Consider the following 111,520-nt stretch of genomic DNA (forward strand, 5'->3'; position numbering starts at 1 on the left):
TCGGGGGCCGGCGCCGGGGCCTGGGCCAGGGCGGTCTGCGCGGCGACGGGCGCGGGTGCCGCGGCAACCTGCGTCACACGGGGGCGCGGCGTGGGGCGGGCCGATGCGACGACCACGGCGGGGTTCGCCTCGGCCTGGGCCTGGGCCAGCGCCTCGGCGATGGCTGCGGACTGTGCCGGAAGACCGTTCTCGTCGGTGACGACCTCGGTCACCGCACCCTCGCTGGCGGGGGCGTCGATGATCGCGGCTTGATTGACGGCGTGATCGGCCAGGGCGCGTTCGGCGGCGGCGGCCGCCTCGGCCTCAGCCAGGGCGCGGGCCTCGCTGTCGGACAGCGGCACGATGGGCTCGCCCGCGAAAGTCAACGGCGTCTCCGACGGGTTCGAGGGTTCGCGGGCGGTGGCGCCCAACTCTCCCATGGCGACGTCATCGGCGGACAGGTCCACCGGTGCCGGCGCGATCGCGACCTGCTCGGTCGGCGACAGGACCTGCCCACCGGCGACCGAATTCACGGCCAGTCCTGTATGGTTGGTCAGCTGACCGCCCGGATCCTCGGCGGTGGTGCGGGCTTCGCCCTGGACGGCGCGGATGACGGGCACGCCCGACACGTCGCGCGACACCAGCTGCCAGCCCCAGGCCATCAACCCGACCATCAGCGCCACCGATGCGACCGCGCCCATGTAATGGGTCACCCGCGCCAGCCGCGCCGGCAGGCCGTCGGCCTGCCCGGGGTGCTGTGCCTGACCGGCAGCCGCTGCCGGCTGTCCGTTCTGATCGTAAGAGAATTCGCGCTTCACCTTGTGACGCGAGAAAACGTAGCCGCCTTCGCGGAAGTCCATCACTGCCATGTTCGCCTGCCCGCCGGTTGTCCCGGATTAACTTTTGCCTGCTCTCAGCCTTCCCCGGCGGCGACGCATTCGGTCAGCGCATTTCTTCCGCCGGAGTGACGCCAAGAATAGCGAGACCAGATGAAATAACAACGCCAACCGCCCGGACCAGCGCAATTTTTCCTTGGCTTGTGACCGCGTCGCCATCCTGGATGAATCGCAGCGACATGTCGTCATTGCCGCGATTCCACAGCGAATGCAGGTCGGATGCCAGTTCATACAGGAAGAACGCCACGCGATGGGGCTCGTGCGCGCGGGCCGCGTTCTCGACCAGGCGCGGCCATTCGGCGACCTTGCGGGCCAGTTCCAGCTCGGCCGGGTGGGACAGGACGGACAGATCGGCATCCGCCAGGGTCGAATCGTCGACCGCGATCCCGGCCTCGGTCGCGCGGCGCAGCACTGAATGGACGCGGGCGCTGGCATACTGGACGTACCAGACCGGGTTGTCCTTGGACTGTTCCAGCACGCGGGCAAAGTCGAAATCCAGCGCCGCGTCGTTCTTGCGTGTCAGCATGATGAAGCGCGTGACGTCGGCCCCCGCCTCCTCGACCACGTCGCGCAGGGTCACGAAGGTGCCGGCGCGCTTGGACATCTTGAACGGCTCGCCGTTCTTGTACAGCTTGACCAGCTGGATCAGCTTGACGTCCAAAGGCACGCGGCCGTTCGACAGCGCCTTGACCGCCGCGTTCATCCGCTTGACGTAGCCGCCGTGATCGGCGCCGAAGACGTCGATCAGCTGATCGAAGCCGCGGTCGATCTTGTCCCAGTGATAGGCGATGTCGGGCGCGAAATAGGTCCAGGCCCCGTCCGACTTCTGGATCGGCCGGTCCACATCGTCGCCATGCGCGCTGGACCGGAACAGCAGCTGCTCGCGCGCCTCCCAGTCCTCGGGCAGCTTGCCTTTCGGCGGCTCCAGCACGCCGCGATAGATCAGGCCCTGCGTGTCCAGGCGCGCGATCGCATCCTCGATCCGGCCGGTGCCGTACAGCGCCTTCTCGCTGGAATAGACGTCCATCTCGACGCCCAGGATCGCCAGGTCGCCGCGGATCTGCTCCATCATCGCCTGCGTCGCGAATTCGCGGATCTCCTCCAGCCATTCGGCCTCGGGGCGGTCCAGCAGGCTGTCGCCGTACTTGGCCTTCAGCGCCTCTCCGACGGGGATCAGATAGTCGCCGGGATACAGCCCCTCGCGGATCTCGGGCTCCAGCCCGTTCGCCTCGCGATAGCGCTCGTATGCCGAGCGGGCCAGCACGTCGACCTGCGCGCCGCCGTCATTGATATAGTATTCGCGCGTGACGTCATGGCCGGAGAACGCCAGCAGCCGCGCCAGCGCATCGCCGAAGACCGCGCCGCGGACATGGCCCACATGCATCGGACCGGTGGGGTTGGCGCTGACGAACTCGACGTTGACCTTGGCATTCGCCCCAAGGTCGGACCGCCCGAATTCGGTGCCGGCCTGCAGGGCCGACCGGATCACGCCCTGCCAGACCACCGGCGACAGGCGCAGGTTCAGGAAACCGGGGCCCGCGACCTCGGCCGCGCTGATGCGGGGGTCGGTCAGGCGCGCGGCCAGGCGGTCGGCGATCTCGCGGGGCTTCATGCCGGCGGGCTTGGCCAGCACCATCGCGGCATTGGTGGCCATGTCGCCATGCGCCGGGTCGCGGGGCGGTTCGACCGTGACATTGGCGGTATCCAGGCCTGCGGGCAGCTCTCCTGCGGCGGCCATCTGGTCCAGCGCCTCGACGACGACGCCGCGCAAATCGGTGAAAAGGTTCATCATGGGCTTCCTGATTGACCCCCGGGGGTTACCCTTTCGAACGGGGAGAGGTCAACCGAAAGCCCCGCGCCACCGCCCCGCCGGCGGGACGGACCACGCAAAAGATTGACGCGGCAGCGCCTTTGGTCTACGCGATGCGGGCCTGCATCCGGCAGGCATCAAGGCGGGGCGTCCGTGTTTGCGTCCCAACTTAGCCGCCACTGCGCCAGACGGGCGCGCGGCTTGGAACGCATCGCGCCAGAACGGGCGCGGCTTAATGGAAAGCCCCGAATGACAAAGTTCTCTGATCTGAAGCTGGACCCCAAAGTGCTGCAGGCCGTGCTGGAAGCCGGCTACGAGACGCCGACGCCCATCCAGCAGGGGGCTATCCCGCCCGCCTTGGAAGGCCGCGACGTGCTGGGGATCGCGCAGACCGGAACCGGCAAGACCGCCAGCTTCACCCTGCCGATGATCACGCTTCTGGGCCGTGGCCGCGCCCGCGCGCGCATGCCGCGCAGCCTGGTGCTGTGCCCCACGCGCGAACTGGCCGCCCAGGTGGCCGAGAATTTCGACACCTATGCCAAGCACACCCGCCTGACCAAGGCGCTGCTGATCGGCGGCGTCAGCTTCGGCGAACAGGACAAGCTGATCGACCGCGGCGTGGACGTGCTGATCGCCACCCCGGGCCGCCTGCTGGACCATGTCGAGCGTGGCAAGCTGCTGCTGACCGGCGTTCAGATCATGGTCGTGGACGAGGCCGACCGCATGCTGGACATGGGCTTCATCCCCGATATCGAGCGCATCTTCCAGCTGACGCCCTTCACCCGCCAGACGCTGTTCTTCAGCGCCACCATGGCCCCCGAGATCGAGCGGATCACCAACACCTTCCTGCATTCGCCCGAACGGGTCGAGGTCGCGCGCCAGGCCTCGGCCAGCGAGACGATCACGCAGCGCCTGATCCAGCTGACCCCCACCCGCCGCGACATGGCCGCCAAGCAGAAGCGTGACCTGCTGCGCGCCCTGATCGACGCCGAGGGCGAGGGGCTGACCAACGCCATCGTCTTCTGCAACCGCAAGACCGACGTCGACATCGTCGCCAAGTCACTGGCGAAATACGGATACGACGCGGCTCCGATCCACGGCGACCTGGACCAGAGCCAGCGGACCCGCACGCTGGAATCGTTCCGCGACGGCAAGCTGCGCCTGCTGATCGCGTCCGACGTCGCGGCGCGCGGCCTGGATATCCCGGCGGTCAGCCACGTCTTCAACTATGACCTGCCCAGCCATGCCGAGGACTATGTCCACCGCATCGGGCGCACCGGCCGCGCGGGCCGTCTTGGCACCTCGATCAGCATCGCCGTGCCGTCCGACGACAAGTATCTGGCCGCGATCGAGCAGTTGCTGAAATCCTCGCTGCCGCGGGTCGAGGCGCCGGCAGGATTTGCCGGTGGCGACGCACCTGCGCGCGACGACCGCAAGGCCGAAGGCAACGCCACGGAGGATCGCAAGGGCGGATCGCGCGAACGCGGCCGTCGCCGCCGTCGCGACGAACCCCGCCCCGAGGCGGAAGCCGCAGCGCCCCCCGCACCCGTCGCGACCGCAGCCGAACCGGAGGCCCGCATGGAGCCCAAAGCGCAGCCTGAACCCCGCCCCGAACCCGAAGCGCGCGCCGAGCAGCCGCGCCGCGAGGAGACCCGCAAGGACGAACGCCGCGAGGATCGTCGTGACGACCGCCGCGGCGACCGCCGGGATGACCGTCGCGACGGACGCCGTGGTCGCGATCAGGACAACCGCGGGTCGCAGGTGATGGGCATGGGCGATCACATCCCCCAGTTCATGCTGGTCGAACTGCGCAGCGTCGGCCTGTCGGACGACGCCCCGACCGAAACCGTGGCAGAGGCCCCCGCCGCCGATCCCGCCCCCAAGCCCGCACGCCGGTCGCGCGGCCGCGGTCGCGGCAAGGCGCAGGCCGAGACGGCGACCGAAGCCCCTGTCGAAGCCCAACCCAAGGCCCTGCAGCCCGACACCGTGCCGGCCGACGCCGCCCAAGTCGCGCAGCCCGTGGCCGAAACGCCCGTTCAGGCAGAGGCACCGGCGGTCGAACCCGGCGCGGAACCCAAGCCCAAGCGCACCCGCGGCCGCAAGAAGGCCGAGACGGCCGAAACCGAAGCCCCCGCCGTCGAGCCGGTCGAGGAGACAGCGCCCAAGCCCAAGCGGACGCGCAGCCGCAAGCCCGCCACCGATGCGGCAGAGGCCCCCGCCGAAGCCGCGGCCGATGCGCCCAAGCCCACCCGTCGCCGCAAGGCCGCGACCGCCGATGCACCCGCCGCCGATGCCGCGACGGACGCGCCGGAAAAGCCCAAGCGTACCCGCCGCAAGAAGGCCGACGCCGACGCGCAGCCCAAGGACGCTGACGCGCAGGCCTGATGCGCCGAACGCCTCGCCCGCTATCCCGACTGCGCGGGGGCCGTCCGCCCCTGCGCAGTCTTCTGCTCGATCTGGCCCTGGGCCTGATCGCCGCCCTGGGCCTTGCGCCCCTGGGCATCTGGGCCGCGACGCCGCTGGCGATGGCCGCGCTGATCTGGCGCCTGTCGCCCCTGCCCGCCGCCGCCGTGTTCTGGCACGTGCTGGCCGCGGGCTTTGGCTGGTTCGCCCTGTCGCTGTCCTGGATCACCGAACCCTTCCTGGTCGACATTGCCCGCCACGGCTGGATGGCCCCCTTTGCGCTGATCCTGATGGCGCTTGGGGGTGCCCTGTTCTGGGCGGTGCCGGCCGGCGTGGCCGCCCGTCTGTCCCGTGGTCCCGCTGCGCAGGCCACGGCGATCGCTGCGGCACTGGTCCTGTCGGACTGGCTGCGCGGCTGGATCTTCACCGGCTTTCCGTGGGCCCAGATCGGCCACGCATGGATCGACACGCCCGTCGCCCAGATGGCCGCGTGGACCGGGGCTTTGGGCCTTGGCACGCTGACGATGGCGCTGGCCGCACTGCCGGTCCTGTTACGCGCGCGCGCGGTGATGGCGACAGCCCTGGCCGCGGCCCTGCTGGCAGGTCCGTGGATCGCGGGGACGATGCGGCTGGCCGCACCGGTGCCTGCCGACCGGCCCGTCATCCTGCGGATCGTGCAGCCCGATGCGGCGCAGCACCTGAAGTGGGACCCCGAATGGTCCACGGTCTTCTTCCAGCGCCTGCTGGACCTGTCCGCCGAACCCGGCCCCCGCGATCTGGTCATCTGGCCCGAGACAGCCGTGAACTTCCTGCTGGAGGATGCCGACGCGGTCCTGCCGATGATGTCCCAGGCCGCGGGCGCGCCTCTGGTCATGGGCATCCAGCGCCGCGAGGGCAGCCGCTTCTTCAACAGCCTTGCGACCATCGTGCCGGGCGGACAGGTCACCCAGGTCTATGACAAGTTCCACCTGGTGCCGTTCGGCGAATACGTTCCCTGGGGCGACGCACTGGCCCATCTGGGCATCGGCGCCTTTGCCGCGCGGCAGGGCAACGGCTATTCCACCGGTCCCGGACCGCAGATCATGTCGGCGCCGGACGTTCCCGACTTTCAGCCGCTGATCTGCTATGAGGCGATCTTTCCCCAGCACCTGCGCCATCTGGACCAGCGCCCCGGCTGGCTGCTGCAGGCCACCAACGACGCATGGTTCGGCACCCTGTCGGGCCCGTACCAGCATCTGGACCAAGCCCGCCTGCGCGCGATCGAGACGGGGCTGCCGCTGGTACGCGCCGCGAATACAGGGGTCAGCGCGGTGGTGGACGCCCGCGGGCGCATCCTGGACAGCCTGCCCCTGAACCAGCCCGGAAAGATCGACGCCGCGCTGCCCGGCGCGCTGCCCGCGACGCCGTGGCTGGCGGTCGGGAACGTGCCGGTCGTGACGCTGCTGCTGCTGGTTCTGGGCCTGGCCCTGTGGCCGCGCCGCCGGGGGCGCGCGGCCTGACGTTGTCCGCCTGGCGACCCTAGTCGCGGATGAACCGGCTTTCCTTGATCTGATCCCAGGCCCAGACCACTTCGGACAGGCGATCCTCGTCGGAACGGTCGCCGCCGTTCATGTCGGGGTGCAGGTCCTTGACCAGCGATTTGTACTGCTTGCGGATCTCGGCGCGGGTCCAGTGATCCTTGGCCTCCAGGATGTCCAGGGCGCGGCGTTCGGTGGGCGGCAGCTTGCGCGCGCTGGACTGCGCGCGCGATTCCGGCGCGGTGCCGTTCGCGCCCAGGATCTCCAGCGGGTCGCTGACGCCGTGGCGGGCCCACTTGTCCTCGGCCGCGGCGCGACCGAAGGGCTTGGTGGGGCGTTCCCAGACCGTCGCATTGTCGATGAACTGCTGGAACTCCTCCTCGGACTGGCCCTGGAAGTAGTTCCAGTTCGCGTTGTAATCGCGGACGTGCTCTTTGCAGAACCAGAAGTAGTCGTCGAGGTTGCGCGGGTTCTTGGGTGCGCGATACTGGCCCGGCTCGTCGCATCCCTCGCGCTCGCAGGTGCGGGTCGAGGTCTCGAACGCCCCCGACATGCCGCGCCGCCCTTTGGTCTTGCGCTTCTTGTCCTTGGCGGCGGAAATGTCGAAACCGAACGGGTCGTTCTTGCTCATCCTGGGGCACCTTTGCGACTCAAGGCGGGCAGTTTAGGCTATCTGACGGGACATGAAACCCCTTGACGGAAAGGATATGCGGATGATCGCGGACCAGATGACCGAACGGCTGGCAGCCCTGCAGCCCACTACCCTGCAGGTGCTGGACGAAAGCGAGGATCATCGCGGCCATGCAGGCTTTCGCGACGGGGGCGAAAGCCATTTCCGCATCCGCATGGCCAGCCCTGCCTTTGCCGGGCTGACGCGGATCCAGCAGCACCGCCTGGTCCATGCGACCCTGGGCGACATCGTGCCGCGGATCCACGCGCTGGCGCTGGAACTGTCGGAAAGCCCGGACCGTTAGCGCCGTCAGGCTTGCTGCCCCCTGTCCCGCCCCCTAGAAAGCCCCCAACCTGCAGCACGAAGGGATGAGGGACATGACCGCGCCGAAGGATTTCAACGACAGGATGCTGTCCCTGGGGCTGGCCCGCGTCAGCGAGGCGGCAGCCCATGCCTCGGCCCGGCTGATCGGCCGCGGCGACGAGAAGGCCGCCGATCAGGCCGCGGTGAACGCGATGCGCGACCAGCTGAACATGCTGGACATCAAGGGCGTCGTCGTCATCGGCGAGGGCGAGCGCGACGAGGCGCCGATGCTGTTCATCGGCGAGGAGGTCGGCACCGGCGAGGGCCCCGAGGTGGACATCGCGCTGGACCCGCTGGAGGGCACCACCCTGACCGCCAAGGACATGCCGAACGCGCTGACCGTCATCGCGATGGCGCCGCGCGGCACGCTGCTGCACGCGCCCGACGTCTATATGGACAAGCTGGCCGTGGGGCCGGGCTATCCCAAGGATGTCGTCAGCCTGGACATGAGCCCGGCCGAACGCGTGCGCGCCCTGGCCCGCGCCCGCGGCTGCGAGGACGGCGACATCACCGTCTGTATCCTGGAGCGTCCGCGCCATGAGGAGATGATCGCCGAGGTTCGCCAGACCGGCGCCGCGATCCGCCTGATCACCGACGGCGACGTGGCCGGCGTGATCCACTGCGCCGAGGCCGAGCTGACCGGCATCGACATGTACATGGGTTCGGGCGGCGCGCCCGAGGGCGTCCTGGCCGCGGCCGCGCTGAAATGCATGGGCGGGCAGATGTGGGGCCGGCTGATGTTCCGCAACGACGACGAACGCGGACGCGCGAAGAAGGCCGGGATCACCGACCTGGACCGCATCTATGCCCGCGACGACCTGGTCACCGACGACGTGATCTTTGCCGCGACCGGCGTCACCGACGGCTCGATCGTCGCCGGCGTCAAGCGCGAGCCGGGATACCTGACGACCGAGACCATCCTGATGCGGTCCAAGACCGGATCGGTGCGGCGCATGACCTATCGCAACCCGGTGAAGTGAGGTAAGGGGGGGCCCCGCGCCCCCCTGTCCCGTCCCGGGACGACCCCGGGGCCTTTGGACAAAGAAGACACATGACGGCATTTCTGGGCATCGACAGCTCGTTGACCGGGCGGCGGTGGATCGGACCGCCCGCCGATCTGGAACGGCTGGCCGAAGGACTGGCCCAGCAGGCGGCCCTGCCCCTGCCGGTGGCCCGCGTGCTGGCCGAACGCGGCGTGCCGCCTTCCGAGGCGGCCGGGTTCCTGGCACCCAAGCTGCGCGACCTGCTGCCGGACCCGCTGACCCTGCGCGACATGGACGTCGCCGCCGAACGGCTGGTCGATGCCGCCGTCAACGGCCAGCGCATCGCGATCTTTGCCGATTACGATGTCGACGGCGGATCGTCGGCCGCCCTGCTGATCGACTGGCTGCACCAGCACGGGCGCCAGGCGACGCTCTATATCCCCGACCGGATCGACGAGGGCTATGGCCCCAACGTCCCCGCCATGACCGCGCTGGCGGCGGCGCACGACCTGATCGTCTGCGTCGACTGCGGGACGCTGTCGCATGACGCGCTGGTCGCCGCCGCGGGCTGCGACGTGATCGTTCTGGACCACCACCTGGGCGGAGAGACCCTGCCCCCCGCGCTGGCCGTCGTGAACCCCAACCGCATGGACGAGAACGGCGCCCTGGGCCATCTGTGCGCCGCGGGCGTGGTGTTCCTGACGCTGGTTCAGGCCGGTCGCGTGCTGCGCCAGCGGGGCCTGCCGCAACCGGACCTGATGGCGATGCTGGATCTGGTTGCGCTGGCCACGGTCGCCGATGTCGCGCCGCTGATCGGCGTCAACCGCGCCTTTGTCCGCCAGGGGCTGGCCGTGATGGCGCGCAGGCAGCGGGCGGGTCTGGTCGCGCTGTCCGACATCGCCCGGCTGGACGGCGCGCCAAGCGCGTTCCACCTGGGCTTCCTGCTGGGTCCGCGCATCAATGCGGGTGGGCGCGTGGGTCGCGCCGATCTGGGCGCGCTGTGCCTGTCCTGCCGCGACGCGTCGCAGGCCGATCAGCTGGCCCGTCAGCTGGACGCGCTGAACAGCGACCGCCGCACGATCGAGGCCGCCGTCCGCCTGGAGGCCCTGTCCCAGGTCGAGGCGCGGGGCGATGCGCGCCTGTCCTGGGCCGCGGGCGCGGGCTGGCATCCGGGCGTGGTGGGCATCGTCGCCGCCCGCGTCAAGGAGGCGACCGATCTGCCATCCGTGGTGATCGGGGTCGATCACGGCATCGGCAAGGGCAGCGCCCGGTCGGTTCCCGGCGTCGATCTGGGCCGCGCGATCCAGCGTCTGGCGCATGAGGGTCTGCTGCAAAAGGGCGGCGGGCATACCATGGCCGCAGGCCTGACCGTCGAGGAGGCAAAGATCCCCGCCGCGATGGACCGGCTGGCCGAGCTGATCGCCCGCGATCTGGCGGGCCGCACCGGGTCGGGCGAACTGCGCATTTCGGGCCTTTTGGAGCCGTCGGGTGCCACCGCGCCCATGTACCGCATGCTGGAGGATGCCGGTCCCTTCGGGCAGGCCGCCCCCGCGCCGCGCTTTGCGTTTTCCGACCAGCTGATCGACAGCGCCGCCACCATGGGTGACCGCCACCTGCGCCTGCAGTTCCGCAGCCCCGGCAGCCCCCCGATGGAGGCCGTGGCCTGGGGCGCGATGGACGGCCCGCTTGGTCCCGGCCTGATCGGCGCCAAGGGGCGGCGGTTCCACCTGGCCGGCAAGCTGGAGCTGTCGACCTGGGGCGGGCGGGAACGCCTGCGCCTGCGCCTGGACGATGCGGCACCCGCGACCGGCAACCTTTGACCCCGCCGGGGGTTCTGGTCACGACCGGACGCGGCCGCTAACCTGCCGCGACAGCGCGAAGGAGACCCCATGAAACTGACTTGGCTTGGCCATTCCGGCTTTCGTCTGCAGATCGAACAGGCCGTGATCCTGATCGACCCCTGGTTCAGCGGAAACCCCGTCTTTCCCGACGACCGGCGCGCCGAGGCCATCGACGGCGCCACGCATATCCTGATCACCCACGGCCATGGCGATCATACCGGCGACACGCTGGCCCTGGCCAAGGAGCTGAAGATCCCCGTCGTGGGCATCTTCGACCTGATCGGCCATTGGGAAAAGACCGACAAGATCGAGGGCATCGGCTTCAACAAGGGCGGCACGGTCGATCTGGGCGGCGCGCAGGTGACGATGGTGAACGCGACGCATTCCAGCTCGATCAGCGGGCCGGACGGTCCGGTCTACGCGGGCCACGAATCGGGTTACATGATCGCGGGCGACGGGCATGTGATCTATGTCTCGGGCGACACCGACATCATGGCCGACATGGAATGGATGGGCGACCTGCACAAGCCAGACATCGGCATCCTGTGCGCGGGCGGGCATTTCACCATGGACATGTCGCGCGCGGCCTATGCGGCCAAGCGCTATTTCGACTTCAAGACCGTGATCCCCTGCCATTACAAGACCTTCCCCCTGCTGGAACAGTCGGCGCAGGTGCTGATCGACGCCCTGTCCGGCGTCGACGTGATCGAACCCAAGGTGATGGAGGCCATCGCGCTGTGAGCTTTCAGACCTTCGACGACCCGGCGGGCGGGGGCGATCATGCCGCCCGCCTGAGTACCCTTCGCCATCTGATGGCCCGCGAACAGCTGGACGCGGTCATCGTGCCGCGGGCGGACGTGCATCAGGGCGAATACGTCGCCGATGCCGACGCCCGGCTGGCTTGGCTGACCGGGTTCACCGGCAGCGCGGGATTCGCGATCGTGACGGCTGACCAAGCGGGCGTCTTCATCGACGGCCGCTATCGCGTGCAGTTGCGCAGCCAGATCGACCTTGGTCATTTCACCCCGGTGCACTGGCCCGAGACGCGTCCCTCCGCCTGGCTGGCCAAGGCCTTGCCCCAAGGCGGGCGCGTGGGTTTCGACCCCTGGCTGCACACCCGCAAGGAGATCGCCGGGATGGAGGGCGCGCTGACCGACACCGGCATCGCCCTGATCGCGCTGGACCACAATCCGGTCGACGCGATCTGGCCCGACCGCCCCGCCCCGCCCGTGGGCCCTGTCCGCATCCACCCCGACGCCATCGCCGGAGAGAGCGCGGCGCAGAAACGCGCCCGCCTGGCCACCGATCTCAAGGCGCAGGGGCAGGCAGCGGCGCTGCTGACGCTGCCCGACTCGATATCCTGGCTGCTGAACATCCGCGGCAGCGACCTGCCCAAGAACCCGGTGGTGCAATCCTTTGCGGTGCTGTCGGACAGCGGCGATCTGGCGCTGTTCGCGGACCCGGCCAAGTTCGACGCCGACCTGCGGGCGCATCTGGGCAATCATGTCCACATTTTGCCGCATGACGCGCTGGCTGCGGCGCTGACCGACCTCGAAGGCCCCGTGCGCCTCGATCCCGGCTCCGCGCCCGAGGCCGCGTTCCGCATCCTGGAGGCCGCGGGCACCACCGTCGTCGCAGGCCCCGACCCCGCCGTCCTGCCCAAGGCCCGCAAGAACGCGGCAGAGCTTTCGGGCATGCGCAGCGCCCATCACCGCGACGGGGTGGCCATGGTGCGCCTGTTGGCATGGCTAGACCGTCAGGACCCCGCCGCCCTGTCCGAGATCGACGTGGTGCGCCAACTGGAGGGGCTGCGCCGTGATCAGGGCATCCTCGACATCAGCTTCGACACGATCATGGGCGCCGGTCCGAACGGCGCCATCGTCCATTACCGCGTGACCGAGGCGACCAACCGTCGGTTGGCCGCGGGCGACCTGCTGCTGATCGATTCCGGCGGCCAATACGCCGACGGCACCACCGACATCACCCGCACCGTGCCCCTGGGCGATCCGCGCCCGGACGCGGTCGGGCCCTTCACCGCGGTGCTGCGCGGCATGATCGCCCTGTCGCGGGCGCGCTTTCCGACCGGCGTGACCGGGGGGCATCTGGACGCCCTGGCGCGTCAGTTCCTGTGGTCGCAGGGTCTGGATTACGATCACGGCACCGGCCACGGCGTCGGCGCGGCACTTTGCGTGCATGAAGGCCCGGCGCGGATCAGCCGCGTCAGCGACGTGCCGCTGGAACCCGGCATGATCCTGTCGAACGAGCCCGGCTACTATCGCGAAGGCAGCTTCGGCATCCGGATCGAGAATCTGATCGTCGTGACCCAGGCCGATGCCGAACCGGGCCGCCAGATGCTGGGCTTCGACACGCTGACGCTGTGCCCCATCGACCGCCGCCTGATCGACCGCGCCGCGCTGTCGGCCGACGATGTCGCCTGGCTGGACGCCTATCATGCCCAGGTTCGGACCAGCCTGTCGCCCGATCTTCAGGGGCAGGATCTGGACTGGCTGACGGCGGCGACCGAACCGCTCGGCCAGGTGTGACATCCGGGGGGTGCGGGGGGCAGGCAGCCCCCCGCGCCGCCGCGGGACGCAAACCTCACAACAGCGACAGGATGCGCGCCGCCTCGTCCCTGCACGGTGCCAGCGCGCCGCGATCCTCGCCCGGATGGAACCGCGCACGGACCGCGGTCGGCATGGGCGCCGGCGTATCGATCAAGATCCGCGGGCCGGTCTGCACCGTCTCGGCCTGCCAGCTGCGCGCCAACGCGATCTGCGCGGCCTTGGACGCGCCATAGGCGCCAAAGAACTTCTGCCCGCCCCGCGCATCGTCAAAGAACAGCGCCGTTCCCCGGCGCTGGCGCAGCAGCGGCTCCAGCATGGCAATCAGGCCGCGGGTAACCTCGACATTGACCAGCATCGACTTGGACCAGTCGCGCCCTTCGATATGAGGTGCCGGCGACATCGGCGCCGCATGAACCGCGCAATGCGCCCACAGGTCCAGCCCGCCCCACCGGCCGGCGATGGCCTGGGTCATCTGCTTCATCGCCTCGGGTTCGGTCACGTCCATTGGCGCCAGTGTCGCCTGGCCACCGGCCGCACGGATGCGGTCGTCCAGCTCCTCCAGAGCGCCCACGGTCCGCGCGACCGCCAGCACGTGATAGCCCTGCGCCGCCAGCCCCTCTGCCAGCGCCGCCCCAAGCCCCCGAGAGGCCCCCGTCACCAGCGCCAGCCGGGTGGCGCCTGTCTGTTCGATCTCGCTCATGTCCGGTCCCTTGCCACCGCGCGTCCCCCCGCGCAACCACGAAAAAGGGGCCCCCGAAGGGACCCCCATGCCTGACCTGCCAGGACGCTCAGCGCGCCTTCAGGTCCACATAGTCGCGGCGGTCGCTGCCGACATACAGCTGGCGCGGACGGCCGATCTTGTTCTGCGGATCGCCGATCATCTCTTTCCACTGCGCGATCCAGCCCACCGTGCGCGACAGCGCGAAGATCGGCGTGAACATCGACGTGGGGAAGCCCATCGCCTCCAGGATGATGCCCGAATAGAAATCGACGTTGGGGTACAGCTTCTTCTCGATGAAGTACTCGTCCTCCAGCGCGATCTTCTCCAGCTCCTTGGCGACCTGCAGCGTCGGGTTGTCGCCCACGCCCAGCAGATCCAGGACCTCGTCGGCCGATTCCTTCATGACCGTCGCGCGCGGGTCGAAGTTCTTGTAGACCCGGTGGCCGAACCCCATCAGCTTGAACGGGTCGGACTTGTCCTTGGCCTTGGCGATGTATTCCGGGATCCGGTCGACGGTGCCGATCTCGCGCAGCATCTCCAGGCAGGCCTGGTTGGCGCCGCCATGGGCGGGCCCCCACAGGCAGGCGATGCCCGCCGCGATGCAGGCAAACGGGTTCGCCCCCGACGATCCCGCCAGGCGCACGGTCGAGGTGGACGCGTTCTGCTCGTGATCGGCATGCAGGGTGAAGATGCGGTCCATGGCGCGGGCCAGGGCCGGGTTCACCTCGTATTTCTCGGCCGGGACCGAGAAGCACATGTTCAGGAAGTTCGACGCGTAATCCAGGTCGTTCTGCGGATAGACGAAGGGCTGGCCGATCGAGTATTTATAGGCCATCGCCGCGATCGTGGGCAGCTTGGCGATCAGGCGGATCGCCGCGACCTCGCGCTGCCACTCATCGTTCACGTCGGTCGAATCGTGATAGAAGGCGGACATGGCGCCCACGACGCCGACCATGGTCGCCATCGGATGCGCGTCGCGACGGAAGCCGCGGAAGAAGTTGTGCATCTGCTCGTGCACCATCGTGTGGCGCGTGACGCGGGCGCGGAAGTCGTCCATCTGCGCCTCGGTCGGCAGTTCGCCGTACAGCAGCAGATAGCAGACCTCCAGATAGCAGGACTTGGCGGCCAGCTGCTCGATCGGATAGCCGCGATACCACAGCTCGCCCTTGTCGCCGTCGATGAAGGTGATCGTCGAATCGCAGCTGGCGGTCGAGGTGAAGCCGGGGTCATAGGTGAAGACGTCCGCCTGGCCATACAGCTTGCGGATGTCCAGAACGTCCGGGCCCTTGGTGGGCGACAGGATGGGCAGGTCATAGTCCTGCCCGTTCAGGTGCAGTTTAGCGGTCTTGTCGGCCATGCAAAGGCGTCCTTCCGGCTAAGGCCGGGCGGTCCGTCGCGTAAACCCGTCAGACAGCCCTGGCATGTGAGGGCAGGCTTCAGCCTGCCAAATCGGTCTGGTCCTGCAGCCGGGCCAGCGTTTCGTCGCGGCCAAGCGCAGTCATCATGTCGAACACACTGGGGGTGGCGCTCGTTCCGGCCAGGGCGGCGCGCAGCGGTGCCGCGATCTTGCCCAGTCCGACACCGTTTTCCGTGGCAACCTGCTGGGCCGCCTCCTCCAGATCGTCTCGGGTCCAGCTAGCATTCTGCACCGCAGCAGTCAATGATTTCAGCATACCACGGGATACCGTATCCAGGTTGCGCGCCGCCTTCTCCTCGACCGTGATGGGGCGTTCGATCATCGCGAACCGCGCCTGGTCCAGCAGTCCGGGCAGCGTTTTCGCCTTTTCCTTCAATGCGCCCATCGCCGCCAGGATGCGGCTGCGCTGCGTGTCGGTCAGCGCAGGCGCGCCGGTTTCCGACAGGTAATCCTGCAGCGCGGCCAGCACCTGATCGTCGCGCATCCGCCCGATATGGTGACCGCTGACATGTTCCAGCTTCTTGAAGTCCAGGCGCGCGGGCGCGCGTCCGATCCCCTCCAGCCCGAACCACTCGCGGGCCTGGGCATCGTCGAACAGCTCGTCGTCGCCATGGCTCCAGCCAAGCCGCGCCAGATAGTTGCGCATCGCCGCCGGCGGATAGCCAAGCACCGCGAATTCGTGCAGCCCCACCGCGCCGTGACGCTTGGACAGCTTCTTGCCGTCCTCTCCGTGGATCAGCGGGATATGGGCATAGGTCGGGCGCGGCCAGCCCATCGCGTCGATGATCTGGATCTGGCGCGCGGTGTTGGTCAGGTGGTCGTCGCCCCGGATCACGTGGGTCACGCCCATGTCGTGATCGTCCACCACCACGGCCAGCATGTAGGTGGGCGTCCCGTCGCTGCGCAGCAGCACCATGTCGTCCAGCTGGTCGTTGGCGACGCGCACCGCGCCCTGCACCTGATCGTCGATCACCGTCTCTCCGTCGCGCGGCGCCTTGAGGCGGATCGCATAGGGCGCGTCGGGCAGGTCGGTCGCATCGCGCCACGGGCTGAGGAAGGGCTGGCGCGGGTCCGCCTCGCGCCAGGCCGCGATCTCGTCGGTGGTGGAAAAGCACTTGTAGGCCGTGCCCTGGTCCAGCATCTGGCGGGCGACCTCGGCGTGGCGATCCTTGCGTTCGAACTGGCTGACGGGTTCGCCGTCCCAGTCCAGGCCCAGCCAGGTCAGGCCCTTCAGGATTGCCGCGGTGGCCTCGGGGGTCGAGCGGGCGCGGTCCGTATCCTCGATCCGCAACAGGAACTTGCCGCCCCGCCCCCGCGCGAACAGCCAGTTGAACAGCGCCGTCCGGGCGCCGCCCACATGCAGGTATCCGGTGGGAGAGGGGGCGAAACGGGTAACGATCTGGGTCATGGCGGCCTTCGGGCAGGGTCTGGCGCGGCACGGCGTTAACGCTTTGGTAAGCATCCCCGTGCCATCTTGCGGCCAAGTGATAGTCACCGGGTCGCGAAAGGACAAGGATGTTGCCCCAATCGGGTGCGGTCGCGCCTCCCCTGCCTCAGACCGCAACCCGCCCTGTGGCCGCCCCGCGCCCCGCCGCGGCGCTGCGCGCGGGACTGTTTCCCTGGGTGCCGGTCTGCCTGTCGGCCGGGATCGGGCTGTGGTTCCTGCATCCGACGCTGTTCGGCGCGGCCCATTGGACGGTGATGGCCTGCCTGCTGGCGCTGTTACTGACCATCGCACGCCACGCGCCCCTTTGGGCCGACCGAGGCCGGATCGGCTGGCCGCAGGCCGATGCCGTCCATCTGGCCGCACTGGCGCTGTCCTTCGTGATCGCCGGCACCGGCCTGGTCGCGTTCCGCGCCGCGCATGTCGCGGCCCCGGTCTTGGAATGGCGCTATTACGGCCCGGTCGAGGGGCGGGTGATCCAGATCGACCGGTCGGGGCGCGACCGGATGCGCCTGACGCTGGACGGGGTCGTGCTGCATGACCTGTCGCCCGACCGCACGCCCGCGCGGGTGCGCCTGTCGCTGATGGGCGACGACGCATTGCCGCCCCTGGGCCAGCGGGTGATGCTGACCGGGCATCTGGGCCCGCCCCCGGCGCCGTCGTCTCCGGGCAGCTTCGATTTCCGGATGTTCGCATGGTTCGACGGCCTGGGCGCCGTCGGCTATTCGCGCACGCCGATCATGGCCGTGGCGCCGCCGCAGGGGGGCGTATGGTGGGCACACCGGGCGCGCATGTCGATCAGCGCCGCGATCCAGGACCGCATCGGCGGACAGGCCGGCGCGGTGGCCTCGGCCCTGATGACCGGCGACCGCTCCGGCATCGCCGAGGAGACGAACGAGGTGATGCGTGCCTCGAACCTCTACCACATCATCTCGATCTCGGGGCTGCACATGGGGATGCTGGCGGCCTTCGTCTATGGCGCGGTGCGCATGGTCCTGGTGGGGGTGCAGGGCGTGGGGATCGGCCTGGCGCGACCGATGCACAAATGGGCGGCCGGCATCGCGCTGGCGGCGGCGGCGGCCTATCTGTGGCTGTCCGGCGGCGGGGTCGCGACCGAACGGTCGTTCATCATGGTCGCCGTCATGCTGGGCGCGATCATCGCCGACAGGCGGGCGATTTCCCTGCGCACGGTCGCCCTGGCCGCGACCATCGTGCTGATCTATTCGCCCGAGGCCGTCGTCAGCGCCGGCTTCCAGATGAGCTTTGCCGCCACCGTGGCCTTGATCCTGGTCTATGGCCCCTGGGCGCGGGTGTCCCCGCGCCTGCCATGGTGGCTGCGCCCGGTGGCGATGCTGATCGTGTCGTCGCTGATCGCCGCCGTGGCGACATCGCCCATCGCCGCGGCGCATTTCAACCGCATGGCGCAATACGGTCTGCTGGCGAACCTGCTGGCGGTGCCGGTCATGGGCACGCTGGTGATGCCCGCGGGCGTCATCGGCGCCCTCCTGGCCCTGGTCGGGCTGGAGGCGCCGGCCCTGTGGGTCATGGGCATCGGCACGGAATGGATGCTGTGGGTTGCGCGATTCGTGGCTGATCTGGGCGGGGCGGTGACCGGTGTGGCCAAGCCGCCCGCCGCCGTGGTGCCGCTGATGGGCTTTGGCGCGGTGCTGGGCATCCTCTGCTGGCGCCCCGCGGCGCGGCGTGGGGTGCTGACGCAGGCAGGCTTCGTGCTGGCGATGACGCTGCTGATCGCCGCCGCCGCGCTGTGGATGAATGCCCGCCGCCCGCTGCTGCTGATCGCGCCGGAGGGCGAGGCCGTGGGCCTGATGACCCCCGAGGGCCGCGCCATCTCGAAACCCTCGGGCGGCGCCTTCGTCGTCTCGACCTGGCTGCAGGAGGACGGCGACATGGCCGACCAGGAAACCGCCGCCGCCCGCCCGGCCTGGACCGGCGACCGCCGCGACCGGCAGGCGACCCTTTCCGGCGGCTGGCAGGTCTGGCACCTGACCGGAAAGGGGTCGGGGGCCCGCGCCGCCGCCGCCTGTCGTCCCGACCGCATCGTGGTCGCGACCGAACCCGTCGACGTCGACGGCAAGCCGCGCTGCCTGCTGCTGGACCCGAAACGACTCCGCAGCAGCGGCGCCGTCGCGATCCGCATGACCGCGGATGGACCGCAGGTCACCACGGGTCAACCGATACGGCTATCGCGATAGCACGGGCCCGCGGCCCGGGGCGCGATCGCGGCGCATGGTCGGCCAGACTGGTTCTTACGACCCGCAGGCGCCCCCCGCGCCATGCGCAACCGCCCGACAGGGTCGTCGTCAGGCCCGCGTCAGTCGCGCGACCAGATGCCGCGTCACTGGGGCCACCACCAGCACCGCCGGAAAGGCCACCGCCCAACTGGACAGCCAGTTCCCCATCCACAGCCCCGCGACCCCGTCGGACAGACCCACCGCCCGGACCGTGGCGATCCCCGACACCAGCGACGACATCAGCCCCGACAGGAAGAAGCCGAACAGGATCGGGGCATACCGTGCGGGTATCATCCGGCGATCTTTCCGAAACCCATCCCCGCCCCTCGCTCAGGCCAGCTCGGCAAAGACCTTGCCCAAGGCCTTGTCCAGCTTCTCGAACATCTCGTCCATCTGCGCGGGCGTCAGGATGAAGGGCGGGCACAGCACGATCGACTGCCCCAGGGGGCGACAGATCAGACCCATGTCGGTGCAGGTGTTGGCAATCCGCTCGCTGACCGACAGATGCCCCTCAAAGGGCGTCTTGGTCGCCTTGTCGCGCACCGCCTCCAGCGCCCACATGAAGCCCACGCCGCGATATTCGCCGATGTTCGGGTTCTGCGCCAGCTGCCGCAGCCCGTCCTCGAAGCGCGGGGCCAGGTCGATGACGTTCTGCGCCAGCCCCTCGTTCATCACCACGTCGATGGCCTTCAACGCGATCGCGCAGCCGACCGGATGGCCCGACGCGGTGAAGCCGTGCGGGAACTCCTCGATCTTGTCGATGGCGGCCTGCAGGCGGTCGGTCAGTTCCGGCCCCAGGATCACCGCGCCCATCGGGAACAGCCCCGCCGTCAGGTTCTTGGAGCTGATGATCGCGTCGGGGACGAAATCATAGGTCACAGACCCCCAGGTGTTGCCCGTCCGTCCGAACCCGGTGATCACCTCGTCCGCGATCATCGGGATGCCGTGCTTTTTCAGCACCGGCAGGATTGCCTGGAAATACCCCTCGGACGGCGGAATAACCCCACCCGCACCCTGCACGGGTTCCGCGAAAAAGCCCGCGATGGTGTCCGCGCCCTCGCGCTGGATCGTCTCGTCCAGCTCGCGCGCCAAGCGCTGCGTGAACGCCGCCTCGGTCTCCCCTTCCTCTCCGAAACGCCAGTAATGCGGGCAGGTCAGATGGATGAAGCCCGGCAGAGGCAGGCCGAACACCTCGTTATAGGGCTTGCCGGTCATGCTGGCCGACACGGCGGTCACACCGTGATAGGCGTTCCAGCGCGTCAGGATCTTGCGCTTTTGCGGATTGCCCTCGCTGGCATGCATGAACCACAGCATCTTGACCATGGTGTCGTTCGCCTCGGAGCCGGAGTTCGTGTAGAACACCTTGCCACGCGAAAACGGCGACACCTCGACCAGCTTTTCCGACAGCATCACGGTCTGGTCGGACATCCGCCCGAAGAACGCGTGATAGCCCGGAAAGCGGTCGTACTGATCCTTGGCGGCCTGGGCCAGGCCCTTGTGGTCAAAGCCTGCGACCATGTTCCACAGGCCCGAATTGGCATCCAGATAGCGATTGCCGTTCACGTCGACGACATAGGGGCCCTCGCCATGGGTCAGGACGACGGCGCCGCGCTTGTGGACGCTTGGCAGGTCGGTGAAGCCGTACAGCGAGTATTCGTCGGCGCGTGCTTCCCAGCTTTGCGGGGTGGTCATGGTCGGTCTCCTTGCCGGATCTTGGGGGCAGGCTAGCCGGGCGCCGGGCGGCGTTCAATGGGGGACGCTTGTGCAGATCGTGCAACCGGGGCACAGTTCGCCCGAACCGCCGGAGGAGCCCCCATGAGACACCTGATGCTGGCCGCTGCCGCCACCCTGGCCTGCGCCGCCCCCGCCCTGTCCGAAAACCGCATCGACCTGATCCGCCCCGACGCGCCGGAACTGGCCGCGCGCGGCCCGCATCCGGTCGGCGTGCGCGCCGCCAGCTTCACCGACCCGGACCGCATCGACGTGATCGCGACCACCGCCACGGGCACGCCCCCCACCGCGGAACGCACCCTGCAGGCAGAGATCTGGTATCCCGCCGCCGACGGCACCGAACCCGGCACCACCTATGACACGATGCTGCGCGACGGGGTCACGCCCACCACCCTGTCCGGCAGCGCCGCCCGCGACGCAGCGCCGGCCGAGGGGTCGTTCCCTCTGGTCATCCTGTCGCACGGCTATCCCGGCAACCGCTATCTGATGAGCCACCTGGCCGAGAACCTGGCCTCCAAGGGCTATGTCGTGGTCGCCGCAGACCATCCCGACAGCACGTACGACGACATGGGGGCGTTTGCCTCGACCCTGGTGAACCGGGCGGTGGACCAGCGGTTCCTGCTGGACAGCATGGCCGGGCTTGAGGACGAGATCGGCGCGATCACCGATGCCGACACGGCGGCCGTCGTGGGCTATTCCATGGGCGGATACGGCGCGATGATCTTTGGCGGCGCGGGCCTGTCGCAGACCGCCATCGACCGGACCGAGCCCGAACGCTTCATCCCGCCGCAGAAGCTGCTGTCCCGGCTGGCCGCGGGCAGCGAGGATCACGCCGCCCTGGTCGATCCGCGCGTCAAGGCCATCGTGGCCATCGCCCCCTGGGGCCGCCAGCACGAGTTCTGGGACGCGGACGGGCTGGCCGGCATGACCAAGCCGCTGCTGCTGGTCGCGGGCAGCGATGACGACGTGTCGATCTATGACGCGATCCGGCAGATCTTCGATCAGACGACCGCGGCGACACGGCACCTTCTGACCTTCGATCATGCCAACCACAACGCCGCCGCCCCGATCCCCGCCCCGGTCGAGGCCTGGGCCTTCTCGGAATCCCTGGGCCGCGCGCCCTTCGACCATTATGCCGATCCGGTCTGGGACAGCGTGCGGATGAACAACGTCCTGCAGCATTTCACCACGGCCTTCCTGGACCAGCACCTGAAGGGCGAGGATCGCGGCGCCTTCCTGGACCTGGTGCCCGATGCCGAGGACGGGGTCTGGTCGGTCGATGACGCGGGCACGCCCGATGCGACCCACAGCTATTGGCCGGGCTTTCCCGATCGCAGCGCCAAGGGGCTGATGTTCGAAACCAAGAACGCCGGTCAGTAGGCCGTCAGGGGCGGCGCAGGCCGATCTGGTCCAGCGCCGCCTCCAGCGCCGTCATCGGGCGGCGATCGCCCACCAGCGCGTCGAAGCGCGCGCGCAGGGCGGCCTTTTCGGCGCCCTTGCAGTCGTTCCACGGCCGCCCCTGCAGCGCCATGTGCAGCACGTAATATCCGATGAAATGCGGACGCTCTCCGGCGTCCATCAAGGCGCGATAGGCCGCGTCCGCCCCCATCGCCCGCAGCGCCGCCGCGTCCGGCACGCCGGCCGCGATCAGCGCCTGCGCGGTGGCGGGGCCGATGTTGCGGATGGTGGTCAGGTCGCTCTCCATCCCGTGCCTTTCCAAAAGCCTGCATTTCCTGTATCGCTGCGCGACCTTCAGGAACAGGCATGACATGACCGCCCATAACCCGGCCGCGAAGAAACTGTTCATCAAGACCTACGGGTGCCAGATGAACGTCTATGACAGCCAGCGCATGGCCGAGGCGATGGGCGCCGAGGGCTATGTCCTGACCGAGGATCAGTCGGACGCGGACATGGTCCTGCTGAACACCTGCCACATCCGCGAGAAGGCGGCCGAAAAGCTGTACAGCGACCTGGGCCGGCTGAAGCCGCTGAAGGCCGCGCGCCCCGACCTGAAGGTCGGTGTCGCGGGCTGCGTGGCCCAGGCCGAGGGGGCCGAGATCATCCGCCGGATGCCGCTGGTCGATCTGGTCGTCGGGCCGCAGACCTATCACCGCCTGCCCGCCATGGTGCGCGGCGAGGCGCCCGCCATCGACACCGATTTCCCCGAGGAAGACAAGTTCGACCACCTGCCCGCCCCCCGCGCGACCCGTCGCGCGCCGGCGGCCTTCCTGACCGTGCAGGAGGGCTGCGACAAGTTCTGCGCCTTTTGCGTGGTGCCCTATACCCGCGGCGCCGAGGTCAGCCGCCCCGCCGAACGCATCTTGTCCGAGGCCCGCGACTTGGTCGGACGCGGCGTGCGCGAGATCACCCTGCTGGGCCAGAACGTCAACGGCTGGCATGGGGGCCCGGGCGGTTTCGGCGCCCTGATCCGCGCCCTGGGCGAGATCGACGGACTGCTGCGGATCCGCTATACCACCAGCCATCCCAACGACATGGCCGATGACCTGATCGAGGCGCATCGCGATGTGCCCCAGCTGATGCCCTATCTGCACCTGCCCGTGCAGTCGGGCAGCGACCGCATCCTCAAGGCGATGAACCGCAAGCACACCGCGGACCAGTACCTGCGCCTGATCGACCGCATCCGCACGGCGCGTCCCGACATCCTGCTGACCAGCGACTTCATCGTCGGCTTTCCCGGAGAGACGGACCAGGATCACGCCGACACCCTGCGCCTGATCGAACAGGTGGGCTTCGGCATGGCGTACAGCTTCAAGTACTCGCCGCGTCCGGGCACCCCCGCCTATGACCGCCCCGAGGTCGACGCCACCGTGGCCGACGCCCGCTTGCAGGAGCTGCAGGCCCTGCTGACCCGTCAGCAGCATGCGGTCCAGGACGGCATGATCGGTCGCACCGTCAACGTGCTGTTCGAGAAGGCGGGCCGCGAGGCGGGCCAGATGATCGGCAAGTCCGACTATCTGCACTCCGTCTTCGTCGACACCGACCGCGCCCAGGTCGGTGACCTGCGCCCCGTGCGCATCATCGGCAGCCAGCGCAACTCGCTGCACGGTGAACTGGTCGCATAGCCCGGCGACGGGGCGGCCCGTTCGGGTCTGTGACCGGGTCATCCGCCGGGTCCGGACCGGCCTGCCGCCACATGCGACATGCGGAACGGCCCTGGACCAAGGTCATGAACCAGGCGGCAGGTCTGTGCCCATGCCGCCACCGTCGTCGGAACGGCAGGATCCGTGATGACGCGGCACTCCTGCATCGCTCCTTAATTGCTGCCAGCGCTGCGCCCCGCATTGCCCGCGACCAGGGCCAACGCGCGGCCGTGACAAGGGCCCTGATGGATCCCCGCGGCACGATTGACGGCGTCCCTCTGCTGCTCCGCATCGCGCGGGGTTTGATCAGGATCAAGGCGCCGCCCGCTCCGCACCGCTACGATGGCTTATCCGCAACAGGAGGCGATCATGGCCTACAAGACGATCCTGACAGTCCTCAGCCACCCGTCCCAAATGCCGCAGCTGGACGATGCCGCGGCGCTTGCCGCGGCGCATGACGCGCATCTGGACATCCTCTGCCTGGGCATCGACCACAGCCAGGCCGGGTACTTCTTTCCCGGCGGCACGTCCTATGGATGGCAGGAGGCGATCGACAGCGCGCTGACCGATGCCAATGCGCTGGACCGCAAGGTGCGCGACCGCATGGCCGCGTCCCACGACCTGCGCTGGTCCTGCGAGGCCGCGGTGACCCAGTCCCTGGGCATCGCATCGCTGGTCGGCCTGCGGGCGCGGTTCTCGGACTTGGCGATCCTGGCCAGCCCCTATGCCAAGGGCCAGCCCGGCGACGCCGAACTGATCACCGAGGCCGCGCTGTTCGAGGGGGCCTGCCCCGTCCTGGTCCTGCCGCAGGGCTGCGAGCCGGTTGCCGCGCCGCGCCGCATCCTGGTCGCCTGGAACCAGTCGGCCGAGGCTCTAGCCGCCATCCGCCGCGCCCTGCCCCTGCTGCGCGCCGCCGAGATGGTCGAGGTGACCTGCATCGATCCGCGCAGCAGCGGGCCGGAACGCTCCGATCCGGGGGGGGCGCTGACGCAGATGCTGACGCGGCACGGCGTCCACGCCCAGATCGCGGTGCTGGCCCGCACCGCCCCCCGCATCAGCGACGAGATCAACCGCCGCGCGATAGAGGTCGATGCCGACATGGTGGTGATGGGCGCCTATGGCCATTCCCGCCTGCGCGAGGCGATCCTGGGCGGTGCGACGCGCAACATGCTGGAACAGGCGCGCGTGCCGGTCTTCCTGGCGCGTTGAAGACGTACGCCGCCTTGCGGGGATGCGCGCAGGGGGGTGCGGGGGGACGGCCAGTCCCCCCGTCGTCGCGGGACGCAACTCAGACGCCGCGCCGGTTGCCCCACAACAGGACATGCAGCTGCGGCAGCAGACGGGGCCGGAACCAGCCGTCCGCCATCACCTTGTCGACCAGCCACAGCAGCCGGTCCGCGACATCCTGCGCCGCGACGGGCACGTCCGGGTCCACCTCCGGGTTCCCCGGCTGCAGGACCAAATCCAAGTCCGGATACCGCCCCGCCCAATCGCGCGCCCAGACATAATCGGCATCGTCGAAGACGACGATCTTCAGCACCGTCCGCGTGCCCTGCGCCGCCGCCAGACAGGCCTCGAAGGCCGCCGGGTCGGGCGTCTCGCCGCTGGAGGGCGGCTTGGGGCTCAGCACCAGCAGCGTCAGGTCCGCGAACCAGTCGCGCGCCACAGATCCCTGCGTCTCCAGCGCGAAGCCGTAGCCCTCGGCCCGGCCCGTCGCGATCAGCGGCCCAAAATCCTGGATCGCCGGATTGCCGCCGGAAATGGATACCGTCAGCGGCCGCCCGCCCGACAGCGCGCGCACCTGCGCCCAGACCTCGGCGGTCTGCATCGCCGCCCAGCTGTCGCGAAAGGCGCTGTCCACCGCATGCATCGAATCACACCACGAACAGCGGTAATCGCACCCCCCTGCCCGGACGAAGACCGTGGGCTGTCCGATCAGGGCGCCCTCTCCCTGGATGGTGGGGCCAAAGATTTCCGCGATGCGCAGGGGTTTCATGGCCGGTACTCGGCCCAGGTCTTGGGCGTCTCGCTGACCTTGACGGCGCTAGTCTCGGGCCAGCGTGCCCGGCACCAGTCAAAGAAATGCCGCGCCAGGTTCTCGGCGGTCGAGGGCACGTCCAGCACGTCGTTCAGGTGCCGGTGGTCGAACGTCCCGTCGACATAGGCCTTCAGCGCCGCCAGTTCGTGATAATCGCGCACGAAGCCGTCGGCATTCAGATCCGGCGCCGCCAATTCGACCACGACGATATAGTTGTGCCCGTGCAGCCGCGCGCATTGATGATCGGGCGCCAGATGGTCCAGGCGGTGCGACGCGCTGAAATGGAACTCCTTGCTGATGCGGAACATCACGCACCCCCCACGGCATGGGCGGCCACCGCCGCCTGCCAGAAATCGGCATCGTCGTATTCGGTCGGATCGGCCACGCGCGCCAAGTGGAACGCCTCGCGCCGCTCCACGCAGGTGCCGCAGCGTCCGCAATGGCGCGCCCCGCCCTTGTAGCAGGACCAGGTCTGCGCAAAGGGCGTGCCCGCGGCCGCGCCCGCCGTCACGATGTCGGCCTTGGTGCGGTGAACGAAGGGCACGTCCAGCACGACATCGGCATACCCCTCCAGCGCCGCGCGCTGCATGGCGGCGAAGGCGTCCGTGAAACCGGGCCGGCAATCGGGATAGATGAAGTGATCGCCCCCGTGGACCGCGGCCGCCACCGCCGAATCGCCATTGGCGGCAGCGATGCCAAAGGCCATGGTCAGCATGATCGCGTTGCGGTTGGGGACCACCGTCACGCGCATCGTCTCTTCGGCATAATGGCCGTCGGGCACGGCCAGATCGTCGGTCAGCGCCGATCCCGACAGCGCCGCGCCCAGTCCCGACAGGTCGACCAGGTGGAACGGCACGCCCAGCCGCAGGGCGCAGGCGCGGGCAAAATCCAGCTCCTTGCGATGCCGCTGGCCGTAATCAAAGCTGACGATGCGCGACAGGCGCCCCTGGGACGCAAGGACATGGGCAAGCGAGACGGAATCCAGCCCGCCCGAGCAGACAAGTGCAGTGTGCATGTTTGAACCCTTGTTTTTGTGACCCGGGTAGGCTGCGACCGGGAAGCTGCCGCTTAGCAGAGCGAGCACACGATGAAAAGCGCCGCCCTCAGGCGGTCGCCCCGTCGTCGCCCGTCCCGCCCGATTCGGCGATCAGGCGGGCGTAATCGGTCAGGGTGACGCCGCGCTTGCCCACGATCTCGATGATGCCGTCGCGGCGCAGGGCGGTCATCTGGCGGCTGACCGTCTCGATTGTCAGGCCCAGATAGGCGGCCATCGCCTCGCGCGTCAAAGGCAGCTCCAGCACGATGCGGCCCGCCGGGCGGCGCTTCTGCAAGGCCGCCTGCCGCCGCGCGATGATGGCGATGAACGAGGCGATCTTCTCGCGTGCCGTCTTGCGGCCCAGAAGCAGCATCCATTCGCGCGCCGCGTCCAGCTCGTCCAGGGTCATCTCCAGCAGGCGATGCGCCAGGTGCGGGATGCGCTGCATCAGCTGGTCGAACGGCCCACGCCGGATACAGCACAGCACCACCCCCGTCGCGGCGGTGGCGTTGTAGGCGGCCGTGTCGCGCCCCGGCCGGCCAAGGAAATCGCTGGGCAGCAGCAGGCCCACCATCTGGGCGCGCCCGTCCTCCAGCGTCCGGGTCAGCGTCGCCACCCCGCTGACGACCGAGGCCACGAAATCCATCCGGTCGCCCTCCCAGACGATCGGCTGGCCGGCCTCGAAGCTGCGATAGAACTTCATCCGTTCCAGCAGGGCCAGCTCGTCGCCCTCGCATTGCGCACAGACGGCGCGATAGCGGATGGGGCAGTCGCCGCAGCGCGCGCCGGCTTGCAGGGGGCTTGACGGTTGAACCTGGGTCGGAACGGGGGCGCGCATGGTGATCCCAAGGATAGGCCCATGGGGTGCGCGTCGCAACGACAGGCGAACCGAATCGTTCGCCTGTCACGAAGCGCCGGCCGGAGCGACCCTTGGGGTCAGTGCGCCTCGGCCCAGTTCATCCCTTGACCCGCATCCACGACCAGGGGCACCGACAGCCGCACCGACGGTTCGGGCGCGGCCTCCATGATGGTCCGGGCGCGGGCGATCAGGTCGTCCACCGCATCCTCGCGCACCTCGAAGACCAGTTCGTCATGCACCTGCAGCAGCATGCGCGCGGGCAGGTCGGCGATGGCGTCGGGCATGCGGATCATCGCGCGGCGGATGATGTCGGCCGCAGCCCCCTGGATCGGCGCGTTGATCGCCGCGCGACGCGCGCCCCCGGCGGCAGGCCCCGAGGTGTTGATGCCCGGCGTGTTGATGCGCCGCCCGAACAGCGTGGTGACGTAACCGTCCTGCTTCGCGTCGGCGACGGTCTTGTCCATATAGGCGCGGATCTCGGGGAAGCGTTCGAAATAGGTGTCGATGAAGCTCTGCGCCTCGGCCCGCGGGATGCGCAGGTTCCGGGACAGCCCGAACCCCGAGATGCCGTAGATCACGCCGAAGTTGATCGCCTTGGCGCGACGGCGGATCATCGGGTCCATCCCTTCGACGGGGACGCCGAACATCTGGCTGGCGGTCATGGCGTGAATGTCGATCCCCTCGCGGAAGGCCTGCTTCAGCGCCGGGATGTCGGCCACATGCGCAAGGATCCGCAGCTCGATCTGGCTATAGTCCAGGGCCACCAGCTTGAACCCCTCGGGCGCGATGAAGGCCTGGCGGATGCGGCGGCCCTCCTCGGTCCGGATCGGGATGTTCTGCAGGTTCGGCTCGGTCGAGGACAGCCGCCCCGTCTGCGCGCCGGTGATCGAATAGCTGGTATGGACCCGCCCCGTTTCCGCATTCACATAGGTGGGCAGCGCGTCGGTATAGGTCGATTTCAGCTTGCTGATCTGACGCCAGTCCAGCACCCGCGCGGGCAGGTCGTGGCCTTCGGCGGCCAGATCCTCCAGCACGTCGGCGCTGGTGGAAAACGCCCCGGTCTTGCCCTGCTTGCCGCCGCTCAGTCCCATCTTGTCGAACAGGATCTCGCCCAGCTGCTTGGGGCTGCCGATGTTAAAGCTCTGCCCCGCCAGCCCGTGGATCTCATCCTCCAGCCCGGCCATCTTCTGCGCGAAGGCGTTCGACATGCGCTTGAGCACATCGGTGTCGATGCGGATGCCCGCCATCTCCATCTGGGCCAGGACCGGAATCATTGGCCGTTCCAGCGTGTGATAGACGGTGGACACCTTCTCGACCGGCAGCATCGGCAGGAAATGCTGATAGAGGCGCAGCGTGACATCGGCATCCTCGGCCGCATAGGGCGCGGCCTTGTCGATGGCGACCTGGCCGAAATGCAGCTGCGCCTTGCCCGACCCGATCAGCTCCTTGATGGGAATGCATTTGTGGCCCAGATAGCGCTCGGCCAGCTCGTCCATGCCGTGATTATGCGTGCCCGCGTTCAGCGCATAGGACATCAGCATCGTGTCGGCGACCGGGGCCATTTGGATGCCATGTCGGGCCAGCATCTTCCAGTCGTATTTCAGGTTCTGCCCGATCTTCAGGATCGCGGCATCCTCCAGCACCGGCTTCAGCGCGGCCAGCACGGCGGCGGGGTCCAGCTGCCCCGCCACCCGCGCGGACTGGCCGAACAGATCGTCGCCCCCCGCGACATGGCCCAGGGGGATGTAACACGCCCGCCCCGGCGCGACCGCCAGGCTGATGCCGACCAGATCGGCCTGCATCTCGTCCAGGCTCGTGGTTTCCGTGTCGATGGCGACCTGCCCCGCCTCGCCGATCGCGGCGATCCAGGCGTCCAGCGCCTCGGGCGTGGTCACGGTCTCATAGAGGCCCATGTCGATGGCGGGTTGATCGGGGGCCGCGGGCGCCTCGCTGGCGGGGGCCGCCTGCACGGCCGGGGCCTCGGCGCCCAGGGATTCCGCCACGCGGTTCGTCAGCGTGCGGAACTCCATCTCGGACAGGAAGGCCAGCAGGCGGTCTGCATCGGGGGCCTTCACCTCAAGGGACTCCAGCGTCACGTCCAGCGGCGTGGCGCAATCCAGCTGCACCAGACGCTTGCTGACGCGGATCTGGTCTGCATGCTCGATCAGGGTCTGGCGGCGCTTGGGCTGCTTGATCTCCTCGGCGCGCGACAGCAGCGTCTCCAGATCGCCGTATTCCTGGATCAAGAGGGCCGCGGTCTTGATGCCGATGCCCGGCGCGCCCGGCACGTTGTCGACCGCGTCGCCCGCCAGCGCCTGCACGTCCACCACGCGGTCGGGACCGACGCCGAACTTCTCGAAAACCTCGTCGGGGCCGATCAGCTTGTTCTTGATCGGGTCCAGCATGTCGACGCCGTCGCCGATCAGCTGCATCAGGTCCTTGTCGCTGCTGATGATCGTGGCCGTGCCCCCGGCGTTGCGCGCGGCGCAGGCCATGGCCGCGATGATGTCGTCGGCCTCATAGCCCTCGGTCTCGATGCACGCGATGTTGAAGGCCCGCGTCGCGTCGCGGGTCAGCGGGAATTGCGGGCGCAGATCCTCGGGCGGCTCGGGGCGCTGCGCCTTGTAGGCGGGATAGATCTCGTTGCGGAAGGTCTTGGACGAATGATCGAAGATCACCGCCGCATGGGTCGGCGCGGTATGCCCGTCATCGGTCTGAACATAGCGCCACAGCATGTTGCAGAACCCCGCGACCGCGCCCACCGGCAGCCCGTCCGACTTGCGCGTCAGCGGCGGCAGCGCGTGATAGGCGCGGAAGATGAAGGCCGATCCGTCGATCAGATGCAGATGACAGCCCTTGCCGAAACGCTCGCCCATGATCACCTATCCTTGCTGGTCAGGGCCGCCTTGTGCCACGACCGGGACCGATCTTCCAGCGCGATGCCCCCAGGAAACCGTCATGCCCAAGATGCGCCGCAAATCCGACCTGCCGACCAAGATCTGCGCGGCCTGCGGCCTGCCCTTCGCGTGGCGCAAGAAATGGGAACGCGATTGGGACAATGTCCGCTACTGCTCGGACCGCTGCCGGGGCAAGGGCAACGCCCGCGGAGAGGCGCCGGGCGGCAAGGCCGCCCCGGTTTGACGGCCCCCTCGATGGGGGCGGCAAACCGACGCGGGTCGGGACGATCCTCAGCGGGTCAGTGGTCGTCGTGGGCGTGATCGCGGTCGATCACGAAGCGCTTGTCGCAATAGCCGCAGTCGACAAACCCCATGTCCGGGCTGATCGCCAGCCAGACGCGCGGATGGCCCAGGCCCGCCGCATCATCGCCGTCGCAGCTGACGCGCCAGCGGGTCACCACCTCGGTCACGGGGGCGGGGCGGGTCGTGGCCTCTGGCCCGGTTTCGGTCGACAGGGGGGTCTCGGGCGTCACGTGCTGCGTCATGGCTGGCCTTCTTGTGGCGGCGTGCATCATCTGGTCTAACCCCATTAGCGCAGCGCCGCCTGCCTTCGCAAGCTCTGCAAGGATCACCCCATGCCCGACGCCATCCAGATCACCGGTCTTCGCAAGACCTATGCCGCCCAAGGCAACGCCCCGGCCAAGGACGCGCTCAAGGGCGTCGACCTGACCATCCGCGCCGGCAGCATCTTCGGCCTTCTGGGCCCCAACGGCGCGGGCAAGTCGACGATGATCAACATCCTGGCCGGGCTGGTGAACAAGACCGCCGGAAAGGTTTCCATCTGGGGGTTCGACCAGGACGTGAACCCGCGCCAGTCGCGCGCCGCCATCGGGGTCATGCCCCAGGAACTGAACATGGACCCGTTCTTTTCCCCCCGCGCCAGCCTGGAGGTCCAGGCGGGCCTTTACGGCGTGCCGAAATCCGAACGCTGGACCGATGAGCTGCTGGCCCTGGTCGGCCTGACCGACCAGGGCAACGCCTATGCCAGGAACCTGTCGGGCGGCATGAAGCGGCGGCTGCTGCTGGCCAAGGCGCTGGTCCATCGCCCGCACATCCTGGTCCTGGACGAACCCACCGCGGGCGTCGACATCACCCTGCGCGAGATGCTGTGGAAGAATGTCCGCCGCCTGAACGAACAGGGCATGACCATCATCCTGACCACCCATTACCTGGAGGAGGCCGAACAGATGTGCGACGAGATCGCCATCATCAACCACGGCCAGGTGGTGGTGCGCCAATCGACCCAGGATCTGCTGTCGCGCACCGACGGCAAGACGCTGGTGCTGGACACGGGCGGCGCGGTCCCGCATCCGCCCCTGCCCGCGGGCGCGCGCCCAGAGACGCGGCCCGACGGGCGGCTGGCGATCACCTATCCCCCGTCGCGGCTGCGCGCCGACCAGATCCTGGACGCGGTGCGCGCCGCGGGCGTGCCCATCCTGGACGTCGCCGCCGAACAGCCCGACCTGGAGGACGTCTTCGTCGAACTGACCCGCGACTAGATCAGCCGCGCGCCCCGATCATCGGCCCCATGATCGACCCGCCCATGATGTGCAGGTGGAAATGGGGCACCTCCTGCACGCCGTCATGGCCTGCATTGGTGATGGCGCGGAACCCGTTGCCCTGCTCCAGGCCCACCCCCTCCAGCGCGCAGACCTGGGCGCAAAGCCGCATGAAGCCCGCGATCTCGGCCTCGGACGCGTTGGCCGCGAAATCGTCGAAGGCGACATAGCGGCCCTTGGGGATCACCAAGACATGGCTGGGCGCCTTGGGCGCGATGTCGCGGAACGCCAGGGCGTGATCATTCTCGGCCACGGTGTCGTTGGGGATCTCTCCGCGCAGGATGCGGGCAAAGATGTTGCTGTCGTCATAGGCCATGAATGTCTTCCTTCAGTCGGCAAAAAGATGCGGCGTCTCTGCCAGGGCGCGGGCCTGCGGCTCGGCCACCCCAAGGAACGCGGCCAGCGCCGCGGCGTTGCGATCGGGCCCCGCGGATTCCGAAATGGTCGCCAGATGGCGGAACCCCGCCTCCCTAAGGCGGTCCGCCTCGTGCTGCAGGTCGTTGCGCACGATGGGCAGCAGGCGGTGGACGATGTCGGACGGGGCGTCCGGGCTGACCAGTCCGACCCTGCCCATATGGCCGCGGACGTAATCGTCGTCGAACCGGCTGTCCACGAACAGAACCCGCGTCTGCGCCCGGTCGGCGTCGAAATCGGCGATCAGGCTGACCGCCGACGGATCGACGCAGAACACCAGCCGGTCGCTGCCGAACTGCTCGAACATCAGCTTGACCAGCGCGCGGCGGTGACGCTCGCGCTTGTCCACGGTCGATGCCACGCCGCCCATGTCCGGCAGGTGCGCGTCCTGTTCGTTGAACACGTAATCGACCGCAGGAATGTCCGTGGCGGCGCGGATGGCCGCAGTCAGCCGCTTGGCGACATGCCATTTCTTGGCCACCACGATCTGGACCACGCGTTCGGCGCCCAGACTGCCGTCCGTCTCCCAGAACCGCGGGGCAAAGCGGCGCCCGATGCGCCCGCGGCCGGTCAGAAAGCTGAACAACCGCCGCCCCTCGGCCGAGATGGTGAAATCCTGCCCCGTGGCCTGCCACAGCGCGCCAAGCCGGGCGCGCAGCTCCTGCGCCTCGGGGCTGATCTTGCGGGCGAACAGGTAATCCTGGCGAAGCAGCAGGTCGTAATGGTCGTTGTGGAAATTGATCGGCATCCCGTAATCGCTGAAGATCAGGAAGGTCAGCGTGCGGGTGCGGATCTGCTGGCGCGGCACGACATGGGCCACCAGGGTCTGAAAGAACGTCTCGTCCGGGATCCAGGTGGTGCTGAAAAAGCGCACGATCTCGGGGCGCGCGCGGATCAGGTCCAGGATCGCCTCGACCGTCTGGCGGCGCAGGCACCACCATTGCGACCCGATCATCACCTGCAGATCGTCGGGCACCCGCCGCGTCAGCCCAAGCCGCTGCTGCAGCTGCAGGCTGGCATAGAACAGCGCCTTGTGGCTGCGTTCGTTGAACCAGTGGCGATAGATCAACCGCTCCTTGCGCAGGCCGGTCTTGATCCAGTCGCTGTTGAAGAAGTCAAAGCTTTCGATGTAGTCGCAATCTTCGGCATCCAGATAATTGTACGCGAATTCCGCCGACTTGATCGGCATGCAGTCGCCCGACAGCATGTAGAAATGCGTGGCCTGCGGAAACGCCGTCTCGGCCGCGCGCAGAGCCTCCAGGGTGGCGGCGACCAGCGACCATTCCCCCCATCCGCATCTGCGCCGACGCGCCGCAAAGGTCACGCGGGGATGGTCGTCCAGCGCATCGCGGATCTGCTGGAACATCGCCCGCGGGGCACGCTTGTCGAAATGGATCGACACGTAATCCCCCGTCGCCGTCAGACGCCGCGCCTGATCGATCACACCCTGCGGGTCCTTGTGCATCAGCAGGATGAAGGCGATGCGTGCCATGCGCTGGACGGTCCCCCGGGGCCAAATAGGTGCAGTTTGACGTAAGGCGTTGAATATGTCTGCGGGTTTTGGTTTGAATGTGTAACCTTTTTTGTCGGTGGGACAAGCAGGACGGCCCGACGCCAGGGCCTCTGACCCGTTGATCGCAAGCGAAGTGGATGTCACGATGGGTTTCCCCGGTGTCTGGATGACGGAAAGCGAAAGCCTGATCTATCGGGTGGTGCCGAAATGCGCCTGCTCGACGATCGGCCAGATCATGTTCCACTCCGACCATGGCCGCTTCTTCGACGGGGACATCCACGATTCGACCGACGGGCTGCACAAATGGGCCCAGGACCACAGCCACGATCCGATCGAACGGGCGGTCCGGGCGCGTTCGGGCGTGACCTTCACCTGCGTGCGCAACCCCTATGCCCGGCTGCTGTCGTCGTTCTTCGACAAGATCGCGGGCATCCAGCGCAACGGCCGCCGCTATCGTGGCAACCTGGTCCCGCAGCTGGTGCAACGTTACGGCATCGACGTGGGCAGCCCCGACAACGGCTTCGAATTCGACCAGATCGCCAGTTTCCGCCGTTTTCTGCTGTTCGCGCGCGACACCGTCCGGTTCCGCAAGCCGATGGAGCCCGACATCCATTGGTCGGCCATGTCGGGCCACATCTCGACCTTCATCGTGAATGGCGGGCGCTACGACCAGATCTTCTTCACCGAGGCGTTCAACGAGGGCATGGCAAAGGTGCTGGCCGCCGCCGACACCAAGGTCGCGATCGACCTGGATCAGGTGCCCCGGTTCAACGAATCCGAAGGCCATGGCCCCAAGCGCGCGCATAAGGTCAGCGACTATTTCGACGACCTGTCGCGGCACCTGATCTGGGAGATCTACAAGGACGACTTCCGGCTGTTCCGCTACGACTTCGACGATCCGGACAACAAGATGCCCCTGGGCGAGGTCGACCTGGACGAGGTGCACGCCAAGCTGGGCCGCTGATCCGCCACCCAGCCATGAAAAACGGCGCCTCCCTTTCGGGGGCGCCGCAAATCCTGCCGCACCAGGGCGCGGCCAAAAGCGTGGATCAGACCGCGCCCTTGATGAAGGTCACCGCGTCGCCGACGGTCTGGATGGTTTCGGCGGCATCGTCGGGGATCTCGATCCCGAACTCTTCCTCGAACGCCATGACCAGCTCGACGGTGTCGAGGCTGTCGGCACCCAGGTCGTCGATGAACGAAGCGGATTCGACCACCTTGTCCTCGTCGACACCCAGATGCTCGACCACGATCTTCTTCACGCGATCAGCGATATCGCTCATGTCATATCCTCATTCTCGCGGGCATCCGCCCAAGTTTTGCACGGACACGCGGTCCGGTTCAGCACAGGGCGGTTCCCCTGCTGCTAAAGGCGGGGATATAGCACCCATGAACCCTCATGCAACCGATTTCGCACGGTTTCGTGCGCGCAATCCCGGCCGCGGACGCCGGGTCAGACCATCGCCATGCCGCCGTTGACGTGCAGCGTGGCCCCGGTGACATAGCTGGCCTCGGGGCTGGACAGGTACAGGACCGCGGCGGCGATCTCCTCGGCGCTGCCCATGCGGCCGGCGGGGATCTGCGTCAGGATCTTGCCCTTCTGGTCGTCGGTCAGCTTGTCGGTCATCGGCGTCTCGATAAAGCCGGGCGCCACGCAGTTCACCGTGATCCCGCGGCTGGCGACCTCGTAGGCCAGCGATTTCGACATGCCGACCACGCCCGCCTTGGCGGCGGCATAGTTGCCCTGCCCCGGATTGCCCGTGGCCCCCACGACCGAGGTGATGTTGACGATCCGCCCCCACCGCGCCTTCATCATGCCGCGCAGCACCGCGCGCGACAGCTTGAAGGTGCTGGTCAGGTTCACGTCCAGCACCTGCGCCCATTCGTCATCCGACATGCGCATGAACAGGTTGTCGCGGGTGATGCCGGCATTGTTGACCAGGATGTCGATCGACCCCATCGCCTCGGCCGCCGCCTTCGGCAGCGCCAGGACCGATTCCGCATCGCCCAGGTTCGCGGTCACGACATGCGCCCGCTCGCCCAGCCTGTCGGCCAGCGCGCGCAGCGGCGCCTCGCGCGTCCCGGACAGCGCCACCGTGGCCCCCGCCCCATGCAGCGCCTCGGCGATCGCGCCGCCGATCCCGCCCGACGCGCCCGTCACCAGCGCGGTCTTTCCCGTCAGATCGAACATCCCAAGCCTCTTCTTCTTTGTCCAAATACCCCCGGGGTCCGGGGCGGCGCCCCGGTCCGCCGGTCAGCCCTTCAGCGCCGCCACATCGGCAGGAGTGCCCACGTTGCGCACCGTCACATCCTTGGCGATCCGCTTGATCATTCCCGACAGGGCCTTGCCCGCGCCGATCTCCCAGAACTCGGTGACGCCGCCCTCGGCCATCGTGGCGATCGACTCGCGCCAGCGCACGGTCCCGGTTACCTGCTCGACCAGCAGGCGGCGGATGGCGCCGGGCTCGGTCACGGCCTCGGCGCGCACGTTGGCGATCAACGGCACGGCGGGGGGCTGGATGTCCACGCCCGCCAAGGCATCGGCCATGACCGCCGCGGCGGGCTGCATCAGCACCGAATGGAACGGCGCCGACACCGGCAGCATCAGCGCCCGCTTGGCGCCCGCGGCCTTCATCGCCTCGGCCGCGGCCTCGACGGCCCCCTTGTGCCCCGAGATCACGACCTGCGCAGGGTCGTTGTCATTGGCGGCCTGCACGACCTCGTCGCCCCCGATCTCGCGGCAGATGCGGTCGACGGTCTCGAAGTCCAGGCCCAGGATCGCGGCCATCGCGCCGACGCCCACCGGCACGGCCTCCTGCATGGCCTGACCGCGCAGACGCAGCAGGTGCGCGGTGTCGGCCAGCGTCAGCGACCCGGCCGCGCACAGCGCCGAATACTCGCCCAGTGAATGGCCCGCGACGAAATCGGCATTCGCGATGGTCAGGCCCTCGGCCTCCATCGCGCGGAACGCCGCGATCGACGTGGCCATCAGGGCGGGCTGGGCGTTCTGCGTCAGGGTCAGCGTGTCGGCGTCCCCCTCCCAGATCAGTGCGGACAGGCTCTCGCCCAGGGCCTCGTCCACCTCGTCGAAGACGGCGCGCGCCGCCGGATAGGCCTCGGCCAGTTCGCGGCCCATGCCGATGGTCTGGGCGCCTTGCCCCGGAAACACGAATGCCCGCATGGCGGTCCCCCCTGTGATCATTGCGTTGCAGACGGGCATAGCCGTTGGCGGCGCAAAGAAAAAGGGGCCACCGGGGGCCCCTTTTCAAACGTCAGGGTCGGTGGACCCGATCAGCCGACCAGTTCCAGGCCCGAGAAGAAGAACGCGATCTCTTCCTTGGCGGTGTCGGCGGCATCCGAACCGTGGACCGAGTTCTCGCCCATGGACAGCGCGAATTCCTTGCGGATGGTGCCCTCGTCGGCGTTGGCCGGATTGGTGGCGCCCATCACTTCGCGGTTCTTGGCAATGGCGTTCTCGCCTTCCAGGACCTGCACGACGACCGGCTCGGAGGCCATGAACTCGACCAGCTCGCCATAGAACGGACGGTCCTTGTGGACCTCGTAGAACTTGCCGGCCTGGGCGGGCGACAGGTGGATGCGCTTGGACGCGACGATGCGCAGGCCGGCCTCCTCGAACTTGGCGGCGATCTTGCCGGTCAGGTTGCGGCGGGTCGCGTCGGGCTTGATGATCGAGAGGGTGCGTTCGATGGCCATGGTCTTCACCTTGTCTGATGCGCGGGCCGGGCCCGCATGAAAGGAAATCCGCGCCCGGTTAGCAGGCTTGTCCGCCCCCGGCAAGGCGCGCGCGCAGGGCGGAACCCCCGGCCGCATCGGCGCCTTGTCCCGGTGCACCCTGCAGGAGACCCCATGACGCAGCTTTCCCCGGCCCCCGCGCCCGCCCCGCCGACGGCCCGGCGATCCCTGACCACAGGCACCATCGTGGCCACGCTGGCGCTGGCCGTGCTGCTGGCGGCGGCCTGGATCTGGTCGAACCTGCTGCTCATGTCCTTTGCGGCGATCCTGATCGCCATCGCGCTGCGCGCCGGCGCACGGGGGCTGAACCGGCTTCTGGGCCTGAACGTCAAGCTGGGCGTGCTGGTGGTGCTGCTGGGAGTGGTGGCGGTACTGGCCCTGCTGGTGCGGCTGGCCGGACCGTCCGTCGGGGACCAGTTCGGTCAGCTGGCCGATGCCCTGCCCGGCTCGTGGCAGGCCATCCAGGACTGGGCGTCATCGTGGCCCGTCGCCGACACGGTGATCCAGCGCGGAGAGGCCGCCGCCGGAGAGGACAACGCCATGCAGCTGGCACAGCGCCTGCCCGACGTGTTCGGCATGGTCCTGGGCGGCCTGAATTCGGTCCTGGGCAGCCTGTCCTCGGCCTTCCTGCTGCTGATCCTGTCGCTCTACATCGCGATGGAGGCGGACCTGTATCGCGGCGGCGCCCTGCGCCTGGTGCCCCTGCCCCGCCGCCCGCGGGCGGCGCAGATCATGGACGAGCTGGGCGAACAGCTGGGCCGCTGGATGGCGGGCCAGGCGCTGGACATGGGCATCGTCGCCGTGCTGGCCGGGATCGGCCTTTACCTGCTGGACGTGCCGCTGGCCTTCATCCTGGCGGTTATCGCGGGCCTGACCAACATCGTGCCGATCATCGGGCCGTTCTTTTCGGGCGCGATCGCGGTGGTCGTGGCGGCGCCGCAGGGGCTGGATACGGCCATCTACGTCGCGTTGCTGTTCACCGTTATCCAGGTCTTCGAGGGCGAGGTGCTGATGCCGATGATCCAGAAATACGCGGTCCAGCTGCCCCCGGCCCTGACCGTGCTGGCCATCGTCGCGGTCGGTGCGCTGTTCGGGCTGGTCGCGGTGATCCTGGCCACGCCGCTGCTGATCGTGGTCATGCATCTTGTCCGCCGCATCTATGTCGAGGACGTGCTGGGCGGCCGCATGGACTGACCCCCTGCCGCATCGCGCGGCAGGGCATGCAACTTTTGCGTGCGCGGATGCACGCCCGGTCGTGATTTCGACACATGATGGGCCTATGCTGCGGGTGACATTGACCGGGGGTCGCGCGATGCAACCGTTCTGCAAGGGCCGCTATCGTGCCCGCCTGGCCGAAACGCCGGGCGATCTGCGCGAATCACAGCGGCTGCGCTGGCTGGCCTTCGTCGCGCGCACGGGCCGGTCCGACGACGGACAGTCGCTCGACGCGGACCACCTGGACGACGACTGCCGCCACATGCTGATCCACGATCTGCGGGACGACCGGCTGGTCTGCAGCTTCCGTTTTCTGCCACTGGCCGACGGTTCCCAGATCGCGCGCAGCTATTCGGCGCAGTTCTACGACCTGGCGGCGCTTGGCCGATTCGACGGTCCGATGGTCGAGATGGGGCGGTTCTGCCTGTATCCCGACTGCCACGACCCGGACGTGATCCGCCTGGCCTGGGGCGCGCTGACCCGTTTCATCGAGGAGACCGGCGTCGAGATGCTGTTCGGCTGTTCCAGCTTCAGCGGTCTCGACCCCGAGACCCATGCCGAGGCCTTTGCCATGCTCAAGGACCGCCACCTGGCGCCACGCCGCTGGTGGCCGCGCGTCAAGGCGCCGACCGTGTTCCGCTTTGCCCGCGCCCTGCGCCTGCGCCAGCCCGACCCCCGTCGCGCGGCGGAGACGATGCCGCCCTTGCTGCGCAGCTATCTGGCGATGGGGGGCTGGGTCAGCGACCATGCCGTCGTCGATCCGGCGCTGATGACCATGCATGTCTTCACCGGGGTCGAGATCCGTGCCATCCCTCCCGCCCGCCGCCGCCTGCTGCACGCGCTGGCCCAGCAGCCCGCCTGACATCCGCCCCGAAAACGGGCACGCTGCCCAAACCGTGGGCAAATGCGGGGGATCTGCCCTTGGCGGGTGCAGGATGGCCGGCGGCGGTGATTGACCTTGCCCGATGTCAGGCGCCCCTTGCCCCCATGTTCGACACCGGTGCCCCATCCATCCGCATGCAGCGCAGCCACGGGGCGGCGCATGTGGTCATGGGGCCGCGCGGCCTGATCGATTTGGCCCAGCGCGGGTCGGCCAAGGCGATGCTGCCCCGCATGACCGCGGGCCTGCCCGAGATCGTGTTCCTGAACACCGCGGGCGGGTTGGCATCGGGCGACAGGCTGTCCTTTGGCGTGGACCTGCGGGCGGGTACGCGCGCCCTGGCCACGACCCAGACCGCCGAACGCGCCTATCGCGCGACGGGCGCGCCTGCGCGGGCCTCGGTCGCACTGACGGTCGGCGCTGGCGGCTGGCTGGACTGGCTGCCGCAGGAGACGATCCTCTATGACGACGCTCGGCTGGAGCGGGACACGACCGTCGATCTGGCCCCCGGTGCGGGCTGCCTGCTGCTGGAGATGCTGGTCCTGGGCCGCCTGGCCATGGGCGAACGCCCGACGCGGCTGCATCTGCGCGACCGCCGCGTGGTGCGCCGCGCGGGCCGCGTGATCCACCACGATGCGCTGTCGCTGGACGGTGACGCGCTTGCGCGGCTGGCGAACCCGGCCATGACCGCGGGTGCCCCGGCGCTGGCTACGCTGGCGCTGATCGCGGATGACGCGCCCGACCGGCTGGCCGCCGCCCGCGCCGTTCTGGACGAGCCCGGCGTGACGGCCGCCGCCAGCGCGCCCCCCGGCCGCCTGGTCATCCGCCTGCTGGCCGCCGATGGCTGGCCGCTGCGGCGGCAGATCAACCGAGTGCTGCGCGTCCTGCGCCCCGATCCCCTTCCCCGCATCTGGCAGGTCTGACGATGAACCTTTCCCCCCGCGAACGCGAGAAACTGCTGGTCTCGGTCGCCGCCATGGTGGCACGCGGCCGCCTGTCGCGCGGCGTCAAGCTGAACCACCCCGAGGCGATCGCGCTGATCACCGATTACGTGGTCGAAGGCGCGCGCGACGGACGATCCGTCGCCGACCTGATGCAGGCGGGGGCGCATGTGATCACCGCCGATCAGTGCATGCCCGGCATCCCCGCCATGATCGAATCCGTCCAGGTCGAGGCGACCTTTCCCGACGGGACCAAGCTGGTCACCGTCCACCACCCAATCCGCGAGGCCGCAGAATGAACGCCCTGATGAAACGCCTGTCCCTTGCCGCCACCCTGCTGCCCTCGGCCGCGCTGGCCCATCCCGGCCATGTCCACGATGCCCATGATTCGGGGGCACAGTTCATCCATGGCCTGGCCCACCCGGTCGGCGGGGCCGATCATCTGCTGGCGATGGTGGCGCTTGGCCTTCTGGCGGCGCAGCTGGGCGGGCGGGCGGTCTGGGCGCTGCCTGTGACCTTCGTGGGCGCGATGCTAGCCGGGGGCGCGATGGGCGCGGGCGGCATGGGCTTGCCAGTGGTCGAGCCGATGATCCTGGCCTCTGTCGTGATCCTGGGCGTGCTGGTCGCGATGGCCGCGCGCCTGCCGATGGCGGCGCTGGTCCCGATGGTCGCGGTCTTCGGCGCGGCCCATGGCTGGGCGCATGGGGCCGAGGGTCCGGCGACCGGCCTGCCCCTCTATGCGGCGGGCTTTGCTCTGGCGACCATGGCGCTGCATCTGGGCGGCATCGCCTTTGGCCGCCTGCTGTCGCGGGGGCTGGAGCTGCGCGTTCTGGGCGGCGGCACCGCGCTGGCGGGCCTGGCGCTGACGGTGGCGTGACATGATTCCCGGAGAGGTCTTTCCCGCCGAGGGCACCATCGCGCTGAACGACGGACGCGCCACGATCACGCTGATGATCGCCAATACCGGCGACCGGCCCATCCAGGTCGGCAGCCATTACCATTTCGCGGAAACCAACGCCGCGCTGGACTTTGATCGCAAAGCGGCGCGTGGCATGCGGCTGGCCATCCCCGCAGGCACTGCCGTGCGGTTCGAGCCGGGCCAGTCGCGTCAGGTCACGTTGGTGGGCTATGCGGGCGACCGCATCGTGCACGGCTTTCGCGGCCAGATCGGGGGTGCGCTGTGACCACCCTGTCCCGCGCCGATTACGCGGCGCTTTACGGCCCCACCACCGGCGACCGCATCCGGTTGGCGGACACGGAAATCATCATCGAGGTCGAGCGCGACCTGACCATCCCCGGAGAGGAGGTCAAGTTCGGCGGCGGCAAGGTCGTCCGCGACGGCATGGGCCAAAGCCAGATCACCCGCGCGGGCGGCGCGATGGACACGGTCATCACCGGCGTCGTGGTCTTTGACCATCAGGGCATCGTCAAGGCCGACGTGGGCATCCGCGACGGCATGATCGCGGGCATCGGCAAGGCCGGCAACCCCGACACCCAGCCCGGCGTCACTCTGATCATCGGCCCCGGGACCGAGATCATCGCCGGAGAGGGACGCATCCTGACGCCCGGCGGCTTCGACTGCCACATCCACTACATCTGCCCGCAGCAGGTGGACCATGCGCTGCATTCAGGCGTCACGACGCTGCTGGGCGGCGGCACCGGCCCCGCGCATGGCACCTTGGCTACGACCTGCACGCCGGGGCCCTGGCACATCGCCCGCATGCTGGAGGCCTGCGCCGACCTGCCGGTCAACATCGGCATCGCGGGCAAGGGAAATGCGTCGATTGCGGCGCCGCTGGAGGAGCAGATCCGCGCGGGCGCCTGCGCGCTGAAGCTGCACGAGGATTGGGGCACCACGCCCAAGGCCATCGACACCTGCCTCAGCGTCGCCGACGCGATGGACGTGCAGGTGATGATCCACACCGACACGCTGAACGAATCGGGCTTTGTCGAGGATACGATGGCCGCCATCGGTGGGCGCACCATCCATGCCTATCACACCGAAGGCGCGGGCGGCGGGCATGCCCCCGACATCATCCGCATGGTCGGCATGGCGAACGTGCTGCCGTCATCGACCAACCCCACGCGCCCCTACACCGCCAATACGGTGGAGGAGCATCTGGACATGCTGATGGTGTGTCACCACCTGGATCGCCGGGTGCCCGAGGACGTGGCCTTTGCCGAAAGCCGCATCCGAAAGGAGACCATCGCGGCCGAGGATATCCTGCACGACCTGGGCGCGTTTTCGGTGATCTCGTCCGACAGCCAGGCGATGGGCCGGATCGGAGAGGTGATCATCCGCACCTGGCAGACCGCGTCCAAGATGCGCCAGCAGCGCGGACGCCTTCCTGACGAACAGGGCCAGAACGACAACATCCGCGCCCGGCGATACATCGCCAAATACACGATCAACCCGGCCATCGCGCATGGAGTCAGCGCGCATATCGGCTCGATCACCCCGGGCAAGCGCGCCGATCTGGTCCTGTGGTCGCCCGCCTTCTTTGCGGCCAAGCCCGAGATGGTGCTGGTCGGCGGGCAGATCAGTGTGGCGCAGATGGGCGATCCGAACGGCTCGATCCCGGTGCAGCCGATCTTTTCGCGACCCATGTGGGGGCACAACCGCCGCGCCTCGGCACTGTTTCTATCCCGCGCGGGGCTAGAGGCCGGGGCCGGAGAGCCGCTGTCCAAGACCCTGATCGCGGTCGAGAACACCCGCGACATCGGCAAGCGCGACATGGCGATGAACGACGCCATGCCCACAATCGAGGTCGATCCCGAGACCTACGAGGTCCGGGCCGATGGACAATTGTTAACCTGCGAGCCCGCGACGGAACTGCCGCTGGCACAGCGCTATTTCCTCTTCTGAGAGGGAGGACCCCACCATGATCGCAACCGCACATTCCATCATCCGCAACGCCCCCGCGCCCTTCGACGCAGAGGTCAGCCTGGACTATGAAGGCCGCCTGATGCGCCGCAAGCGCCTGTCCTGCGAGGGGGGCGACTTCATGGTCGACCTGCCCGAGGTCACCAGCCTGGACGACGGCGACGCGTTCGAGCTGTCCGACGGCCGCCAGGTCGTCGTGCGCGCCGCGCCGGAACCGGTGCTGGTCATCCGCGGCAACCTGCCCCGGCTGGCCTGGCACATCGGCAACCGCCACACCCCCTGCCGGATCGAGGCAGACCGCCTGGTCATCCGCCAGGATCACGTGCTGGAGGCGATGCTGAAGCAGCTGGGCGCGGACATGTGCCGCAAGGACATGCCCTTCCGTCCCGAAGGCGGCGCCTATGGCCACGGCCGCACCTTCGGCCATGACCACGGCCCCGCAACGAACAACCCCCATGGCGCGGGCGAACACATGCATTCCCACGCGGAAGGCCACAGCCACTCCCATACGCATGCCGAAAGCCACAGCCACGCGCATGACCACGCCTGAGGCCGCCCGCCTGCAGCTGTCGCAACTGCTGTCGCCCGCCTTTCCGGTGGGCGGCTTTGCCTGGTCGCAGGGCTTGGAATACGCGATGGACGCGGCCTGGTTAACGCGTGCGACGCTGCCGCAATGGCTGGCCGACTGGCTGGATCACGGCGCGGGCTGGTCCGATGCGGTGCTGCTGTCGCTGGCCATGCAGCCCGGTGCCGACCACGCCGATCTGGACGACCTTGCCCGCGCCGCCTGCATGAGCAGCCAGCGCCTGGCCGAGACGACCGAGCAGGGCGCGGCCTTCGCCGCCAACATGGCCGCGCTGACCGGGTCGCCGCAGCCGCCCGTGGCCCTGCCCGTCGCCATGGGCCGCGCCTGCGCCGCCCTGCCCCTGCCTCCGGCAGAGATCATCGCGGCCTTCCTGCAGGCGCAGGCGGCGGCGCTGATCAGCGCGGCGGTGCGGTTCCTGCCCCTGGGCCCGGTCGAGGGACAGCGGATGCTGGCCGCGCTGCAGCCCGCGATCCTGGAACGCGCCGCCCGCGCCGTCACGGCCACGCCCGACGATCTGACCAGCGCCACCTGGGGCGCCGACATCGCCGCGATGGCCCACGAAACCATGACCACAAGGATCTTCCGCTCATGAGCTTGAATGGCCCTCTCCGCGTCGGCATCGGCGGTCCCGTCGGCGCCGGCAAGACGACGCTGACCGAACAGCTGGCCCGCGCGCTGGCTCCCCGCCTGTCGATGGCGGTGATCACCAACGACATCTATACCCGCGAGGACGCCGAGGCACTGATGCGCGCCCAGGTCCTGCCTGTCGAACGCATCCGCGGCGTGGAAACCGGCGGCTGCCCGCACACCGCCATCCGCGAGGATGCCAGCATCAACCTGGCCGCCATCGCCGATCTGAACGCGGCCTTCCCGGATCTGGAGCTGATCCTGATCGAATCGGGTGGCGACAATCTGGCCGCGACCTTCAGCCCGGAACTGGCCGACCTGACGATCTATGTGATCGACACCGCCGCCGGGCAGGACATTCCCAGGAAGCGCGGCCCGGGACTTGCGCGGTCCGATCTGCTGGTGGTGAACAAGACAGACCTGGCCCCGCATGTCGGCGTCGATGCGGTTCTGCTGGAAAAGGATGCACATGAGGCACGGGGACCCCGTCCCGTGGTCATGGCCCAACTACGTCACGGCCGCGGCGTGCAGCAGATCGTCGATTTCCTGGTCGAACAGGGCGGCCTGACGCCGCGCGCGGCGTAACTTTGCCCGGCGGGCGGGCATTTGCCCCGCCCGCTGCCAAAGTCCGCGCCACTGCCTGCGCGGGGCGCGCAGGGACTGCTGAAATCCTGTCCAACTGCCCGATTTTCCCCTCTTTCTGCACATGCGAAGGCCGCGCGCCTTCCCAAGGACAACAGGGACACCGGCCGACGCGCCGGGGGGAAAAGGGTAACGATGACCAAGCTGACCAAGATCCTGATGCTGACCAGCGCCCTGACGCTGGCCCACGCCGCCCATGCCCAGGAGGGCGAGCCGATCAAGATCGGCGTGCTGCATTCGCTGTCGGGCACCATGGCGATCTCGGAGACCACGCTGAAGGACACGGTACTGATGCTGGTCGAACAGCAGAACGCCAAGGGCGGCGTGCTGGGACGGCCGCTGGAGGCGGTGGTCGTCGATCCGGCATCCGACTGGCCGCTGTTCGCGGAAAAGGCGCGCGAGCTGCTGACCGTCAGCGACGTAGACGCGATCTTCGGCTGCTGGACCAGCGTCAGCCGCAAGTCGGTCCTGCCCGTGATCGAGGAGCTGAACGGCCTTCTGTTCTATCCCGTCCAGTACGAGGGCGAGGAATCGTCCAAGAACGTCATCTATACCGGCGCCGCCCCGAACCAGCAGGCGATCCCCGCCGTCGACTACATGCGCGACGAGCTGGGCGTGGAAAGCTGGGCTCTGCTCGGCACCGACTATGTCTATCCGCGCACCACGAACAACATCCTGGACGCCTATCTGAAGGATAACGGCACCGCACCCGAGGACATCTTCGTCAACTACACCCCCTTCGGGCATTCCGACTGGTCCAAGATCGTGGCCGATGTCGTGGCGCTTGGCGCGGGCGGCAAGAAGGTCGGCGTCGTGTCCACCATCAACGGCGACGCGAACGTGGGCTTCTACAAGGAGCTGGCGGCGGCGGGCGTGTCGGCGGACGACATCCCGGTCATGGCCTTCTCCGTGGGCGAGGAAGAGCTGTCGGGCCTGGATACCGCCAACCTGGTCGGCCACCTGGCGGCCTGGAACTACTTCCAGACCGCCGAATCGGACGCGAACACCGCCTTCATCGAGGAGTGGAAGGCCTTCACCGGCGATGCGGACCGCGTGACCAACGACCCGATGGAGGCTACCGTCATCGGCTTCAACGCCTGGGTCGCGGCGGTCGAGGCTGCGGGCACCACCGACGTGGACCCGGTCCTGGACGCGATCGTCGGCATCGAGGTGCCGAACCTGACCGGCGGCACGGCCACCGTCCTGCCCAACCACCACATCACCAAGCCCGTCCTGATCGGAGAGATCCGCGAGGATGGCCAGTTCGACATCGTCAGCCAGACCGACCCCGTGCCGGGCGATGCCTGGACCGACTTCCTGCCGGAATCGGCGGTGCTGGACGCCGACTGGCCGGGCAAGGACTGCGGCATGTTCAACACGGAAACGGACAGCTGCGTCCAGGTCCAGTCGAACTACTGACGTGACGGTCGGGCGGCCCCGCGCCGCCCGGCCCTTCGTGCGAAGGAAGCCCCCGTGATCCGCCATCGTCTTCTTGCCTGCGCGCTTGCGCTGATCCTGCCGTGGTCGGCGCAGGCCAACCCGGCCCTGCAAGCCGTCATCGACGCGAATCTGGACCAGATCGAACGTCCCTCGCGCCAGACGGTCGGGCCGCTGGTCGACCAGATCGCGGCGACCGGCCCCGAGGGGCTGGCGATGCTGCAGGCCTGGGCCGACCGCAGCCTGGGCCTGACGGAAACCGGCCAGGTTCTGATCATGGACGACGACACGGCCACGGACGCAGTGACCGGCGATGCGGTCGCGGGGGCCGATCCGCGGATGCTGCGCCCCAATTCCGGCGTGCGCGGCGTGATCGAGGCGGCGCTGGCCGCGGGCGCGCTGACCGACCCAGACCCCGCGCGGCGGGCGGCCGCGCTGCAGTCGCTGGAACGCGGTGCGGCACCCGACCAGCTGCCGCTGCTGCGCGCGGCCTTGGACGATCCCGACCCCGTGCTGGCGGCGCGCAAGGCGCGGCTGGAACGCCTGCTGACCATCCAGCACGACCCCGACAGCGCCGCCCGGGTGGCCGCGATCGAGGAGATGGCGGGCGACGTCGGCCTGGATTTTCGCGCCGCGCTGAACCCGCTTCTGGTGACCCGCGCGGTGGTGGCCCCCGACACGCCGCCCGGCGCCAATGTCGCGCGCGAACTGACCCCCGGCGACGCGGGCCTGTCGCGCGAGGCGGCCTTGGCCCAGCTGGTCCAGCAGGACCTGCTGCAGCCGCCCTTGTCGGGTGCCGATCAGCGCGCGGCGCTGGCGGCCAACATCACCGACGGGGCGGTGGCGGGCGTCCCCGTCGACCAGCTGTCCGACCAGGCCGCGCGCGACCGTGCCTATCAGGCGCTGGAGGCGGCAGGCGCCGTCCCCCCCGCCGCGACGGAAACCGAGATCCAGGCCGCCCTGGATGCCAGCCGCTTCTTCGAGGTCTATGCCGAACCCGACACGGCCGTGACGGACGCGGCCAAGGCCGCTCAGATCCGCGCGCAGGTCCGCCTTGGCGCGATGACCGGGATCGACCTGGGGCTGGACGCGCTGTCGCTGGCATCCATCTATTTCCTGGCGGCCATCGGGCTGGCCGTCACCTTCGGCGTCATGCGGGTGATCAACATGGCGCATGGCGAATTCATCATGATGGGCGCCTATACCGCCTACACGGTCCAGACCGTCATCGCGGACCGCACGCTGTCGCTGGTGGTGGCGCTGCCCCTGGCCTTCGCGGTGACCGCGCTGGCGGGGGTGGTCCTCTACCGTCTGGTGATCCGGCACCTGGCCAACCGCCCGCTGGAGACGCTCTTGGCGACCTTCGGCGTGTCCATCGCGTTGCAGCAGCTGGCCAAGAACATCTTCGGCACCCAGGCCCGCCCCCTGACCGCCCCCGCCTGGCTGGAGGGGTCGATCACCGTGAACGACGTCATCGGCATCAGCGCGATCCGGGTTGCGATCTTCGTGCTGGCGCTGCTGTTCCTGGGGCTGTTCCTGTTCATCATGAAGCGCACCCGGTTGGGCCTCGAGGTCCGCGCCGTCACCCAGAATCCCGGCATGGCGGCGTCCATGGGCATCAACCCCGACCGCATCGCCATGATGACCTTCGGCCTGGGGTCCGGCATCGCGGGCATCGCGGGCGTGGCGATCGGTCTGTTCGCGCAGGTCACGTCGGAAATCGGCCAGCAATACATCGTCCAAAGCTTCATGACCGTGGTCGTGGGCGGCGTGGGCAACATCTGGGGCACGCTGGCGGGGGCCACCCTGATCGGCGGACTGTCCAAGGTGATCGAGTTCATGAACCCCGCCAATACGCTGGCCGCCCAGACCTTCATGATCCTGTTCATCATCATCTTCATCCAGTTCCGGCCGCGCGGGATCATCCCGCAGCGCGGTCGCGCGGCCGAGGCGTAAGACATGACCCGAACCCCCTTCATTCTGAAGAATCCGTCGGTCCTGGCGATGCTGGCCGTGCTGGCGGTGCTGACGCTGGCCGTCACGCTGACCAGCCAGGCCTATGGCACCGGCGCGCTGCCGACATCGACGGTCAAGATCCTGGGCATGACGCTGTGCCTGGCGCTGGCGGCTGTCGCGATGGACCTGGTCTGGGGATACCTGGGCATCCTGTCCCTGGGCCAGATGGCGTTCTTCGCGCTTGGCGGCTACATGATCGGGCAATGGCTGATGTATGCGCGCACCGAAGCCATCGTCGCGCCGCAGCTGGCGCAATCGCCCATCCCCCCCACCCCGCAGGAGGTCCGCGACGCGGTCACCAACCAGATCTTCGGCGTGGTCGGGTCGTCCGACCTGCCGCTGGTCTGGTCCTTCGCGCATTCGCTGTGGCTGCAGCTGCTGCTGGTCGTGGCGGTGCCGGGGCTTCTGGCGCTGGTCTTCGGCTGGCTGGCCTTCCGCAGCCGCGTCAACGGCGTCTATCTGTCGATCCTGACCCAGGCGATGACGCTGGCCCTGGCGCTGTGGCTGTTCCAGAACGACAGCGGGTTCCGGGGCAACAACGGGTTGTCGGGCCTGCAGAACCTGCCGGGGCTGGACCATGTGGGCCAGGCGACCCTGTCGGTGTGGTTCCTGTGGGCCTCGGCCGCGGCGCTGGCGCTGTTCTATGCCCTGGCCGCCTGGCTGGTCAGCGGCAAGTTCGGCAGCGTCACCCGCGCCATCCGCGACGACGAGACGCGCGTGCGATTCCTGGGATACCCGGTCGAGGGGTTCAAGCTGGTCGTCTTCACGCTGGCCGCGATGATCACCGCCATCGCCGGGGCGCTGTACTATCCCCAGGCCGGGATCATCAACCCGGCCGAGATGATGCCCATCGCCTCGATCTACCTGGCGGTCTGGGTGGCGATCGGCGGGCGCGGGCGGCTCTACGGCGCGGTCATCGGCGCGGTGGTCGTGTCGCTTCTGTCCAGCTGGTTCACCGGCGGGCGGGCGCCGTCGATCCACCTGCCGGGATACGTGGTCAACTGGGTCGACTGGTGGCAGGTGCTGCTGGGCCTGTCCTTCGTGCTGGTCACGCTGTTCGCGCCCAAGGGCATCGCCGGGGTGTTCGACCTGTTCGGCCGCAAGGGAGACCGGGCATGAGCGCGCTTCTGGAGGTCAGCGGGATCAGCAAGTCCTTCGACGGGTTCAAGGCGATCAACAACCTGTCCTTTTCCATCAACGCGGCCGAACTGCGCGCGGTGATCGGGCCGAACGGCGCGGGCAAGACGACGTTCATGGACATCGTGACCGGCAAGACGCGCCCCGACATGGGCGAGGTGCTGTGGGGGGCCACGTCGAAATCGCTGCTGAAGCTCTCCGAGGCGCAGATCGCCCGCGAGGGGATCGGTCGCAAGTTCCAGCGCCCCACCGTGTTCGAGGACCAGTCGGTCGCCGACAACCTGGTGATGGCGCTGAAGGCCGACCGCAGCCCGTTCGCGGTGCTGGGCTGGCGGCCCACGGCCGCGTCGCGGGACCGCGTGAGCGAGCTGGCCACCGAGGTCGGGCTGGCCGACCAGCTATCCCGCCTTGCCGGAGAGCTGAGCCACGGCCAGAAGCAGTGGCTGGAGATCGGGATGCTGCTGGCATCCGACCCGCGGCTGCTGCTGGTCGACGAACCCGCGGCCGGCATGACCCTGGCGGAACGCGAACAGACCACGACGCTGCTGTGCCGGCTGGCGGAAACGCGTGCCGTGGTGGTGGTCGAACACGACATGGATTTCGTGCGCCGCCTGAACTGCAAGGTGACCGTGCTGCACCAGGGGTCCGTGCTGGCCGAGGGCAGCCTGGACCACGTGACCCGCAATCCCGACGTCATCGACGTCTATCTGGGGCGATGAGATGATCGAGGCCAAGAATTTGACCCTGCATTACGGCGGCAGCCAGATCCTGCACGGGATCGACCTGTTGGCGCGCCCCGGAGAGGTCACCTGCGTGATGGGCAACAACGGCGTGGGCAAGACCAGCCTGATGAATCTGCTGGCCGGCAGGCATCCCCGGTCGGGCGGGGACATCACCTGGGACGGCAAGCCCCTGGGCCGGCTGTCGGCGCAGCGGATGGCGCGGATGGGCGTGGGCTATGTCCCGCAGGGCCGCGCGATTTTTCCGATGCTGACGGTGCGCGAGAACCTGGAGACCGGGTTCGCCTGCCTGCCCCGCGGCGACAGGCGCATCCCGGACGCGATCTTCGACAGCTTTCCGGTGCTGGCCGAAATGGCGCATCGGAGGGGCGGCGATCTGTCGGGCGGCCAGCAGCAGCAGCTGGCCATTGCCCGCGCGCTGATCACCCGGCCCCGCGTGCTGCTGCTGGACGAGCCGACCGAGGGGATCCAGCCCAACATCATCGCCCAGATCGGGCGGGTGATCGCCGGTCTGCGCGACCGGGGCGACATGGCGATCGTGCTGGTCGAGCAGTTCTTTGACTTTGCCTGGGATCTGGGCGACCGGTTCTTGGTCATGGAACGCGGGCGCGCGGTGCTGCAGGGGCCGAAATCCGATCTGGCGCGGTCGGACCTGCACGCCCGCCTGGCGGGACATGCCAGCGCCTGAAGGACGTCGTCGCGGACGGCGGCAGGCGGGCTGCCAGCCCCCCTGACCCCCCGGAAGGCCGGCACACGGACATGACCGTCCTGCCCTAGCGCTTGCGTTCCCAGTTGCCCGATTCTTCGGACCAGTATTCCGCCTCGACGCCCGCGGCGGTCAGCTCGCGCCATTGTGCGCGGGCGCGTTCCAGCGCCTGCGCGTCGCCCCCGTCAAACAGGATGCAAGTCCGCTGCACGGCCTGCGCGCGATCGGGCGCAACCGGGGCACCGTCCAGCGCCATCAGGCAGGACGGGTCGTTGGCGGCAGGCTGATCGGGCAGGGTCAGCAGGATCGGCTGTCGCGCGTCATGGGGTCCGCCGGACAGGCCATGCGGCAGGAAGCCGTCGCCCTGCCACAGATGCTGGTCCAGACGGTCCAGACGATCCGGGTCGGGGGCCGACAGTTCGACCCGCCAACCCGCGGACAGTGCCTTGGTCAGCAGGACCGGCAGCAGCGCCTCGGCCGGGGACCGGGTCAGGTGATAGAACAGCGCCTTGCCCATGTTAGCGCAGCACCCCGGCGATGGCGGCGCAACCGCCGGCAAGGGGCAGCGTCGCTGCGGACGCCGACGATCGCGGGCGTCCGGGGCGTGCGCAGGCGGTGCACGAGGTGTGCACCGCAGACGCCGCGGGGCTCACGCGTCCTCGAAGCCGTCGCGCACCAGGCGGTCCAGCGTCATCACGCCCCAGCCCGACGCGCCCTTGGGCGCCAGGTCGGTGCCGCCCGGCGGCAGGGCCACGCCCGCGATGTCGATATGCGCCCAGGGCTGGCCCTCCTTGACGAATCGCTGCAGGAACTGCGCCGCGGTGATCGAGCCCGCCGCGCGCCCGCCCGAGTTCTTCATGTCCGCCAGGCGGCAGTTGATCAGCCCGTCATAGGCCGCGCCCAGGGGCAGGCGCCATGCGCCCTCTCCCTCCGACTTGGCGGCCGACAGGATCTGGCCCGCCAGCATGTCGTCGTTCGAGAAGACGCCCGCATTGTCATGGCCAAGCGCGATGATGACCGCGCCGGTCAGGGTCGCCAGGTCGATCATGGCACGGGGGCGATAGGTTTCCTGCGCGTACCAGAGGACGTCGGCCAGGACCAGGCGGCCCTCGGCGTCGGTGTTCACGACCTCGATCGTGTCGCCCTTCATCGACTTCAGGATGTCGCCGGGACGATAGGCGCGCCCGTCGGGCATGTTCTCGACCAGGCCGACCAGGCCCACGACATTGGCCTTGGCGCGGCGCAGCGCCAGGGCGCGCATGGTGCCCGCGACGACGCCCGCGCCGCCCATGTCCATGGTCATCTCCTCCATGCCGGCGCCCGGCTTGATCGAGATACCGCCGGTGTCGAAGACGACGCCCTTGCCGACCAGCGCCAGCGGCGCCTCGTCGCCGCCGCCGTTCCAGCGCATCACCACGACCTTGGAGGGCGATTCGCTGCCCTGGCCCACGGCCAGCAGGGCGCGCATGCCCAGCTTGGCCAGCTGGTCCTCGTCCAGGACCTCGACCTCCAGGCCGATCTCCTGCATGGCCAGCAGGCGGTCGGCGAAGTCGGTGGTGGTCAGGACGTTGGCGGGTTCGTTGACCAGGTCGCGGGTGAAGAACACGCCCTCGGCCACCGCGGCGGCGTCCTGGGCGGATTTCGCCAATGCCTCGGGGTCCTTGACCATCACGGTGACGCGGGCCTTGTCGCCGATGGGTGCATCGGCGCTGTCGGGGGCCTCGGTCGCCTGCGCATCGCCCAGGACGGCGTCGTCCTGTCCGGCCTGCTGTTCGGGGATCAGCCCCTCGGCCTGGGCCGGGGCGGCGTCCGGCGTCGCGGGCTTGGTCTTGTAGACCGAGAAATCATAGCCGCGCAGCGCCAGCCCGAAGGCGATCTGTCCGGCCTGCTTGTGGCTGCCCGCCAGAACCAGCGTGTGCCCGGTGCCCAGCTTGGCGCCCAGGGCGGCCCCCGCGCGGCGTGCCTCGGCCTGGGTGGCGGAATTGGGCAGCATGACCAGAATCAGCGCGTCGGCGGCCATGCCCGCGGGAAAGGCCAGCTCCAGCGCCTGCCCGGACTTGAGCGCACGCCCCGCCTTGGAGGCCAGGGCCCGGGTCGCCGCATCGCGGATCACGCGGGGCAGCTTGCCCGGCAGCTTGGACGCGTCGGTCATGATCAGGGCCACGCGGCCCTTGTGATCGGCCAGCTTGTCCAGCGCGACCTCGGTGAAGTTGATTTCGACAGGTTGGGTCATTGCAAAACGGTCCTCACGTCTGGTTGCGCCGACCCTAGACCCCCGCCCGGCCCTTTTCCAGAGCCGCCCTTGCCGCTAAGCAGGACGGAACGTCACGCCAAGGACCATCCATGCCGCGCATCGACCGATACATCCTGGGACAGCTGCTGACGCTGTTCGGGTTCTTTGCCCTGGTGCTGGTCTCCGTCTACTGGATCAACCGGGCGGTCAGCCTGTTCGACGATCTGCTGAACGACGGCCAGACCGCCCTGGTGGTGCTGGAGTTCACGGCGCTGACGCTGCCGCTGGTCATCTCGGTCGTGCTGCCGGTGGCGGCATTCGCGGCGACCGCCTATGGCACCAACCGCCTGGCCGGCGAATCCGAACTGGTCGCGATGCAGTCGGCGGGCCTGGGGCCGTGGCGGCTCGCGCGGCCGGTGCTGATCTTCGGCATCTTCGTCGGCGTGATGGTGGCGGTGCTGGTTCACGGGCTGGTGCCCATGGCCCGCGCCCGCCTGGCCGACCGCAGCGCCGAGATTGCCGAAAACGTGACCGCGCAGTTCCTGCGCCCCGGCAGCTTCCAGTACCCGGCGCGCGGGGTCACGCTGTTCATCCGCGACGTGGCAGGCGACGGTCGCCTGCTGGACCTGTTCATCGAGGATTCGCGCGATCGCGCCGATCAGGTCACCTATACCGCGCAGGAGGCGCTGGTGGTCCGGAACGATACCGGCCCGGTGCTGATCCTGCTGGAGGGCATGGCGCAGAACCTGCGCCCCGGCCCCGACGGCCCGGTCCTGTCGGTGACCCGTTTCGACGAATTCAGCTATGACGTGGGGGCGATGTTCGCGGGCGGCGGCAGCCGGGGCCGCGACCTGCGCGATTTCGGCACGCTGGCGCTGCTGCAGGCCGACCCGGCCGTCCTGGAGGCCACCGGCGCGACCGCCGCCGACGCCCAGCGCGAGGCGCATGAGCGCCTGGCCCAGCCGCTGCTGTCGCCGATCGCCGCGATGCTGGGCTTTGCCACGCTGCTGATCGGCGGGTTCTCGCGGTTCGGGGTGTGGCGGCAGGTGGGCTGGGCCACCCTGTCGCTGATCGCAGTGCAGTTCCTGACCAACGCGGCCGCGAACCAGGTCGGCCGCGATGCCGCGCTGTGGCCGCTCCTGTATCTGCCCGCCGTCCTGGGCGCGGGGCTGTGCCTGTCCTTCCTGTGGCTGGCCGCCCGGCCGCGCGGACCACGCGAGGTCGCCCGATGATCCTGGCTCTTTACGTCGCGCGCCGCTTCCTGCGCGCCTTCCTGATGATCGCGGGGGTGTTCCTGCTGATCCTGTTCCTGATCGACATGATCGAGATCATCCGCCGCTTTTCGGGCCGCGACATCGGCCTGGGCGGGGCGGCGCGGCTGGCCGGGCTGAACATAGCCGGCAGCTTCTATTCCATCCTGCCGCTGATGACGGTGCTGGCCGGGATCACGCTGTTCCTGGGCCTGGCCCGCAGCTCGGAAATGGTGGCGATCCGCGCATCGGGCCGGTCGGCGCTGCGCGTGGTGCGCGCCCCGGTGGCCACCGCGATCGTGCTGGGGGCGCTGACCGTTGGCCTGCTGAACCCGCTGGTCGCCGCCACCGGCTCGCTTTACGACGACGCCGTGGCCGAGATCGACCGCGCCGGCAGCCAGACCGTCAGCCTGGGCGACAGCGCCGTATGGCTGCGCCAAGCCGTCCAGCAGGGCGGGGAGGAGGCCGGCCAGATCGTGATCCGCGCCAGCCGCGCCAGCCCCGATGCCGTGACCCTGTATGACGCCAGCTTCCTGGTCTTCGGCGCCGAGGCCGGTCCGATCCGCCGCATCGAGGCCCGAGAGGCGCGGCTGACCCCCGGGGCCTGGGACCTGCGCGATGTCAGCGACTTTCCCCTGGATCAGCCCAATCCGCAGGCGGCCGTGACCCGCAGCGCCGCGATGACCCTGGCGTCGGACCTGACCGCCCAGCGCATCCGCGAGGGGTTCGGCCGTCCCGAATCGGTGCCGGTCTGGCAGCTGCCGCAGTTCATCGCCGGGCTGGAACGTGCGGGCTTTTCCGCCGCCCGGCACAAGGTCTGGTTCCAGACCGAACTGGCACGCCCGTTCCTGATGGCCGCGATGGTGCTGATCGCCGCGGCCTTCACCATGCAGCATGTGCGGGGCCGCAACACCGGCGGTGCCGTGCTGATGGCGTTCGGCGCGGGGATCGCGCTGTTCTTTCTGCGCAACCTGGCGCAGGTTCTGGGGGATAACGGGCAGATCCCGCCCGCGATGGCGGCCTGGACGCCGCCCCTGGTCGGCGCGATGCTGGCCCTGGGGCTGATCCTGAGACGGGAGGACGGATGAGCGCGCGCATGGTAAGCCGGGGCCTGCTGCGGGCGGGGGTGGCGCTGATCGCGCTGTCCGGTCCGCTGGCCGCCCAGTCGATGTTCGATGCCGATGACGGCATGGGCGTGCAGCCGCTGACAGGCATGCCGGGCAGCATGTCCGCCGACAGCGGCGTGACGGCCCTGGCGCCCGAATCGGTGGCCTTGGGCAGCGCGCCCGTGGCCGACCGCACCCCCTCGCCCCAGAACCCAATGGTTGTGGGACCCGATGCCGACGTGACCCTGCCCGGCGGCGGGCCGCGCGATCCCCAGTCCGGGGCCGCCACGCTGCTGGCCGACCGGATCGACGTCGCGGGCGACCAGACCCTGACCGCGTCCGGCGGCGTCGTGGTCTGGCACCAGGGCGCCCGGCTGGTTGCCGACCGGATCGTCGTGGACGGTGACAGCGGCGATCTGACCATCGAGGGGCCGATCCACCTGTCCCGCCCCGGCGCCGCCGACCCCGAGACCGACGCGATCCTGATCGCCGACAGCGCCCAGCTGGACAGCGAACTGCAGGACGGCATCGTCCTGGGCGCGCGGCTGGTGCTGGCCCGCGAACTGCAGCTGGCCTCGACCCGGCTGGAGCGGCGCGAGGACGGACGGATCAGCCAGCTGGACAATGTCGTGGCATCCAGCTGCCAGATCTGCGCGACCGATCCGACGCCCCTGTGGGAGATCCGCGCCCGCAGCATCATCCACGACGCAGACACGCGGCTGATCACCTTCGACCGCCCGCAGCTGCGCGCCTTCGGCGTGCCGCTGGCCTATGTGCCCTTCCGCGTGACAGCGCCCGACCCGTCGGTGGAACGCCGCTCGGGCTTTCTGCGCCCCGAGATCCGCACGACATCGGGCCTGGGGTTCGGGGTCAAGCTGCCCTATTTCCAGACCCTGGGCGACAGCACCGACCTGACCGTCACCCCCTATGTCAGCGAAAGCCGCACCCGCACGCTGGAGCTGCGCTATCGCCAGGCCTTCACCACCGGGGCCACGGAGTGGAACGGCGCGATCAGCCGCGACGACCTGCGCCCGGGCGAGACGCGCGGCTATCTGTTCGGCGCGGCCCAGTTCCTGCTGCCGCGCGACTATCGCCTGGCGCTGCAGGTCCAGCATGCCAGCGACCGAGCCTATCTGCTGGATTACGGCGTCACCGATGCCGACCGCCTGTGGAGCGGCGTCAGCGTCGAACGCGTGCGGCGCGACAAGCTGTTCTGGGGCCGCGTCGGCAACTATGAGACCCTGCGCGAGGACGAGGACAACGCGACCTCTCCGGCGCAGGTGGCCGACGCCATCTGGATGCGCCGCCTGACGCCACGCCTGATCGGCGGCGAGGCGCTGCTGGAATGGTCGGCCCATGCCCATCGCCGCCCGTCGGACAGCGACCTGGTCGGTCGCGACGTGGCGCGCGCATCCGTGGGCCTGGACTGGCGGCGCAACCAGATCCTGCCCGGCGGGATCGTCGCAGCCGCCTTGGCCGGGCTGGACGCGGATCTGTACCGCATCGCGCAGGACGACCAGTTCGACGACGTCGTGACCCGCGTCGATCCGCAGGTCGGGGTCGAACTGCGCTGGCCCCTGGCCGGCGGCACGGGCGGCGCCACCCATATCGTCGAGCCGGTGGTCCAGGTCCTCTATTCGCCGCGCGGCCGCGACCAGGACATCCCGAACGAGGACAGCCGCCTGATCGAGTTCGACGAAGGCAACCTGTTCTCGGACAACCGCTTTCCGGGCTGGGACGTGCGCGAGACCGGGCTGCGCGCCAATATCGGCGCCACCTGGACGCGGATCGATCCGACCGGATGGTCGATCGGGGTGACCGGCGGGCGCGTGCTGCGCGCACGCGATGCCGACAACTTTGCCGCCGACAGCCCCCTGGGCGGGCGCAGCTCGGATTGGCTGCTGGCCGCGAACTTCGACAATGGCGGCGGGCTGGCCGTGGCCAACCGCGCGCTGTTCGACGATTCGGCGCGCATCTCGCGCAACGAATTGCGGGTGGGCTGGCTGCGCCCGGACCTGAACCTGTCGGCCGGCTACATCTGGATCGACCGCGACGAGGACGAGGGCCGCGTCGTCAACGCCAGCGAACTGGCCGCCAATGTCGGATGGCAGATCGCGGACGGCTGGTGGGGCGAGGCCGAGACGCGGTATGATTTCGCCGCCGACCGGGCACAGCGCGCGGCCTTGCGCGTGGCCTATCGCAACGAATGCATCACGCTGGAAAGCGGCCTGTCGCGGCGCTTCAGCAGCAGCGACCTGCTGCGCGCGGAAACCAGCTTCGACCTGTCGGTCCGCCTTGGCGGGTTCGGCGCACAAGAAGACGGCCCCGGCACGGTGGCGCGCCGCAACTGCATGCGCTAACCTGCGGGCCAAGGACCAGATGAGGGCAGACATGCGGCAATTTCTTTCGGGTATCGCCCTGGCGGCGATGATCGCCACAGGCGCGGTGGCGCCGGCGGCGGCGCAGAACCTGTTCGCGCCCGTCGTCTATGTGAACGACAGCGCTGTCACCCGCTATGAGGTCGATCAGCGGATGCGGTTCATGCAGGTGATCGGCGCCCCCGACGCTAGTGCCGCCGCTGCCGAACGGGCACTGGTCGACGACCGCCTGCGCATCCAGGCCGCCCGCCAGATCGGCGTCGAGATCACCCCCGAGGGGCTGCAGGCCGGTCTGGAGGAATTCGCAGGCCGCGCGGGACTGGACGCGGCGGGCTTCATCGCCCAGTTGGAACGCGCCGGCATCGAGGAAGGCGTGTTCCGCGATTTCGTCGAGGCCGGCACCGTCTGGCGCGACGTCGTGCGCGCCCGCCTGCTGCCCCGCGTCAACGTCACCGACGCGGAGGTCGACCAGGAACTGCAGCGCGTGATCGAGACGCCGATCATCGACCGCGTCCTGCTGTCGGAACTGATCATCCCCGCCCCTCCGGGACAGGAGGCGCAGGCCCTGCAGCTGGCCGAACGCATCGCCGCCTCGCGCCCGACCGAGGCCCAGTTCGCCGAAGCCGCGCGGCAGTATTCGGCCACCCCCTCGGCCGAGGCGGGCGGGCGGCTGGAACTGCTGGCGCTGGACAACCTGCCGCCCAGCCTGCGTCCGATCATCGCCGGCCTGCAGCCCGGCCAGACCACGCCGCCCCTGCCGGTCGAAGGCGCGGTGGTTCTGTTCTTCCTGCGCGACGCCCAAGGCACGCTGCGCCCGGGCGCGCGGGAACAGGTGCTGGACTACATGACCCTGCGGCTGGCCTCGGTCACCGATGCGGCCAGCCTGGCCGCGCGGGCCACCAGCTGCGACGACCTTTACGTCCAAGCGGGCCCCGAGGCCGCCGCCCAGATCCAGCGCCAGACCGTGTCCCAAGGCGCGATCCCGCAGATGATCGGCGCGCGCCTGGCCTCATTGGACGCCAACGAGGCCGGGGTGGTCCCGTCGGGCGCGGGGGCCGATCTGGTGATGCTGTGCTCGCGCCAGCCCGCGCTGGCCGCCCAGGCCCAGGTGGCCACCACCGCCCTGCCCGATGACGGGGTCGAGGCCGCGATCCCCCAGCCCGAAGTCCAGGGCATCCCCTCGCGCGAGGCCGTCCGCGACCGGCTGTTCAACGCCAAGATCAACACCGCCGCCGAGGGGCTGCTGGCCGATCTGCGGGCCGACGCGATCATCCGGCGGCCCTGATGGCGCGCATCCTGCTGACCTGCGGCGAACCCGCGGGAATCGGCCCCGAACTGGCGCCGCTGGCGCTGGCCGCGGGCGTGGACCTGGTCTGGATGGGCGATCCGCGCCATCTGCCTCCGACCGCCGCCTGGACCCCGGTCGCGGACCCCGACGATGCCGTCCCGCCCGGCCACCTGCCGGTGCTGCGCCATGACTTCGCAGGCCCCGCCACGCCCGGCCGCCCCGACCCCGCCCATGCGGCCGATGTCGTTGCGGTCATCGCCCGCGCGGTCGATCTGGCGATGGCGGGTCGCGTCGCCGCGATCTGCACCGCCCCCATCAGCAAGGAGGCCCTGATCCGCGGCGCGGGCTTCGCCTTCCCGGGCCATACCGAATTCCTGGCGCATCTGGCGGGCGACGTGCCGGTGGCGATGATGCTGGCCTCGACCACGGTGACGCCACCCTGCCGGGTGGTGCCCGCGACGATCCACATCCCCCTAGCCGACGTGCCCACGGCCCTGACCGAACAGGCACTGGAACAGGCGATCCGCCTGACCCATGCCGCGATGATCCGCGATTTCGGCCTGACCACCCCGCGCATCGCGGTTGCGGGGCTGAACCCCCATGCGGGCGAGGGCGGTATGATGGGCACCCAGGACCGCGACATGATCGCCCCCCTGATCGCCCGTCTGCGCGATCAGGGCCTGCACGTCACCGGCCCCCATCCGGCGGACACGCTGTTCCATGCCCCCGCGCGGGCGCGCTATGACGCGGCCGTCGCCTGCTATCACGACCAGGGCCTGATCCCCATCAAGACGCTGGATTTCGACGGCGGGGTGAACGTGACGCTCGGCCTGCCCTTCATCCGCACCTCGCCCGATCACGGCACCGCCTTCGACATCGCGGGCAAGGGGCTGGCCGATCCGTCCTCGACCATCGCCGCGCTGCGTCTGGCGCGCTCCATGGCGGACAGCCGGGCATGAGGTTTCTCCTTTGCCCAAATACCCATTGGCGCGCCCCCGCCCCCAGGACCTCGCGATGATCGACAACCTGCCCCCCCTGCGCGAGGTGATCGCGACCCATGACCTGCGCGCGAAAAAGCAGCTGGGCCAGAACTTCCTCCTGGACCTGAACCTGACGCACAAGATCGCGCGGCAGGCGGGCGACCTGACCGGATGCGACGTCCTCGAGGTCGGTCCCGGCCCCGGCGGTCTGACCCGCGGCCTGCTGGCCTGCGGCGCGCGACACGTGCTGGCCATCGAAAAGGACCCCCGCGCCCTGCCTGCGCTGGAGCAGATCGCGGAGGCCTATCCCGGCCGCCTGACGGTCATCACCGGCGACGCGCTGCAGATCGACCCGCTGGCGTACCTGACGCCGCCGATCCGCGTGGCCGCGAACCTGCCCTACAACGTGGGAACCGAGCTGCTGATCCGCTGGCTGACGCCCCGGGACTGGCCACCCTTCTGGCAATCGCTGACGCTGATGTTCCAGCGCGAGGTGGCCGAACGCATCGTGGCCCGCCCCGGCTCCAAGGCCTATGGCCGGCTGGCGCTGCTGGCGCAGTGGCGGGCGGACGCGCAGATCGTGATGTCCCTGCCGCCCGAGGCCTTCGTGCCCGCGCCCAAGGTCCATTCCGCGGTCGTCCACCTGACCGCCCTGCCCCAGCCGCGCTTCCCCGCCGATGCGGCGATCCTGTCACAGATAACAGGGGCCGGCTTCAACCAGCGCCGCAAGATGCTGCGCGCCAGCCTGAAAGGCCTGCACCCCGAGATCGAGGCGCTGCTGGACAGCGTCGGCATCCCCCCCACCGCCCGCGCCGAGGAAATCGAGCTGGAACGCTTCTGCGCCCTGGCTCGCGCGCTTCAGGCGGCCCGGCAGGGCTGATCCCGCGCCATCGACCCCGCAACGACGGCGGACGCCCAAAATGGCGCCCTTCATGGGATCTTTACGACATAGGGCGCGCCGATCTGGCGCGCCCTCTCCCATTCCTCCGATGATCCGCCCGGATCAGTCCTGATCGCCCTCGGGGCGGACAGGGGCCGGACGCTCCGCCTCGGCCACGGGCTTGCGGCGGCTGCGGGTCGGCGCGGGCGTCCCGTCCTCGGACACGGCACGCGGCGCGCGGGGACGAGAGACGCGGGTCCGTGCGGGCTTGGCCGGGGCTTCCGCCTCGGGCGTGCGGACGGCGGCGCCGCCGTCGTCCTCAGTGGCAGGCATCACCTCGGGCAGGCTGGGCTGCTGCAGGAACTGCGGCGCGTTCTCCTCGGACAGGTCGGGACGCGGGTCCTGACGCGGCTCGACGCGCGCGTCCTGGCGCGGCTCGGACCGCGGGCGCTGCTCACGCGGCTGGTTGTCGCGCTGGCTGTCACGACCCTGATTGTCACGGGCCTGATTGTCACGATTCTGATTGTCGCGGGGTTGGCTGTCGCGACCCTGGTTCTCACGGGGCTGACCATCGCGGGCCTGGTGATCGCGCTGGCCGTCGCGGGGCTGGTGTCCGCCATCGCGCTGCTGGTCCCGCTGCTGTCCGCCGTCGCGCTGCTGATGGTCGCGGCGCTGGTTGCCCTCGCCCTGCTGGCCCTGGTTGCCGTTCTGGCCACCATTGTTCCGATCGCCGCTGTTCTGGCCACCGTTGTTCTGGCCACCGTTGTTCTGACCGCCGTTCTGGCCACCCTGGTGATAACCATGGCTGCCGATGTTGCTCTGATAGCCGTCATCGTCGGGGCGGCCCTGGCGTTCGGCCATCTCGCGGTTCGCCTCGCCCAGCATGCGGGTGTAATGCTCGGCGTGCTGCAGAAAGCTCTGCTCCGCGACGCGGTCATGGGACAGCTGCGCGTCGCGCGCCAGCGTCAGGTATTTCTCGATGATCTGCTGGGGGGTGCCACGCACCTTGCCCTCGGGCCCCGAGCTGTCAAAGACGCGATTGGTGATGTTCCCCAGCGTGCGCTGGCGGTTCGATTTGCTACGCGAGCGGGATTTTGATGATCTCATCAGTCTTGTCTGTAATGTTTCCGGGCGTCGGGATGCCAGCGTGAACTGGACGGCGGTGTCGGACGGATACGGGGGCTGTGACCACTCCGTTCAGCCCTGCCTTGCCCAACCGCGGCGCACCAGATGCACCCCTTCGGTATCGGCAGTTGTCAGGCTGACCCATGCGACGGCTAGGGCCTGTCGCACGCTGCCGACTAACCATGCAATGACGGGCCAGACAAGGGAAAACTGCGAAAATCACGCCGAAATGGGCGTCAAACCGCCGCAGCGGGCGCGAAATCCGCCAGCACCACCCGGTCGCGTCCATCCAGATCGGGCAGCACGCGCACCTGCGCGCCCTCCGCCCGGAACAGCGCCGCGACCGCCGCGCCCTGGGTCGGTCCGATCTCGACCAGGGCGGCGCCCTTGGGCGACAGCAGGCCGCGCACGCCCGCCGCGATGGTGCGATAGGCGCCCAGCCCGTCGCCTTCGTCGGTCAGCGCATGGCGGGGTTCCCAGTCGCGCACGTCGGGGTCCAGCAGCGCCATCTCGATCGCAGCGATATAGGGCGGGTTCGACACGACCAGGTCGAACGGCCCCTCGACCCCGTCCAGCCAGTCGGCCTGGCGGAACCGCGCGTCGACGCCGATCCGCCGGGCATTGTGACGCGCAACCTGCAGCGCGGCCTCGGATATGTCGGTGCCCAGGCCCGTCGTCCCCGGACGTGCCGCCAGAAGCGAGATCAGGATCGCCCCCGTCCCCGTCCCCAGGTCCAGCACCCGCCGCCAAGGCCGCGCCAGTGCCGCCTCGACCAGCGCCTCGGTCTCGGGGCGCGGGTCCAGCGTGTCGCGCGTGACCTTGAAGCGATGCGCCCAGAAATCGCGGAAACCGGTGATCTGGGCCACGGGCTGGCGCAGGGCGCGGGCCGCGATGCCGCGGTTGAACTGCGTCGCCTGATCGTCGGTCAGCGCGCGGTCGTCGGTGATGCGCAGCTGGCCCGGCTCGATCTCCAGCACCGCGGCCAGGATGCGGTCAGCGTCACGCGACGCGCCCGCGATGCCCGCCGCGCGCAGCAGCGCCGTGCCCTGGGCCTGGGCGTCCGACAGCCTCACTGCGCCTCGGCCAGGCGGGCGGCCTGGTCATGGGCGGTCAGCGCGTCGATGATCTCGGTCAGGTCGCCGGCCATGACCCGGTCTAGGGCATAAAGCGTCAGGTTGATGCGGTGGTCGGTCATGCGGCCCTGCGGAAAGTTATAGGTGCGGATGCGCTCGCTGCGGTCGCCGCTGCCGACCTGCGCGCGCCGATCGGCGGATCGTTCGGCATCGGCGGCGGCGCGCTGCATGTCATAGAGACGGGCGCGCAGCACGGCCATCGCGTTGGCGCGGTTCTGGTGCTGCGACTTCTCGCTGCTGGTGACGACGATGCCGGTGGGCAGGTGGGTGATGCGCACGGCCGAATCGGTCGTGTTGACATGCTGGCCGCCCGCGCCGGACGCGCGCATCGTGTCGATGCGGATGTCGGTCGCAGGAATCTCGATCTCGACGTCCTCGGCGGCCTCGGGCAGGACGGCCACGGTGGCCGCGCTGGTATGGATCCGTCCACCCGATTCGGTCGAGGGGATCCGCTGCACCCGGTGCACGCCGGATTCGTATTTCAGGCGGGCAAAGACGCCCTCGCCCTCGATCCGGGCGATGGCCTCCTTGATGCCGCCCAGCTCGGTCCGGGTCAGCTCCAGCGTCTGGAACTGCCAGCCCTGGGCCTCGGCGTGGCGGCGGTACATCTCCAGCAGGTCGCCCGCGAACAGCGCGGCCTCGTCGCCCCCGGTTCCGGGGCGGATCTCCAGGATCGCGGGGCGCGCGTCCGCGGCATCGCGCGGCAGCAGCGCCAGCCGCAGGTCCTGCTCCAGCGCGGGCAGCAATGCGCCCAGGCGGCGCAGCTCGTCCTCGGCCAGGTCGCGCATCTCGGGATCGGCCAGCAGGGCGCGGGCCTCGACCAGCCCGTCCTGGGCAGCGCGCCAGCGGTCGATCTGGGCCACGACGGGCTTCAGCTCGGCATATTCACGGCTGATCCTGGCGATCTGGTCGGCGGCGGGGCCGGCATTCAGCTGCGCCTCGAGAAACTCGAAGCGGGCGGCGATCTGGTCAAGGCGGTCCTGGGGCAACATGGATGCGGCTTACCCCCCGGCCCCGGACCGTACAAGCGCCCTTGCATCCCGGCACGACGCCGGGGGGGTCCGGGGGGCGCGCAGCCCCCCGGCGCGGCGCGGGACGCAACTCATCGCCGCGACCAGCCGAACAGCGCGATCAGCTCCAGCGCGACATGCGCGCCCGCGATCGCCGTGGCCCCGGTCGTGTCATAGGGCGGAGAGACCTCGACCACGTCGCCGCCGATCAGGTCGATCCCCGCCAGCCCGCGCAGCAGCGCCGCCGCCTGCCAGCTGGCCAGCCCGCCCCAGACCGGGGTGCCGGTGCCCGGCGCAAAGGCCGGGTCCAGTGCGTCGATGTCGAAGGTCACATAGCAGGGCCGGTCGCCGACCACCGCCCGCACCCGCGACAGCGTCGCCTCGATCCCGTCCCGATGCACCGACGGCGCATCCAGGATGGTCACGCCCAGCGTGTCGGGATTGTCGGTGCGGATGCCGATCGACACGCTGGCCGCCGGGTCCACGATCCCCGCCTTGATCGCCTTGTACAGGAACGTGCCGTGGTCGATCCGGTCCGGGTCGTCGTCGACCCATGTGTCGGAATGCGCATCGAACTGGATCAGTGCCACGGGCCCCCGCCGCGCCGCGACCGCGCGCAGGATCGGCAGCGTGATGAAATGATCGCCCCCCAGGGTGATCGGCGCCGCACCCGCATCCAGGATCGCGCCGACATGCGCCTCGATCCGGGCCGGCACCTCGCGGACATTTGCGTAATCGAACGCCATGTCGCCGTAATCGACCACGTCCAGCACCGCCATCGGATCATAGCCCCAGCCATAGGGCGGATCGAAGGCCTGCAGGCTGGACACCTCGCGGATCGCGCGCGGTCCAAAGCGTGTGCCGGGCCGGTGGGTCACCGCCTGGTCGAAGGGGATGCCCGTCACCGCGACATCGACGCCGCCCAGGTCCTTGGTATAGCGGCGGCGCAGAAAGCTGGTGGCCCCGCCAAAGGCGTTCTCGAAGGACAGCCCGCGCAGGCTCTCGCGCGTGAAGGCCTGATCCACCTGGGTCTTCGCATCTTCCAGCGCCATCGCCGCTCCCCCTGTCGTGCCGGCGGCCAGATTGGCCGCGCGCATGGACGGGCGCAAGGGGCGCCGGACGCGGCCGGGGGCGAAAACCCTTGCATCCGCGCGGTTCGCTGCTATGACACGCCATCCTTCCGCCTGAGCTTGACTGTAACGGCGCAGCCTCTCGTGACGGGTGCGGAAGGGACGGCCCGTCGATGAAATGCGCATTCAAACCGAAAGGATCGCCATGCCTCTGTACGAGCATGTGCTGATCGCCCGCCAGGACCTGTCGAACACGCAGGCCGAAGGGCTGATCGAACACTTCTCGACCGTTCTCGCCGACAATGGCGGCAAGGTCGTCGAGCACGAATACTGGGGTGTGCGCACCCTGGCCTACAAGATCAACAAGAACCGCAAGGGCCACTATGCCTTCCTGCGCACCGACGCCCCCTCGGGCGCCGTGCTGGAAATGGAACGCCTGGCCCGCCTGCATGATGACGTGATGCGCGTGATGACCATCCGCGTGGACGAGCATCAGGAAGGCCCCTCGGTCCAGATGCAGAAGCGCGAAGAGCGTGGCGAGCGCGGTGACCGTGGCGACCGTCCCCGGGGCGACCGTGGCGACCGCGATCGCGGCGACCGTGGTGATCGTGGCGGCGACCGCGGCGAACGCCGCGAGCGGAACTGAGAGGATCTGACGAATGGCCAACAAACCCTTCTTCCGTCGTCGCAAGGTCTGCCCGTTCTCGGGCGATAACGCACCTGCGATCGACTACAAGGACACCCGCCTGCTGCAGCGCTACATCAGCGAACGCGGCAAGATCGTGCCCTCGCGCATCACCGCCGTCTCGGCCAAGAAACAGCGCGAGCTGGCCCGTGCCATCAAGCGCGCGCGTTTCCTGGCCCTGCTGCCCTATGTCGTCAAGTAAGGAGACCTGAACGATGCAAGTCATCCTGCTGGAACGTGTGGCCAAGCTGGGCCAGATGGGCGAAGTCGTGAACGTCAAGCAAGGCTTCGCACGCAACTATCTCCTGCCCCAGGGCAAGGCGATGCGCGCGTCGGAAGCCAACATCAAGGCGTTCGAAGGTCAGAAGGCGCAGCTGGAGACCCGCAACGCGGAGTCGAAGGCCGAAGCCCAGAAGATCGCGGACAAGCTGGACGGCCAGACCTTCGTGGTCATCCGTTCCGCATCCGATTCGGGCGCGCTGTACGGCTCGGTCACCACGCGTGACGCGGCCGAGGCCGCGACCGAGGCCGGCTTCACCGTCGACCGCAAGTCGGTCGTCCTGCGCGAGCCGATCAAGGACCTGGGCCTGCATGACGTCACCGTCGTGCTGCACCCGGAAGTCGAGGCGACGATCACCATGAACGTCGCCCGCTCGGCCGAAGAGGCAGAGCTGCAGGCGCAGGGCAAGTCCATCCAGGACATGGCCGCCGAAGCCGACGCCGAGGCCGAGTTCGAGATCGCCGAACTGTTCGACGACATCGGCGGTGCCGATGACGGCGAAGGCGACGACCGCGACCGCAACTGATCCCACCGGATCAAGCGCAGACTTTTTTGCCGCGCCGGGAAACCGGCGCGGTTTTTCATTCGTTCCTGTCAAAATTCTCCTTGCTGTGACACATCCCGACATGGACCTGATGACTGGACCCGACATCGCCCCGGCCCCCTTGGCCGTGGCCAAGGAAGTGCTGATGACCGACGCGCTGTCCCTGATGCTGCAGACCCGCCCGCATGTGCTGGCCGACGGCGCAACGGGGACCGCCCTGTTCAACATGGGCCTGGACGCCGACACCCCGGCCGAGATCTGGAACGCCACCCATCCCAACCGCATCGCCGCCCTGCACCGCAGCGCGATCGAGGCCGGGTCCGATCTGTTCCTGACCAACAGCTTTGGCGCGAATGCCAGCCGCCTGGCGCGCCACGGCGCAGCCGCCCGCGTCACCGAACTGAACCGCCGCGCCGCCGAGATCGCCCGCGATCAGGCCGACCGCGCGGGCCGCACCGTCATCGTCGCGGGCAGCATGGGCCCCAGCGGCGAATTCATGGCCCCGATGGGCAGCCTGACCCATGCGCGTGCCGTCCAGATGTTCCACGAACAGGCCGAGGCGCTGCGCGACGGCGGCGCCGACATCCTGTGGGTCGAGACCCTCTCCTCGCTGGAGGAGCTGCGCGCCGCGGCCGAGGCCGCGCGCCTGGCCGGCATGGCCTGGTGCGGCAGCCTCAGCTTTGACACCGCGGGCCGCACGATCATGGGCGTGACGCCCGGACAGCTGGCCGCCGCGGTGGAACGTTTGCCCAATCCGCCCGTGGCCTATGGCGCCAATTGCGGCGTCGGCGCGTCCGACCTGCTGCGGTCGGTCACCGGTCTTGCCGCATCGGGCAATGAACGCCCGACCATCGCCAAGGGCAATGCGGGCGTGCCGCATCTGCAGGACGGCCATATCCATTACGACGGCACGCCCGAGCTGATGGCCGATTACGCCTGCCTTGCGCGCGACCTGGGCGTGCGGATCATCGGCGGCTGCTGCGGGACCATGTCCGCGCATCTGCGCGCGATGCACGAGGCGCTGGAGACCCGCCCCCGCGGCCCCCGCCCCGCGCTGGACCGGATCACCGCACAGCTGGGCGCCTTCAGCAGCTGCGGCGAGGACGACCGCCGCCACTAGAACAGCGACAGCTGGTCCCCGGCCTTGGGCGGCGGCCCGAACCGCGAACAGTCCAGCGCCGGCCCGCCCGTGCGGTACCCCAACCTGGTTCGCGCCAGCCGGAACCGCTGCTGGGCCAGTTGCGCGTGCAGGCCCTCTCCGCGAAACCGGTGGCCGAAACGCGGGTCGTTGTCGCGCCCGCCGCGCATGTCCTGCACGCGGTTCATCACATGCGCGGCCATCCCCGGCCGGTGCCGTTCCAGCCAGTCGCGAAACAGCGGCGCCACCTCATGCGGCAGGCGCAGGGGGATCATCGTGGCGGTGGTTGCCCCGGCCTCGCGCGCGGCGGTCAGGATCGCCTCGATCTCGGGCTCGGTCAGGACGGGGATGACCGGGGCGACCATCACGCGGACGGGCACGCCTGCGCGCGACAGATCGCGGATCATCCGCAGACGGGTCGCGGGTGCCGGCGCGCGCGGTTCCAGCGTGCGGGCCAGATCCGCATCTAGCGTGGTGATGCTGACACCCACCGAGGCCTGATCGCGTGCCGCCAGTTCCGCCCATAGGTCCAGATCGCGCAGGACGGTCTGGCCCCGCGTCACCAATGTCACCGGGTGGTTCCAATCGCGTAGCACCCGCAGGATGCCGGGCATGATCGCAAGCCGCTTTTCGACCGGCTGATAGGGATCGGTGTTCGTGCCCAGGGCGATCGGCGCGGGGCGATAGCTGGGCCGCGCCAGTTCGCGCGCCAGCAGGTCGGCCGCATCGGACTTTGCGGTGATCCGCGTTTCAAAATCCAGGCCCGGCGACAGGCCCAGCCAGGCATGCGTCGGCCGCGCATAGCAGTAGATGCAGCCATGTTCGCACCCCCGATAGGGATTGATCGACCGGTCGAAGCTGATGTCCGGAGAGGTATTGCGGGTGATGATGCGGCGCGGGCGCTCGACCGTCACCTCGGTCCGCAGCAGGGATTGATCCTCGGCGATGTCCCAGTCGTCGGATTCGCGGGTCCTGACCTGCTGTTCATACCGCCCCGCGGGGCGGGTGTCGGCCCCACGGGCCTTGAGGCGCTGGTCGGGATCACGGGGCGGAAGCATCCTGCAATTATAGAACGTAATAAGAACATCGCAAGCCCCCGGTTGATGTTGCGCAAGCCCGCCCACATCTCTGATCCGACGCAATCACAGGACATCCCGATGAGCGACGACTATACCCCGCCCAAGGTCTGGACCCCGGGCAAGGAGAATGGCGGCCAGTTTGCCAGCATCAACAAGCCCACCGCCGGGGCCCAATATGACCGCGACCTGCCCGTGGGCCAGCATCCGCTGCAGCTTTATTCGCTGGCAACGCCCAACGGACAGAAGGTCACGATTCTGCTGGAGGAGCTGCTGGAGGCCGGCCATGACGCCGAATATGACGCGTGGCTGATCAAGATCGGTGACGGCGATCAGTTCGGAAGCGGCTTCGTCGCGGCGAACCCGAACAGCAAGATCCCCGCACTGATGGACCATTCGGTCAGCCCCCCGCAGAGGGTCTTCGAATCAGGATCCATCCTGCTGTACCTGGCCGAGAAATACGGGGCCTTCCTGCCCACGGATTCCGCCGCACGAACCGAGACATTGAACTGGCTGTTCTGGCAGATGGGCGCGGGCCCCTATCTGGGCGGCGGCTTCGGGCATTTCTACGCCTATGCACCCACCAAGATCGAATACGCGATCGACCGGTTCACGATGGAGGTGAAACGTCAGCTGGACCTGCTGGACAAGCGCCTGGCCGACAGCCGCTTCATCGCGGGCGACGACTATACCATCGCCGACATGGCGATCTGGCCGTGGTACGGGCGACTGATCACGGGGGGCGCCTACGGCGATGCGGCGACCTTCCTGGATGCCGAAAGCTATCGCTACCTGCATCGCTGGCAGGCCGAGATCGCGGCGCGCCCGGCGGTTCAGCGTGGCATCATGGTGAACAACGTGTCCGGCGATCCCGCAAAACAGCTGCATGAACGCCATGACGCGTCGGATTTCCAGACGAAGACGCAGGACAAGCTGCAGGCATGAGGAAGGGGGCGTTGCCCCCCGTCCTGCGGACTCCCCCCAAGGTATTTGGACAAAGGAGAATGACATCTTCTTTGCCCAAATACCCCACGGGGGCCCGGGGGTGTGAAACCCCCGGCTTCGCCAGATCAGTTGCGCGCGCGGTCGACCATCTTGCCCTTGGAGATCCAGGGCATCATCTCGCGCAGCTTGGCACCGACCTGTTCGATCTGGTGCTCGTCGTTGATGCGGCGCGTCGCCTTGAACGACGGCTGGCCGACGGCGTTCTCCTGCATGAAATCGCGCACGAACTTGCCGGTCTGGATGTCGCGCAGGACGGCCTTCATGCGGGCTTTCGTCTCGTCATAGGGCAGGATGCGCGGGCCGGACACATATTCGCCGTATTCGGCCGTGTTCGAGATCGAGTAGTTCATGTTCGCGATGCCGCCCTCATAGATCAGGTCGACGATCAGCTTGACCTCGTGCAGGCACTCGAAATAGGCCATTTCGGGCTCGTAGCCGCCCTCGACCAGCGTCTCGAAGCCCATGCGGATCAGTTCGACCAGGCCGCCGCACAGGACCGCCTGTTCGCCGAACAGGTCCGTCTCGCATTCCTCGCGGAAGTTGGTCTCGATGATGCCCGACCGGCCGCCGCCGATGGCCGAGCAGTAGGACAGGCCGATATCCATTGCCTTGCCCGACGCGTTCTGATGCACCGCGACCAGGCAGGGCACGCCGCCGCCCTTGGTGTATTCGCCGCGCACCGTGTGGCCGGGGCCCTTGGGCGCCATCATGATGACATCGACGCCGGGCTTGGGCTCGATCAGGCCGAAATGCACGTTCAGGCCGTGGGCAAAGGCGATCGCCGCGCCTTCGCGCAGGTTGTCATGGACGTACTTCTTGTAGGTCTCGGCCTGCAGTTCGTCGGGCATGGTGAACATGATGACGTCGCACCAGGCGGCGGCCTCGGCGATGCCCATGACCTTCAGGCCCTCGCCCTCGGCCTTCTTGGCAGACGGGCTGCCCTCGCGCAGGGCCACCACGACGTTCTTGGCACCGCTGTCACGCAGGTTCAGGGCGTGGGCATGGCCCTGGCTGCCATAGCCCAGGATCGCGACCTTGGCGTCCTTGATCAGGTTCACGTCGCAATCGCGGTCATAGTAAACGCGCATGGGGAAGTCCTTTCGATTTGCTGACACCGTTCTAGCCCGTGGACCGGGATCGAACCTCCGCATTCGATCAGTGATTCAGGCACCTTGCGAAAAGATCATGCCATGATAATGCCATTACCATGACTTTCATGCCCGACCCCACCGATCGCCGCATTCTGCGCCAGCTTCTGGCCGATCCCGCCGCCGCCAATGCGACGCTGGCAGAACGCGCCGGCGTCACCGCGGCCAGCCTGTGGCGACGGATGGAGCGTATGCGCGAGGCCGGCGTCCTGCGCGGCGTGCAGGCCCGCATCGACTGGCGCGCGATGGGCTGGGCGGTCGAGGTCAGCCTGCGCTTCACGCTGGACAAGACCAACCCGCGCGCCTTCGACGAGTTCGTCGCCGCCCTGCGCCAGGTCCCTGAGGTGATCGAGATCCAGTCCTTCCTGGGTAGCGTCGACTGGCGCGCCTCGGTCATCGCCCGCGACATGGCGCATTGGCAGCAGGTCTATCGCGACCGCATCCTGACCCTGCCGCATATCGCCGAACTGGACGCGCTGATGCTGGTCGCGACCATCAAAGACAGTGAGGATCTGGCCCTGTGACCGACCTGGACGCGACCGATCTGGCCATCCTGCGGGCGCTGGCACGCGACGCGACCACCAGCGCCGCCGATATCGGGCGCGCGGTCGGCATCGGCCAGCCTGCCGCATGGCGGCGCATCCGGCGGCTGACGGATCAGGGCGTGATCGCCGGCCGGCGCGTGGTGCTGGACCCGGCCGCGCTCGGCTTTGGCGTGACCGTGTTCCTGGGGATCAAGCTGGCCGCCAAGGGCCGCACCGGGCTTGAGGATTTCGAACGCGCCGTCACCGCCATCCCCGAGGTGCAGCTGGTCCAGCACGTCCTGGGCCAGTTCGACTACCGGCTGCGAATCACCGCCCGCGACATCAGCGATTTCGAACGCATCCTGCGCCGACGCATCATGACCCTGCCCGGCGTGGGCCAGGTCGAGGCGAACGTGATGCTGTCCGAGGAACGCCGCCCCGGTCCCTTGGGCTGAGGGAACATCGGCGTGGGTCCCCTGTTGGGGGCAGGCACTTCTTGTGAAAGGCCATGCCATGACCCATGCCCGCTTCCTGGCGACCATCGCCGCCTCGACCGTTGCGATGTTCGCGATGATGTATCTGAACACCTGGAATCTGTCGCATGTCCGGTTCAGTCAGACCCGCGCCTGGATGGGCCCTGTATATGGGGGGCGGGATGGCCATCGTGATGCTGGTCGCGATGTGGGGGATGTTCACGAACCGCCGCGCCACTGTCGCGTTCCTGGCCGGGGCGGCCGTCGTCCTTGGCCTGGGCGTCGCGATGGTGCGCAGTCAGGCGACGGTGGACCAAGTGTCCTGGATGAAGGCGATGATCCCGCATCACTCCATCGCCATCCTGACCAGCACCCGGGTAAAGATCACCGATCCCAGTGTCCGCGCGCTGGCCGATGGCATCATCGAGACGCAGCGCCGCGAGATCGCCAAGATGGAGGCGCTGATCGGCGAATTGGAGGGCGCCAGGTGACCGGCGCCCCGCCACTTACTCCGGGATCACCCGGACGGCGCCCTTTGCCGCGCTGGTGGTCATCGCCGCATAGGCGCGCAGGGCCGTGGTGATCTTGCGCTTGCGCGGCTTGGCGGGCTTCCAGCCTTCCGCATCGCGGGTGGCGCGGCGGGCGGCCAGGGTCGCGTCGTCGACCACCAACTCGATCTTGCGGTTCGGGATGTCGATGCGGATCAGGTCGCCCTGCTCGACCAGGCCGATCGTGCCACCCTCGGCCGCCTCGGGAGAGACATGGCCGATCGACAGCCCCGAAGACCCGCCCGAGAACCGCCCGTCGGTCACCAGCGCGCATTCCTTGCCCAGGCCCTTGGATTTCAGATAGCTGGTCGGATACAGCATCTCCTGCATCCCCGGCCCGCCGCGCGGTCCTTCATAGCGGATCAGCACCACCTCTCCGGCCTTGACCTTGCCGGTCAGGATGGCGCTGACGCTGTCGTCCTGGCTTTCGAAGATATGCGCGGGCCCCTCGAAGGTCAGGTTCGAATCGTCCACCCCCGCGGTCTTCACGATGCAGCCGTCCTCGGCTAGGTTGCCGTACAGCACCGCCAGCCCGCCATCGCGCGAGAACGCGTGCTCGGACGACCGGATCACGCCCTTTTCGCGGTCCAGGTCCACGTCGTCATAGCGGTTCGCCTGAGAGAACGCGGTCTGCGTCGGCACCCCGCCCGGCGCCGCGCGGAAGAAATCGTGCACCGACGCCGCGGTCGTGCGCGACACGTCCCACCGGTCCAGCGCCTGCGCCAGCGTGCCGGAATGGACGCTGCCCACCGAGGTGTCCAGCAGCCCGGCGCGGTCCAGCTGGCCCAGGATGGCCATGATGCCGCCGGCGCGGTGGACGTCCTCCATGTGCACGTCCGATTTCGCGGGCGCGACCTTGCACAGCACCGGCACCTTGCGCGACAGGCGGTCGATGTCGGACATGGTGAAATCGATCTCGGCCTCGTGCGCCGCGGCCAGCAGGTGCAGGACGGTGTTGGTCGACCCGCCCATCGCGATGTCCAGCGTCATCGCATTCTCGAAGGCGGCAAAGCTGGCCACGTTGCGGGGCAGGACGCTGAAGTCGTCGCCCTCGTAATGGCGCTTGGCCAGGTCGACGATCAGGTGGCCCGCCTCGACGAACAGCCGTTTGCGGTCGGCGTGGGTCGCCAGGGTCGATCCGTTGCCCGGCAGGGACAGGCCCAGGGCCTCGGTCAGGCAGTTCATCGAATTGGCCGTGAACATGCCCGAACAGGACCCGCAGGTCGGGCAGGCCGACCGTTCGATCGCCTGCACATCCTCGTCGCTGACCGAATCATCGGCCGCCGCGACCATGGCATCGACCAGGTCCAGCGCCTTGACGCGACCATCCTGCAGCACGACCTTGCCCGCCTCCATCGGCCCGCCCGACACGAAGACGGTGGGGATGTTCAGGCGCAGCGACGCCATCAGCATGCCCGGCGTGATCTTGTCGCAGTTGCTGATGCACACCATCGCGTCGGCGCAATGCGCATTGACCATGTATTCCACCGAATCGGCAATGACCTCGCGCGAGGGCAGCGAATACAGCATGCCGTCATGGCCCATGGCGATGCCGTCATCGACCGCGATGGTGTTGAATTCCTTGGCGATGCCGCCGGCCGCCTCGACCTCGCGGGCGACCAGCTGGCCCAGGTCCTTCAGGTGGACATGGCCGGGCACGAACTGGGTGAAGCTGTTGACGATGGCGATGATCGGCTTGCCGAAATCGCTGTCCTTCACGCCTGTCGCGCGCCACAGGCCCCGTGCGCCGGCCATGTTGCGGCCATGGGTGGTGGTGCGGGAACGATAGGCGGGCATGGCGGATCTCCTTTGGCTGGCATTGCGTCTATCATCCCTCGGCGCGGAAGGAAATTACCCCCGACGCGGGAATTTCGCGGTTTTCTGTCGGCAGGGCGCGACGCGGCGGGGGGTCCGGGGGGCGCAGCGCCCCCGGCCGTCGCGGGACGCAAGCGCGCCCCGCCCTCGGGCCTGTCAGGAGGCCAGCTTCATCGTGACGATGCCCGCGACGATCATCCCCGCCGCCGCCATGCGCATCGCGGTGACGGGCTCTGCCAGAAACACCACACCCACGACAAAGCTGCCCACCGCGCCGATGCCCGTCCAAACCATGTAGGCCGTCCCCAGGGGCAGCGACCGCATCGCCGTCGCCAGCAGCCAGAACGACGCGATCATGCCGACGACCATCACGATGGTAGGGATGGGGCGCGTGAAGCCGGCCGAATATTTCATCGCCGTCGCCCAGACGATTTCCAGAAGACCGGCCGTGAACAGAAGAAGCCATGGCATGGCTGAACCCTCCGAATGATCCGGGCCGTCCCGGAAGTGTCAGCCCGTCAGGGGGAGGTCGTCCTCTGCCGCCCCATCTAGGACGCCTGATTCTTCCGGTCAAGACGTCGGATCTCGGCGCGATCCCGCCCCGTCCCCGTCAAAACGTCGCGCATTCTCTGCATGGCCTTCCCAACCCGACCCATGCGGCCCATATTGGATGTCAGGAGAAGGAGTGTCCCATGCCGCTGACCCATTTCCTCGCGTTGATCGCCGTGACGATCCTGGCCGCCGCGGTGACGCTGTGGGCGGGTCTGTCGGCGGGCGTTCCCCCGATCGCCTTCCTGCTGCTGGCGCTCAGCGGTGCGGTGCTGGTGCATCTGAACAACCGCGACCGCCACGATCACGACGGCTGATCGCTCAGCTATCCAGTTCGGCGTCCCAATACAGGAAATCCATCCAGCTGTCGTGCAGATGGTTCGGCGGAAAGCGCCGACCGATCGCATGCATCTCGTCCGCCGACGGTCGGCGCGCGGGCTTGCGCAGCTGCATGCCGGAATGGCGCAGGCTGCGGTTGGCCTTCTTCAGGTTGCAGGGCGAACAGGCTGCGACCACGTTCTCCCAGCTGGTGATCCCGCCGCGCGACCGCGGCACGACATGATCGAAGGTCAGATCGCCCTTGGCCCCGCAATACTGGCAGCAGAATTCGTCCCGCAGAAAAAGATTGAAGCGCGTGAATGCCACGCGCTTCTGGGGTCGGACGAAATCCTTCAGCACCACCACCGAGGGGATGCGGAACGCCTGTCGCTGGCTTCGCACCTCGTGGTCGTATTCGGCGATGATGGTCACCCTGTCCAGGAACACCGCCTTGATCGCCTCCTGCCACGGCCACAGCGACAGCGGGTAATAGGACAGCGGCCGGTAATCGGCATTCAGGACCAGCGCCGGGAAATGGCGCAGGTTGGCCGGCTCGCGCACGAACTGCGTTCGGAAATCGGAATGAAGATGGTCGTCCAGCATAGCGCCTTCCCGTCTGCCCCGTGGGGTTGACCGGGGCGCCCGTCAGATCCGTTGCGTCGACTATATCTGGCGGCGGTGATCTGGCAAGCCCCCGCATCTATTCCCGACGGACCATCCCATAGACGCCCAGGATGACAGCAGCGTGACGACCCCGCGATCAGTCGGGCAGATGCTCCTTCAGAAAGGCCAGCGCGACCGACAACCCGTCCGGAGAGATGCCGTGCCCGGTCCCCTGCATCACGTGGCCATAGACGGTGAATCCCGCCTCCTGCAGGGTCTGGCCGGCCAGGGACATGTCGTCGAAGGGCACCACCTCGTCCTGGTCGCCATGGATCAGCAGGACCGGCGGCTTGACCCGCGCCTCCTCCGCCAGGACCTCGGGGGTCAGCAGGCGGCCCGAAAATCCGACGACCCCCGCCACGGCCACGTCGCGGCGCGGGGCCACGTGCAGCGCCATCATCGTGCCTTGGGAAAAGCCCACCAGCACCATCCGGTCGGGGGTCAGCTCTTCGGCGGCCAGCACGGTGTCCAGGAATTCGTTCAGCGCGGTCACCGACTGGCCCATGCTGATGCGGGCATCGACCTCGGACGATCCGTCCAGCCAGGGAATCGGAAACCACTGGAACCCCATCGGATTGTTGCGCGACGGCTCGGGCGCGTCGGGCGCATAGAAGGCCGTCGTGGGCAGATGCGGCGCCAGCGGCTCGGACAGGCCCAGAAGGTCTGTCCCGTCGGCGCCATAGCCGTGCAGGAAGACGACGACCGATCCGGCCTTCTCGGGGCCCCGGCGGGCGGATTGCAGCGGTTCGGTCATGATATTCCCTCGCGTCCTTTGGCCCAGCGGTAATAGGCCCAGAGCCCCCGCGCCGCAACCGCGCGCCACGGCGCCCAAGGCTCGGCCAGCGCACGCAATGCTGCGGGGCCAGGGCGTTCGGACAAGCCGTACATGCCGCGCGCCGCCTCCTGCAGGGCCAGATCGCCCGCAGCAAAAACATCCCGGCGGCCCAGTGCGAATTTCAGATAGATCTCGGCCGTCCAGACCCCGATGCCCGGCAGCGCCACCAGCCGGGTCATGGCCTCATCATCGGGCAGATCGCGCAGGCCCTGCCAATCCAGCCCCGCCGCGGCGATCCCCCTCAGATAGCGCGCCTTGGGACGCGACAGGCCCGCGGCACGCAGGCTGTCGTCATCGGCCTCGCGCAGGGTCGCCTCCCGGTCCAGCCCAGCGGCCTGCAGCCGCCCCCAGATCGCCGCCGCCGCCGCGACCGAGACCTGCTGGCCCACGATGGCCTGCGCGATCGCCGCGAACCCGTCCGGCTGGCGGCGCAGTGGCAGCGGCCCAAGCTGGGGCAGCACCCGCGCCCAGACCGGGCAGACGTCCGCCAGATGCGCGGCCCCTTCGTCGATGTCGGCCTGGGTCAGGATCAGGCGCGGCTCAGCCACCCGCCTGCGCCTCCAGCTTCAGCCGCGTCTCCCACGCCATCGAGATATGCTGGCGCAGCGCACGGTCCGCCGCCGCCCCGTCCCCTGCCGCGATCGCCTCGACGATGCGGGCATGTTCGGCCAGCGCGGTCTCGCCCCGCCCCTCGGCGGCCAGCGACGTCCGCGCCATCAGCGCCATGGTCCGGTGCACCAGATCCAGCTGCTGCACCAGATAGCGGTTGTGCGACGCCAGGTGGATCTGACGGTGGAAGCGTTTGTTGGCCCGCGCCAGCGCCTCGGGGTCGCCCTTGGTGCGGCGATCCTCCTCGACCATCTGGGCCAGCACGCGCACCTCCTCGGGCGTCGCGTGGCGGGCGGCCAGGCGGGCGGCCAGCGCCTCCAGCTCCGCCCGCACGGTGTACAGCTCGGCCAGCTGGTTGTGGTCCAGCGATGCGACGATCAGGCTGCGCCCGTCGCGCACCAGCATGGCCTGGGTCTCCAGCCGCTGCAGCGCCTCGCGCACGGGGGTGCGGCTGACGCCGAACCGCTCGGCCAGCTCGGATTCGACCAGCCTGTCGCCGGGGCGGTATGTTCCGCCCTCGATGGCGGTCAGGATCAGGGAATAGGCGTCTTTCATCCGCGAACGATTGGCCCGCGCGCGCCGAATTGCAAGCGGCCAGCGCGCAAGCTATGCCTCTGCCATGGATTTTTCGCATGTCACCGCCTGGATCTTCGATCTGGACAACACCCTCTACCCGCCCGAGGCGCAGCTTTTCGCGCAGATCGAGGTCCGGATGACCGCCTGGATGATGCGCGCGCTGGACGTGCCGCAGGATCACGCGAACCGCCTGCGCGCGGATTACTGGCGGCTGCACGGCACCACGCTGGCCGGGCTGATGGCCGAACATCAGGTCGATCCCGCGGCCTATCTGGCCGACGTGCACGACATCGACTTTTCAGTGCTGACCCCCGACCCGGACTTGGCCGCGGCCATCGCGGCCCTGCCGGGGCGGCGGATCATCCACACCAATGGCGACGCGGGTTATGCCCGCCGCGTGCTGGCCGCCCGCGCACTGCCCGAGGACCTGTTCGACGCCGTATACGGCATTGAGGAGGCGGGCTTTCACCCCAAGCCCGACCCGCGCGCCTATGCGCCGATCCTGGCCGCGTCCGGCATCGACCCCACGTGGGCCGCGTTCTTCGAGGATGACCCGCGCAACCTGATCGTCCCGCACGACCTGGGCATGCGCACCGTGCTGGTCGGCGACGGCCGCCACGGGCCCGACGCGCTGACCGGCGGGGTCGGCCTGCATGTCCAGCACCGCACCCATGACTTGACCGGCTTTCTGCGCGCGCTGGTCTGACTGCGACAGCGCCGCCCCTTTCCCCCGCTCGCGCGGCGGGGCAGTCTGGCCGCACACCGAAAGGGCATCCCATGACCGACACGCGCATCGACGACATCGACATCCTGATCTCGGGCGGCGGGCTGGCCGGACTGATCGCCGCCTGCGCCTTCGGAGCCGAGGGCTTCTCGGTCCTCTGCGTCGATCCTGCCCCCCCGGTGACGGAGGAGGACGCGGCGGGCGCCGACCTGCGCTCGACCGCCTTCCTGATGCCCTCGGTCGCGCTTTTCGAACGCATTGGGCTGTGGGAGAGCCTCGCCCCCCATGCGACCGCGTTGCAGGTCATGCGCATCGTCGATGCCGGGGGCGCCACCGCCACGCCGCGCCTGACCCGCGACTTCGACGCGGCCGAGATCGGCGACCAGCCATTCGGCTGGAACCTGCCCAACTGGCTGATGCGGCGCGAGCTGATGGCCCGCATCCGCGCCCTGCCCTCGGTCCGGGTGATCCACGGCACCGGCACGGCGACGGTCCTGCCTCGATCCGAAGGTGCGGTCGTGACCCTGACCGACGGCCGCCGCCTGCGCGCCCGCCTGCTGATCGGCGCGGATGGCCGCGATTCCGCGGTCCGTCGCGCCTTGGGCATCGGGGTGCGCACCTGGCGCTATGGGCAAAAGGCGCTGGCCTTTGCCGTGACGCATGAACAGCCCCACCACAACGTCTCGACCGAGGTGCACCGCTCCGGCGGGCCCTTCACGCTGGTCCCCCTGCCCGACCGCGACGGACAGCCCGGTTCGGCCGTGGTCTGGATGGACGATGCCGCCGCCATCGACGCGCTGACGGCCCTTCCCGCCCCAGCGTTTGAGGCCGCACTGAACGACCGTTCCGCCGGGGTGCTGGGCCATCTGCGCCAGGCGACCCCCCTGACCGCCTGGCCGATCGTCAGCCAGATCGCCGACCGCTTCGCCGGCCCCCGCACCGCGCTGATCGCCGAGGCCGCGCATGTCCTGCCCCCCATCGGCGCGCAGGGCCTGAACATGAGCCTGGCCGACCTCTCGGCGCTGCTGGAGCTCAGCCGCGCCGACCCGGGCAGCGCCGACAGCCTTGCCCGCTACAACCGCACGCGCCGTCCGGACGCCTATGCACGCATCCTTGCCATCGACGCCCTGAACCGTGCCAGCCAGGCGCAACTGCGCCCGCTGCGCGACCTGCGCGCCGCGGCTCTGGGCGGGTTGTACGGAATCGCACCCGTGCGCCGGATGATGATGCGGGCCGGCCTGGGTCTCAGCTAAGACACCGGCACCGCGCAACACCGGGGGGTGCGGGGGGCTGGCCCCCCGCCGTGGCGGGACGCACTCAGATCAGGCCCGCATGCTCCAGCGCCGCGTCGATCAGATGGCGCGTCGGTTCGGTCAGCGGCGTCAGCGGCAGGCGCACCCGCTCGTGGCACAGGCCCAGGCGCGACATCGCGTATTTCGCGCCCACCAGCCCCGGCTCGACGAAGATCGCCAGATGCAGCGGCATCAGCCGGTCCTGGATCTCCAACGCCGCCGCGTAATCGCCGCGCAGCGTGGCCTCCTGGAACTGCGCGCACAGGCGCGGGGCGACGTTCGCGGTCACGCTGATGCAGCCCACCCCGCCATGCGCGTTGAAGCCCAGGGCTGTCGCATCCTCTCCGGACAGCTGGATGAAATCCGCCCCGCAGGTCATGCGCTGGCAGCTCACGCGCTCCAGCTTGCCGGTCGCGTCCTTGACCCCGATGATCGACGGAATCTTCGCCAGGACGCCCATCGTCTCGGGCATCATGTCGACGACCGACCGCCCGGGGATGTTGTAGATGATGATCGGCAGATCGCAGGCCTCGGTCAGCGCGGTGTAATGCGCGATCAGCCCGGCTTGCGTCGGCTTGTTGTAATAGGGCGTGACGACCAGACCCGCATCCGCGCCCACGCTGGCCGCGTGCTGCAAGAGGCCGATGCCCTCGCGCGTGGAATTCGACCCGGCGCCCGCGATGACCGGGATGCGACCGTTCACCGCACGCACCACCTCCTCGATGACGGTGCGATGCTCGTCATGGGTCAGGGTGGGACTTTCGCCGGTGGTGCCCACGGGCACGATGGCGTGGCTGCCCTGCTCGACATGCCATTCGACCAGCTTCTTCAGCGTGTCCAGATCCAGCTCGCCGTCCGGGGTGAACGGCGTGACCAGGGCTGGCATCGACCCTTTGAACATGACACGCTCCATGATGATCCTTGGTGAAAGCAGGCAATTGCGCGGCCATCCCTAACCAAGGGCCGCGAACTTGCCAAGGTTGTGAATTGCACGCGGGGCGTTTGACGGTGACACAGGGTGGTGATGCGACTTCTGCGTGACATGACGATGGCGGGCCTTCTGGCCCTGTCCCTGGCCCTGCCCGCACGGGCCGAGGATCCGGGCGCGATGGCGCTGGCCCTGGCCGCGACCCAGGTCCAGGACTGGGTGACCGCCCGTGACGCCGCCCGCGCCGCAGGCCCCCTGGGCGAGGCGCTGGTCGGCTGGCACGCCCTGCGCGCAGGCCACGGCGATTTCGCCGATTACGCGGGCTTTCTGCGCAACCATCCCGACTGGCCCGGCCTCGACCTGCTGATCCAGCGCGGAGAGGCGCGGCTGCGTCCCGGCGCCGATCCCGACGACATCCGCCTGTGGTTCGACGGCCGCAGCCCCACCACGCGGGCCGGCCTGAACGCGCTGACCGCGATCCTGCCCGACGCCGATGCCGCCCGGACCCGACAGGCCTTCTTCACCACGCAACCCCTGCCGGCCGAGGACGAGGCCGCCCTGCTGGCCGCCTTTCCCGAACTGCTGCCGCTGATCCCCGTGCGCATCACCGCGATGCTGGATGCGGGGGAATGGGCACAGGCCGAACGCCTGCTGGCCCGCCTGCCCGAGGCCGACCGCCCCCTGCCCCGCGCCCGGATCGCCGTGCAGGCGGGCCGTGCCGGCGTCGACGACCTGATCCTGGCGCTGCACGCCGACCTGCGCGCCGATCCGGGCCTGGCGATGGACCGCTTCGACTGGCGCGTGGGCGCAAAGCAGCATGAGGGCGCCCAGACCCTGCTGCTGGAATCCTCGACCAGCGCGGAGGCGCTGCGCGACCCCGCGCGATGGGCGTCGATGCGGGTGGATTACACGCGGCTGGCCATGCGGAACGGCGACTGGGACCGCGCGCTGCGCCTGGCCACGCCGCATTTCCTGACGCCCGACAACCGCCATTACGCCGACCTCGAATGGCTGGCGGGCTTTGCCGCGCTGAAGACCGGCGATGCAGCCCGCGCGCTGACGCATTTCGACCATCTGGAAACCGTCGTCGGCGCCGCGATCAGCAAGTCGCGCGCCTTCTACTGGCAGGGTCGCGCGCATGAGGCCCTGGGCGACGATACCGCCGCCCGCACGGCCTTTGGTGCCGCGGCCGACCTGCCCGGCACCTATTACGGTCAGCTGGCGATGGAGAAGGTCGGCCGCAGCCTGCCCGCCGATTACGCCGTGGCCGACGCGGCCATCGACACCCTGCCCGACTGGCGCGGCAGCGCGCTGCGCGAGAATCCAGTCTTTCGCGCAGGCCTGTGGCTGGTCGCCAGCGGCCGACGCGACGACGCGCAGCGCTTTCTGCTGCATTTGGCGGAAACCGCGGCCCCCGATGACATCGCCCGCATGTCGCGCCTGATGTATGAGGCCGGGACCCCCTGGCACGGGCTGCGCCTGGCCAAGCAGTCGGCGAACCAGGGCGTCATCTGGCCCGTCGCGCATTTTCCCCTGACCGGGCTGGAGCGCGAGGATCTGGGCCCGCCGGCGGAACTGGTCATGGCCATCGCGCGGCAGGAATCCGAATTCAACCACACGGCCTCCAGCCCGGTCGGCGCGCAGGGGCTGATGCAGGTGATGCCCGGCACCGCCGAACAGGTCACGCGCCAGATCGGCATGCCCTATGATCTGGCGCGCCTGTCCAGCGATGCCAGCTACAACGCGCGGATCGGGTCGCAATACCTGATCGACCTGGCCGACCGGTTCGGCCCGTCCGTGGCGCTGATCGCGGCGGGCTACAATGCCGGCCCGGGGCGGTCCGCGCGTTGGCTGAACGATTTCGGCGACCTGCGCCGCGATGCCGATCCCGTGGACTGGGTCGAGCTGATCCCCTTCGACGAGACGCGCAATTACGTCATGCGCGTGACCGAGGCGCTGCCGATCTATCGTGCGCGCATCCATGGCACGCCCGCGCCGGTCGTCACCCGGTGGGACCTGTCGGGCGGCGGCGCGGTGCCGCCCCCGCCGGCGCGCATGACGCTGGCCCTGTCGGCCAAGCCGCGGCCCAAGCCCTTCATCGGTCCGCGCCTGCCCGAAGGCTGGCTCAGCGCGACCGCATCCGCTGTCGCCACAGAGTGAACAGGCTGGCCGCGACCACGATCGCGGCCCCGATCACGACGTTGGCGCGCAAGGTCTCGTTGAACAGGACCACGCCCAGGATGCTGACCCAGACGAGCTGCGTATAGCCGAAGGGCTGCAGGGCCGACGCCTCGGCCAGCTCATAGCTGCGTATCATCAGGTAATGCGAGGTCATGCCGCAGACGCACAGGCAGGCCATCCAGACCCAGTCCATCGGTGCCAGCCACTGCCAGTCCCAGATGCCCACCAGCGTCATGGCCACCGCCCCCGACACGCCGGTCCAGAAAAAGCTGACCATCGCCGGATCGTCGCGCGACACGTGCCGCGTCAGCAGGCCGTACAGCGCGAACATCAGCGCAGCCGCAAAGGGCAGCAGCGCCGCCATGCTGATGACCCCGCCGCCGGGGTTCAGGATCACGATGATCCCGGCAAAGCCCACCGCGATTGCAGTCCAGCGCCGCCAGCCGACCGCCTCGCCCAGGACCGGCCCGGACAGGGCCGCGACCAGCAGCGGATAGACGGAAAAGACCGCATGGGTCTCGATCAGGCCCAGGCGGACGAAGGCCTCGACCATGATCAGCACCTCCAGCGCCAGGATCACGCCGCGGGCGATCTGGGTCAGGGGGCGTTTCGTGCGGATGGCGCGTTTCAACCCGCCCGGCTGGCGTGCGACCAGCGCGATCACGAACAGCGCAAAAACCCAGTACCGGATCATCACGATCAGCACCGGCGGATAGCCCCCGCCCAGGATGCGAGAGAACACGTCCTGGAAGGCGAAGATCAGGCTGACCGCGCACATCATGGCGATGGCAAGGCCGGTGCGGTCGCGGACGGGGGCCTGCCCCTGCGGCGGAACCGGGGGCGGCGCCGCGACGGCGGCGGATGCGGCATAGGGCTGGGTCGGTCGGTCGTCGGACATAAGGGGGCGCCTTCAGGGTTGCCCCCTGTTGCGCCCGCCATTCCGCAAGGTCAAGCGAGGGTCAGGGTTGCACGGTCTGCAACCCTGACCTGTTGCAGCCTAGTCGCGGGCGCGGATGATCTTGGCGAAGGGGTCCAGCAGGGTGGGGTTCGCCGCGATGAGACGACCCGATTCCAGCGGATCGTCGCCCTCGCGGATGCCGTGGACGAAGCCGCCGGCCTCGCGCACCATCAGGATGCCCGCGGCCACGTCCCAGGATTTCGTGCCGCGTTCCCAATAGCCGTCGAACCGGCCGCCGGCGACATAGGCCAGGTTCAGCGCCGCGGACCCGAAACCGCGCACGCCCGCACAGACGGGCATCAGCTGGGCCAGATCCTGGATCATCGCGGGCAACGGGCCGGTCCCGGCATGCGGGATCCCGGTCGAGAACACCGATTCGGACAGCTTGGTGCGGCCCGACACGCGCAGGCGCTGGTCGTTCATATAGGCGCCGGTGCCCTTTTCGGCCACGAACATCTCGTCCTTGGCGGCGTCGAAGATGACCGCGGCGACGATCTCTTTCTTGTGCTCCAGCGCGATGGAGACGGCCCAGTGCGGCAGGCCGTGCAGGAAGTTCGTCGTCCCGTCCAGCGGGTCCACGATCCAGCGGCGGGTGGGGTCATCGCCCTCGGTCTTGCCGGTCTCCTCGCCCAGCCAGCCATAGCTGGGGCGGGCGGTCATCAGTTCTTCCTTGATCAGGCGTTCGGCCTCGCGGTCGGCGCGGGTGACGAAATCGCCGGCGCCCTTGACGCTGACCTGAAGGTTCTCGACCTCGCGGAAGTCCTTGACGAGGGCGCGACCCGCCTTGCGGGCGGCCTTGATCATCACGTTCAGATTGGCGCTTGCCATCGGGTGCTCCGGGAATTGGGGTTGGCCGCGTCATAGGGCAGACGCGGCGGAAAGCCAAGCATCACGCGCCGGCCTAGCTGGACGGGCCGCGCAGCATCCGCAGGGGTTCGGTGCGCGACAGGCGCAGCACATGCGCCATGTAGGGCTGCGACAGGTCGTCCGACCGCACCGCCGCGTACAGACGGCGGCGGATCCCCTGCGGCCCCAGCGGCAGCAGCACCAGTTCCGGGTTCGCGGCCTCGCGCCGCAGGACCCAGTCCGGCATGACCGCGACGCCCCGCCCCGATGCCACCAGCATCAGCGCCACCGCGGTCAGCTCGACCGTGCGCTGGCGCGCGGGTTCGATGTTCGCGGGCGTCAGGAACTGGCTGAACACGTCCAGCCGTGCGCGGTCCATCGGATAGGTGATCAGCGTCTCGGCGGCCAGATCGGCGGGATCGGCATGGCCCTTGGCCGCCAGCGGATGGCCCGCCGGCACGACCAGGGTCGGCGCATAATCGAACAGCGGCTGAAAGGTGACGCCCGCCAGATCCTCGGGGTCCGAGGAGATCACCAGGTCCACCTCCTCGCGCACCAGCGCGGGCAGCGCGCCAAAGGCTAGGCGCTGGCGGATGTCCACGTCCACGTCGGGCCAGGCGCGGCGAAAGATGTCCAGGACCGGCAGCAGCCAGTCAAAGCAGGCGTGGCATTCCATCGCGATGTGCAGCCGGCCGATGCGCCCGGCCTCGACGCCCTTGAACTCTGCCTCGGTCGCCTCGACCAGGGGCAGGACCTGTTCGGCCAGGCGCAGCAGGCGCATGCCCGCGGCGGACAGGCGCATGGGCTTGGCGCGACGCACGAACAGCTGGGCGCCTGACTGTTCCTCCAGCGCCTTGACCTGGTGGGACAGCGCGCTCTGCGTGATGTTCAGCACCTCGGCGGCGCGGGCCAGGCCGCCCTGTTCGTGGATCGCATGCACGGTGCGCAGATGGCGCAGTTCCAGATGCATGATGAAACGCCCTCACGTTGATGTTGAAGATTATGAATTTGTCTCACGCCGCGCCTCATGGCACAAGAGCCGCCAACACGAAGGGATTCGCCATGACCACGCCGAACGTCAGCTTTGAGTTCTTCCCGCCCAAGACGCTGGAAGCCTCGTTCAAGCTGTGGGAGACCGCCAAGGTGCTGGCCCCGCTGGCCCCCGATTTCGTGTCGGTCACCTATGGCGCCGGCGGCACGACCCGCAAGCTGACCCATGAGGCCGTGACCACGATCAACCGCCAGTTCGGGTTGCAGGTCGCGGCGCATCTGACCTGCGTCGAGGCCACCCGCGCCGAGACGATGGAGATCGTACAGTCCTATGCCGATGCCGGGATCACCCAGATCGTGGCGCTGCGCGGCGATGCGCCAAAGGGGGCCGACCGCTTCACACCGCATGACGACGGCTTCGCCAATTCGGTCGAACTGATCGAGGCGATCGCCGCGCGCGGCGACATGACCATCCGCTGCGGCGCCTATCCCGAACCGCACCCGGACAGCGCCGATGGCGATGCCGACGTGACCTGGCTGAAGCGCAAGATCGAGGCCGGGGCCACCAGCGCCATCACGCAGTTCTTCTTCGAGCCCGAAACCTTTTTCCGCTTTCGCGACAAATGCGTCGCGGCCGGCATCGACGCGCCGATCATCCCCGGCCTGCTGCCGGTCCAGAGCTGGGCCGGGACCAAGCGGTTCGCCGCGACCTGCAACACCACCGTCCCGGACTGGGCCGAGGAGGCGTTCCAGCTTGCAGCCCTGGACGGCCCCGACGCACAGCGTGCGCTTGCGACCGACCTGTCGGTGGACCTGTGCGAAAAGCTGATCGCGGGCGGCGTGGACCAGCTGCATTTCTATACGCTGAACCGTCCCGAACTGACCCGCGACGTCTGCGCCGCCCTGGGCGTGCGCCCCAAGGCCGGGCTGGAGGCCGTGGCCTGACCACCCCTTAGGCGGGATCGACGGGCGGGCGGCGCCAGCGTGCGGCGATGGTGGCGGGCGATCTGCGACGCGGCGGGCGGTGCGCGGCCAAATGGCCGGTCAGGCGGGCCGGGCCGGCAACGGGTCTTGGCACCGTCGGATGCAGCGCCTCGGTCATGTAGCGGCCGGCAAGGCGGGGCGTGCGCGCCAGGAACGCCTTGCCCCAGTTGCGCCATGACCCGATCGATGGCGCCGCGGGATCGCCCGGGAACAGCCCCCGCCATCCGGGCGGCAACGGCAGGCCGACCTGTTCGGCCCGGTCCAGCATCCAGACCAGCGGGATGTTCGCCAGGGGCCGCGACATCTCGAACCCGGACAGCTGTCCGCCGATGTCGGGATGCGCGCCGCGAAACCACATCTGTTCGATCCGGCCCGCCGCATGGGCATCGTCCCACAGCAGCGGCGCAAAGGCGGCGCGGGTCTCATCCAGGGCCAGGGCCTGGAACCCGTGCTCGATCCCCTGCCCCAGATGCGCGTCGTGAAAACGGAACCGCGGCTCTGTCAGCATCCACAGCACCGGCAGGCGCAGGCCCAGGGCCATCACGGTGTCGAAACAGCCGACCATGCGGATCGGTGCCTGCGCGTGACAGCGCCTGCGCCGGAACGCGGCCATCGCCTGCGGCGTGCCCCCCTGGTGGTAATAGCGCCAGGCCAGCCGGATGTGGCGTTCGGTCGCCGCCTGCGCCTGCAGCAGGCCCACGCGGCTGATCATCCCCGCCAGGCTGCGGATCGCGAAGGCCCCGCGGGAATAACCCAGCATGAAGATCCGGTCGCCGGGGCGATAGCCGCTGGCCAGCCAGCCATAGGCATCGGTGATGCGGGTTTCCAGGATGCGGCCCATGACCAGGTCGGGCAGCGTGCGCCAGCGGGTCCATTGCTGTCCCATGCCGTAATGGACGCGGACGCGTCCGGGCGGCAGGGCGCCCAGCTGGCCCGTCAGCAGGCGGTGGATGCGGCCGATGGAACTGCGCCTGCCATCGGCCAGCGACGCAAAGGTGCCGTCCATCAGCACGACATGGATGGTGGGTGGTCTGGTCACGCTCATGCCCCCAAGCCTAGCATGGGGGCATGAGCAAACCGTTACGACAGCCGCATCACGGTCGCGTTGGTCATCGCGCCGAAACCGTTGAATCGCGTGTTCGTGACCGTCGAATAGGCGCCCGCGCCGTGGAAGATCACAAAATCGCCTTCCTGGATCGTGTCGGGCAGCGCCAGTTCACCCGGCAGGCGGTCGACCGAATCGCAGGTCGGGCCAAAGATGACGCGGCCGCCGGCCTCGCCCTCGCGCGGGGTGCCCTTGGGGGTCAGGACCTCGATGCGGTCGATGTTGCCGATGATCGGCAGCTCGGCCAGGCCGCCATAGACGCCGTCGTTCAGGAATACGTGGCCGCCGTCGCGTACGCCCTTGACCCGGGTGATCAGCGCATAGGCGTCGGCCACGATGCCGCGGCCCGGTTCGCAGACCAGGTCGGGCGCGTCGGTGCCGAACATTTCGGTCACGGTGTCGGAGATCTCCTGGAAGATCGAGGTCAGGTCGGGCTCGACGCCCACGACGCGGTGCGAGGGGAAACCGCCGCCCACGTTCAGGCGCACCGCGCGCACGCCCGCCATGTCGCAGATGTCCTTGGACACGCGGATATAGCTTTCCCATGCGATCGGGTCGGTGCATTGCGTGCCCGGATGGAAGGTCAGCGACGGGACGTATCCACGGCGCGCGACCTCTGCCAGCAGCTCGGCCGCCAGTTCGGGCGATGCGCCGAACTTGGAGCCGAAGTCATAGGCCGCGCCCAGCACCGGCAACTTGAAGCGGGGCGATATCTCGACCCCCTTGCCGTCGACCTGGGTCGGCACCTGATCGAACAGCTTGTCCAGTTCGGACCGGCTGTCCACGGACCAGGCGCGGATGTTCTGGGACACGCCATGCGCGATCTCGGACCGGGCGCGGACGGGATTGTGGTAATGGCGCGCGGCATGCGGCGCCATGCGGCCGATCAGGTCGATCTCGAAGGGCGAGGCCACGTCGAAACCGCGGATGCCGGCGGCGACAAGGTTCTGGATCACGGCCTCGTCGGGGTTGGACTTGACCGCATAGGTCACCAGCCCCGGAAAGCCGTCGATGAATTGCCGCGCACGGTCCTGCAAGACTGTCGGCGCGAAGACCATGACCGGATGTTCCGGGGCCAGATGTCGGATGACCTCGGCCGGATTTTCCCAGACGGTCTTCTGTTGTCCCATTGCGGTTCCTTTCGCACGAGGCTGGATGATGGGTTGCGGTCCTGCAACCCGGAATGGCGCTTTTGAGTTCCGATTTCACCGATGAAAAGGCTAGAATCGCATGTCATCCCGGTTATTATGACGCAGTTCATGTCATTTTGACGAAACAGGCAGGCAGGCGCGGCTTTGGACGATCTGGATCGCAACATTCTGGCACAGCTGTCGGGCGACGCGCGCATGTCGGTGGCGGTGCTGGCCCGCCGCCTGCGCGTCGCGCGCTCGACCGTGCAGGCCCGGCTGGAGCGGCTGGAGAGCACCGGCGCCATCGCCGGATACACGCTGCGCCTGGGAGAGGCCGCGCGCGGCGCCCGCATCCGCGCCACCGTCCTGCTGGGCATCGAGCCCCGCGCCCAGCCCGGCGTGCTGTCGCGGCTCAAGTCCCTGCCCCAGGTCGAGCGTGTGCACACCACCAGCGGCCGGGTCGACCTGCTGCTGCAGCTGGCCACATCCTCGACGACCGAACTGGACGAGACGCTGGACCGCATCGGCGGGATCGAGGGCGTGCGGTCGTCCGAAAGCCTGATCCACCTGGCGACCAAGCTGGATCGCGCCGTCTAGGCGCGACGCCTGTTGCCTCGAATCCCCTGCGGGCGGACACTGTGCCCACCGACGCAAGGGAGGATGCGATGAGCTATTATTCCGGCTTCGTGCTGGCCGTGCCCGCGGACAAGCGCGACGACTATGCCGATCACGCGACCAGGGCCTGGCCGGCGTTCAAGCGTCACGGCGCGCTGCGCCTGGTCGAATGCTGGGGCGAGGACGTGCCCCACGGCAAGCGCACCGATTTCTATCGCGCGACCGAGGCCACCGGCGACGAGGTGCCTGTGCTGTCCTGGATCGAATGGCCCGACCGCGCCACCGCGGATGCCGCATGGGCCGCGATGATGATAGAGGACCACCCCGACATGGCCGACATGCCCTTTGACGGGGCGCGCATGTTCTGGGGCGGCTTTGCCCCCATCGTGGACCTGCGCTGACGGGCCCGGCCGCGAACCGCCCCGGATGACATGCCCGGTGCCGACGGGCTTGGCCTTTGGCCCCGCATTCGCTAATCCCGCTGCAACAGATGGGGTGATGCGATGACGATGGACAAAAGCTTTGACGCGGCGGATGCCGAGGCCCGGATCGCGGCCGAATGGGAACGCCGGAACGCCTTTGCCGCCGGGGCCAATGCCCGGCGGTCGGAAACCTTCACCGTGATGATCCCGCCCCCCAACGTCACCGGCAGCCTGCATATCGGCCATGCGCTGAACAACACGCTGCAGGACATCCTGGTCCGCTGGCATCGGATGCGGGGCTTTGACACGCTGTGGCAGCCGGGTCAGGACCATGCGGGCATCGCCACCCAGATGGTCGTCGAACGCCGCATGGCCGAACGGGGCGAACCCGGCCGGCGCGAGATCGGGCGCGAGGCCTTCACCGCCAAGATCTGGGATTGGAAGCGTGAATCCGGCGACACGATCATCAACCAGCTGAAGCGCCTTGGCGCCAGCGCGGACTGGTCGCGCAATGCCTTCACCATGTCCGGCGCCCCCGGCGCGCCCGCGGGCGAGGAGGGCAATTTCCATGACGCGGTGATCCGGGTCTTCGTGGATCTCTACAACAAGGGCATTATCTATCGCGGCAAGCGGCTGGTGAACTGGGACCCGCATTTCGAGACCGCGATCAGCGACCTGGAGGTCGAGAACCGCGAGGTTCCGGGCCACATGTGGCACTTCAAGTACCCGCTGGCCGGTGGCGAGACCTATGAATACGTGGAACGCGACGAAGACGGCCGCGTGACCCTGCGCGAGACGCGCGATTACATCAGCATCGCCACGACCCGCCCCGAGACCATGCTGGGCGACGGCGCGGTTGCCGTGCATCCGTCGGACGCGCGCTATGCCCCCATCGTCGGCAAGCTGGTCGAGATCCCGGTCGGCCCCAAGGAACACCGCCGCCTGATCCCGATCATCACCGACGAATACCCCGACCCCGATTTCGGGTCCGGCGCGGTCAAGATCACCGGCGCGCATGATTTCAACGACTATGGCGTGGCGATGCGCAACGGCATCCCGCTCTATGCGCTGATGGACGGCAAGGGCGCGATGCGCGCCGACGGGCTGTCCTATGCCGACAGCGCCGCCATCGCCTCCCGCGCCGCCGCGGGCGAGGATGTGGGCGACGTCACCGCCGTGAACCTGGTGCCGGACGACCTGCGCGGCCTGGACCGGTTCGACGCCCGCAAGCGCGTGATCGATGCGATCACCGCCGAGGGCCTGGCCGTCACCTATCTGCACCGCGAGATCGAGCCCGAAACCGGCGCCGAGCATCTGGAACGCCGTCCCGTGATCGACGCCAAGCCGATCATGCAGCCCTTTGGCGACCGGTCCGGCGTCGTGATCGAGCCGATGCTGACCGACCAGTGGTTCGTCGACACCAAGCGCATCGTCGAACCCGCGCTGGAGGCCGTGCGGACGGGCCGAACCGAGATCCTGCCCGAGCAGCACAAGAAGGTCTATTTCAACTGGCTTGAGAACATCGAGCCCTGGACCATCAGCCGCCAGCTGTGGTGGGGCCACCAGATCCCGGTGTGGTATGGGCCCTGCCTCTACTGTAGCCTCGCAGACGGCAACATTTATGCGACAGACGAACGTATTCAGTTCTGCGCGGCGAGCCGTGACGAAGTTCTAAAGCAACTCACGTCATTTTATGGCAAAGACGTTAGCGTCATTTTTGCTGGTGAAGAGCCAACCCGTGACGATGAAACGTGGAGAACTGACCTCTTCAGTACATATGGCAGCCGAAATACTGGTGGCGAGAAAGTTTCTGACGTCTCAATTTATTGGGATCGTGACGTGCTGGACACCTGGTTCAGCTCGGGCCTCTGGCCCATCGGGACGCTCGGCTGGCCCGAACCGACGGAGGAGTTGAAGAAGTATTTCCCGACCGACGTGCTGGTCACGGGCTTCGACATCATCTTCTTCTGGGTCGCCCGGATGATGATGATGCAGCTGGAGGTCGTGGGCGATGTGCCGTTCAGGACCGTCTATGTCCACGGGCTGGTGCGCGACGAGAAGGGCGCCAAGATGTCCAAGTCCAAGGGCAACGTCATCGACCCGCTGACGCTGGTCGATGCCTATGGCGCGGATGCGCTGCGCTTCACGCTGACCAGCATGGCGGCGATGGGCCGCGACCCCAAGCTGGGGCCGAAGCATGTCGAGGTGAACCGCAACTTCGTCACCAAGATCTGGAACGCCACCCGGTTCGCGGAAATGAACGGCGTGCGGGGCGGGGGGGCGCGTCCGCAGCCCAGCCATACCGTGAACCGCTGGATCATCGGAGAGACGGCGCGCATCCTGATGGCTGTCGACGAGGCGCTGGCCGCCTATCGCTTCAACGATGCGGCGACGGGGCTTTACGCCTTCGTCTGGGGCAAGGTCTGCGACTGGTACGTGGAATTCGCCAAGCCGCTGTTCGACGGCGAGCATGCCGAGGAGACGCGGGCCACGATGGGCTGGGTGCTGGACCAGTGCTTTGCCATGCTGCACCCGATCATGCCCTTCGTCACCGAGGAGCTGTGGGCGCTGACCGGGGACCGCGACCGCATGCTGGTCCATGGCGACTGGCCGGAACTGGACGCGGGCCTGATCGACGCAGAGGCCGACCGGCAGATGAACTGGGTCATCGCGCTGATCGAGGGCGTGCGGTCGGCGCGCGCGCAGATGGGCGTGCCGGCGGGGGCCAAGCTGGGCCTGGTCGTGACCGAGGCGGATGCCGCAGCGCGCGCGGCGCTGGCCGCTAACGGTCCGCTGATCGAGCGGCTGGCGCGGGTGAACCCGGCCGCCGACGGGGTTGCCGGCAAGGGGATGATCGCCGTGTCGGTGCAGGGGGCCAGTTTCGCGCTGCCCATCGGCGACGTGATCGACGTGGCGGCCGAGACGGCGCGCCTGCAGAAGGCGGAGGCCAAGCTGCGCAAGGATGCCGACGGTCTGTCCAAGCGCCTGTCGAACCCCAAGTTCGTCGAGAATGCCGATGCCGAGGTGATCGAGGAGACCACCGGCAAGCTGGCCGCGCTGGAGGACGACATCGCCCGCCTGCAGGCCGCGCTGGCGCAGTTGGCGGCGATGTGAGCCTGCGGCCTGGCCTGCCCCCTCGGGTTGGCCGGGCCAAGGGTCTTTCGGCAAGGCGCAAGGGAGGCGCGGATGGGCTGGCTGGAGCGGATCGCCGAACGGATGATGCTGAAGGCCCGCGCCGAGGGCAAGCTGACGGGGCTTGAGGGCGAGGGCAGGCCCCTGCCCGACCGGCCCGTCGAGACGGATTCCACGGCGGCGGGGTTCCGGATCATGGCGCAGGCCGGGGTGCTGCCGCCCGAGATCGTGCTGAAGAAGCAGGTGATCGCCGCGCGGGCTCGCCTGTCCGACATGCCCGAGGGCCCCGAACGCGCGGCCCTGCTGGCCGAGATCGCGCGGCTGCAGATGCGTCAGGCCATCGCCGAGGAGGCCCGACGCCGCTTCATGCGGGACTGAGGGCGGCCAGCGCGCGAGGCAGCGCGTCCTCGAACACGTCCAGTTCGTGGATCGGTGCGGCGCTGATACGGATGCAGCGGTCCAGGGGGGCGACACCCGGCATGCGGGCGAACACGCCCTCGCGCTCCAGCGCGGCGATCAGGGCGCGGGCAAAGTCGCCATCGCGATGGGTGTCCAGCGCCACGAAATTCGTGGCCGAGGGCAGCGCGGTCAGGCCGCTGGCGGCGCCGATATCGGCGATGCGCAGCCGGGCGGCCTGAACCTCGGCCACGACATGGGCCAGCCAGCCCTGGTCGGCCAGTGCGGCCAGCGCCCCGGCCTGGGCGATGCGGTTCACCCCGAAATGGTTGCGCACCCGGTCAAAGCCCGCGATCAGGTCCGGCGCGCCGATCGCATAGCCGATGCGCGCCCCGGCCAGGCCATAGGCCTTGGAGAAGGTCCGCATGCGGATCACCCGCGGATCGTCCGCCGCGATGTCGGGAATGGCCGAGGCCGGCGCGAATTCCGCATAGGCCTGGTCCAGCACCAGCAGGCAGTCGGCCGGCATCCGGTCCAGCATCGCCGCGATCACCGTGCCGTCGTGCCAGGTGCCCATCGGATTGTCGGGATTGGCCAGATAAAGCAGCCGCGCGCCAGTGGCATGGGCGCGCGCGACCAAGGCGTCGGGATCTTCGGCGTCGTCGCGATAGGGGACCTTGTGCAGCACCCCACCGAAGCCCGCGACGTGATAGTTGAAGGTTGGATAGGCCCCGTCCGAGGTGACCACCGCATCGCCCGGCGCGACCATCATCCGCACCAGGTTGCCCAGCAGGCCGTCGATGCCCTCTCCGACCATGATGCTGTCCGGGGTGGTGCGGTGATGGGCCGCCAGCGCGCGGGACAGATCAAAGCTGGGCGCGTCGCCGTATTTCCAGACCTGGCCCACGGCCTCGCGCATGGCGCGGGCGGCCAGCGGGCTGGGTCCGAACGCGCTCTCGTTCGCGCCAAGGCGGGCGGCGAAGGGCACGCCGCGGCGGCGTTCCAGGGTTTCGGGGCCGACAAAGGGCACGGTCGCGGGCAGGCCCGCCACCAGGGGCGCAAAGGGCGGCATCAGAACGCGCGAAAGGTCATGGTGGTCAGGGTGCGGCTGATATGGGGGATGTCGAACAGCCGGTCCGACAGGAAGCGGCCGACATCCTGGTCCTCGGGGATGTAGACCTTGGCGATCAGGTCGAAATCGCCGGAGGTGGAATAAAGCTCGCTGACGACCTCGCGGTCGTAGATGGCCTCGGCGACCTGATAGGTCCTGCCGGGCTCGCAGCGGAACTGGACGAAGACGGCGCGCATGAAAAAGCTCCTGTTTGGGGGCAGGTTAGACCGTGGCCGCGGCGCGGGTCCAGTCCCCGCGCGCGTGGCCGCGCCAGAACCGCCGCATCAGCAGCACCGCGGCAAAGGTCAGCCCGACGCACAGGCCCAGCCACAGGCCCGCGGGGCCGAAGCCCAGGGGAAAGGCCAGCGCCCAGGCCACCGGCATGCCCACGACCCAATAGCTGAAGCCCGCGATCCACATCGGCACCTGCGTGTCCTGGACCCCGCGCAGGAAGCCCAGGGCGATCACCTGGAACGCATCGGTCAGCTGGAACAGCGCGGCATACATCAGCAGCATCGCACCAAGCGCCACGATCTGCGGGGCCTGCGGATCGGTCGGGTCCAGATACAGCCGCACCAGCTGTTCGGCGAACAGCAGGTACAGCATGATGGCCACGGCGGCAAAGGCCAGCGACATCCACACGACCGTGACCGCCGCATCGCGCATCCAGGCGCGATCGCCGCGGCCCTTGGCCTGGCCCACCCGGACGGTCGCGGCGTTGGAGAGCCCAAGATGCGCCATGAAGGTGATCGAGGTGATCTGCAGCGCGATGCCGTGGGCGGCCAGCTGGGGCGTCCCGATCCAGCCCATCATGATGTTCGAGGCGACGAACAGCCCGCCCTCGGCCACCATGGTCAGGCCGATGGGCCAGCCGATCCGCGCGATCTGGCGCATGGCCTGCCAGTCGGGGCGCCAGAAGCGCTGGAACAGGTTATACTTGCGCGCGACGGGCACCCAGCCCGCATAGGCGATCAGGGCCAGCAGCTGGACCACCTGGACGGTGACGCTGGCGATGGCGGCGCCGCGCACGCCCAGTTCGGGCGCGCCCAGGTTGCCGAAGATCAGCACCCAGTTCAGCGCCAGGTTCAACGGCAGCCCGGCCAGGGTGACCCACATGACGACCTGCGTCCGCTCCAGCGCGGCCAGATAGGATGACAGGGTCAGCTGGCCCAGGACCACCGCCAGGCCCCAGCCCGCGATGCGCAGGTAATCCTGCGCCAGCGCGCTGACCGTGTCGGTCTGGCCCAGCGCCTGCAGGATCGGTTCGGACCACCACATCAGCGGCATCACGGCCAGGGCATAGCCGGCCGACAGCCACAGCGCCATCCGGGCCCCGCGGCGGACCTCGGTCTCTCGGCCGGCGGCGACATGGGCGGCGATGAGGCCCAGCACGCCGATGCCAAAGCCCATGCCCAGAAAGAACAGGATGTGGAAGAAGCTGGTCGCGATGACCAGGGCGGCCAGCGGCTCGACCCCGTACCAGCCGACCATGACCGTGTCGCCCACGCCGATGGCCATGCGCGCCAGGTGGCTGCCGATCAGCGGCAGGCCCAACGACAGGGTCGCAAGAACATGGGGGCGGTATCGGCTGTGCATCGTCCTGCCATATCCGCAGCCGCAAAATGCGGCAAGGGGCGGCATTGCACGCCCTGCAACATTTCGCGCCGCATCGGCGGAAAGGCGGCGGCGGGGCGGGTCCGCGCGGCTTGCCGCCCCTGCCCCCATCTGCGATAGATCGCGCGAACACCGACCCCAGGAGGCCACCGATGAGCTTTCGCGCCCGCCATCTTCTGGGCATCGACCATCTCAAGCCCGACGAGATCGTGTCGCTGTTGGATCTGTCCGAGGATTACGTCAGCCTGAACCGTCGCACGGTCAAGCATTCCGATGCGCTGGCCGGCATGACCCAGATCAACATGTTCTTCGAGAACTCGACCCGCACCCAGGCCAGCTTCGAACTGGCAGGAAAGCGGTTGGGCGCGGACGTGATGAACATGGCCGTGGCGCAGTCGTCGGTGAAGAAGGGCGAGACGCTGATCGACACGGCGCTGACGCTGAACGCGATGCAGCCCGACCTTCTGGTGGTGCGCCACCCGCATTCCGGCGCGGTGAACCTGCTGGCGGAGAAGGTGAACTGCGCGGTCATCAACGCAGGCGACGGGCGGCACGAGCATCCGACCCAGGCCCTGCTGGACGCGCTGACCATCCGCCGCGCCAAGGGGCGGCTGCAGCGCCTGACCATCGCCATCTGCGGCGACATCGCCCACAGCCGCGTGGCCCGGTCGAACCTGATCCTGCTGGGCAAGATGGAGAACCGCATCCGCCTGATCGGTCCCGCGACGCTGATGCCCGCCGGCGTGGCGGACATGGGGGTCGAACTGTACGAGGACATGCGCGAGGGGCTGCGCGGCGCCGACGTCGTCATGATGCTGCGCCTGCAGAAAGAGCGGATGGATGGCGGCTTCATCCCGTCCGAGCGCGAATATTTCCACCGCTTCGGGCTGGATGCGGAAAAGCTGGCCCTGGCCGCGCCCGACGCGATCGTCATGCATCCGGGTCCCATGAACCGGGGCGTCGAGATCGACGGCACCATCGCCGACGACATCAACCGCAGCGTCATCCAGGACCAGGTCGAGATGGGCGTCGCCGTCCGCATGGCCGCCCTGGACCTGCTGGCCCGCAACCTGCGCGCCAGCCGTGGCCGCGCCGCCGCCGGAGAATCGTGATGGACCTGATCTTCCGCAACGCCCGCCTGATCGACCCCGAGGCCCAGACCGACGACATCGGCAGCCTGCGCGTCACCGACGGTCGCATCGCCGGACGCGGCGCGCCCGAGGAAGCCGCCCCCGAAGGCGCCTCCGTCATCGACTGTCGCGGCCGCGCGCTGGCGCCCGGCCTGATCGACTGGGGCGTCAAGATCGGCGAGCCGGGCGAACGCCACAAGGAAAGCTTCCGCAGCGCGGGCCGTGCCGCTGCGGCGGGCGGCGTCACCACGATCATCGCGCGCCCCGACACCACGCCCCCCATCGACACGCCCGAGGCGCTGGAATTCGTCGCCCGCCGCGCCAGCGATGCGCCCGTCCACATCCGCCACATGGCCGCCCTGACCAAGGCCCGCGAAGGCCGCGAGATGACCGAAATCGGGTTCCTGACCGATCTGGGCGCGGTGGCCTTCACCGACGGCGTGCGGGTGGTGCGCGACACCAAGCTCTTGGGCCGCTGCATGACCTATGCGCGCGGTTTGGACGCGCTGATCGTGGGCCATCCGCAGGACCCGTCCCTGTCGGCGGGGGCTGCGGCCACCAGCGGCAAGTTCGCCTCCCTCTATGGCATCCCCGCCGTGTCCCCCATGGCCGAGGTGATGGGCTTGGACCGCGACCTGGCCCTGGTCGCGATGACGCGCGGGCGCTATCACGCCGACCAGATCACCGTGGCCGCCAGCCTGCCGGCCCTGGCGCGGGCACGCGATGCAGGGCTGGACGTGACGGCGGGGATCTCGATTCACCACCTGACTCTGAACGAGTTCGACGTGGGCGATTACCGGACCTTCTTCCGCTTCACGCCCCCCCTGCGGTCCGAGGATGACCGTCTGTCCATGGTCGATGCCGTGGCCCAGGGCCTGATCGACACCATCGCCAGCTTTCACACGCCCCAGGACGAGGAATCGAAACGCCTGCCCTTCGAGGCCGCGGCCCCCGGCGCCGTGGGCCTGCAGACCCTGCTGCCCGCGGCCCTGCGCCTGTATCACCAGGGCGGCCTGACCCTGCCCCAGCTGTTCCGCGCCATGGCGCTGAACCCGGCGCGCAGGCTGGGCCTCTCGGCGGGTCGCCTGTCCGACGGCGCCCCCGCCGATCTGGTGCTGTTTGACCCCGACGCGCCCTTCGTTCTGGACCGCTTCGCGCTTTTGTCCAAATCGAAGAACACTCCCTTCGACGGCGCACGCATGCAGGGCCGCGTCCTGGGCACCTGGGTCGCGGGCACCCCCGTCTTCGGAGAACACGCATGATCCTCTGGGCGATCTTCGGCTATCTTCTGGGCTCTGTCCCCTTCGGCCTGGTCATCACGCGCGCCCTGGGCCTGGGCGATCTGCGCCAGATCGGCTCCGGCAACATCGGCGCGACCAACGTGCTGCGGACGGGCAACAAGGGCGCCGCGCTGGCCACGCTGCTGCTGGATTCGGGCAAGGGCGCCATCGCGGTCATGCTGGCCCGCCATTTCGCCGGAGAAACCGCCGCGATCCTGGCCGGCGGCGCGGCCTTCCTAGGCCATTGCTTCCCCATCTGGCTGCGCTTCAAGGGCGGCAAGGGCGTCGCCACGTTCCTCGGGACGGTGATCGCGCTGAACTGGCCTTTGGGCCTGATCGCCTGCGCGACCTGGGCGCTGACCGCCGCAATCACCCGGATCAGCAGCCTCAGCGCGCTTCTGGCGGCCGCGCTGGCCCCGGTCTTTGCCTGGGGCCTGGGGCGGACCGACATCGCGGCGGTCGCGGCCTTCATGGCGGTGCTGATCTTCATCCGGCACCATGCCAATATCAGCCGCCTTCTGGCCGGTACCGAACCCCGGATCGGCCGCAAGTAACGCTCAGCGCTTGGCGACCAGGCCGCGTCCCGGACGCACGGCGCGCACGGGCGCGGCGGCCAGACCGGTTGGGGTGAACGGCCCCTGCATCGGCGGGGCGGCCTCGGGTTCGACGGCGGCGACGGGCAGCGTGCCGCCCAACCGCTGCAGCGCATCGACACCCCGCCGCGCCGACACCGCGATCGAGATCAGTGCAAGGCAGGCCCCCGCCAGCAGGATCAGTGCGACCAGACCCACCAGCCCCAGAAGGATCGGCCAGGGCGGCACCCCCTCGGCCTGCCGGATCAGCAGCACGACCGCCGCCAGCAGCGCCAGCACCCCCAGCCCAAAGACCGCGGCCACCAACCGGCCGACCCATTGCATCACATCACCGCGCATCGCATGCCCCCGCATCTTTTTCGCCGGGGTGCCACCACCGGCGCCGCAGATCAAGACATCGCGGACAGGCGCGGCTCACACTCGCGTGCGTCGGCATCCGTCATGCGGGACGCCCAAGGGGGGTCCGGGGGGACGGGACGTCCCCCCGGCACGTCGCGGGACGCAATCGGCGATCAGTAGGAATATTCGTCGTAGATCCGCGTCAGGTCGCCGCTCCAGGCGCCGCGATACTTCTCCAGCAACTCGTCGGCGGGGACCTTGCCGCTGTCGACGCTTTCCTTCAGCGCGTTCAGAAAATGCGTCTCGTCGGGGACCAGGCCGTCGTTGCCCGACCGGGCGCGGGCCTTCAGCCCGCCCTCGGCAATGGTCAGGACCTCGCGGGCCAGGTCGTGCATCTTCACGCCTCCCGCCTGCGCCTGCAGGCCGTCACGACCCGCCGACCGGCGCAGCGCCTCGCGGGTCTCGGCGTCCCATCCCTTGACCACGTCCCATGCCGCATCCAGCGCCCCTTGGTCATAGGTCAGCCCGACCCACAGCGCAGGCAGCGCGCAGAGCCTGCGCCACGGGCCGCCATCGGCCCCGCGCATCTCGATGTACTTCTTGACGCGCGCCTCGGGGAACACGGTGGTCATGTGATCGGCCCAGTCCGACAGGGTCGGCACCTCGCCCGGCAGGGCCGGCAGCCGGCCCTTCAGGAAATCGCGGAAACTCTGGCCCAGGGCGTCGATGTACTTTCCGTCGCGATAGACGAAATACATGGGCACGTCCAAGACGTAGTCCACCCAGGCCTCATAGCCGAACCCCTCCTCGAAGACGAAGGGCAGCATGCCGGTCCGCGCCGCATCCAGGTTCTGCCAGATATGCGCGCGCCAGGATTTCATCCCGTTGGGCTTGCCGTCCAGGAAGGGCGAATTGGCGAACAGCGCCGTGGCCACCGGCTGCAGCGCCAGGGCCACGCGCATCTTCCGGACCATGTCGGCCTCGGACGCGAAATCCAGGTTCACCTGCACCGTGCAGGTCCGGTACATCATCTGCGTGCCAAGCGTACCTACCCGACCCATATAGTCGGTCATCAGCCGATACCGCCCCTTGGGCATCATCGGCATGTCATCCTGGCCCCAGATCGGCGCTGCACCCAGGCCGATGAAGCCCGCGCCGATATCTGCGGCGACGGCCTCGACCTCGGCCAAGTGGCCGTTCACCTCGTCGCAGGTCTGGTGGATCGTCTCCAGCGGTGCACCGGACAGTTCCAGCTGGCCGCCGGGCTCCAGGCTGACATTGGCGCCGTCGCGCTCCAGCCCGATCAGCTTGCCGGCCTCGAGAACCGGGGTCCAGTTGAAGCGGTCGCGCAGCCCCTCCAGCATGGCCGTGATCGATACGGGACCCTCATAGGGCAGCGGCATCTTGCGCGCGTCGTCATAGCCGAATTTCTCGTGCTCGACGCCGATGCGCCAGGCGTCCTTCGGCTTCTCGCCGCTGGCGATATAGGCGGCCAGCTGGTCACGATGTTCGATGGGGCCTCCGCCCTGCTGGGGAATGGACATGGACGATGAGGCCTTTCAAGGGTTTCCGGTCGGTCACAGGTGGCAACGCGGACGGGCCAAGTCAAGCCGCCTCAGCCCGGCCTCCGCCAAACGGTGCGCATCGCGTCCTGCTGTCGGGCCACCTGCGCCAGTGCTGCCGACACCGCGCCCATGTCCAGACCGGGCAGCGCGGTGAAGGCATCGGCCAGCGCCCCGGCCCCCGCCGCGTCGGCGGGGATCAGCAACGCCTCGCCCGACTGGCTGCGCAGGCGCCAATGCGCATGGCCGTCCAGCCGCAGCAGGCGGATCTCTATCAGGTCGCGCAGGGGAATCTCTCCGCCCATGTCGGTCGCGCCGTAATAGCGGATCGCCCCCTCGACGATCTCGACCACGCCGGGGGCGGCGACGGGGCGGCGAAACGGCGTGCGGCGCAGTGCCCCCAAGGCCAGGCTGCCCGCAACCAATGCCCCAGCCCCGCCCAGGACCGCAAAGAACCAGCCACCCCAAAAAGCCACCCACAGCGCGGCCAGGGCCAGCGCCGCAAAGATCAGCAGTTCGGAATGGGTGCGCAGCAGGCCGCGCAGGTCAGGCCGGATCACTGGCGGCGGCCGGGCATGGGTATTCGGATGACGAAGACGTTCACCACCGGGTCAGCGCGTCCTCGTCCTCGGGGCGGGCGGCGACCCAGCCTGTGGTGCCGTCGCGCGCAATCTCGCGCTTCCAGAAGGGGGCGCGGGATTTCAGCCAGTCCATCAGGAAATCGGCCGCGTCGAATGCTGCACGGCGATGGCGGGCGGCGGTGGCGACCATCATGATCTGTCCCCCCACCGGGATGCGGCCGTGGCGATGGACGATGCGCCAGTCGGCCAGCCCGAAGCGCGATGCGGCGGCCAGGCCGTGATCGGTCAGCGCGCGTTCGGTCATGCCGGGGTAATGCTCGATCTCGAGCGCGTCCAGCATGCCGCCGTCGTCGCGCACGATGCCGGTGAAGGTGACGACCGCCCCGGCCCCCGCGCCAAAGCCCGCAAGTTCTGACGCCAGATCGAAGGGGTCGGACTGGACGCGGGCGCTCATCAGCCGCCCGTCATCGGCGGGAAGAACGCGACCTCGCGGGCGCCGGCCAGGGGCGCGTCCAGATCGGTCAGCTGCTGGTCCACGGCGCAGCGCAGGGCCGCGATGTCGCCAAAGGCCGCGGCATGCCCGTCAGACTGCGCGACCAGTTCGGCGATCAGCGCGCGCGGGGTCGCAGCCTCCGTCTGCACGGTTTCGCGGGGGTGGCCGATGCGTTCGCGCAGCCAGGCGAAATACAGGACCTCAACCGTCACGACGGGAATCCTTCAGATAGGGCAGCGCCTTGATGAAATAGTCCCAGCCCGTCCAGGCCGTCAGCGCCGCGGCGATCCAGATCAGCGTCAGGCCGGCATAGGTGGCAAGCGCCGCCCAGCTGCCCGACCAGATCAGCCCGACCTCGCCCACGCGGGGGGCCAGGCCGTGTTCGACATAGGCCAGGCCCGTGGCCAGGAACAGGATCGAGATGGCGACCATCTGCAGGGTCGTCTTCCATTTCGCAAGCTTGGTCACCGCCAGCAGGCGCGACTTGTCGCCCAGGTATTCGCGCAGGCCGGACACGAAGACCTCGCGGAACAGGATGATCGTCACCGGCAGGATCAGCCAGGGGTTCATCCCGGAATACCCGGTGATGACCACCAGCGCGATGACCACCATGGCCTTGTCCGCGATCGGGTCCATCGCGGCGCCAAAGCGGCTTTCCTGTTTCCAGGCGCGGGCCAGATAGCCGTCGATCCAGTCGGTGATCGCCGCGCCCATGAACAGCGCCAGCGCCGCCCAGTCGGCCCAGGGCCTGTGGAAGTACAGAAACATCAGCGGGACCCCGGGGGCCGCCAGCAGACGCAGAAGGGTCAGGATATTCGGAAGGTTCCAACGCATGGCCGCACGCTAGTCCCTGCCGCGGGCGTTGGAAAGGGCCAACGCGCCGCTGGCGAAGCTGTGATCCGGACCTGTCATCCCTTGGCGTTGAAGTGGTCATAGACCTTTTGCGCCATCGCCGCGGAAATGCCCGGCGCCGCCTGCAGATCGGTCAGCCCGGCGCGGCCCACGGCCTTGGCGCTGCCGAAATGCTGCAGCAGGGCGCGCTTGCGCGACGCGCCGATGCCCGCGATCTCGTCCAGGGGGTTGGCCATCTGCGATTTCGCGCGCTTGGCGCGGTGAGTGCCGATGGCCCAGCGGTGCGCCTCGTCGCGCAGGCGCTGGACGAAGTACAGGACCGGGTCGTTCATGCGCAGCGCGAAGGGGCGCTGGCCGTGGCGGTGGAACTCCTCCTTACCGTGGTCGCGGTCCTGGCCCTTGGCGACGCCGATCATCGGGATGTCCTCGACGCCCAGTTCGGCCATGATCTCGTGGACGGCCGACACCTGCCCCGCGCCGCCGTCGATCAGCAGCAGGTCCGGCCAGGCCTCGGTCTGGCGGTCGGGATCGTCCTTCAGCAGACGGGTGAAGCGGCGCGTCAGCACCTCCTTCATCATGCCGAAGTCGTCGCCGGGAGTGATCTCGGTGCCCTTGATGTTGAACTTGCGGTACTGGTTCTTGATCCAGCCGTCCGGCCCGGCAACGATCATGCCGCCGACCGCGTTGGTGCCCATGATGTGGCTGTTGTCATAGACCTCGATCCGGCGCGGCGGGCTGGGCAGCTCGAACGCGTCGGCCAGCCCCTCCAGCAGGCGCAGCTGGGTGGCGCTTTCGGACATGCGCCGCGCCAGGCTTTCGCGCGCGTTGCGCAGCGCGTTGGTCACCAGATCGGACTTCTCGCCGCGCAGCGGAACGGCCACGTCGACCTTGCGGCGGGCGCGCTCGGACAGGACATCCGCGGTCAGGTCCGGATCCTCGGGCGGGTGGGACAGCAGGATCTGGCGCGGCGGCGGGGTGTTGTCATAGAACTGCATCAGGAAGGCCTGCATCACCTCGTCCGGGCTCTCGGCCCCGCCAAGGCGCGGATAGAAATCGCGATTTCCCCAGCTTTGATTGCCGCGGATGAAGAAGACCTGCACGCAGGCCTGCCCCCCCTCCATGTGCAGGGCCACGATGTCAGCCTCGGCCACGCCCTTGGGGTTGATCGCCTGCACCGACTGCACCGCGGTCAGCGCCTTGATGCGGTCACGCAGGGCGGCCGCGCGCTCATATTCCATGTTCTCGGCCGCGCGGGCCATCTCGGTTGCCAGATCGGACTGGATGGTCGTGGTCTTGCCCTGCAGGAACCGTTCCGCGTCATTAACCAGCGCATTGTAGTCGGGCGCGCTGATGCGGCCCACGCAGGGCGCGCTGCACCGCTTGATCTGGAACAGCAGGCAGGGGCGTGTGCGGCTCTCGAACACGCTGTCGGTGCAGTTCCTCAGCAGGAACACGCGCTGCAGCTGGGTCAGTGTGCGGTTGACCGCCCCCGCGCTGGCAAAGGGGCCGTAATAGTCGCCCTTTTCCGACTTCGCGCCGCGATGCTTCTTGATCTGCGGATAGTCGTGGGACTTGGCCACCAGGATGTTCGGGAACGACTTGTCGTCGCGCAGAAGCACGTTGTAGCGCGGCTTGAGCTGCTTGATCAGGTTCTGCTCCAAGAGCAGCGCCTCGGTCTCGGTGTTCGTGGTCAGGAACATCATCGACGCCGTCTCGCGGATCATCCGCGCGATGCGCCCCGAATGGCCCGACGGCCGGGCATAGTTCGACACCCGCGCCCGCAGGTCGCGCGCCTTGCCCACGTAAAGAACCGCCTGCTGGGCATCCAGCATGCGATAGACGCCGGGACTGCTGTCCAGCGTGCGAAGGTAATCCTGGATGAGGGCGTGGCCGGTTTTCTGGGTCATGACGTGAACTTGGTGATTCTCGGCCCCGCTGCAAGTTCCGGGGACCGAAGGCAAGAAGGAAGCTTTCCACGGAATCTGTGGATAATTCTGTGGGTGGGCTGTGAGGATGACCCCGCAGGGCCAGCAATCGTTACAGTTCCGTGAAGTTGCCCTTATTTTAGGCAGATCACAATGGTATTGTTATTGCTTGATAATTTTTATTCAGGCCCGTTGTGGACAGAAAAATCTTGCAGAATCCGCATCTTGCAGGGGCCTGCCGGGGTGCCGTGGACAAAACGATCCGATCGTTCCGGATCGGGCCTATTCCGGCCCCAGGACGTCGGGCGTGCGCCACCCCAGATGCTGTCCGCCATCGACGCAGATCAGCTGTCCGGTGACCGCACGCGCGTCCAGGAAGTACCCCAGGGCGTCGGTGATCCCCTGCGCATCCGCCCCCCTGCCCAGCACCGTCGCAGCCCTCTGGGCGGCGAAATGGCGGTCGCTCTGACGGGCGCCCTGCAGGGTCGGACCGGGGCCGATGGCGTTCACGCGGATGTCGGGCGCAAGGGCCTGCGCCGCGGTGCGCGTCAGCGACCACAGCGCGGCCTTGGCGATGGAATAGGTCATGAACTCTGGCGTGGGCTTCAGCACCCGCTGATCGACCATGTTCACCACCAGGCCCGCGGCCTGGGGCTCGCCGTTCTCGTCCGGGCGCGCCCTGGGGCATTGCGCGGCAAAGGCCTGCATCAGCTGGAAGGGCGCGCGAAGGTTCGACCCCAGGTGCCGGTCCCAACCCTGCATCGTCGCGCTGCGCATCGTGTCGTATTCGAAGATCGAGGCATTGTTGACCAGCACGGTCAGCGGACCCATCGCCGATGCGACGTCCGGGACCAGCGCGGCGGTCGCATCGGCGTCCAGCAGGTCGACCCGGAAGGTCTGCGCCCGGACGCCCAGGGCGCGTGCGTCAGCGGCCGTACGCTCGGCATCGTCGGTCGAACCGGCATAGTGGATCGCCACGTCATGGCCGCGCCGCGCCAGTTCCAGCGTCATCGCGCGGCCAAGGCGGCGGGCCGCCCCCGTGACCAGCGCGACGCCCGTCACAGCAGCACCCAGGCATAGGCGGCATAGCCCGCCACGAACAATGCCCCCACCGGCCGCGTCAGGCTGATGCCGCGGAACAGGAACGGGAACAGCAGCAGGGCCGCGCCCAGCATCACCCACAGGTCCAGCCGCAGCATTTCGGGCGGGATGGGCAGCGGAGAGATGACCGCGGTGATCCCCAAAATGGCCAGGATGTTGAAGATGTTCGAGCCGACCACGTTGCCAAGCGCCATGTCCGCCCGTCCCTTCAGCGCGGATGCGACCGAGGCCGCCAGTTCCGGCAACGACGTACCGATCGCGACCAGCGTCAGCCCGATCACGGTCTCGCTGATGCCGAAGGCGCGGGCGATGTCGGTCGCGCCATTGACCAGCAGGTTCGCCCCGACCGGCAGCAGCACCAGGCCCAGGCCCAGCCAGACCGCGATGCGCCCCCAGCCCGCGCCCAGGGTCGCGCCGTCCACGCCGTCGGCCTGCGTCTCCTCGGCGCGGCCTGTGGACAGTTGCCGCCACAGGACCGCAGCCAGCGCCAGCAGCAGGATCACGCCCTCAAGGCGCCCGATCTCTCCGGTCAGGGCGATGCCGATCAGCAGCAGCGAGGCCGCGATCATCATCCCCCAGCTTTCGCGCAGGTCGTGCCCCTTGGTGACGATCACCGACACCAGCGCGGTCACGCCCAGGATCACAAGCACGTTGGCGATGTTCGAACCCACGACATTGCCCATGGCGATGCCGCTGGACCCCTTCAGCGCCGCCGACAGCGACACCAGCAGCTCGGGCGCCGAGGTGCCGAAGGCCACGACGGTCAGGCCCACGACCAAGGGCGTCATGCCCAGTTTCAGCGACAGCCCGACGGCGCCCTTGACCAGCAGGTCGCCCCCCAGAACCAGAAGGGCCAGTCCGCCCAGCACCAGAAGCAGTTCAACGATCACGATGGTCGATCCCCAGGAATTTTTTCAGAAAACGGCGCAGGCCCGGTCCGCGCAGCAGGGCGACGACGACCATGACCAGCAGGAACAGGAGGACGATGCGCAGCATCATCCGCGGGTGCCGAACCGCTGGAAGGCGGCGCGATCCTCGGCCGCGTCCATCAGAAGGTCGGCGGACAGGCCCAGGCGGCGCAGCAGCGGCCGGCGCATGCCGTGCACCTCGAAGCGGATCTTGTCGCCGTACAGCGCCTTAAGCCGCGGGACCGGATGGGCGATGCCGTCGGCCAGCCCCAGGCGCACGGATTCCAGCCCTGCCCAGAACTCTCCGGTAAACAGGTCGCGTTCGGCGTTCAGGCGGGTGCCGCGACGGGCGCGGACATGGTCCTTGAACGCTTCGTGGATCGGCTCGAGAATTGCGTGCAGGCGGGCCACGTCGTCGGGATCCTGCGGGCGGAACGGGTCCAACGTCGATTTCGACGTGCCGGCCGTGTGGACGCGGCGTTCGATGCCCCATCGCTGGATCAGCTGGTCGAACCCGAACCCGGCCGAGATCACCCCGATCGACCCCAGGATCGAGCTTTCATCCGCCCAGATGTCGTCGGCCGCGCAGGCCAGCCAATAGCCGCCCGATGCGGCCACGTCCTCGACGAAGGCATGGACGGGGATGTCGGTCTCATCCGCCAGCCTGCGGATGCGCGCCGCGATCAGCGACGACTGCACGGGCGACCCGCCCGGCGAATTGATGATCAGCGCCACGGCCAGGGGCTTGCCGCGCCGGAACGCGCGTTCGATCACGGGGGCAAGGGCCGCATCGTTCAGGCCGCCGCCGCGCCCCGCACCACCGATGGTGCCGGACAGGCGGATGACCGCGACGCGGGGCTTGCGGGACAGCAGGCGGGAGACGACGGGAATACGCATCGCCCACAGATAGGCCGCGCGGGGGCGGCCCACAAGGCGGGACGTCAGGCGGGGATGTCGCGGATCGTGTCGCCGGGCAGAAAGGTCGGCGTCAGCGCGATGATGCGGTTGTTGGGCGCCGCGTCCTTGCCAGACACCAGCCGCGCCGCGCGCCGCCCGACATCGACGCGCCGTGCATCCGTGGTGGCCAGGCGCATCGGCAGCCCGTCCAGCAGGTCGACCCCGTTGAACCCCGCCAGCCCCAGCCTGCCGGGCACGTCATAGCCGCGGTCGATGCAGTGCAGCAGCCCCCCTGCCCCGATCATGTCGTTCGAGAAATACAGGAAATCGAGGTCCGGCGCGCGGGTCAGGATGCGCTCGGTCAGTTCACGCCCCTTCAGCAGGGACGATCCGCCCTGATAGTATTCGCGCGCCTCCAGCTGGACGCCGGCGGCGGCCAGCCCCTCCTCGAAGCCCAGCAAACGTTTGCGGGCGCGGTGATCCTCGGGCATGTGGGTGCCCACGAAACCGATGCGGCGATAGCCCGCCGCCAGGATACGGTCGGCCATCTCGCGCCCGGCGCGGATATGAGAGATGCCGACCAGCGTGTCGATCCCTTCGCCGTCGACATCCATGATCTCGACCACCGGCAGGCCTGAGTTCTGCAGCATCGCGCGGGCCGCCTTGCTGTGCTCCAGCCCCGCCAGGATCACGCCCGAGGGCCGCCAGGACAGCATGTCGTACAGCACCATCTCCTCGCGCGCGGGGGAATAGTTGGTGACACCGATCACCGGCTGCAGGCCGGTATCGTCCAGCTCCGCCGAAATGCCGCCCAGCACGTCGGGAAAGACCAGGTTCGACAGCGACGGGATGACCACGGCGACCAGGTTGACCCGCTGGCTGGCCAGTCCGCCCGCGATCTTGTTGGGAACATAGCCAAGCGTCTTGGCCGCGGTCAGCACCTTTTCACGCGTGGCCGCCGACACGTCGCCCCGGTTGCGCAGGACCCGGCTGACGGTCATCTCCGAAACGCCCGACGCCTCGGAGACGTCTCTGAGGGTCAGGGGGCGGCGCGGTCGAATGGGCAGCATGGGGCGTTCCGATCTGTGGATGGCCGATGTTAGCGAAGGACAGACCCGCCCACAACCGCCCCCGCCGCCGCTTGCCAAGCGCCCCCCGGTTTGAGTATGCATGCCCGGCAGGCCCCGTGGCTCAACTGGATAGAGCAGCCCCCTCCTAAGGGGCAGGTTACAGGTTCGAGTCCTGTCGGGGTCACCAACAATCAATAGGCCTTCTAAGCGCGTTGGGGGTTGCTCTTTGGTTTCTTGAACCAAGTAGCTGCTTGCGCACCGTGTGATCAAGCAAAAGAAGAGGCGCCGAGCTATATGCCAAGCGCCTCTTCCGACATGTCAAAGTGGTACGGGGTCAGCCAAACATTGGCCATCCACCGCGTTCATCTCGATCAGGCGTCAGGAAGACATTGAAGGTATTACGCGTCTGGAGCGCCTGTCCAGCCGTCACTCTCTCTGAGCGCTCAAGGATCTGCTCGAGCATCTGGTCCAGTACTACAGAGTCGTTCCTATGATCGCCAGAAGCGTTGTTTTCATTTGCCATTATCTGGAGTCCCACCTCGAAGTATCAGCATTGAGCGTAGCCTGCACTGTTGACGTTGACAAGCATTCTGAGCAAGCTCGTACGTCGTGGCGCACAAAGATCTTGTGACCGTTCTTACCAAGAATTCTCCAATCAAAAAGTTCCCTCCCATGCATCCTTTGCCCGACGAAGAACTAGCCTATAAACCCGAATTAATTTTTGGTCTGGTCGGCCCGATCGGGTGCAATATAGATGCGGCGCAAGATGCCCTTGACACCCACCTTACGCGCTTTGGCTATCAAACAAAGCTAGTGCATATTACGAAAGCTGTAGGAGAAGTTATCCCTCAAGCAGCCGAAGTTTCGCAGGGACGATACGAGCAGAAAATCACCGAACTTAACAACATTGTTTCTCTTTCAGGTGAAAAAGATTTTCTGGCAAAGATTGCAGTTCTATTTATTGGTCGGCACAGGCTGGAGCGGAATAAAGAAACCGGATTGGATCCGTCATTGATCGCGGATACTCCAGCAAATGGAACGGCATTTGTTATTAGACAACTGAAGCGATCGCAAGAAATCGAGCTGCTGCGAAAAGTCTACGGGGAGAAATTTATACAAGTCTCCGTCTCTGCCGATGAAGCTGAGCAACTAACCGCAGTGCAAGGCATAATCGGGAAAGAAGATCCATATCTCCCTCAAGACGAGCGCGAACGAAAAGCCCGTAGCCTAATTCACAAGGACAAGAACGAGGCGCAAGAGACCTTTGGCCAGCGCATGCTCGATACATATCACTCCGGCGACGTGTTCGTCGGGGGAAGTGCGACCAAGATACATTCTCAGGTCGGGCGGTTCATCGATGCCTTCTTCGGGTCAAACTACATAAGCCCGACGAAGGACGAATTCGGCGCTTATCTTGCAAAAGCGGCATCTCTTCGAACGCTAGATCTGTCTCGCCAAGTTGGCGCTGCGATCGTTTCCTCGGATGGAGA

110 protein-coding genes, 1 tRNA gene and 1 pseudogene (1 of these 112 cut by a window edge) are annotated in these 111,520 nt (G+C 68.6%); 57 read left to right on the plus strand and 55 right to left on the minus strand.

The annotated features are described in order from the left end of the window. Nucleotides 1-848: SPOR domain-containing protein (locus FHD67_RS08775; RefSeq protein WP_139598479.1), on the minus strand; the 848-nt coding region annotated here is incomplete at its 3' end. 73 nt (nucleotides 849-921) lie between these two features. Then, nucleotides 922-2,664, minus strand: a complete 1,743-nt coding sequence (gene argS, locus FHD67_RS08780) for an arginine--tRNA ligase (protein WP_045981793.1) — start codon at nucleotides 2,662-2,664, stop codon at nucleotides 922-924. 270 nt (nucleotides 2,665-2,934) lie between these two features. Between argS and FHD67_RS08785 the strand changes: the two are divergent. Together FHD67_RS08785 and lnt are read left to right on the plus strand one after the other, a co-directional pair. After that, a pseudogene (locus tag FHD67_RS08785) lies at nucleotides 2,935-4,512 on the plus strand (DEAD/DEAH box helicase); the annotation flags it as partial. 557 nt (nucleotides 4,513-5,069) lie between these two features. After that, nucleotides 5,070-6,587 (plus strand): apolipoprotein N-acyltransferase, encoded by a 1,518-nt coding sequence (lnt, locus tag FHD67_RS08790; RefSeq protein WP_139598481.1) that lies wholly within the window; start codon nucleotides 5,070-5,072, stop codon nucleotides 6,585-6,587. A 19-nt stretch (nucleotides 6,588-6,606) separates the two neighbouring features. On the opposite strand, the gene FHD67_RS08795 is transcribed toward lnt, so the two are convergent. Further along, nucleotides 6,607-7,236, minus strand: a complete 630-nt coding sequence (locus tag FHD67_RS08795; RefSeq protein WP_046000058.1) for a J domain-containing protein — start codon at nucleotides 7,234-7,236, stop codon at nucleotides 6,607-6,609. A gap of 82 nt (nucleotides 7,237-7,318) precedes the next feature. Here FHD67_RS08795 and FHD67_RS08800 point away from each other — a divergent pair, with 82 nt between their 5' ends. From FHD67_RS08800 to FHD67_RS08820, 5 genes are all read left to right on the plus strand, one after another. After that, complete coding sequence (locus FHD67_RS08800; RefSeq protein WP_045981785.1) at nucleotides 7,319-7,579, plus strand: BolA family protein; 261 nt, start codon at nucleotides 7,319-7,321, stop codon at nucleotides 7,577-7,579. 73 nt (nucleotides 7,580-7,652) lie between these two features. Further along, a complete protein-coding gene (gene glpX, locus FHD67_RS08805; protein WP_046000057.1) occupies nucleotides 7,653-8,618 on the plus strand; it encodes a class II fructose-bisphosphatase in 966 nt (321 codons plus the stop codon). Between the two features lie 71 nt (nucleotides 8,619-8,689). After that, the gene (recJ, locus tag FHD67_RS08810) at nucleotides 8,690-10,441 is read left to right on the plus strand and encodes a single-stranded-DNA-specific exonuclease RecJ (protein WP_139598482.1); all 1,752 of its coding nucleotides are present in this window, start codon (nucleotides 8,690-8,692) and stop codon (nucleotides 10,439-10,441) included. A 69-nt stretch (nucleotides 10,442-10,510) separates the two neighbouring features. Then, nucleotides 10,511-11,203 (plus strand): metal-dependent hydrolase, encoded by a 693-nt coding sequence (locus tag FHD67_RS08815; protein WP_046000055.1) that lies wholly within the window; start codon nucleotides 10,511-10,513, stop codon nucleotides 11,201-11,203. Next, entirely contained in the window at nucleotides 11,200-13,005 is a 1,806-nt protein-coding gene (locus FHD67_RS08820) for an aminopeptidase P family protein (RefSeq protein WP_246071270.1), read from the plus strand. Before FHD67_RS08815 ends, FHD67_RS08820 begins: the two co-directional genes overlap by 4 nt. A gap of 55 nt (nucleotides 13,006-13,060) precedes the next feature. On the opposite strand, the gene FHD67_RS08825 is transcribed toward FHD67_RS08820, so the two are convergent. The 3 genes from FHD67_RS08825 to gltX all read right to left on the minus strand — a co-directional run bounded on the left by FHD67_RS08825 (nucleotide 13,061) and on the right by gltX (nucleotide 16,572). Further along, on the minus strand, nucleotides 13,061-13,726 hold the full coding sequence (locus tag FHD67_RS08825; protein WP_139598483.1) for an SDR family NAD(P)-dependent oxidoreductase: 666 nt from the start codon (nucleotides 13,724-13,726) through the stop codon (nucleotides 13,061-13,063). Between the two features lie 88 nt (nucleotides 13,727-13,814). Then, the gene (locus tag FHD67_RS08830; protein ID WP_045981779.1) at nucleotides 13,815-15,104 is read right to left on the minus strand and encodes a citrate synthase; all 1,290 of its coding nucleotides are present in this window, start codon (nucleotides 15,102-15,104) and stop codon (nucleotides 13,815-13,817) included. A 79-nt stretch (nucleotides 15,105-15,183) separates the two neighbouring features. Further along, on the minus strand, nucleotides 15,184-16,572 hold the full coding sequence (gltX, locus tag FHD67_RS08835; RefSeq protein ID WP_139598484.1) for a glutamate--tRNA ligase: 1,389 nt from the start codon (nucleotides 16,570-16,572) through the stop codon (nucleotides 15,184-15,186). A 107-nt stretch (nucleotides 16,573-16,679) separates the two neighbouring features. Here gltX and FHD67_RS08840 point away from each other — a divergent pair, with 107 nt between their 5' ends. Then, a complete protein-coding gene (locus tag FHD67_RS08840; RefSeq protein ID WP_139598485.1) occupies nucleotides 16,680-18,821 on the plus strand; it encodes a ComEC/Rec2 family competence protein in 2,142 nt (713 codons plus the stop codon). 108 nt (nucleotides 18,822-18,929) lie between these two features. Here FHD67_RS08840 and FHD67_RS08845 read toward each other — a convergent pair whose 3' ends face one another. After that, nucleotides 18,930-19,154: a DUF2798 domain-containing protein gene (locus FHD67_RS08845; RefSeq protein ID WP_139598486.1), complete on the minus strand. Its 225-nt coding sequence runs from the start codon at nucleotides 19,152-19,154 to the stop codon at nucleotides 18,930-18,932. A 36-nt stretch (nucleotides 19,155-19,190) separates the two neighbouring features. Next, complete coding sequence (locus FHD67_RS08850) at nucleotides 19,191-20,552, minus strand: aminotransferase (protein ID WP_045981777.1); 1,362 nt, start codon at nucleotides 20,550-20,552, stop codon at nucleotides 19,191-19,193. A gap of 123 nt (nucleotides 20,553-20,675) precedes the next feature. On the opposite strand from FHD67_RS08850, the gene FHD67_RS08855 reads away from it, so the two are divergent. Further along, complete coding sequence (locus tag FHD67_RS08855; protein WP_139598487.1) at nucleotides 20,676-21,971, plus strand: alpha/beta hydrolase family protein; 1,296 nt, start codon at nucleotides 20,676-20,678, stop codon at nucleotides 21,969-21,971. A gap of 4 nt (nucleotides 21,972-21,975) precedes the next feature. On the opposite strand, the gene FHD67_RS08860 is transcribed toward FHD67_RS08855, so the two are convergent. Beyond that, complete coding sequence (locus tag FHD67_RS08860; RefSeq protein ID WP_046000048.1) at nucleotides 21,976-22,296, minus strand: TfoX/Sxy family protein; 321 nt, start codon at nucleotides 22,294-22,296, stop codon at nucleotides 21,976-21,978. 64 nt (nucleotides 22,297-22,360) lie between these two features. Here FHD67_RS08860 and miaB point away from each other — a divergent pair, with 64 nt between their 5' ends. Together miaB and FHD67_RS08870 are read left to right on the plus strand one after the other, a co-directional pair. Beyond that, a complete protein-coding gene (gene miaB, locus FHD67_RS08865; RefSeq protein ID WP_139598488.1) occupies nucleotides 22,361-23,674 on the plus strand; it encodes a tRNA (N6-isopentenyl adenosine(37)-C2)-methylthiotransferase MiaB in 1,314 nt (437 codons plus the stop codon). 387 nt (nucleotides 23,675-24,061) lie between these two features. After that, the gene (locus FHD67_RS08870) at nucleotides 24,062-24,901 is read left to right on the plus strand and encodes a universal stress protein (protein WP_046000338.1); all 840 of its coding nucleotides are present in this window, start codon (nucleotides 24,062-24,064) and stop codon (nucleotides 24,899-24,901) included. Nucleotides 24,902-24,980: 79 nt separating this feature from the next. Here FHD67_RS08870 and queE read toward each other — a convergent pair whose 3' ends face one another. From queE to polA, 5 genes are all read right to left on the minus strand, one after another. After that, nucleotides 24,981-25,688, minus strand: a complete 708-nt coding sequence (gene queE / locus FHD67_RS08875) for a 7-carboxy-7-deazaguanine synthase QueE (protein ID WP_046000046.1) — start codon at nucleotides 25,686-25,688, stop codon at nucleotides 24,981-24,983. After that, on the minus strand, nucleotides 25,685-26,038 hold the full coding sequence (gene queD / locus FHD67_RS08880) for a 6-carboxytetrahydropterin synthase QueD (protein WP_046000045.1): 354 nt from the start codon (nucleotides 26,036-26,038) through the stop codon (nucleotides 25,685-25,687). The genes queE and queD overlap by 4 nt, the downstream gene beginning before the upstream one ends. Beyond that, nucleotides 26,038-26,745: a 7-cyano-7-deazaguanine synthase QueC gene (gene queC, locus FHD67_RS08885; RefSeq protein WP_046000044.1), complete on the minus strand. Its 708-nt coding sequence runs from the start codon at nucleotides 26,743-26,745 to the stop codon at nucleotides 26,038-26,040. The genes queD and queC overlap by 1 nt, the downstream gene beginning before the upstream one ends. 88 nt (nucleotides 26,746-26,833) lie before the next feature. Next, nucleotides 26,834-27,604 (minus strand): transcriptional regulator FnrL, encoded by a 771-nt coding sequence (gene fnrL / locus FHD67_RS08890; RefSeq protein ID WP_046000043.1) that lies wholly within the window; start codon nucleotides 27,602-27,604, stop codon nucleotides 26,834-26,836. Nucleotides 27,605-27,702: 98 nt separating this feature from the next. Continuing rightward, the gene (gene polA, locus FHD67_RS08895; protein ID WP_139598489.1) at nucleotides 27,703-30,501 is read right to left on the minus strand and encodes a DNA polymerase I; all 2,799 of its coding nucleotides are present in this window, start codon (nucleotides 30,499-30,501) and stop codon (nucleotides 27,703-27,705) included. Between the two features lie 82 nt (nucleotides 30,502-30,583). Here polA and FHD67_RS08900 point away from each other — a divergent pair, with 82 nt between their 5' ends. After that, nucleotides 30,584-30,766: a DUF2256 domain-containing protein gene (locus FHD67_RS08900; protein WP_139598490.1), complete on the plus strand. Its 183-nt coding sequence runs from the start codon at nucleotides 30,584-30,586 to the stop codon at nucleotides 30,764-30,766. Between the two features lie 55 nt (nucleotides 30,767-30,821). Here the strand turns inward: FHD67_RS08900 and FHD67_RS08905 are convergent, their stop codons facing one another. Further along, nucleotides 30,822-31,067, minus strand: coding sequence for a zinc-finger domain-containing protein (locus tag FHD67_RS08905; protein WP_045981767.1), 246 nt, complete (start codon nucleotides 31,065-31,067; stop codon nucleotides 30,822-30,824). Nucleotides 31,068-31,157: 90 nt separating this feature from the next. On the opposite strand from FHD67_RS08905, the gene FHD67_RS08910 reads away from it, so the two are divergent. Then, nucleotides 31,158-32,081 carry an ABC transporter ATP-binding protein gene (locus tag FHD67_RS08910; protein ID WP_139598491.1) on the plus strand — a complete coding sequence of 308 codons (924 nt, stop codon included), beginning with the start codon at nucleotides 31,158-31,160 and terminating at the stop codon, nucleotides 32,079-32,081. Between the two features lies 1 nt (nucleotide 32,082). Here FHD67_RS08910 and FHD67_RS08915 read toward each other — a convergent pair whose 3' ends face one another. Both FHD67_RS08915 and FHD67_RS08920 read right to left on the minus strand, forming a co-directional pair. Then, complete coding sequence (locus tag FHD67_RS08915; RefSeq protein ID WP_139598492.1) at nucleotides 32,083-32,457, minus strand: HIT domain-containing protein; 375 nt, start codon at nucleotides 32,455-32,457, stop codon at nucleotides 32,083-32,085. Between the two features lie 12 nt (nucleotides 32,458-32,469). Next, a complete protein-coding gene (locus tag FHD67_RS08920; RefSeq protein ID WP_139598493.1) occupies nucleotides 32,470-34,047 on the minus strand; it encodes a DUF5928 domain-containing protein in 1,578 nt (525 codons plus the stop codon). Between the two features lie 166 nt (nucleotides 34,048-34,213). Here FHD67_RS08920 and FHD67_RS08925 point away from each other — a divergent pair, with 166 nt between their 5' ends. Continuing rightward, the gene (locus tag FHD67_RS08925) at nucleotides 34,214-35,032 is read left to right on the plus strand and encodes a sulfotransferase family protein (protein WP_045981788.1); all 819 of its coding nucleotides are present in this window, start codon (nucleotides 34,214-34,216) and stop codon (nucleotides 35,030-35,032) included. An 85-nt stretch (nucleotides 35,033-35,117) separates the two neighbouring features. Here the strand turns inward: FHD67_RS08925 and FHD67_RS08930 are convergent, their stop codons facing one another. The 4 genes from FHD67_RS08930 to ndk form a co-directional block, all read right to left on the minus strand. After that, nucleotides 35,118-35,351 (minus strand): acyl carrier protein, encoded by a 234-nt coding sequence (locus tag FHD67_RS08930; RefSeq protein WP_042251881.1) that lies wholly within the window; start codon nucleotides 35,349-35,351, stop codon nucleotides 35,118-35,120. Nucleotides 35,352-35,521: 170 nt separating this feature from the next. After that, nucleotides 35,522-36,259, minus strand: coding sequence for a 3-oxoacyl-ACP reductase FabG (gene fabG, locus FHD67_RS08935; RefSeq protein WP_127897890.1), 738 nt, complete (start codon nucleotides 36,257-36,259; stop codon nucleotides 35,522-35,524). Between the two features lie 63 nt (nucleotides 36,260-36,322). After that, nucleotides 36,323-37,249: an ACP S-malonyltransferase gene (gene fabD / locus FHD67_RS08940; protein ID WP_139598494.1), complete on the minus strand. Its 927-nt coding sequence runs from the start codon at nucleotides 37,247-37,249 to the stop codon at nucleotides 36,323-36,325. A 110-nt stretch (nucleotides 37,250-37,359) separates the two neighbouring features. Next, a complete protein-coding gene (ndk, locus tag FHD67_RS08945) occupies nucleotides 37,360-37,782 on the minus strand; it encodes a nucleoside-diphosphate kinase (RefSeq protein WP_045981761.1) in 423 nt (140 codons plus the stop codon). Between the two features lie 153 nt (nucleotides 37,783-37,935). Here ndk and FHD67_RS08950 point away from each other — a divergent pair, with 153 nt between their 5' ends. The 15 genes from FHD67_RS08950 (at nucleotide 37,936) to urtE (ending at nucleotide 51,614) form a co-directional block, all read left to right on the plus strand. Further along, a complete protein-coding gene (locus FHD67_RS08950; RefSeq protein WP_176695086.1) occupies nucleotides 37,936-39,015 on the plus strand; it encodes an AI-2E family transporter in 1,080 nt (359 codons plus the stop codon). A gap of 118 nt (nucleotides 39,016-39,133) precedes the next feature. Next, entirely contained in the window at nucleotides 39,134-39,898 is a 765-nt protein-coding gene (locus FHD67_RS08955) for a GNAT family N-acetyltransferase (RefSeq protein ID WP_139598496.1), read from the plus strand. Nucleotides 39,899-40,023: 125 nt separating this feature from the next. Further along, a complete protein-coding gene (locus FHD67_RS08960) occupies nucleotides 40,024-40,839 on the plus strand; it encodes an urease accessory protein UreD (protein ID WP_046000036.1) in 816 nt (271 codons plus the stop codon). Nucleotides 40,840-40,841: 2 nt separating this feature from the next. Next, complete coding sequence (locus FHD67_RS08965) at nucleotides 40,842-41,156, plus strand: urease subunit gamma (protein WP_046000035.1); 315 nt, start codon at nucleotides 40,842-40,844, stop codon at nucleotides 41,154-41,156. Nucleotides 41,157-41,164: 8 nt separating this feature from the next. Continuing rightward, complete coding sequence (locus FHD67_RS08970) at nucleotides 41,165-41,734, plus strand: HupE/UreJ family protein (RefSeq protein WP_139598497.1); 570 nt, start codon at nucleotides 41,165-41,167, stop codon at nucleotides 41,732-41,734. Nucleotide 41,735: 1 nt separating this feature from the next. After that, the gene (locus tag FHD67_RS08975; protein ID WP_046000033.1) at nucleotides 41,736-42,041 is read left to right on the plus strand and encodes an urease subunit beta; all 306 of its coding nucleotides are present in this window, start codon (nucleotides 41,736-41,738) and stop codon (nucleotides 42,039-42,041) included. After that, the gene (gene ureC, locus FHD67_RS08980; protein WP_139598498.1) at nucleotides 42,038-43,723 is read left to right on the plus strand and encodes an urease subunit alpha; all 1,686 of its coding nucleotides are present in this window, start codon (nucleotides 42,038-42,040) and stop codon (nucleotides 43,721-43,723) included. Before FHD67_RS08975 ends, ureC begins: the two co-directional genes overlap by 4 nt. Before the next feature lie 16 nt (nucleotides 43,724-43,739). Next, a complete protein-coding gene (locus tag FHD67_RS08985; RefSeq protein WP_139598499.1) occupies nucleotides 43,740-44,291 on the plus strand; it encodes an urease accessory protein UreE in 552 nt (183 codons plus the stop codon). Further along, entirely contained in the window at nucleotides 44,278-44,919 is a 642-nt protein-coding gene (locus FHD67_RS08990; RefSeq protein WP_139598546.1) for an urease accessory protein UreF, read from the plus strand. The genes FHD67_RS08985 and FHD67_RS08990 overlap by 14 nt, the downstream gene beginning before the upstream one ends. After that, nucleotides 44,916-45,539 carry an urease accessory protein UreG gene (gene ureG, locus FHD67_RS08995; RefSeq protein WP_139598500.1) on the plus strand — a complete coding sequence of 208 codons (624 nt, stop codon included), beginning with the start codon at nucleotides 44,916-44,918 and terminating at the stop codon, nucleotides 45,537-45,539. Before FHD67_RS08990 ends, ureG begins: the two co-directional genes overlap by 4 nt. Nucleotides 45,540-45,755: 216 nt before the next feature. Further along, nucleotides 45,756-47,015 carry an urea ABC transporter substrate-binding protein gene (urtA, locus tag FHD67_RS09000; protein WP_176695089.1) on the plus strand — a complete coding sequence of 420 codons (1,260 nt, stop codon included), beginning with the start codon at nucleotides 45,756-45,758 and terminating at the stop codon, nucleotides 47,013-47,015. 54 nt (nucleotides 47,016-47,069) lie between these two features. Next, a complete protein-coding gene (gene urtB, locus FHD67_RS09005; protein ID WP_425467249.1) occupies nucleotides 47,070-48,989 on the plus strand; it encodes an urea ABC transporter permease subunit UrtB in 1,920 nt (639 codons plus the stop codon). Nucleotides 48,990-48,992: 3 nt separating this feature from the next. Beyond that, nucleotides 48,993-50,168: an urea ABC transporter permease subunit UrtC gene (gene urtC / locus FHD67_RS09010; RefSeq protein WP_139598502.1), complete on the plus strand. Its 1,176-nt coding sequence runs from the start codon at nucleotides 48,993-48,995 to the stop codon at nucleotides 50,166-50,168. Further along, on the plus strand, nucleotides 50,165-50,905 hold the full coding sequence (gene urtD / locus FHD67_RS09015; RefSeq protein WP_139598503.1) for an urea ABC transporter ATP-binding protein UrtD: 741 nt from the start codon (nucleotides 50,165-50,167) through the stop codon (nucleotides 50,903-50,905). Before urtC ends, urtD begins: the two co-directional genes overlap by 4 nt. Before the next feature lies 1 nt (nucleotide 50,906). After that, a complete protein-coding gene (gene urtE, locus FHD67_RS09020; protein WP_139598504.1) occupies nucleotides 50,907-51,614 on the plus strand; it encodes an urea ABC transporter ATP-binding subunit UrtE in 708 nt (235 codons plus the stop codon). Nucleotides 51,615-51,699: 85 nt separating this feature from the next. Here urtE and FHD67_RS09025 read toward each other — a convergent pair whose 3' ends face one another. Together FHD67_RS09025 and FHD67_RS09030 are read right to left on the minus strand one after the other, a co-directional pair. After that, nucleotides 51,700-52,149 (minus strand): DNA polymerase III subunit chi, encoded by a 450-nt coding sequence (locus FHD67_RS09025; RefSeq protein WP_139598505.1) that lies wholly within the window; start codon nucleotides 52,147-52,149, stop codon nucleotides 51,700-51,702. 132 nt (nucleotides 52,150-52,281) lie between these two features. Continuing rightward, complete coding sequence (locus tag FHD67_RS09030; protein WP_139598506.1) at nucleotides 52,282-53,865, minus strand: leucyl aminopeptidase; 1,584 nt, start codon at nucleotides 53,863-53,865, stop codon at nucleotides 52,282-52,284. 110 nt (nucleotides 53,866-53,975) lie between these two features. Here FHD67_RS09030 and lptF point away from each other — a divergent pair, with 110 nt between their 5' ends. Genes lptF through rsmA form a run of 6 tightly spaced genes read left to right on the plus strand, consistent with a single transcriptional unit; the run spans nucleotide 53,976 to nucleotide 61,747 of the window. Continuing rightward, a complete protein-coding gene (gene lptF / locus FHD67_RS09035; RefSeq protein WP_139598507.1) occupies nucleotides 53,976-55,097 on the plus strand; it encodes an LPS export ABC transporter permease LptF in 1,122 nt (373 codons plus the stop codon). Then, nucleotides 55,094-56,203 (plus strand): LPS export ABC transporter permease LptG, encoded by a 1,110-nt coding sequence (lptG, locus tag FHD67_RS09040; RefSeq protein WP_046000023.1) that lies wholly within the window; start codon nucleotides 55,094-55,096, stop codon nucleotides 56,201-56,203. Before lptF ends, lptG begins: the two co-directional genes overlap by 4 nt. Beyond that, nucleotides 56,200-58,581, plus strand: coding sequence for an LPS-assembly protein LptD (locus FHD67_RS09045; protein WP_246071271.1), 2,382 nt, complete (start codon nucleotides 56,200-56,202; stop codon nucleotides 58,579-58,581). The genes lptG and FHD67_RS09045 overlap by 4 nt, the downstream gene beginning before the upstream one ends. 31 nt (nucleotides 58,582-58,612) lie before the next feature. Then, on the plus strand, nucleotides 58,613-59,884 hold the full coding sequence (locus FHD67_RS09050; protein ID WP_045983589.1) for a peptidylprolyl isomerase: 1,272 nt from the start codon (nucleotides 58,613-58,615) through the stop codon (nucleotides 59,882-59,884). Further along, nucleotides 59,881-60,846: a 4-hydroxythreonine-4-phosphate dehydrogenase PdxA gene (gene pdxA / locus FHD67_RS09055; protein WP_176695090.1), complete on the plus strand. Its 966-nt coding sequence runs from the start codon at nucleotides 59,881-59,883 to the stop codon at nucleotides 60,844-60,846. The genes FHD67_RS09050 and pdxA overlap by 4 nt, the downstream gene beginning before the upstream one ends. Before the next feature lie 55 nt (nucleotides 60,847-60,901). Continuing rightward, nucleotides 60,902-61,747, plus strand: a complete 846-nt coding sequence (gene rsmA, locus FHD67_RS09060) for a 16S rRNA (adenine(1518)-N(6)/adenine(1519)-N(6))-dimethyltransferase RsmA (protein WP_139598509.1) — start codon at nucleotides 60,902-60,904, stop codon at nucleotides 61,745-61,747. A gap of 123 nt (nucleotides 61,748-61,870) precedes the next feature. Here rsmA and FHD67_RS09065 read toward each other — a convergent pair whose 3' ends face one another. The 4 genes from FHD67_RS09065 to speB form a co-directional block, all read right to left on the minus strand. Beyond that, nucleotides 61,871-62,854 (minus strand): DUF4167 domain-containing protein, encoded by a 984-nt coding sequence (locus FHD67_RS09065; RefSeq protein ID WP_139598510.1) that lies wholly within the window; start codon nucleotides 62,852-62,854, stop codon nucleotides 61,871-61,873. Between the two features lie 254 nt (nucleotides 62,855-63,108). Continuing rightward, nucleotides 63,109-63,945, minus strand: coding sequence for a peptide chain release factor N(5)-glutamine methyltransferase (prmC, locus tag FHD67_RS09070; RefSeq protein ID WP_139598511.1), 837 nt, complete (start codon nucleotides 63,943-63,945; stop codon nucleotides 63,109-63,111). Next, nucleotides 63,942-64,997: a peptide chain release factor 1 gene (gene prfA / locus FHD67_RS09075; protein ID WP_139598512.1), complete on the minus strand. Its 1,056-nt coding sequence runs from the start codon at nucleotides 64,995-64,997 to the stop codon at nucleotides 63,942-63,944. Before prfA ends, prmC begins: the two co-directional genes overlap by 4 nt. Nucleotides 64,998-65,107: 110 nt before the next feature. After that, entirely contained in the window at nucleotides 65,108-66,067 is a 960-nt protein-coding gene (gene speB / locus FHD67_RS09080; RefSeq protein WP_139598549.1) for an agmatinase, read from the minus strand. Between the two features lie 223 nt (nucleotides 66,068-66,290). On the opposite strand from speB, the gene rpsF reads away from it, so the two are divergent. The 4 genes from rpsF (at nucleotide 66,291) to bmt (ending at nucleotide 68,714) form a co-directional block, all read left to right on the plus strand. Beyond that, nucleotides 66,291-66,731, plus strand: coding sequence for a 30S ribosomal protein S6 (rpsF, locus tag FHD67_RS09085; RefSeq protein ID WP_045981105.1), 441 nt, complete (start codon nucleotides 66,291-66,293; stop codon nucleotides 66,729-66,731). A 13-nt stretch (nucleotides 66,732-66,744) separates the two neighbouring features. Then, nucleotides 66,745-66,972, plus strand: a complete 228-nt coding sequence (rpsR, locus tag FHD67_RS09090; RefSeq protein WP_042247758.1) for a 30S ribosomal protein S18 — start codon at nucleotides 66,745-66,747, stop codon at nucleotides 66,970-66,972. A 13-nt stretch (nucleotides 66,973-66,985) separates the two neighbouring features. Continuing rightward, complete coding sequence (gene rplI / locus FHD67_RS09095) at nucleotides 66,986-67,576, plus strand: 50S ribosomal protein L9 (RefSeq protein ID WP_127897869.1); 591 nt, start codon at nucleotides 66,986-66,988, stop codon at nucleotides 67,574-67,576. A 163-nt stretch (nucleotides 67,577-67,739) separates the two neighbouring features. After that, nucleotides 67,740-68,714: a betaine--homocysteine S-methyltransferase gene (gene bmt, locus FHD67_RS09100; RefSeq protein ID WP_139598550.1), complete on the plus strand. Its 975-nt coding sequence runs from the start codon at nucleotides 67,740-67,742 to the stop codon at nucleotides 68,712-68,714. On the opposite strand, the gene FHD67_RS09105 is transcribed toward bmt, so the two are convergent. Then, on the minus strand, nucleotides 68,711-69,790 hold the full coding sequence (locus FHD67_RS09105; protein WP_139598513.1) for a PA0069 family radical SAM protein: 1,080 nt from the start codon (nucleotides 69,788-69,790) through the stop codon (nucleotides 68,711-68,713). The two genes, bmt and FHD67_RS09105, sit on opposite strands and share 4 nt — an antisense overlap. 99 nt (nucleotides 69,791-69,889) lie before the next feature. Here FHD67_RS09105 and yghU point away from each other — a divergent pair, with 99 nt between their 5' ends. Further along, complete coding sequence (gene yghU, locus FHD67_RS09110) at nucleotides 69,890-70,753, plus strand: glutathione-dependent disulfide-bond oxidoreductase (protein WP_139598514.1); 864 nt, start codon at nucleotides 69,890-69,892, stop codon at nucleotides 70,751-70,753. Nucleotides 70,754-70,878: 125 nt separating this feature from the next. Here yghU and ilvC read toward each other — a convergent pair whose 3' ends face one another. Then, entirely contained in the window at nucleotides 70,879-71,901 is a 1,023-nt protein-coding gene (gene ilvC, locus FHD67_RS09115) for a ketol-acid reductoisomerase (RefSeq protein ID WP_139598515.1), read from the minus strand. A gap of 128 nt (nucleotides 71,902-72,029) precedes the next feature. Between ilvC and FHD67_RS09120 the strand changes: the two genes are divergently transcribed. From FHD67_RS09120 to FHD67_RS09130, 3 genes are all read left to right on the plus strand, one after another. Beyond that, nucleotides 72,030-72,485, plus strand: a complete 456-nt coding sequence (locus FHD67_RS09120) for an Lrp/AsnC family transcriptional regulator (protein WP_045981117.1) — start codon at nucleotides 72,030-72,032, stop codon at nucleotides 72,483-72,485. Beyond that, nucleotides 72,482-72,940 (plus strand): Lrp/AsnC family transcriptional regulator, encoded by a 459-nt coding sequence (locus FHD67_RS09125; RefSeq protein ID WP_045981100.1) that lies wholly within the window; start codon nucleotides 72,482-72,484, stop codon nucleotides 72,938-72,940. The genes FHD67_RS09120 and FHD67_RS09125 overlap by 4 nt, the downstream gene beginning before the upstream one ends. Nucleotides 72,941-73,140: 200 nt before the next feature. Continuing rightward, nucleotides 73,141-73,449 carry a DUF305 domain-containing protein gene (locus FHD67_RS09130; RefSeq protein WP_246071272.1) on the plus strand — a complete coding sequence of 103 codons (309 nt, stop codon included), beginning with the start codon at nucleotides 73,141-73,143 and terminating at the stop codon, nucleotides 73,447-73,449. A gap of 15 nt (nucleotides 73,450-73,464) precedes the next feature. Here FHD67_RS09130 and ilvD read toward each other — a convergent pair whose 3' ends face one another. Together ilvD and FHD67_RS09140 are read right to left on the minus strand one after the other, a co-directional pair. Continuing rightward, nucleotides 73,465-75,303: a dihydroxy-acid dehydratase gene (ilvD, locus tag FHD67_RS09135; RefSeq protein WP_139598516.1), complete on the minus strand. Its 1,839-nt coding sequence runs from the start codon at nucleotides 75,301-75,303 to the stop codon at nucleotides 73,465-73,467. Between the two features lie 174 nt (nucleotides 75,304-75,477). Then, nucleotides 75,478-75,792, minus strand: a complete 315-nt coding sequence (locus FHD67_RS09140) for a DMT family transporter (RefSeq protein ID WP_045981098.1) — start codon at nucleotides 75,790-75,792, stop codon at nucleotides 75,478-75,480. A 221-nt stretch (nucleotides 75,793-76,013) separates the two neighbouring features. Between FHD67_RS09140 and FHD67_RS20400 the strand changes: the two genes are divergently transcribed. Next, nucleotides 76,014-76,187: a TMEM199/VMA12 family protein gene (locus FHD67_RS20400; protein WP_164871395.1), complete on the plus strand. Its 174-nt coding sequence runs from the start codon at nucleotides 76,014-76,016 to the stop codon at nucleotides 76,185-76,187. 4 nt (nucleotides 76,188-76,191) lie between these two features. Here FHD67_RS20400 and FHD67_RS09145 read toward each other — a convergent pair whose 3' ends face one another. From FHD67_RS09145 to FHD67_RS09160, 4 genes are all read right to left on the minus strand, one after another. Continuing rightward, a complete protein-coding gene (locus tag FHD67_RS09145; RefSeq protein ID WP_045981097.1) occupies nucleotides 76,192-76,791 on the minus strand; it encodes an HNH endonuclease in 600 nt (199 codons plus the stop codon). A 157-nt stretch (nucleotides 76,792-76,948) separates the two neighbouring features. After that, nucleotides 76,949-77,605, minus strand: coding sequence for an alpha/beta hydrolase (locus FHD67_RS09150; protein ID WP_045981096.1), 657 nt, complete (start codon nucleotides 77,603-77,605; stop codon nucleotides 76,949-76,951). Then, nucleotides 77,602-78,234, minus strand: a complete 633-nt coding sequence (locus FHD67_RS09155; protein WP_139598517.1) for a DNA-3-methyladenine glycosylase family protein — start codon at nucleotides 78,232-78,234, stop codon at nucleotides 77,602-77,604. The genes FHD67_RS09150 and FHD67_RS09155 overlap by 4 nt, the downstream gene beginning before the upstream one ends. Continuing rightward, nucleotides 78,227-78,850: a GntR family transcriptional regulator gene (locus FHD67_RS09160; protein WP_045981094.1), complete on the minus strand. Its 624-nt coding sequence runs from the start codon at nucleotides 78,848-78,850 to the stop codon at nucleotides 78,227-78,229. The genes FHD67_RS09155 and FHD67_RS09160 overlap by 8 nt, the downstream gene beginning before the upstream one ends. A 64-nt stretch (nucleotides 78,851-78,914) precedes the next feature. Between FHD67_RS09160 and FHD67_RS09165 the strand changes: the two genes are divergently transcribed. Further along, complete coding sequence (locus FHD67_RS09165; protein ID WP_139598518.1) at nucleotides 78,915-79,577, plus strand: pyrimidine 5'-nucleotidase; 663 nt, start codon at nucleotides 78,915-78,917, stop codon at nucleotides 79,575-79,577. Nucleotides 79,578-79,648: 71 nt separating this feature from the next. Then, nucleotides 79,649-80,848 carry a UbiH/UbiF family hydroxylase gene (locus FHD67_RS09170; protein ID WP_139598519.1) on the plus strand — a complete coding sequence of 400 codons (1,200 nt, stop codon included), beginning with the start codon at nucleotides 79,649-79,651 and terminating at the stop codon, nucleotides 80,846-80,848. A gap of 64 nt (nucleotides 80,849-80,912) precedes the next feature. Here FHD67_RS09170 and dapA read toward each other — a convergent pair whose 3' ends face one another. Then, nucleotides 80,913-81,788 carry a 4-hydroxy-tetrahydrodipicolinate synthase gene (dapA, locus tag FHD67_RS09175; protein ID WP_046000330.1) on the minus strand — a complete coding sequence of 292 codons (876 nt, stop codon included), beginning with the start codon at nucleotides 81,786-81,788 and terminating at the stop codon, nucleotides 80,913-80,915. Between the two features lie 123 nt (nucleotides 81,789-81,911). Here dapA and FHD67_RS09180 point away from each other — a divergent pair, with 123 nt between their 5' ends. Then, nucleotides 81,912-83,975, plus strand: a complete 2,064-nt coding sequence (locus tag FHD67_RS09180; RefSeq protein ID WP_139598520.1) for a lytic transglycosylase domain-containing protein — start codon at nucleotides 81,912-81,914, stop codon at nucleotides 83,973-83,975. Here FHD67_RS09180 and FHD67_RS09185 read toward each other — a convergent pair. From FHD67_RS09185 to FHD67_RS09195, 3 genes are all read right to left on the minus strand, one after another. Continuing rightward, on the minus strand, nucleotides 83,941-84,894 hold the full coding sequence (locus FHD67_RS09185; RefSeq protein ID WP_084693760.1) for a DMT family transporter: 954 nt from the start codon (nucleotides 84,892-84,894) through the stop codon (nucleotides 83,941-83,943). The genes FHD67_RS09180 and FHD67_RS09185 overlap by 35 nt on opposite strands. Nucleotides 84,895-84,993: 99 nt before the next feature. Beyond that, entirely contained in the window at nucleotides 84,994-85,782 is a 789-nt protein-coding gene (locus FHD67_RS09190) for an inositol monophosphatase family protein (protein WP_045981091.1), read from the minus strand. Nucleotides 85,783-85,855: 73 nt separating this feature from the next. Then, nucleotides 85,856-86,770, minus strand: a complete 915-nt coding sequence (locus FHD67_RS09195; RefSeq protein ID WP_045981090.1) for a LysR family transcriptional regulator — start codon at nucleotides 86,768-86,770, stop codon at nucleotides 85,856-85,858. A gap of 92 nt (nucleotides 86,771-86,862) precedes the next feature. Here FHD67_RS09195 and metF point away from each other — a divergent pair, with 92 nt between their 5' ends. Beyond that, on the plus strand, nucleotides 86,863-87,735 hold the full coding sequence (gene metF / locus FHD67_RS09200; RefSeq protein WP_045981089.1) for a methylenetetrahydrofolate reductase [NAD(P)H]: 873 nt from the start codon (nucleotides 86,863-86,865) through the stop codon (nucleotides 87,733-87,735). 7 nt (nucleotides 87,736-87,742) lie between these two features. On the opposite strand, the gene FHD67_RS09205 is transcribed toward metF, so the two are convergent. Both FHD67_RS09205 and FHD67_RS09210 read right to left on the minus strand, forming a co-directional pair. Then, nucleotides 87,743-88,819, minus strand: coding sequence for a DUF2235 domain-containing protein (locus FHD67_RS09205; protein WP_139598521.1), 1,077 nt, complete (start codon nucleotides 88,817-88,819; stop codon nucleotides 87,743-87,745). 35 nt (nucleotides 88,820-88,854) lie between these two features. After that, nucleotides 88,855-90,009 carry a type III PLP-dependent enzyme gene (locus FHD67_RS09210; RefSeq protein ID WP_139598522.1) on the minus strand — a complete coding sequence of 385 codons (1,155 nt, stop codon included), beginning with the start codon at nucleotides 90,007-90,009 and terminating at the stop codon, nucleotides 88,855-88,857. A gap of 165 nt (nucleotides 90,010-90,174) precedes the next feature. Between FHD67_RS09210 and FHD67_RS09215 the strand changes: the two genes are divergently transcribed. From FHD67_RS09215 to FHD67_RS09230, 4 genes are all read left to right on the plus strand, one after another. Continuing rightward, complete coding sequence (locus FHD67_RS09215; RefSeq protein WP_045981087.1) at nucleotides 90,175-90,606, plus strand: Lrp/AsnC family transcriptional regulator; 432 nt, start codon at nucleotides 90,175-90,177, stop codon at nucleotides 90,604-90,606. 68 nt (nucleotides 90,607-90,674) lie between these two features. Beyond that, complete coding sequence (locus FHD67_RS09220; RefSeq protein WP_139598523.1) at nucleotides 90,675-91,025, plus strand: DUF1428 domain-containing protein; 351 nt, start codon at nucleotides 90,675-90,677, stop codon at nucleotides 91,023-91,025. A 102-nt stretch (nucleotides 91,026-91,127) separates the two neighbouring features. After that, the gene (locus FHD67_RS09225; RefSeq protein WP_139598524.1) at nucleotides 91,128-94,160 is read left to right on the plus strand and encodes a valine--tRNA ligase; all 3,033 of its coding nucleotides are present in this window, start codon (nucleotides 91,128-91,130) and stop codon (nucleotides 94,158-94,160) included. A gap of 72 nt (nucleotides 94,161-94,232) precedes the next feature. Then, nucleotides 94,233-94,556: a DnaJ family domain-containing protein gene (locus FHD67_RS09230; protein ID WP_139598525.1), complete on the plus strand. Its 324-nt coding sequence runs from the start codon at nucleotides 94,233-94,235 to the stop codon at nucleotides 94,554-94,556. Here the strand turns inward: FHD67_RS09230 and FHD67_RS09235 are convergent. From FHD67_RS09235 to FHD67_RS09245, 3 genes are read right to left on the minus strand one after another with little or no spacing between them, the layout of a single operon-like run. After that, the gene (locus FHD67_RS09235) at nucleotides 94,543-95,646 is read right to left on the minus strand and encodes a pyridoxal phosphate-dependent aminotransferase (protein WP_139598526.1); all 1,104 of its coding nucleotides are present in this window, start codon (nucleotides 95,644-95,646) and stop codon (nucleotides 94,543-94,545) included. The genes FHD67_RS09230 and FHD67_RS09235 overlap by 14 nt on opposite strands. Next, on the minus strand, nucleotides 95,646-95,882 hold the full coding sequence (locus FHD67_RS09240) for an Lrp/AsnC ligand binding domain-containing protein (RefSeq protein WP_045981082.1): 237 nt from the start codon (nucleotides 95,880-95,882) through the stop codon (nucleotides 95,646-95,648). Before FHD67_RS09240 ends, FHD67_RS09235 begins: the two co-directional genes overlap by 1 nt. 25 nt (nucleotides 95,883-95,907) lie before the next feature. After that, nucleotides 95,908-97,281 carry an MATE family efflux transporter gene (locus tag FHD67_RS09245; protein ID WP_046000005.1) on the minus strand — a complete coding sequence of 458 codons (1,374 nt, stop codon included), beginning with the start codon at nucleotides 97,279-97,281 and terminating at the stop codon, nucleotides 95,908-95,910. Between the two features lie 170 nt (nucleotides 97,282-97,451). Between FHD67_RS09245 and FHD67_RS09250 the strand changes: the two genes are divergently transcribed. Genes FHD67_RS09250 through plsY form a run of 3 tightly spaced genes read left to right on the plus strand, consistent with a single transcriptional unit; the run spans nucleotide 97,452 to nucleotide 100,263 of the window. Beyond that, entirely contained in the window at nucleotides 97,452-98,411 is a 960-nt protein-coding gene (locus FHD67_RS09250) for an aspartate carbamoyltransferase catalytic subunit (protein WP_045981080.1), read from the plus strand. Continuing rightward, the gene (pyrC, locus tag FHD67_RS09255) at nucleotides 98,411-99,691 is read left to right on the plus strand and encodes a dihydroorotase (protein ID WP_046000004.1); all 1,281 of its coding nucleotides are present in this window, start codon (nucleotides 98,411-98,413) and stop codon (nucleotides 99,689-99,691) included. Before FHD67_RS09250 ends, pyrC begins: the two co-directional genes overlap by 1 nt. After that, nucleotides 99,688-100,263 (plus strand): glycerol-3-phosphate 1-O-acyltransferase PlsY, encoded by a 576-nt coding sequence (gene plsY, locus FHD67_RS09260; RefSeq protein ID WP_046000003.1) that lies wholly within the window; start codon nucleotides 99,688-99,690, stop codon nucleotides 100,261-100,263. Before pyrC ends, plsY begins: the two co-directional genes overlap by 4 nt. Nucleotides 100,264-100,266: 3 nt before the next feature. Here the strand turns inward: plsY and FHD67_RS09265 are convergent, their stop codons facing one another. From FHD67_RS09265 to FHD67_RS09315, 11 genes are all read right to left on the minus strand, one after another. Further along, nucleotides 100,267-100,641 (minus strand): hypothetical protein, encoded by a 375-nt coding sequence (locus tag FHD67_RS09265; protein ID WP_045981077.1) that lies wholly within the window; start codon nucleotides 100,639-100,641, stop codon nucleotides 100,267-100,269. Between the two features lie 173 nt (nucleotides 100,642-100,814). Then, complete coding sequence (locus FHD67_RS09270) at nucleotides 100,815-102,185, minus strand: glutamate--cysteine ligase (RefSeq protein ID WP_046000002.1); 1,371 nt, start codon at nucleotides 102,183-102,185, stop codon at nucleotides 100,815-100,817. A 71-nt stretch (nucleotides 102,186-102,256) separates the two neighbouring features. Then, nucleotides 102,257-102,763, minus strand: coding sequence for a hypothetical protein (locus tag FHD67_RS09275; RefSeq protein ID WP_139598527.1), 507 nt, complete (start codon nucleotides 102,761-102,763; stop codon nucleotides 102,257-102,259). Nucleotides 102,764-102,803: 40 nt separating this feature from the next. Then, nucleotides 102,804-103,238 carry a molybdenum cofactor biosynthesis protein MoaE gene (locus FHD67_RS09280; RefSeq protein WP_139598528.1) on the minus strand — a complete coding sequence of 145 codons (435 nt, stop codon included), beginning with the start codon at nucleotides 103,236-103,238 and terminating at the stop codon, nucleotides 102,804-102,806. Further along, nucleotides 103,238-103,489 (minus strand): molybdopterin converting factor subunit 1, encoded by a 252-nt coding sequence (gene moaD, locus FHD67_RS09285; RefSeq protein WP_045981073.1) that lies wholly within the window; start codon nucleotides 103,487-103,489, stop codon nucleotides 103,238-103,240. Before moaD ends, FHD67_RS09280 begins: the two co-directional genes overlap by 1 nt. Continuing rightward, on the minus strand, nucleotides 103,479-104,111 hold the full coding sequence (pgsA, locus tag FHD67_RS09290) for a CDP-diacylglycerol--glycerol-3-phosphate 3-phosphatidyltransferase (protein WP_045981072.1): 633 nt from the start codon (nucleotides 104,109-104,111) through the stop codon (nucleotides 103,479-103,481). The genes moaD and pgsA overlap by 11 nt, the downstream gene beginning before the upstream one ends. 74 nt (nucleotides 104,112-104,185) lie before the next feature. Next, the gene (gene uvrC / locus FHD67_RS09295) at nucleotides 104,186-106,036 is read right to left on the minus strand and encodes an excinuclease ABC subunit UvrC (RefSeq protein ID WP_139598529.1); all 1,851 of its coding nucleotides are present in this window, start codon (nucleotides 106,034-106,036) and stop codon (nucleotides 104,186-104,188) included. 300 nt (nucleotides 106,037-106,336) lie between these two features. Next, nucleotides 106,337-107,065 carry an SDR family oxidoreductase gene (locus FHD67_RS09300; RefSeq protein ID WP_246071274.1) on the minus strand — a complete coding sequence of 243 codons (729 nt, stop codon included), beginning with the start codon at nucleotides 107,063-107,065 and terminating at the stop codon, nucleotides 106,337-106,339. Nucleotides 107,066-107,112: 47 nt separating this feature from the next. Continuing rightward, a complete protein-coding gene (locus tag FHD67_RS09305) occupies nucleotides 107,113-108,045 on the minus strand; it encodes a calcium/sodium antiporter (protein ID WP_045981070.1) in 933 nt (310 codons plus the stop codon). 105 nt (nucleotides 108,046-108,150) lie between these two features. After that, nucleotides 108,151-108,960 carry a S49 family peptidase gene (locus FHD67_RS09310; protein WP_139598552.1) on the minus strand — a complete coding sequence of 270 codons (810 nt, stop codon included), beginning with the start codon at nucleotides 108,958-108,960 and terminating at the stop codon, nucleotides 108,151-108,153. 44 nt (nucleotides 108,961-109,004) lie between these two features. Further along, the gene (locus FHD67_RS09315; RefSeq protein ID WP_176695087.1) at nucleotides 109,005-110,030 is read right to left on the minus strand and encodes a LacI family DNA-binding transcriptional regulator; all 1,026 of its coding nucleotides are present in this window, start codon (nucleotides 110,028-110,030) and stop codon (nucleotides 109,005-109,007) included. A 110-nt stretch (nucleotides 110,031-110,140) separates the two neighbouring features. Between FHD67_RS09315 and FHD67_RS09320 the strand changes: the two genes are divergently transcribed. Both FHD67_RS09320 and FHD67_RS09325 read left to right on the plus strand, forming a co-directional pair. Next, nucleotides 110,141-110,217: transfer RNA gene (locus FHD67_RS09320), tRNA-Arg, on the plus strand. A gap of 440 nt (nucleotides 110,218-110,657) precedes the next feature. After that, nucleotides 110,658-111,520, plus strand: the 5' portion of a protein-coding gene (locus tag FHD67_RS09325; protein WP_139598531.1) for an anti-phage dCTP deaminase. The gene runs 715 nt beyond the window's last position; only the first 863 of its 1,578 coding nucleotides appear in the window; the start codon lies at nucleotides 110,658-110,660; its stop codon lies off the right edge, out of view.

Origin of the sequence: Paracoccus haeundaensis (genome assembly GCF_006239215.1) — a bacterium.
GTDB lineage: Bacteria > Pseudomonadota > Alphaproteobacteria > Rhodobacterales > Rhodobacteraceae > Paracoccus > Paracoccus marcusii.

Coding starts and splice junctions, on each gene's coding strand:
- FHD67_RS08930 (WP_042251881.1), bottom strand. CDS start 35,351: ATGAGCGATATCGCTGATCGCGTGAAGAAGATCGTGGTCGAGCATCTG.
- FHD67_RS09130 (WP_246071272.1), top strand. CDS start 73,141: ATGGCCATCGTGATGCTGGTCGCGATGTGGGGGATGTTCACGAACCGC.
- bmt (WP_139598550.1), top strand. CDS start 67,740: ATGACCGACGCGCTGTCCCTGATGCTGCAGACCCGCCCGCATGTGCTG.
- FHD67_RS08965 (WP_046000035.1), top strand. CDS start 40,842: ATGAACCTTTCCCCCCGCGAACGCGAGAAACTGCTGGTCTCGGTCGCC.
- FHD67_RS08855 (WP_139598487.1), top strand. CDS start 20,676: ATGAGACACCTGATGCTGGCCGCTGCCGCCACCCTGGCCTGCGCCGCC.
- queC (WP_046000044.1), bottom strand. CDS start 26,745: ATGCACACTGCACTTGTCTGCTCGGGCGGGCTGGATTCCGTCTCGCTT.
- lptG (WP_046000023.1), top strand. CDS start 55,094: ATGATCCTGGCTCTTTACGTCGCGCGCCGCTTCCTGCGCGCCTTCCTG.
- FHD67_RS09230 (WP_139598525.1), top strand. CDS start 94,233: ATGGGCTGGCTGGAGCGGATCGCCGAACGGATGATGCTGAAGGCCCGC.
- FHD67_RS08815 (WP_046000055.1), top strand. CDS start 10,511: ATGAAACTGACTTGGCTTGGCCATTCCGGCTTTCGTCTGCAGATCGAA.
- FHD67_RS08975 (WP_046000033.1), top strand. CDS start 41,736: ATGATTCCCGGAGAGGTCTTTCCCGCCGAGGGCACCATCGCGCTGAAC.
- urtE (WP_139598504.1), top strand. CDS start 50,907: ATGATCGAGGCCAAGAATTTGACCCTGCATTACGGCGGCAGCCAGATC.
- ilvD (WP_139598516.1), bottom strand. CDS start 75,303: ATGCCCGCCTATCGTTCCCGCACCACCACCCATGGCCGCAACATGGCC.
- plsY (WP_046000003.1), top strand. CDS start 99,688: ATGATCCTCTGGGCGATCTTCGGCTATCTTCTGGGCTCTGTCCCCTTC.
- lptF (WP_139598507.1), top strand. CDS start 53,976: ATGCCGCGCATCGACCGATACATCCTGGGACAGCTGCTGACGCTGTTC.
- speB (WP_139598549.1), bottom strand. CDS start 66,067: ATGGCGCTGGAAGATGCGAAGACCCAGGTGGATCAGGCCTTCACGCGC.
- FHD67_RS08850 (WP_045981777.1), bottom strand. CDS start 20,552: ATGACCACCCCGCAAAGCTGGGAAGCACGCGCCGACGAATACTCGCTG.
- ureG (WP_139598500.1), top strand. CDS start 44,916: ATGAGCTTGAATGGCCCTCTCCGCGTCGGCATCGGCGGTCCCGTCGGC.
- pyrC (WP_046000004.1), top strand. CDS start 98,411: ATGGACCTGATCTTCCGCAACGCCCGCCTGATCGACCCCGAGGCCCAG.
- pgsA (WP_045981072.1), bottom strand. CDS start 104,111: ATGCGTTGGAACCTTCCGAATATCCTGACCCTTCTGCGTCTGCTGGCG.
- FHD67_RS08845 (WP_139598486.1), bottom strand. CDS start 19,154: ATGATACCCGCACGGTATGCCCCGATCCTGTTCGGCTTCTTCCTGTCG.
- FHD67_RS09265 (WP_045981077.1), bottom strand. CDS start 100,641: ATGCGCGGTGATGTGATGCAATGGGTCGGCCGGTTGGTGGCCGCGGTC.
- polA (WP_139598489.1), bottom strand. CDS start 30,501: ATGGGCGAGCGTTTCGGCAAGGGCTGTCATCTGCATCTGATCGACGGA.
- FHD67_RS09195 (WP_045981090.1), bottom strand. CDS start 86,770: ATGCATCTGGAACTGCGCCATCTGCGCACCGTGCATGCGATCCACGAA.
- uvrC (WP_139598529.1), bottom strand. CDS start 106,036: ATGACCCAGAAAACCGGCCACGCCCTCATCCAGGATTACCTTCGCACG.
- FHD67_RS20400 (WP_164871395.1), top strand. CDS start 76,014: ATGCCGCTGACCCATTTCCTCGCGTTGATCGCCGTGACGATCCTGGCC.
- FHD67_RS08970 (WP_139598497.1), top strand. CDS start 41,165: ATGAAACGCCTGTCCCTTGCCGCCACCCTGCTGCCCTCGGCCGCGCTG.
- FHD67_RS08900 (WP_139598490.1), top strand. CDS start 30,584: ATGCCCAAGATGCGCCGCAAATCCGACCTGCCGACCAAGATCTGCGCG.
- urtC (WP_139598502.1), top strand. CDS start 48,993: ATGACCCGAACCCCCTTCATTCTGAAGAATCCGTCGGTCCTGGCGATG.
- recJ (WP_139598482.1), top strand. CDS start 8,690: ATGACGGCATTTCTGGGCATCGACAGCTCGTTGACCGGGCGGCGGTGG.
- FHD67_RS08920 (WP_139598493.1), bottom strand. CDS start 34,047: ATGGCACGCATCGCCTTCATCCTGCTGATGCACAAGGACCCGCAGGGT.
- FHD67_RS08830 (WP_045981779.1), bottom strand. CDS start 15,104: ATGGCCGACAAGACCGCTAAACTGCACCTGAACGGGCAGGACTATGAC.
- FHD67_RS09300 (WP_246071274.1), bottom strand. CDS start 107,065: ATGACGCTGGAACTGGCGCGGCGCGGCCATGACGTGGCGATCCACTAT.
- FHD67_RS08860 (WP_046000048.1), bottom strand. CDS start 22,296: ATGGAGAGCGACCTGACCACCATCCGCAACATCGGCCCCGCCACCGCG.
- rplI (WP_127897869.1), top strand. CDS start 66,986: ATGCAAGTCATCCTGCTGGAACGTGTGGCCAAGCTGGGCCAGATGGGC.
- FHD67_RS09245 (WP_046000005.1), bottom strand. CDS start 97,281: ATGCACAGCCGATACCGCCCCCATGTTCTTGCGACCCTGTCGTTGGGC.
- FHD67_RS09180 (WP_139598520.1), top strand. CDS start 81,912: ATGCGACTTCTGCGTGACATGACGATGGCGGGCCTTCTGGCCCTGTCC.
- miaB (WP_139598488.1), top strand. CDS start 22,361: ATGACCGCCCATAACCCGGCCGCGAAGAAACTGTTCATCAAGACCTAC.
- FHD67_RS09165 (WP_139598518.1), top strand. CDS start 78,915: ATGGATTTTTCGCATGTCACCGCCTGGATCTTCGATCTGGACAACACC.
- FHD67_RS08950 (WP_176695086.1), top strand. CDS start 37,936: ATGACGCAGCTTTCCCCGGCCCCCGCGCCCGCCCCGCCGACGGCCCGG.
- FHD67_RS08870 (WP_046000338.1), top strand. CDS start 24,062: ATGGCCTACAAGACGATCCTGACAGTCCTCAGCCACCCGTCCCAAATG.
- FHD67_RS09190 (WP_045981091.1), bottom strand. CDS start 85,782: ATGGCAAGCGCCAATCTGAACGTGATGATCAAGGCCGCCCGCAAGGCG.
- queE (WP_046000046.1), bottom strand. CDS start 25,688: ATGAAACCCCTGCGCATCGCGGAAATCTTTGGCCCCACCATCCAGGGA.
- prfA (WP_139598512.1), bottom strand. CDS start 64,997: ATGTTGCCCCAGGACCGCCTTGACCAGATCGCCGCCCGCTTCGAGTTT.
- FHD67_RS08905 (WP_045981767.1), bottom strand. CDS start 31,067: ATGACGCAGCACGTGACGCCCGAGACCCCCCTGTCGACCGAAACCGGG.
- gltX (WP_139598484.1), bottom strand. CDS start 16,572: ATGACCCAGATCGTTACCCGTTTCGCCCCCTCTCCCACCGGATACCTG.
- FHD67_RS09240 (WP_045981082.1), bottom strand. CDS start 95,882: ATGCGCGCCGTCTTCGTCCAGTTCCGCTGCGAGCCCGGCAGGACCTAT.
- yghU (WP_139598514.1), top strand. CDS start 69,890: ATGAGCGACGACTATACCCCGCCCAAGGTCTGGACCCCGGGCAAGGAG.
- fabG (WP_127897890.1), bottom strand. CDS start 36,259: ATGTTCGATCTGACGGGAAAGACCGCGCTGGTGACGGGCGCGTCGGGC.
- FHD67_RS09220 (WP_139598523.1), top strand. CDS start 90,675: ATGAGCTATTATTCCGGCTTCGTGCTGGCCGTGCCCGCGGACAAGCGC.
- FHD67_RS08925 (WP_045981788.1), top strand. CDS start 34,214: ATGGGTTTCCCCGGTGTCTGGATGACGGAAAGCGAAAGCCTGATCTAT.
- FHD67_RS09310 (WP_139598552.1), bottom strand. CDS start 108,960: ATGCGTATTCCCGTCGTCTCCCGCCTGCTGTCCCGCAAGCCCCGCGTC.
- FHD67_RS08910 (WP_139598491.1), top strand. CDS start 31,158: ATGCCCGACGCCATCCAGATCACCGGTCTTCGCAAGACCTATGCCGCC.
- FHD67_RS09315 (WP_176695087.1), bottom strand. CDS start 110,030: ATGCTGCCCATTCGACCGCGCCGCCCCCTGACCCTCAGAGACGTCTCC.
- FHD67_RS09160 (WP_045981094.1), bottom strand. CDS start 78,850: ATGAAAGACGCCTATTCCCTGATCCTGACCGCCATCGAGGGCGGAACA.
- FHD67_RS08990 (WP_139598546.1), top strand. CDS start 44,278: ATGACCACGCCTGAGGCCGCCCGCCTGCAGCTGTCGCAACTGCTGTCG.
- FHD67_RS09045 (WP_246071271.1), top strand. CDS start 56,200: ATGAGCGCGCGCATGGTAAGCCGGGGCCTGCTGCGGGCGGGGGTGGCG.
- fnrL (WP_046000043.1), bottom strand. CDS start 27,604: ATGCGCGCCCCCGTTCCGACCCAGGTTCAACCGTCAAGCCCCCTGCAA.
- FHD67_RS09205 (WP_139598521.1), bottom strand. CDS start 88,819: ATGAGCGTGACCAGACCACCCACCATCCATGTCGTGCTGATGGACGGC.
- FHD67_RS08960 (WP_046000036.1), top strand. CDS start 40,024: ATGTTCGACACCGGTGCCCCATCCATCCGCATGCAGCGCAGCCACGGG.
- FHD67_RS08985 (WP_139598499.1), top strand. CDS start 43,740: ATGATCGCAACCGCACATTCCATCATCCGCAACGCCCCCGCGCCCTTC.
- FHD67_RS08800 (WP_045981785.1), top strand. CDS start 7,319: ATGATCGCGGACCAGATGACCGAACGGCTGGCAGCCCTGCAGCCCACT.
- FHD67_RS08795 (WP_046000058.1), bottom strand. CDS start 7,236: ATGAGCAAGAACGACCCGTTCGGTTTCGACATTTCCGCCGCCAAGGAC.
- FHD67_RS09120 (WP_045981117.1), top strand. CDS start 72,030: ATGCCCGACCCCACCGATCGCCGCATTCTGCGCCAGCTTCTGGCCGAT.
- FHD67_RS08825 (WP_139598483.1), bottom strand. CDS start 13,726: ATGAGCGAGATCGAACAGACAGGCGCCACCCGGCTGGCGCTGGTGACG.
- urtD (WP_139598503.1), top strand. CDS start 50,165: ATGAGCGCGCTTCTGGAGGTCAGCGGGATCAGCAAGTCCTTCGACGGG.
- FHD67_RS08840 (WP_139598485.1), top strand. CDS start 16,680: ATGTTGCCCCAATCGGGTGCGGTCGCGCCTCCCCTGCCTCAGACCGCA.
- FHD67_RS09065 (WP_139598510.1), bottom strand. CDS start 62,854: ATGAGATCATCAAAATCCCGCTCGCGTAGCAAATCGAACCGCCAGCGC.
- urtA (WP_176695089.1), top strand. CDS start 45,756: ATGCTGACCAGCGCCCTGACGCTGGCCCACGCCGCCCATGCCCAGGAG.
- FHD67_RS09105 (WP_139598513.1), bottom strand. CDS start 69,790: ATGCTTCCGCCCCGTGATCCCGACCAGCGCCTCAAGGCCCGTGGGGCC.
- FHD67_RS09170 (WP_139598519.1), top strand. CDS start 79,649: ATGACCGACACGCGCATCGACGACATCGACATCCTGATCTCGGGCGGC.
- FHD67_RS09225 (WP_139598524.1), top strand. CDS start 91,128: ATGACGATGGACAAAAGCTTTGACGCGGCGGATGCCGAGGCCCGGATC.
- FHD67_RS09185 (WP_084693760.1), bottom strand. CDS start 84,894: ATGTCCGACGACCGACCGACCCAGCCCTATGCCGCATCCGCCGCCGTC.
- FHD67_RS09145 (WP_045981097.1), bottom strand. CDS start 76,791: ATGCTGGACGACCATCTTCATTCCGATTTCCGAACGCAGTTCGTGCGC.
- FHD67_RS09150 (WP_045981096.1), bottom strand. CDS start 77,605: ATGACCGAACCGCTGCAATCCGCCCGCCGGGGCCCCGAGAAGGCCGGA.
- fabD (WP_139598494.1), bottom strand. CDS start 37,249: ATGCGGGCATTCGTGTTTCCGGGGCAAGGCGCCCAGACCATCGGCATG.
- FHD67_RS09270 (WP_046000002.1), bottom strand. CDS start 102,185: ATGTCCATTCCCCAGCAGGGCGGAGGCCCCATCGAACATCGTGACCAG.
- rpsF (WP_045981105.1), top strand. CDS start 66,291: ATGCCTCTGTACGAGCATGTGCTGATCGCCCGCCAGGACCTGTCGAAC.
- dapA (WP_046000330.1), bottom strand. CDS start 81,788: ATGTTCAAAGGGTCGATGCCAGCCCTGGTCACGCCGTTCACCCCGGAC.
- metF (WP_045981089.1), top strand. CDS start 86,863: ATGACCACGCCGAACGTCAGCTTTGAGTTCTTCCCGCCCAAGACGCTG.
- ndk (WP_045981761.1), bottom strand. CDS start 37,782: ATGGCCATCGAACGCACCCTCTCGATCATCAAGCCCGACGCGACCCGC.
- ilvC (WP_139598515.1), bottom strand. CDS start 71,901: ATGCGCGTTTACTATGACCGCGATTGCGACGTGAACCTGATCAAGGAC.
- glpX (WP_046000057.1), top strand. CDS start 7,653: ATGACCGCGCCGAAGGATTTCAACGACAGGATGCTGTCCCTGGGGCTG.
- FHD67_RS09250 (WP_045981080.1), top strand. CDS start 97,452: ATGAGCTTTCGCGCCCGCCATCTTCTGGGCATCGACCATCTCAAGCCC.
- FHD67_RS08915 (WP_139598492.1), bottom strand. CDS start 32,457: ATGGCCTATGACGACAGCAACATCTTTGCCCGCATCCTGCGCGGAGAG.
- FHD67_RS09030 (WP_139598506.1), bottom strand. CDS start 53,865: ATGACCCAACCTGTCGAAATCAACTTCACCGAGGTCGCGCTGGACAAG.
- rsmA (WP_139598509.1), top strand. CDS start 60,902: ATGATCGACAACCTGCCCCCCCTGCGCGAGGTGATCGCGACCCATGAC.
- FHD67_RS09050 (WP_045983589.1), top strand. CDS start 58,613: ATGCGGCAATTTCTTTCGGGTATCGCCCTGGCGGCGATGATCGCCACA.
- FHD67_RS09140 (WP_045981098.1), bottom strand. CDS start 75,792: ATGCCATGGCTTCTTCTGTTCACGGCCGGTCTTCTGGAAATCGTCTGG.
- FHD67_RS09235 (WP_139598526.1), bottom strand. CDS start 95,646: ATGCCGCCCTTTGCGCCCCTGGTGGCGGGCCTGCCCGCGACCGTGCCC.
- queD (WP_046000045.1), bottom strand. CDS start 26,038: ATGTTCCGCATCAGCAAGGAGTTCCATTTCAGCGCGTCGCACCGCCTG.
- FHD67_RS09280 (WP_139598528.1), bottom strand. CDS start 103,238: ATGAGCGCCCGCGTCCAGTCCGACCCCTTCGATCTGGCGTCAGAACTT.
- FHD67_RS09025 (WP_139598505.1), bottom strand. CDS start 52,149: ATGGGCAAGGCGCTGTTCTATCACCTGACCCGGTCCCCGGCCGAGGCG.
- lnt (WP_139598481.1), top strand. CDS start 5,070: ATGCGCCGAACGCCTCGCCCGCTATCCCGACTGCGCGGGGGCCGTCCG.
- rpsR (WP_042247758.1), top strand. CDS start 66,745: ATGGCCAACAAACCCTTCTTCCGTCGTCGCAAGGTCTGCCCGTTCTCG.
- FHD67_RS09210 (WP_139598522.1), bottom strand. CDS start 90,009: ATGGGACAACAGAAGACCGTCTGGGAAAATCCGGCCGAGGTCATCCGA.
- argS (WP_045981793.1), bottom strand. CDS start 2,664: ATGAACCTTTTCACCGATTTGCGCGGCGTCGTCGTCGAGGCGCTGGAC.
- FHD67_RS08955 (WP_139598496.1), top strand. CDS start 39,134: ATGCAACCGTTCTGCAAGGGCCGCTATCGTGCCCGCCTGGCCGAAACG.